The 115,343-nt window shown below is 62.3% G+C and carries 86 protein-coding genes, 1 tRNA gene, 2 rRNA genes and 1 pseudogene (1 of these 90 cut by a window edge); 50 read left to right on the plus strand and 40 right to left on the minus strand.

Annotation, left to right across the window (positions count from 1 at the left end; all coding sequences use genetic code 11):
- Positions 1 to 87 precede the first annotated feature (87 nt).
- The 3 genes from ACYU8T_RS15990 (at position 88) to ACYU8T_RS16000 (ending at position 3,286) form a co-directional block, all read left to right on the plus strand.
- Positions 88 to 2,885: ribosomal RNA gene (locus ACYU8T_RS15990) — 23S ribosomal RNA — on the plus strand.
- A 122-nt stretch (positions 2,886 to 3,007) separates the two neighbouring features.
- Positions 3,008 to 3,122 (plus strand): 5S ribosomal RNA (gene rrf, locus ACYU8T_RS15995).
- A gap of 87 nt (positions 3,123 to 3,209) precedes the next feature.
- Positions 3,210 to 3,286: transfer RNA gene (locus ACYU8T_RS16000), tRNA-Met, on the plus strand.
- Between the two features lie 526 nt (positions 3,287 to 3,812).
- Here ACYU8T_RS16000 and ACYU8T_RS16005 read toward each other — a convergent pair.
- The 10 genes from ACYU8T_RS16005 to ACYU8T_RS16050 all read right to left on the minus strand — a co-directional run bounded on the left by ACYU8T_RS16005 (position 3,813) and on the right by ACYU8T_RS16050 (position 15,197).
- Positions 3,813 to 4,127 carry a recombinase zinc ribbon domain-containing protein gene (locus ACYU8T_RS16005; RefSeq protein ID WP_461160254.1) on the minus strand — a complete coding sequence of 105 codons (315 nt, stop codon included), beginning with the start codon at positions 4,125 to 4,127 and terminating at the stop codon, positions 3,813 to 3,815.
- A complete protein-coding gene (locus ACYU8T_RS16010) occupies positions 4,025 to 4,591 on the minus strand; it encodes a recombinase family protein (RefSeq protein WP_461160255.1) in 567 nt (188 codons plus the stop codon). Before ACYU8T_RS16010 ends, ACYU8T_RS16005 begins: the two co-directional genes overlap by 103 nt.
- A gap of 113 nt (positions 4,592 to 4,704) precedes the next feature.
- Positions 4,705 to 6,570, minus strand: coding sequence for an ABC transporter ATP-binding protein (locus ACYU8T_RS16015; protein WP_461160256.1), 1,866 nt, complete (start codon positions 6,568 to 6,570; stop codon positions 4,705 to 4,707).
- A gap of 4 nt (positions 6,571 to 6,574) precedes the next feature.
- Positions 6,575 to 8,359: an ABC transporter ATP-binding protein gene (locus tag ACYU8T_RS16020; protein ID WP_461160257.1), complete on the minus strand. Its 1,785-nt coding sequence runs from the start codon at positions 8,357 to 8,359 to the stop codon at positions 6,575 to 6,577.
- A gap of 8 nt (positions 8,360 to 8,367) precedes the next feature.
- Positions 8,368 to 9,426, minus strand: a complete 1,059-nt coding sequence (locus tag ACYU8T_RS16025; RefSeq protein ID WP_461160258.1) for an ABC transporter substrate-binding protein — start codon at positions 9,424 to 9,426, stop codon at positions 8,368 to 8,370.
- Between the two features lie 12 nt (positions 9,427 to 9,438).
- Complete coding sequence (locus tag ACYU8T_RS16030) at positions 9,439 to 10,800, minus strand: LLM class flavin-dependent oxidoreductase (RefSeq protein ID WP_461160259.1); 1,362 nt, start codon at positions 10,798 to 10,800, stop codon at positions 9,439 to 9,441.
- A 55-nt stretch (positions 10,801 to 10,855) separates the two neighbouring features.
- A complete protein-coding gene (locus tag ACYU8T_RS16035; RefSeq protein ID WP_461160260.1) occupies positions 10,856 to 11,599 on the minus strand; it encodes a class II aldolase/adducin family protein in 744 nt (247 codons plus the stop codon).
- Positions 11,600 to 11,610: 11 nt separating this feature from the next.
- Positions 11,611 to 12,726: an ABC transporter substrate-binding protein gene (locus ACYU8T_RS16040; RefSeq protein WP_461160261.1), complete on the minus strand. Its 1,116-nt coding sequence runs from the start codon at positions 12,724 to 12,726 to the stop codon at positions 11,611 to 11,613.
- 213 nt (positions 12,727 to 12,939) lie between these two features.
- Positions 12,940 to 14,046: a sigma-54 interaction domain-containing protein gene (locus ACYU8T_RS16045; protein WP_461160262.1), complete on the minus strand. Its 1,107-nt coding sequence runs from the start codon at positions 14,044 to 14,046 to the stop codon at positions 12,940 to 12,942.
- 98 nt (positions 14,047 to 14,144) lie between these two features.
- The gene (locus ACYU8T_RS16050; protein ID WP_461160263.1) at positions 14,145 to 15,197 is read right to left on the minus strand and encodes an ABC transporter substrate-binding protein; all 1,053 of its coding nucleotides are present in this window, start codon (positions 15,195 to 15,197) and stop codon (positions 14,145 to 14,147) included.
- 329 nt (positions 15,198 to 15,526) lie between these two features.
- Between ACYU8T_RS16050 and ACYU8T_RS16055 the strand changes: the two genes are divergently transcribed.
- Genes ACYU8T_RS16055 through ACYU8T_RS16085 form a run of 7 tightly spaced genes read left to right on the plus strand, consistent with a single transcriptional unit; the run spans position 15,527 to position 21,742 of the window.
- Positions 15,527 to 16,588 carry an ABC transporter substrate-binding protein gene (locus tag ACYU8T_RS16055; protein ID WP_461160264.1) on the plus strand — a complete coding sequence of 354 codons (1,062 nt, stop codon included), beginning with the start codon at positions 15,527 to 15,529 and terminating at the stop codon, positions 16,586 to 16,588.
- On the plus strand, positions 16,588 to 17,382 hold the full coding sequence (locus tag ACYU8T_RS16060) for an ABC transporter permease (protein WP_201515306.1): 795 nt from the start codon (positions 16,588 to 16,590) through the stop codon (positions 17,380 to 17,382). Before ACYU8T_RS16055 ends, ACYU8T_RS16060 begins: the two co-directional genes overlap by 1 nt.
- Positions 17,379 to 18,143, plus strand: coding sequence for an ABC transporter permease (locus ACYU8T_RS16065; RefSeq protein WP_236575065.1), 765 nt, complete (start codon positions 17,379 to 17,381; stop codon positions 18,141 to 18,143). Before ACYU8T_RS16060 ends, ACYU8T_RS16065 begins: the two co-directional genes overlap by 4 nt.
- Positions 18,144 to 18,157: 14 nt before the next feature.
- A complete protein-coding gene (locus ACYU8T_RS16070) occupies positions 18,158 to 19,012 on the plus strand; it encodes an ABC transporter ATP-binding protein (protein ID WP_201515305.1) in 855 nt (284 codons plus the stop codon).
- A complete protein-coding gene (locus ACYU8T_RS16075) occupies positions 19,012 to 19,620 on the plus strand; it encodes a nitroreductase family protein (RefSeq protein ID WP_201515304.1) in 609 nt (202 codons plus the stop codon). The genes ACYU8T_RS16070 and ACYU8T_RS16075 overlap by 1 nt, the downstream gene beginning before the upstream one ends.
- A complete protein-coding gene (locus ACYU8T_RS16080; RefSeq protein WP_461160265.1) occupies positions 19,617 to 20,570 on the plus strand; it encodes an LLM class flavin-dependent oxidoreductase in 954 nt (317 codons plus the stop codon). The genes ACYU8T_RS16075 and ACYU8T_RS16080 overlap by 4 nt, the downstream gene beginning before the upstream one ends.
- Positions 20,571 to 20,584: 14 nt before the next feature.
- Entirely contained in the window at positions 20,585 to 21,742 is a 1,158-nt protein-coding gene (locus ACYU8T_RS16085) for an LLM class flavin-dependent oxidoreductase (RefSeq protein ID WP_461160266.1), read from the plus strand.
- A gap of 92 nt (positions 21,743 to 21,834) precedes the next feature.
- Here ACYU8T_RS16085 and ACYU8T_RS16090 read toward each other — a convergent pair whose 3' ends face one another.
- Positions 21,835 to 24,198 carry a TonB-dependent receptor gene (locus ACYU8T_RS16090; RefSeq protein WP_461160267.1) on the minus strand — a complete coding sequence of 788 codons (2,364 nt, stop codon included), beginning with the start codon at positions 24,196 to 24,198 and terminating at the stop codon, positions 21,835 to 21,837.
- Between the two features lie 326 nt (positions 24,199 to 24,524).
- Here ACYU8T_RS16090 and ACYU8T_RS16095 point away from each other — a divergent pair, with 326 nt between their 5' ends.
- The 5 genes from ACYU8T_RS16095 to ACYU8T_RS16115 all read left to right on the plus strand — a co-directional run bounded on the left by ACYU8T_RS16095 (position 24,525) and on the right by ACYU8T_RS16115 (position 31,931).
- Positions 24,525 to 24,806 carry a hypothetical protein gene (locus tag ACYU8T_RS16095; protein ID WP_461160268.1) on the plus strand — a complete coding sequence of 94 codons (282 nt, stop codon included), beginning with the start codon at positions 24,525 to 24,527 and terminating at the stop codon, positions 24,804 to 24,806.
- A 491-nt stretch (positions 24,807 to 25,297) separates the two neighbouring features.
- Entirely contained in the window at positions 25,298 to 26,557 is a 1,260-nt protein-coding gene (locus ACYU8T_RS16100) for a glycoside hydrolase family 3 protein (RefSeq protein WP_461160269.1), read from the plus strand.
- A 25-nt stretch (positions 26,558 to 26,582) separates the two neighbouring features.
- Positions 26,583 to 27,340 (plus strand): IS5 family transposase gene (locus tag ACYU8T_RS16105; protein ID WP_461159136.1). Its coding sequence is split into 2 segments (ribosomal slippage): positions 26,583 to 26,904 and positions 26,904 to 27,340, totalling 759 coding nucleotides; the frame shifts between segments, so codons are not numbered across the junction.
- Entirely contained in the window at positions 27,258 to 28,406 is a 1,149-nt protein-coding gene (locus tag ACYU8T_RS16110) for a glycoside hydrolase family 3 C-terminal domain-containing protein (protein WP_461160270.1), read from the plus strand. Before ACYU8T_RS16105 ends, ACYU8T_RS16110 begins: the two co-directional genes overlap by 83 nt.
- Positions 28,407 to 28,526: 120 nt before the next feature.
- The gene (locus tag ACYU8T_RS16115) at positions 28,527 to 31,931 is read left to right on the plus strand and encodes a glycosyl hydrolase (protein WP_461160271.1); all 3,405 of its coding nucleotides are present in this window, start codon (positions 28,527 to 28,529) and stop codon (positions 31,929 to 31,931) included.
- Between the two features lie 157 nt (positions 31,932 to 32,088).
- Here the strand turns inward: ACYU8T_RS16115 and ACYU8T_RS16120 are convergent, their stop codons facing one another.
- Entirely contained in the window at positions 32,089 to 32,883 is a 795-nt protein-coding gene (locus tag ACYU8T_RS16120) for a hemerythrin domain-containing protein (protein ID WP_461160272.1), read from the minus strand.
- Between the two features lie 271 nt (positions 32,884 to 33,154).
- Here ACYU8T_RS16120 and ACYU8T_RS16125 point away from each other — a divergent pair, with 271 nt between their 5' ends.
- Positions 33,155 to 33,601 carry a PA2169 family four-helix-bundle protein gene (locus ACYU8T_RS16125; RefSeq protein WP_461160273.1) on the plus strand — a complete coding sequence of 149 codons (447 nt, stop codon included), beginning with the start codon at positions 33,155 to 33,157 and terminating at the stop codon, positions 33,599 to 33,601.
- A 64-nt stretch (positions 33,602 to 33,665) separates the two neighbouring features.
- Here the strand turns inward: ACYU8T_RS16125 and ACYU8T_RS16130 are convergent, their stop codons facing one another.
- Positions 33,666 to 35,159: an FAD-dependent oxidoreductase gene (locus ACYU8T_RS16130; RefSeq protein ID WP_461160274.1), complete on the minus strand. Its 1,494-nt coding sequence runs from the start codon at positions 35,157 to 35,159 to the stop codon at positions 33,666 to 33,668.
- Between the two features lie 40 nt (positions 35,160 to 35,199).
- Positions 35,200 to 35,505, minus strand: coding sequence for a 30S ribosomal protein S14 (gene rpsN, locus ACYU8T_RS16135; protein ID WP_461160275.1), 306 nt, complete (start codon positions 35,503 to 35,505; stop codon positions 35,200 to 35,202).
- 507 nt (positions 35,506 to 36,012) lie between these two features.
- Between rpsN and ACYU8T_RS16140 the strand changes: the two genes are divergently transcribed.
- Genes ACYU8T_RS16140 through ACYU8T_RS16150 form a run of 3 tightly spaced genes read left to right on the plus strand, consistent with a single transcriptional unit; the run spans position 36,013 to position 38,325 of the window.
- The gene (locus ACYU8T_RS16140) at positions 36,013 to 37,290 is read left to right on the plus strand and encodes a hypothetical protein (protein WP_201516773.1); all 1,278 of its coding nucleotides are present in this window, start codon (positions 36,013 to 36,015) and stop codon (positions 37,288 to 37,290) included.
- Positions 37,290 to 37,826 (plus strand): DUF4142 domain-containing protein, encoded by a 537-nt coding sequence (locus tag ACYU8T_RS16145; RefSeq protein ID WP_461160276.1) that lies wholly within the window; start codon positions 37,290 to 37,292, stop codon positions 37,824 to 37,826. Before ACYU8T_RS16140 ends, ACYU8T_RS16145 begins: the two co-directional genes overlap by 1 nt.
- 22 nt (positions 37,827 to 37,848) lie before the next feature.
- The gene (locus tag ACYU8T_RS16150) at positions 37,849 to 38,325 is read left to right on the plus strand and encodes a DUF2243 domain-containing protein (protein ID WP_461160277.1); all 477 of its coding nucleotides are present in this window, start codon (positions 37,849 to 37,851) and stop codon (positions 38,323 to 38,325) included.
- 17 nt (positions 38,326 to 38,342) lie between these two features.
- On the opposite strand, the gene ACYU8T_RS16155 is transcribed toward ACYU8T_RS16150, so the two are convergent.
- Entirely contained in the window at positions 38,343 to 39,368 is a 1,026-nt protein-coding gene (locus ACYU8T_RS16155; RefSeq protein WP_461160278.1) for a S8 family peptidase, read from the minus strand.
- Between the two features lie 199 nt (positions 39,369 to 39,567).
- Between ACYU8T_RS16155 and ACYU8T_RS16160 the strand changes: the two genes are divergently transcribed.
- Positions 39,568 to 40,641, plus strand: a complete 1,074-nt coding sequence (locus tag ACYU8T_RS16160) for a patatin-like phospholipase family protein (RefSeq protein ID WP_461160279.1) — start codon at positions 39,568 to 39,570, stop codon at positions 40,639 to 40,641.
- Between the two features lie 291 nt (positions 40,642 to 40,932).
- On the opposite strand, the gene ACYU8T_RS16165 is transcribed toward ACYU8T_RS16160, so the two are convergent.
- From ACYU8T_RS16165 to ACYU8T_RS16175, 3 genes are read right to left on the minus strand one after another with little or no spacing between them, the layout of a single operon-like run.
- The gene (locus tag ACYU8T_RS16165) at positions 40,933 to 41,241 is read right to left on the minus strand and encodes a cytochrome C (RefSeq protein WP_461160280.1); all 309 of its coding nucleotides are present in this window, start codon (positions 41,239 to 41,241) and stop codon (positions 40,933 to 40,935) included.
- Positions 41,238 to 42,437, minus strand: a complete 1,200-nt coding sequence (sorA, locus tag ACYU8T_RS16170; protein ID WP_461160281.1) for a SorA family sulfite dehydrogenase catalytic subunit — start codon at positions 42,435 to 42,437, stop codon at positions 41,238 to 41,240. The genes ACYU8T_RS16165 and sorA overlap by 4 nt, the downstream gene beginning before the upstream one ends.
- A gap of 1 nt (position 42,438) precedes the next feature.
- Complete coding sequence (locus ACYU8T_RS16175) at positions 42,439 to 43,476, minus strand: LysR substrate-binding domain-containing protein (RefSeq protein WP_461160282.1); 1,038 nt, start codon at positions 43,474 to 43,476, stop codon at positions 42,439 to 42,441.
- Positions 43,477 to 43,858: 382 nt separating this feature from the next.
- Here ACYU8T_RS16175 and ACYU8T_RS16180 point away from each other — a divergent pair, with 382 nt between their 5' ends.
- Positions 43,859 to 44,338 (plus strand): hypothetical protein, encoded by a 480-nt coding sequence (locus ACYU8T_RS16180; RefSeq protein ID WP_461160283.1) that lies wholly within the window; start codon positions 43,859 to 43,861, stop codon positions 44,336 to 44,338.
- On the opposite strand, the gene ACYU8T_RS16185 is transcribed toward ACYU8T_RS16180, so the two are convergent.
- The 9 genes from ACYU8T_RS16185 to ACYU8T_RS16225 form a co-directional block, all read right to left on the minus strand.
- Positions 44,289 to 45,776: a PepSY domain-containing protein gene (locus ACYU8T_RS16185; protein WP_461160284.1), complete on the minus strand. Its 1,488-nt coding sequence runs from the start codon at positions 45,774 to 45,776 to the stop codon at positions 44,289 to 44,291. The genes ACYU8T_RS16180 and ACYU8T_RS16185 overlap by 50 nt on opposite strands.
- Positions 45,777 to 45,779: 3 nt before the next feature.
- Positions 45,780 to 47,900 carry a TonB-dependent receptor gene (locus ACYU8T_RS16190; RefSeq protein WP_461160285.1) on the minus strand — a complete coding sequence of 707 codons (2,121 nt, stop codon included), beginning with the start codon at positions 47,898 to 47,900 and terminating at the stop codon, positions 45,780 to 45,782.
- A gap of 114 nt (positions 47,901 to 48,014) precedes the next feature.
- On the minus strand, positions 48,015 to 48,977 hold the full coding sequence (locus ACYU8T_RS16195) for a hypothetical protein (RefSeq protein WP_461160286.1): 963 nt from the start codon (positions 48,975 to 48,977) through the stop codon (positions 48,015 to 48,017).
- Positions 48,974 to 49,759, minus strand: a complete 786-nt coding sequence (locus ACYU8T_RS16200; RefSeq protein ID WP_461160287.1) for a hypothetical protein — start codon at positions 49,757 to 49,759, stop codon at positions 48,974 to 48,976. Before ACYU8T_RS16200 ends, ACYU8T_RS16195 begins: the two co-directional genes overlap by 4 nt.
- Before the next feature lie 2 nt (positions 49,760 to 49,761).
- On the minus strand, positions 49,762 to 50,178 hold the full coding sequence (locus ACYU8T_RS16205) for a DUF6152 family protein (protein WP_461160288.1): 417 nt from the start codon (positions 50,176 to 50,178) through the stop codon (positions 49,762 to 49,764).
- A gap of 10 nt (positions 50,179 to 50,188) precedes the next feature.
- Positions 50,189 to 52,603, minus strand: a complete 2,415-nt coding sequence (locus ACYU8T_RS16210; RefSeq protein ID WP_461160289.1) for a TonB-dependent receptor — start codon at positions 52,601 to 52,603, stop codon at positions 50,189 to 50,191.
- Between the two features lie 39 nt (positions 52,604 to 52,642).
- Positions 52,643 to 53,941 carry an SMP-30/gluconolactonase/LRE family protein gene (locus ACYU8T_RS16215; RefSeq protein ID WP_461160290.1) on the minus strand — a complete coding sequence of 433 codons (1,299 nt, stop codon included), beginning with the start codon at positions 53,939 to 53,941 and terminating at the stop codon, positions 52,643 to 52,645.
- Positions 53,942 to 54,130: 189 nt separating this feature from the next.
- Positions 54,131 to 54,961, minus strand: coding sequence for a DUF6644 family protein (locus ACYU8T_RS16220; RefSeq protein ID WP_461160291.1), 831 nt, complete (start codon positions 54,959 to 54,961; stop codon positions 54,131 to 54,133).
- Positions 54,958 to 55,587 (minus strand): DUF6644 family protein, encoded by a 630-nt coding sequence (locus ACYU8T_RS16225; RefSeq protein ID WP_461160292.1) that lies wholly within the window; start codon positions 55,585 to 55,587, stop codon positions 54,958 to 54,960. Before ACYU8T_RS16225 ends, ACYU8T_RS16220 begins: the two co-directional genes overlap by 4 nt.
- A gap of 298 nt (positions 55,588 to 55,885) precedes the next feature.
- Between ACYU8T_RS16225 and ACYU8T_RS16230 the strand changes: the two genes are divergently transcribed.
- Positions 55,886 to 56,323 carry a pseudoazurin gene (locus tag ACYU8T_RS16230; protein ID WP_461160293.1) on the plus strand — a complete coding sequence of 146 codons (438 nt, stop codon included), beginning with the start codon at positions 55,886 to 55,888 and terminating at the stop codon, positions 56,321 to 56,323.
- Positions 56,324 to 56,725: 402 nt separating this feature from the next.
- Complete coding sequence (locus ACYU8T_RS16235; protein ID WP_461160294.1) at positions 56,726 to 59,230, plus strand: TonB-dependent receptor; 2,505 nt, start codon at positions 56,726 to 56,728, stop codon at positions 59,228 to 59,230.
- A gap of 102 nt (positions 59,231 to 59,332) precedes the next feature.
- Here ACYU8T_RS16235 and ACYU8T_RS16240 read toward each other — a convergent pair whose 3' ends face one another.
- On the minus strand, positions 59,333 to 61,861 hold the full coding sequence (locus tag ACYU8T_RS16240) for a beta-glucosidase family protein (protein WP_461160295.1): 2,529 nt from the start codon (positions 61,859 to 61,861) through the stop codon (positions 59,333 to 59,335).
- Positions 61,862 to 62,410: 549 nt separating this feature from the next.
- Positions 62,411 to 63,184 carry a Crp/Fnr family transcriptional regulator gene (locus ACYU8T_RS16245; RefSeq protein ID WP_461160296.1) on the minus strand — a complete coding sequence of 258 codons (774 nt, stop codon included), beginning with the start codon at positions 63,182 to 63,184 and terminating at the stop codon, positions 62,411 to 62,413.
- Between the two features lie 776 nt (positions 63,185 to 63,960).
- Here ACYU8T_RS16245 and phbB point away from each other — a divergent pair.
- Both phbB and ACYU8T_RS16255 read left to right on the plus strand, forming a co-directional pair.
- Entirely contained in the window at positions 63,961 to 64,683 is a 723-nt protein-coding gene (gene phbB / locus ACYU8T_RS16250; RefSeq protein WP_461160297.1) for an acetoacetyl-CoA reductase, read from the plus strand.
- A gap of 176 nt (positions 64,684 to 64,859) precedes the next feature.
- A pseudogene (locus ACYU8T_RS16255) lies at positions 64,860 to 65,047 on the plus strand (IS3 family transposase); the annotation flags it as partial.
- Positions 65,048 to 65,365: 318 nt separating this feature from the next.
- Here the strand turns inward: ACYU8T_RS16255 and ACYU8T_RS16260 are convergent.
- From ACYU8T_RS16260 to ACYU8T_RS16270, 3 genes are read right to left on the minus strand one after another with little or no spacing between them, the layout of a single operon-like run.
- Entirely contained in the window at positions 65,366 to 65,554 is a 189-nt protein-coding gene (locus ACYU8T_RS16260; protein WP_461160298.1) for a hypothetical protein, read from the minus strand.
- Positions 65,555 to 65,560: 6 nt separating this feature from the next.
- The gene (locus ACYU8T_RS16265; protein WP_461160299.1) at positions 65,561 to 65,758 is read right to left on the minus strand and encodes a DUF3606 domain-containing protein; all 198 of its coding nucleotides are present in this window, start codon (positions 65,756 to 65,758) and stop codon (positions 65,561 to 65,563) included.
- Between the two features lie 31 nt (positions 65,759 to 65,789).
- Positions 65,790 to 66,287, minus strand: a complete 498-nt coding sequence (locus tag ACYU8T_RS16270) for a DUF4142 domain-containing protein (RefSeq protein ID WP_461160300.1) — start codon at positions 66,285 to 66,287, stop codon at positions 65,790 to 65,792.
- Between the two features lie 207 nt (positions 66,288 to 66,494).
- Between ACYU8T_RS16270 and ACYU8T_RS16275 the strand changes: the two genes are divergently transcribed.
- Both ACYU8T_RS16275 and ACYU8T_RS16280 read left to right on the plus strand, forming a co-directional pair.
- Positions 66,495 to 68,660, plus strand: coding sequence for a catalase (locus ACYU8T_RS16275; protein ID WP_461160301.1), 2,166 nt, complete (start codon positions 66,495 to 66,497; stop codon positions 68,658 to 68,660).
- A gap of 140 nt (positions 68,661 to 68,800) precedes the next feature.
- Positions 68,801 to 69,439, plus strand: coding sequence for a Crp/Fnr family transcriptional regulator (locus tag ACYU8T_RS16280; RefSeq protein ID WP_097093023.1), 639 nt, complete (start codon positions 68,801 to 68,803; stop codon positions 69,437 to 69,439).
- Positions 69,440 to 69,556: 117 nt separating this feature from the next.
- Here the strand turns inward: ACYU8T_RS16280 and ACYU8T_RS16285 are convergent, their stop codons facing one another.
- From ACYU8T_RS16285 to ACYU8T_RS16300, 4 genes are read right to left on the minus strand one after another with little or no spacing between them, the layout of a single operon-like run.
- Complete coding sequence (locus ACYU8T_RS16285) at positions 69,557 to 69,790, minus strand: hypothetical protein (protein ID WP_201516365.1); 234 nt, start codon at positions 69,788 to 69,790, stop codon at positions 69,557 to 69,559.
- Positions 69,765 to 70,049: a hypothetical protein gene (locus ACYU8T_RS16290; RefSeq protein ID WP_247230190.1), complete on the minus strand. Its 285-nt coding sequence runs from the start codon at positions 70,047 to 70,049 to the stop codon at positions 69,765 to 69,767. Before ACYU8T_RS16290 ends, ACYU8T_RS16285 begins: the two co-directional genes overlap by 26 nt.
- Positions 70,042 to 70,302, minus strand: coding sequence for a hypothetical protein (locus tag ACYU8T_RS16295; RefSeq protein ID WP_461160302.1), 261 nt, complete (start codon positions 70,300 to 70,302; stop codon positions 70,042 to 70,044). Before ACYU8T_RS16295 ends, ACYU8T_RS16290 begins: the two co-directional genes overlap by 8 nt.
- A gap of 23 nt (positions 70,303 to 70,325) precedes the next feature.
- Positions 70,326 to 70,901 (minus strand): hemerythrin domain-containing protein, encoded by a 576-nt coding sequence (locus ACYU8T_RS16300; RefSeq protein ID WP_097093020.1) that lies wholly within the window; start codon positions 70,899 to 70,901, stop codon positions 70,326 to 70,328.
- 193 nt (positions 70,902 to 71,094) lie between these two features.
- Here ACYU8T_RS16300 and ACYU8T_RS16305 point away from each other — a divergent pair, with 193 nt between their 5' ends.
- From ACYU8T_RS16305 to ACYU8T_RS16365, 13 genes are all read left to right on the plus strand, one after another.
- Positions 71,095 to 71,685: an SRPBCC family protein gene (locus ACYU8T_RS16305; protein ID WP_461160303.1), complete on the plus strand. Its 591-nt coding sequence runs from the start codon at positions 71,095 to 71,097 to the stop codon at positions 71,683 to 71,685.
- Positions 71,685 to 72,878, plus strand: coding sequence for a zinc-dependent alcohol dehydrogenase (locus tag ACYU8T_RS16310; protein ID WP_461160304.1), 1,194 nt, complete (start codon positions 71,685 to 71,687; stop codon positions 72,876 to 72,878). The genes ACYU8T_RS16305 and ACYU8T_RS16310 overlap by 1 nt, the downstream gene beginning before the upstream one ends.
- 15 nt (positions 72,879 to 72,893) lie before the next feature.
- Positions 72,894 to 73,685, plus strand: coding sequence for an SDR family NAD(P)-dependent oxidoreductase (locus tag ACYU8T_RS16315; protein ID WP_461160305.1), 792 nt, complete (start codon positions 72,894 to 72,896; stop codon positions 73,683 to 73,685).
- 163 nt (positions 73,686 to 73,848) lie between these two features.
- Entirely contained in the window at positions 73,849 to 76,935 is a 3,087-nt protein-coding gene (locus ACYU8T_RS16320) for a CHAT domain-containing protein (protein WP_461160306.1), read from the plus strand.
- A gap of 5 nt (positions 76,936 to 76,940) precedes the next feature.
- Positions 76,941 to 78,983, plus strand: a complete 2,043-nt coding sequence (locus ACYU8T_RS16325; RefSeq protein ID WP_461160307.1) for a CHASE2 domain-containing protein — start codon at positions 76,941 to 76,943, stop codon at positions 78,981 to 78,983.
- Positions 78,970 to 79,683, plus strand: a complete 714-nt coding sequence (locus tag ACYU8T_RS16330; RefSeq protein WP_461160308.1) for a hypothetical protein — start codon at positions 78,970 to 78,972, stop codon at positions 79,681 to 79,683. The genes ACYU8T_RS16325 and ACYU8T_RS16330 overlap by 14 nt, the downstream gene beginning before the upstream one ends.
- 113 nt (positions 79,684 to 79,796) lie before the next feature.
- On the plus strand, positions 79,797 to 81,581 hold the full coding sequence (locus ACYU8T_RS16335; protein WP_461160309.1) for a ShlB/FhaC/HecB family hemolysin secretion/activation protein: 1,785 nt from the start codon (positions 79,797 to 79,799) through the stop codon (positions 81,579 to 81,581).
- A complete protein-coding gene (locus ACYU8T_RS16340; RefSeq protein WP_461160310.1) occupies positions 81,581 to 88,012 on the plus strand; it encodes a histidine kinase in 6,432 nt (2,143 codons plus the stop codon). The genes ACYU8T_RS16335 and ACYU8T_RS16340 overlap by 1 nt, the downstream gene beginning before the upstream one ends.
- 77 nt (positions 88,013 to 88,089) lie before the next feature.
- Positions 88,090 to 89,481, plus strand: coding sequence for a multiheme c-type cytochrome (locus ACYU8T_RS16345; RefSeq protein ID WP_461160311.1), 1,392 nt, complete (start codon positions 88,090 to 88,092; stop codon positions 89,479 to 89,481).
- Between the two features lie 47 nt (positions 89,482 to 89,528).
- Positions 89,529 to 91,454, plus strand: coding sequence for a heme-binding protein (locus ACYU8T_RS16350; protein WP_461160404.1), 1,926 nt, complete (start codon positions 89,529 to 89,531; stop codon positions 91,452 to 91,454).
- Positions 91,455 to 91,456: 2 nt separating this feature from the next.
- Positions 91,457 to 93,295 (plus strand): hypothetical protein, encoded by a 1,839-nt coding sequence (locus ACYU8T_RS16355; protein WP_461160312.1) that lies wholly within the window; start codon positions 91,457 to 91,459, stop codon positions 93,293 to 93,295.
- On the plus strand, positions 93,295 to 97,299 hold the full coding sequence (locus tag ACYU8T_RS16360; protein ID WP_461160313.1) for an LVIVD repeat-containing protein: 4,005 nt from the start codon (positions 93,295 to 93,297) through the stop codon (positions 97,297 to 97,299). Before ACYU8T_RS16355 ends, ACYU8T_RS16360 begins: the two co-directional genes overlap by 1 nt.
- A 47-nt stretch (positions 97,300 to 97,346) precedes the next feature.
- Positions 97,347 to 97,652, plus strand: coding sequence for a YdeI/OmpD-associated family protein (locus tag ACYU8T_RS16365; RefSeq protein ID WP_201516352.1), 306 nt, complete (start codon positions 97,347 to 97,349; stop codon positions 97,650 to 97,652).
- Between the two features lie 8 nt (positions 97,653 to 97,660).
- On the opposite strand, the gene ACYU8T_RS16370 is transcribed toward ACYU8T_RS16365, so the two are convergent.
- From ACYU8T_RS16370 to ACYU8T_RS16385, 4 genes are read right to left on the minus strand one after another with little or no spacing between them, the layout of a single operon-like run.
- Entirely contained in the window at positions 97,661 to 98,509 is an 849-nt protein-coding gene (locus ACYU8T_RS16370) for a metallophosphoesterase (RefSeq protein WP_461160314.1), read from the minus strand.
- 2 nt (positions 98,510 to 98,511) lie between these two features.
- Positions 98,512 to 100,311 (minus strand): cytochrome c3 family protein, encoded by a 1,800-nt coding sequence (locus ACYU8T_RS16375; RefSeq protein WP_461160315.1) that lies wholly within the window; start codon positions 100,309 to 100,311, stop codon positions 98,512 to 98,514.
- An 8-nt stretch (positions 100,312 to 100,319) separates the two neighbouring features.
- A complete protein-coding gene (locus ACYU8T_RS16380; protein ID WP_461160316.1) occupies positions 100,320 to 101,195 on the minus strand; it encodes a hypothetical protein in 876 nt (291 codons plus the stop codon).
- Positions 101,195 to 103,672, minus strand: a complete 2,478-nt coding sequence (locus tag ACYU8T_RS16385) for a cyclic nucleotide-binding domain-containing protein (RefSeq protein WP_461160405.1) — start codon at positions 103,670 to 103,672, stop codon at positions 101,195 to 101,197. The genes ACYU8T_RS16380 and ACYU8T_RS16385 overlap by 1 nt, the downstream gene beginning before the upstream one ends.
- A gap of 190 nt (positions 103,673 to 103,862) precedes the next feature.
- Here ACYU8T_RS16385 and ACYU8T_RS16390 point away from each other — a divergent pair, with 190 nt between their 5' ends.
- The 10 genes from ACYU8T_RS16390 to ACYU8T_RS16435 all read left to right on the plus strand — a co-directional run.
- Positions 103,863 to 104,798, plus strand: a complete 936-nt coding sequence (locus ACYU8T_RS16390) for a tetratricopeptide repeat protein (protein WP_461160317.1) — start codon at positions 103,863 to 103,865, stop codon at positions 104,796 to 104,798.
- Between the two features lie 213 nt (positions 104,799 to 105,011).
- Positions 105,012 to 105,785, plus strand: coding sequence for a nucleotidyltransferase family protein (locus tag ACYU8T_RS16395; protein WP_097093006.1), 774 nt, complete (start codon positions 105,012 to 105,014; stop codon positions 105,783 to 105,785).
- A complete protein-coding gene (locus tag ACYU8T_RS16400) occupies positions 105,769 to 106,512 on the plus strand; it encodes a metallophosphoesterase family protein (RefSeq protein WP_247230175.1) in 744 nt (247 codons plus the stop codon). The genes ACYU8T_RS16395 and ACYU8T_RS16400 overlap by 17 nt, the downstream gene beginning before the upstream one ends.
- A 168-nt stretch (positions 106,513 to 106,680) precedes the next feature.
- On the plus strand, positions 106,681 to 108,354 hold the full coding sequence (locus ACYU8T_RS16405; RefSeq protein ID WP_461160318.1) for a ShlB/FhaC/HecB family hemolysin secretion/activation protein: 1,674 nt from the start codon (positions 106,681 to 106,683) through the stop codon (positions 108,352 to 108,354).
- Between the two features lie 36 nt (positions 108,355 to 108,390).
- Positions 108,391 to 108,951, plus strand: a complete 561-nt coding sequence (locus ACYU8T_RS16410; protein WP_461160319.1) for a 2OG-Fe(II) oxygenase — start codon at positions 108,391 to 108,393, stop codon at positions 108,949 to 108,951.
- A gap of 1,175 nt (positions 108,952 to 110,126) precedes the next feature.
- Entirely contained in the window at positions 110,127 to 111,041 is a 915-nt protein-coding gene (locus ACYU8T_RS16415) for a hypothetical protein (protein ID WP_461160320.1), read from the plus strand.
- A 126-nt stretch (positions 111,042 to 111,167) separates the two neighbouring features.
- Positions 111,168 to 112,493, plus strand: coding sequence for a bifunctional diguanylate cyclase/phosphodiesterase (locus ACYU8T_RS16420; RefSeq protein ID WP_461160321.1), 1,326 nt, complete (start codon positions 111,168 to 111,170; stop codon positions 112,491 to 112,493).
- Positions 112,493 to 113,536, plus strand: a complete 1,044-nt coding sequence (locus ACYU8T_RS16425; protein ID WP_461160322.1) for a ParB/RepB/Spo0J family partition protein — start codon at positions 112,493 to 112,495, stop codon at positions 113,534 to 113,536. Before ACYU8T_RS16420 ends, ACYU8T_RS16425 begins: the two co-directional genes overlap by 1 nt.
- Positions 113,537 to 113,776: 240 nt before the next feature.
- Complete coding sequence (locus tag ACYU8T_RS16430; protein WP_461160323.1) at positions 113,777 to 114,856, plus strand: Rieske 2Fe-2S domain-containing protein; 1,080 nt, start codon at positions 113,777 to 113,779, stop codon at positions 114,854 to 114,856.
- A 125-nt stretch (positions 114,857 to 114,981) separates the two neighbouring features.
- Positions 114,982 to 115,343, plus strand: partial view of a hypothetical protein gene (locus ACYU8T_RS16435; RefSeq protein ID WP_461160324.1) — the 5' portion only. 316 nt of this gene lie beyond the right edge of the window; the window shows 362 of its 678 coding nt (coding positions 1-362); its start codon is at positions 114,982 to 114,984; its stop codon lies off the right edge, out of view.

Here is a 115,343-nt window from a genome sequence, read left to right on the forward strand (position 1 = left end):
TGATTATCTGGCTGAGTTAAATCACCACACCGAATACAAGCTGATGCGCAGTGCTTCTCCAGTGCTGTCATTGGTGGTGTGGACTCTCAAGCGTGAGGTAAGGGCATCTGGTGAATGCCTTGGCATGTACAGGCGATGAAGGACGTGGCACGCTGCGATAAGCGTGGGGGAGCTGTGAGCAAGCTTTGATCCCGCGATTTCCGAATGGGACAACCCACCTTCACCATTTAAGGTCTTTCCAGCTTTCGAGCTGGGCGGGCGTTAAATGGGAGAGGTATCACTAAGCTGAATAAAATAGGCTTTGGTGAAGCGAACCCGGGGAACTGAAACATCTCAGTACCTGGAGGAAAAGACATCAACCGAGATTCCGTTAGTAGTGGCGAGCGAACGCGGACCAGGCCAGTGCCTGTTGTTTAGTTAGCAGAACATTCTGGAAAGTTTGACCATAGCGGGTGACAGTCCCGTATGCGAAAGCGAAACAACAGGACTTGAGTAGGGCGGGGCACGTGAAACCCTGTCTGAACATGGGGGGACCACCCTCCAAGCCTAAATACTCGTACATGACCGATAGCGAACCAGTACCGTGAGGGAAAGGTGAAAAGCACCCCGATGAGGGGAGTGAAACAGTACCTGAAACCGGATGCCTACAAGCAGTTGGAGGATCCTTGAGATCTGACAGCGTACCTCTTGCATAATGGGTCTGTGACTTAGTGTATCGAGCAAGCTTAAGCCGTTAGGTGTAGGCGCAGCGAAAGCGAGTCTGAATAGGGCGACCATGAGTTCGATGCATTAGACCCGAAACCCGGCGATCTATGCATGACCAGGTTGAAGGTGCGGTAACACGCACTGGAGGACCGAACCGTTTAATGTTGAAAAATTATCGGATGAGTTGTGCTTAGGGGTGAAAGGCCAATCAAGCCGGGAAATAGCTGGTTCTCCGCGAAATCTATTGAGGTAGAGCGTCGGATGATTGCCGTTGGGGGTAGAGCACTGGATGGTTGCGGGGGTCGCGAGATCTACCAATACTAACCAAACTCCGAATACCAACGAGTCTAGTCCGGCAGACAGACGGCGGGTGCTAAGGTCCGTCGTCAAAAGGGAAACAGCCCTAACCTACAGCTAAGGTCCCCAAGTCACGTCTAAGTGGGAAAGCATGTGGGATTTCCAAAACAACCAGGAGGTTGGCTTAGAAGCAGCCATCCTTTAAAGAAAGCGTAACAGCTCACTGGTCTAAATAAGAGATCCTGCGGCGAAGATGTAACGGGGCTCAAGACGTGCACCGAAGCTTAGGGTTCAGTCTTTGACTGAGCGGTAGCGGAGCGTTCCGTAGGCCGTTGAAGCGGAAGGGTAACCGACCGTGGAGGTATCGGAAGTGCGAATGCAGACATGAGTAGCGATTAACAGTGTGAGATGCACTGTCGCCGAAATTCCAAGGGTTCCTGCTTAAAGCTAATCTGAGCAGGGTAAGCCGGCCCCTAAGACGAGCCCGAAGGGGGTAGTCGATGGGAACCACGTTAATATTCGTGGGCCTGGTGGTGTGTGACGGATGGCGTAACTTGTTCGGCCTTATTGGATTGGTCCGGGCAGGGAAGTTGTCCCAGGAAATAGCCCCACCGTATAGACCGTACCCTAAACCGACACAGGTGGAATGGTAGAGTATACCAAGGCGTTTGAGAGAAGTATCCTGAAGGAACTCGGCAAATTGCCTCCGTACCTTCGGAAGAAGGAGGCCCCATCTTAAGGCAACTTTTGATGGGGGGCACAGGCCAGGGGGTAGCGACTGTTTAGCAAAAACACAGGGCTCTGCTAAGTCGGCTTCAAGACGACGTATAGGGCCTGACGCCTGCCCGGTGCCTGAAGGTTAAGAGGAGGAGTGCAAGCTCTGAATTGAAGCCCAGGTAAACGGCGGCCGTAACTATAACGGTCCTAAGGTAGCGAAATTCCTTGTCGGGTAAGTTCCGACCTGCACGAATGGCGTAACGACTTCCCCACTGTCTCCAGGATATGCTCAGCGAAATTGAATTCTCCGTGAAGATGCGGAGTACCCGCGGTTAGACGGAAAGACCCCGTGCACCTTTACTGCAGCTTCAGAGTGGCATTAGGAAAGAACTGTGTAGCATAGGTGGGAGGCTTTGAAGCGATGACGCCAGTTGTCGTGGAGCCATAGGTGAAATACCACCCTGTTGTTTTCTGATGTCTAACCTCGCACCGTTATCCGGTGCAGGGACCCTCTGTGGCGGGTAGTTTGACTGGGGCGGTCGCCTCCTAAAGAGTAACGGAGGCGCGCGATGGTGGGCTCAGGACGGTTGGAAACCGTCTGTTAGAGTGCAATGGCATAAGCCCGCCTGACTGCGAGACTGACAAGTCGAGCAGAGACGAAAGTCGGTCATAGTGATCCGGTGGTCCCTCGTGGAAGGGCCATCGCTCAACGGATAAAAGGTACGCCGGGGATAACAGGCTGATGATTCCCAAGAGCTCATATCGACGGAATCGTTTGGCACCTCGATGTCGGCTCATCACATCCTGGGGCTGGAGCAGGTCCCAAGGGTTTGGCTGTTCGCCAATTAAAGTGGTACGTGAGCTGGGTTCAGAACGTCGCGAGACAGTTTGGTCCCTATCTGCCGTGGGCGTCGAAATTTGAGAGGAGTTGACCCTAGTACGAGAGGACCGGGTTGAACATACCTCTGGTGTACCTGTCGTCCTGCCAAGGGCGCAGCAGGGTAGCTATGTATGGACGGGATAACCGCTGAAAGCATCTAAGCGGGAAGCCTCCCTCAAGATAAGATTTCTTCGAGCGGTCGTAGACCACGACCTTGATAGGCCGGATGTAGAAGTGTGGTAACATATGGAGCTAACCGGTCCTAATTGCTCTGATCGCGCCTGAGAGTCCCACCATCAATGACAATGCTGGAAAGCAGCGTCGGCGATGTGGTGATCACCTCAAGCCAGATACTCAAATACCCAAAGTGCACGGCATCGATTAATACCCAAAGCGCAAGCTTCATTGCTTGGTGACCATAGCGTCTGTGACCCACCCGATCCCATCCCGAACTCGGCCGTGAAACCAGTCTGCGCCGATGGTACTGTGGCTCAAGCCCCGGAAGAGTAGGGCGTCGCCAGGCATTGAAGCTCGCGCTTTGAAACAACAAAACCCATTCACATAGTTCATAAAAGGGCGGCCCATAAAGCCGCCCTTTTACCTTTGGTGGCGCGGGATGGAGCAGCCCGGTAGCTCGTCAGGCTCATAACCTGAAGGTCGCAGGTTCAAATCCTGCTCCCGCAACCACCGCCATAGAACTACAAACGCCGCCCCACGGGGCGGCGTTCGCGTTTAGGGCAAACGCCGCTAAATCCGTCACGTTGACACGATCTCCGCTTCGGGACCCCGAGCGCCGTCAGGATAGATCGTCACGCTCTCGATTAGCTGATGCATCAACGCGGCAGCTTCGCCACTGGAACTGTCATCGCTGCGTCTCCCATAGACCGCAAACCCTTCCGATAAATCCTCCAAGATGTTGCGGCTTCGGTCCGAATGGCCTCTCCATCGGGGGTATCGAGCAGCGCTCCGAGCTTTCACTAACTTCTGGACCAACATCGGATGCTGCAGGATCTCGGCGATCGGGTTCTCCGAAGCCGATCAAGCCAACCGGACTGAAAAAGCCGCTCTCTCCATCTCTGACTCCGATAGCAATTTCATCAGCGTTAGGCTGAAGGGGAGTCCGCTAAAGAGATTGGGAGACACAATCACCAACTCTCCATCACCAGAAACCGATTTTTCGCGATCTATCCCGATCAACTGGTCCGCCCCTGATCTATGTAACGTCACGGTTGTACGTCGCGGCGAACAGGCGGGAATGATCCTCAATGAAAAGGTGATGCTGGAGAACCCCAATGGCCACCTGTCCCAGCGCGCGCTTGCGTACCGACAGCGCGTTGCCACACGTCCCGCGCTCCTTCTGCCCGGCGCAGCGATAATAGTCTTTTCCGCTGATCCTATAGTTGGCGCCGCAGCAGCTGCACTTGATCAGCCCCGAAAGCAGATGCCTTTCGGGGGGCTTGCCGGCAGGTGATTGCGGTTTGACGCTATGTTCCCCTTCCCGCTTATCTGAAATCGACCGGCGGACCATTTCGCTCGCACCGGCTCCCAGAATTCCTGGTCAATGATGCGCAGGTCGGCTACCTTGACTTGGATCCACTCCGATCGATCGCGCAGCCGATAGCGCCGTTCACGCGTCTCGCTGTCGGGATTGCGCCGCCACTGCCGGCGGCCCCAAACCAGCCGCCCGATGTAGAGCGGGTTGTTGAGGATGCCGGTTAGGGCTTTGGGATTTCGGCGGATCGTCGAAGCATTCCATTCTCCGCCGCGCGGGTCGGGGATGCCCTCTTCATTCAGCGCCGTGGCTATCGCGATGGCGGACAGGCCGTTTGCGAAATCCCGGAAGATCCGCCTCAGGATTCCGGCTTTGCCCGCATCGATCTCGGGATGGCCAGCGATCGGTCCTCCATTGGCATCAAGCATCTTCTTCTTCTTCTTCTTGTAAGCATAGGCGCGGCCGCCAGTGAAGCGGCCAGCCGCGACTGCCGCTTCCATTCCTCGCAAGGTTTTCCCAATGAGGCCTTTGAGGAAGATCGCGCCGACGAACCGGCCGCTCGGATTCGTGGGATGGCCGCTTCTCAGATGTCGCACAAGTGGGTTGACGATCGTCAGACCGCGCTTGCTGCAGGACGTAAATCACCCTGTTGGACTGTATTGACCTGATCCACGTTCGCCGCCCTTTCGTAACTGCCATGCAGCGCAGCATAATGTCCGCTCTTCGCGATCAGGGCGGCATGTGGCCCCGTCTCGATCACCTGACCGTTTTCGATGACCACTATCCGATGCGCCGAACGGATTGTCTCCAGCCGATGCGCGATGACCAAGGCGGTCCGCCCCTCGCACAGCACGCGAAGTGCTTGCTGAATCCTGCGCTCGGTACTCACGTCGATGGCGGATGTCGCTTCGTCCAATACCAGAACGGAAGGATTGGCCAGATAGGCGCGCACGAGGCAGACAAGCTGACGTTGCCCTTGGCTCAGCTGGCTCCCAAGCGGTCCCACTTGCGTTGCGTAAGCATGCGGCAGCGCGCTCAGCACTTCGTGGGCGCCGAGGCGTTTCGACGCTGCAATCAAATCCTCATCTTTCGCATCTGGCTTGGCTAGACGCAAATTGTCCAGCACGGTGCCGCCAAACAGCACATTGTCCTGCAGCACGACACCAATGTGGCTTCGCAGGCTTCGTTCAGCGAAATTCCTGATGTCCTGTCCGTCCAAAAAGACTGCACCAGCATCCACATCATAGAAGCGGGTGAGCAGTTGCACGAGCGTGCTTTTGCCATGCCCAGTCGGTCCCACGATCGCCAGCAGTTCACCGGGTTGGATCGTGAGGTTCAGATTGTGAATCACTCGTTTGTCGGAGTTATAGCCGAAACTTACATCGCGAAACTCGATGTGCCCCTGCACCGTTGGGGGATTGAGAGCTGCGGGAACATCGGTAATTTCCGGTTCTGTATACAGCAGCAGGAAGATGCGCTGGGCGCAGGCAGTCCCATTGGCGAAGCGCTCGAAAAGGTCGCTGAACTCCTGTAGCGGGGCAAGGAAAAGGAACACGTAGAACAGGCTTTGCGTCAGCTCCCCCAGCGTGAGGGTGCCCAGAGCAAGCCCGCGACCGCCGATAACCAGTGTCATCGCCAGGCCGGTCGTCGTCAACAGGCCGGTGAACGGTGCGAACCATCCGGATCGGATCGAGCCGAAGATCAGCGAGGAGTTGAAGTCTTCGAGCAGCCCCTGATATTTCGCGAGATTTTCCTGGTCCCGCCCGGATTGCTTGATCAGGCGGACGGCCGCCACAGTTTCGACCAGATGAGCAGTGAAGCGGCTGCGATTTTCCGCGACTCTGGCCCAGCTTCGCTGCGCCACACGTTTGAAGAGGATGGTGGCGAGGATCAGTACCGGCACCACTGCGGCGAGGCCGGCCAGAAGAGCCGGGGCGATGAGCCAGAGAAGGAAGCCCGAAAGGCAGAGGCGCAGCACGGCCGAGAGAAATTCGGGCGGCCCCTGGATAAGGAGTGGCTCCAGAGTGTCGACGTCCCGGTCCGCGCGGGCGATGATGCGGCCCGCCTTGGTACGGTCGAAATAGCCCACGCCAAGACGCTGGACATGTGCAAAGACTCGCGTGCGCAAATCGTTAAGAACGCGAATGGCGGCGACGCCGGCCCAATATTGGGACAGCCCCCCGAGGATGAAGCGCAGACCCCATGTCGCCGCAAGACCCGCGCATGCCCAGGCGATCAGGGGTGCGTCCACGCCTGTCTCGCGCAGCCCGCGGTCAACGACCAGCCCAATTAGCATTGGTCGCGCGAAGATGGCTAGCACCTGCACCATTTCGATCCCGATCACCGCTGCGATCGGCCGCCATACGGGCGCCACGAGCGGGAGCAGGCGGGTAGTAACGCTCTGATTCAAGCTGCGCTTCGAGAATTTTTCCTCGAGTTCGATGTCGGAAAGGGCGCTGTCGCCGCGAAATGCATTCATGACCTCAAAGCCCCATCAAGGCGCGATAGGACGCGCTGTTCTTCGCCAGATGTTCTGGCGTGCCCTGCGCAATAATCCGGCCCTCACCGAGCACAGCAACACGATCAGCAATCAGGGCAGTCGACAGGCGGCTCGCTACGATCAACATTGTGAGCGGCCGAGTCCGGCCGCTGCGCAGAGTGCGGATATTGTCGATCGCGCGCCGTTCGGTGCGGGCGTCGAGCGCGCTGGTCGCATCGTCCAGCACAAGGATGTCGGCGTCGGCAAGCAAGGCCCGGGCGAGGCAGGCGCGCTGGCGCTGCCCGCCCGAAAGCGTCGCGCCGCGATCGCCGACGTGGGTCTCCAATCCTTCGCTCAGTCGTTCGAGCAGCTCTCCAGCGGCGGCGTTGTCTAGCGCCTCGCGCAGCTGCGCATCGGTGGCGTCGGGCGCGCACAGCCGCAGATTGGCAGCCAAGCTGTCGGAAAAGAGGAAGCTTTCCTGCGGCAGCACATGGACGCGGCGACGTAGTTCGCGCAGGTCGCTTGCGCGCACGTCCTGCCAGCCAGCTTCATCAGAACCAATCTCGACCGCCCCCTCATCCACTTCGACCAAGCGGGGGAGAAGCGCCGTAAGAATGCTCTTGCCCGATCCCGTCGCGCCCACCAGCGCGACGACCTCGCCTGGCTGGACCGAGAGGCTCAGATCGCGCAGCACAGTAGCGCCATCGCCCAACGGGGAGGCGGACAGGTTGCGCAGGCGAACCCCCAGCGGACCAGGGGGCAGGGGCTGTGTGCCCGAGCGGATCACCGGCTCTGCGTCGAGCACCTCCCATATTCGAGCGGCTGACGCACGCGCATCGGCGATAACCTGAAGCAGCCGACCGATCCCCTCAATACGCAGAACCAGCGTGTTCACCACCAGCATCGCCGCAACAAGCGAGCCAAGACCCAAGCTGTCCTGAGCGACCATCCAGGCGCTGAAACCCAGCACCCAGGCATGGGAAAGCGCGATGATCGTCTGCGGGAGCGGCACGCGGCGCGACGCATGGCGGATCGCGGCGCGCGCTTCGGCGCGGAACAGATCGACGTGATTGCGGAAGCGTTCGGCACGCGCTTCGCCTAGCGAGAAAGCCTTGATCACCCGGACGCCATTCACCCCTTCGGACAGGTCCTGCGTCACTGCGTCATAAGCAGCCCCAATGCGGTGATCGAGCGCGACCAGCGTGTCGGCTTGGGCCCAAAGCAGGGCTATGCCGATCAGCAGCAGCGCGGCGGGAACAAGCGCCAGCCAGGGCGAGTAAAGGAACAGCAGGCCAAGGGAGATGGCGACGATCAGGCCGGTTTCGAAAATCTGCCGCCAGAAGTTGATGAGCGCGTCCCGCACCTTGTCGGCATCGCGCGTCATTCGGGTCACCATCTCGCCGACGCCATGGCGCCAGTGATAGGCGAGGTCGAGCCGCTGGATCTGCGTCAGGATGCGTCCCCGCAGGATGGTCAGCAGCCTCTGGCCGATCGAGAGGGAAAGCAGGCCGGCTCCGTATTGCAACGCTGCGCGAGCAAGCGACAGCCCGAGCAGCAGCATGACCCAGAACCAGGCGCGGCTATAATCAAGGCCACCTGACCCGGCGACCACCAACTTGCCATGCTGCGCTTCCTGCACGGCATGGCCGACCAGCACCTGCTGTCCAACCAGCGCGATATTGACCGCCGCCAGCAGGACGGCGGTCAACAGAAAGCGCCCCGGCATTTCGCCGTAGATGGCGAGGCAGCGCAGCAAAGGGCTGCGGCGAAATAACCCCCTATCCCCCATGATCGCGATCAGCTCGCCAGAGCGAGCGACTGCGCCGCTTCGAGCGGGCGCGCATCGATCCAGTCGCGCACGTCGAAGCTCTGCGGGATGAAGTTCCAGCGCTGCAGGAAGTTGGTGAAGTCCTGGATCGCGGTGACCGACTGTTCGGCAAGGTCGGTTTTCAGCTTCGTCTGCGCATCCTCGCCATAAGCGATGCTCACCCAATATTCGCTGCTATTGGTCTCGCGCGCGAGGTAGCGTCGCACTTCGGAGGCGTGCGATTGCGCCCAATGTTCGGCGCGCAGGACCTGCTCGACGATGGTAACGGCAGCGTCGAAATGATTGTCGATCAGATGGCCGTCCACAGCGAGCGTGCGCGGCGTGCCATTGTTGGATCGAACCAGCGGATCGGGATGGATGCCGGTGTCGACCACCGTGGTCAGGCCGAACTGATGCGCGATCTGCGCGCCGCCCGCGCCCTTGAGGAAGATTGCATCGACTTCGCCGCGCAGCAGGGCGATGAGTTCAAGATTGTTGGCGCGCGCCCGGCTGGTGCTCCGGCCATTCCAGGCGAGTGTGCCGCCGACGGTCTGCGCCTGGCCGTCGCTATAATGGGTGTCGATGTCCTGATCCACGAGCTCGACGTCGGATACTTCCAGGCCTTCGAGCCGCAGCGCATTTTCCAGACCGCGGATGGCCTGAGCGCGAGAAAAGTCGATCTCCACATTCTTCCAGTTCGGCAGGCCGAAACGGCGGCCCTTGAGGTCACGAACGGAAGTGATGCCGGACTCCGGGCTGGCGAGGATCAACTGCGTCTCATCGGCCCAAGACAGGCCTATCACGCGAGTATCGCGGCCCCGTGCGCGCGCGCTGATCGCCGGGATGTTGCCGCCATGCCGGACGCTGTTCTGCACCGTATGCGAGAAGTGGGACTCCCGCTTGGAGAAGTCGCTGGATTCGAGCAGCGAGGACAGGCTGGTGCCCTGCGTCCGAAAGGCGTCTTCCAGCCAACCCTGCTGGATGGCGATGCCAAGGCCGGTCGGCACCGGACAGCGAGTGTACCAAAGGGTGTCGAGTTTCTGGCTCATGCGTCTGTTCCTTTATTGTGCGGCTTCGAGGAGGGGGGCTTCGGCTGAAACCGTCCGGGCGTTTGGATTGGCGGGACGCGGAAGGTTCAGATGTTGGCGCAGCGTCACGCCTTCATATTCGGTGCGGAACAGGCCGCGCCGCTGCAGCTCGGGCACCACTAGGTTGACGAAATCTTCCAGCGAACTGGGCAATAGCGGCGGGATGAGGTTGAAGCCGTCGGCGGCATCGCGCTCGAACCAGTCCTGAATCTGGTCGGCGATGTCGGCGGGCGTACCCAACACCACCCGGTGCCCCCTCACGGCGTTGAAGCGCAGGAAGAGCTGGCGAATGGTAAGATTCTCGCGCCGCGCCAGCGCTGTGAGTTGCCGCCAGCGGCCTTTGCCATTTTCCGGCTCAGGCAGATCTGGCAATGGTCCGTCGAGCGGATAGGCGCTGACATCCTGGCCCATGAGGTTGAGGTCGCCGGAGAAATCGACCTTCTCCTCCAGTGCGCCGAACTTGTCCTGTGCCTCCTGCAAGCTGGAGCCGATCGTGAAGGAGAGGCCGGGCATGACCTTCAGCGTATCGGGATTGCGGCCATAGCTGGCGACACGCGCCTTCACATCCTTGTAGAAGGCCTGAGCATCTTCGATGAACTGGGCGGCGGCGTAGATCATCTCGGCATGTCGGGCGGCGAAATCGCGGCCGACTTCCGAATTGCCGGCCTGCGCGAAGACTGGATAGCCTTGGATGGGCCGAGGCATGTCCAGCACGCTGTCGATGCCATAATAGGGGCCGCGGTAGTGGACCGGATGGACCGCGTCGGCGTTCAGATAGATGCCGCTCTCCTTGTCCGCGCCCTCGAAGGCGTCGTCTTCCCAGCTGTTCCACAGCGCTTTGGCCAGTTCGACAAAGTCATGGGCGCGCTCGTAGCGTTCGGCATGGCTGGCGGGCTGCTCGATGCCGAAGCTCTTCGCCGCGCCGTCGGCCAGCGATGATACGATGTTCCAGCCTATTCGACCGCCGCTGATGTGATCGAGCGAGGCGAAGCGTCGGGCCAGCGCATAGGGCTGTTCGAAATTGGTGTTCACCGTCGCGACCAGGCCGATATGACTGGTAATGCTGGCCAGAGCGGCCGTCGCGGTCAGCGGTTCGAAATCAAGGAAGGCGTAGCGGCGCGCTATGCCTTTGGTGTTGTCGCCGCTTTGTCCCACGAAATCGGCGAAGAAGGCGGCGTCCAGCTTGCCGCGCTCGGCGGTGCGGACGAGGTCGGCCCAATAGCGGAAATCCGGCTTGCCGGTTTCGGCCGTGCTCGGCTGACGCCATGCGCCAGGATGATGGCCGTGGCGGGTGAGGAATACGGCAAGCGCGAGCTGGCGCTTCTTTTCGGACATGGAAAATGCTCCGGGTCAGGAGGTGACCGGCGCGGAGAAGCGTCGGCCATCATGGTCATTCAGCGGCTAGCGCCGTTTCGGGTAGGTGGATTGTGCCGTCGTCGTCGACGCGCGCCTCGGGCGGCACCAGCTTGCCCATCTTCCACTGCTGCTCCAGAACACCGGGGCCGAAGGGCTCGGAGCCGCCGAGCGCCGCTGCAAGGATCTGGAACTGTGCGCCTTCCTCCAGCAGCACGATATTGTTGGTGAGGTCGCGCAACCCCTTCCAGCTCCAGATCGTCGCGCCGCCATTGGCTTCCACGATGCCGGGCACTTCCCGGTCCTGCTCGATGGAATCGAGGATAAAGTCCGGCTCCGGCTGGCGGCGGTTGATGTAGACCGGGAGCTGCGCGGTGAAGCGGAAGCGGCGGTTGGGCACATAGAGCAGCGGCAGTTCCGAATGGGCCTGCGAATAAGCGCCCAGATGCGGCGTGTGCACATGGCTGATCGCCTGAAAATCGGGATATTTCTTGAAGATCTTTAGATAGCGGGCCGCGCCGCCCGGGGCGTTGCCCCAATACAGCGTCCCGTCGAAGCCGAGCACGCTGGTGACGGCCTGATCCGGATCGTCTTCCCACAGCCCAGCATAGTTCAGCGTGATGATCTTCTCTTCATCAGGCACGCGGACGGCGAAGAACAGGGTGCCGCTCGCAGAAATGGTGCGGGTTTCGCGCAAGACGCGGAAGGCGCGGCGTGCGTCCTTTTCCGTTTGCAGCACGAAGTCGATCGTAGCTTTCGAAAGTCCGTTGACGTCAGACATGATGTTTCCTTTCAGGCGGGGATGGCGACCGGTGCGGGACGCTGTTCGTTGAAGGCGCGGGCGGCTTCGAGCGGGCGCGGATCGATCCAGTCAGACAGCGCGAAATCCGCGTCGAGGAAGCCGTGGGTGAACAGGAATTTCTTTTGTTGCTCGAGGAGGGTCAGCCGTTCCGCATCCAGCGTCGGATGGAGCCCTTCGTGCAGCTTCGCATAGGCTTGATCGACCGCCGCAGCGCTGCCATCCGTTTCATAGGCCAGGATATCCCGCAGGCGATCGGGCTGCTCGGCCACCCAGTCCGCCGCGCGTAGCGTGACAGCAAGGAAGCGCACCAGCAGGTCGAAATGGTCGTCGATCAGGCTCTGATGCACGGTGATCGGGCGGGGCGTGCCATTGTTCACGCGGAAGCGGGGGTCGGGCAGCGCGTCGAGGTCGATGGCTACCACCAGCCCGTTCTCGCGCGCCTGGTCGATTGCGGCCGCGCCCTTGACGTAGATGGCGTCAACCTTGCCTTCCACCAGTGCCTCGATCGGCCAGAGTCGGCCGACGCCGCTGCGCCGGCCTTCCCCATGCGGCAGCAAGTCGCGCCCGCTGCCCCCTATGTTGCGCAGCCGGTCGGGCGTTTCGATCAGGTCCACGTCATCGAACGTGAGCCCAGCCGAAGCCAGTACGCCCTTGTAGCCCGCCAGTGACATGCCACGCGCGATGCTGGTGCCGCGCACATGGCCAGGAATATCGTTGTGGCTCCAGCCGGGGAGGGCGAGTCGCTTGCCCTTGAGATCGGCGGCGCTACGGATGCCGGAGTCCGGGCGAGCGAGGATCAACTGGCTTTCCTCGATCCACGTCAGGCCGATGAGCTTGGTCGGTTCACCTTGCGCGCGGGCGGCGATCGCCAGCATGTTGCCGCCTTCGCGGATCAGCGTCGGCAGGCGATGGTCATAATGGTGGCGGCCAAGCTCCGATCCGGACTGCTGCAAAGTTTTGAGCGCGACGTCGGCCGCCTCGAAACTCTCGGTCAGCCAGCCCAGCTTGTAAGCGATGCCCGTAGCGGTCGGCACGGGGCAGCGGGTGAACCAGATTTCGTCGGGCTGGCTGGCCTTTATGGCGGCGCTGTTGGGCTGAGTTGGCACGGCTGGCATGTCTCCGATTGATTGTTCGGAGGAGTTCGCAAGAGCTGTGCCAATCCAGAAAACGGCGGAATTTCGCGGAACCGTGGCGTCGGTGAATGGCGCGGCTGCGGCTTATTGAGCAGCGGCGCTGTTGCGTTTGCAGCGGAGTGCCATGCGGAAGTGAGAAAGTGGCAGCGTCCCGGCTCTGACCGCGATGACGAGCAAACCCAACCTTCAGATCAGATCGAGATTCTTCAGATGCGTCCGCACCACATTGCGCGTGATACCAAGCACCTCGGCCGTCTTGATCTGGTTCTCACCGGACCGGCGGAATGCTTCCGTCACCGTGAATGCTACCAGCCTGTCGAGCAATTGGTCATGCTTACCCTTCAGCAGCCGTCCAATGAACGGACGTACCGCTTCCTCCAGCGAACTACTGTCACCGCTCGACTCCGCAGTCGCCGCGACTTCTCCGAGCCCGAGATCGGCAGGCTGAATGCGACCTTCCTCGCAGATAAGCGTGCCGCGGTGAATGGCGTTTTCCAGTTCGCGGATATTGCCAGGCCAACCATGCTGAAACAGGGCTTCTTCTGCCGCGGCGCTCAGTTCCAGACGGTTGGCGCCGGCGCGCGTGCCGTATATCTCTAGGAAGTGGCGGGCGAGCGGCAGGATGTCGGCACGCCGTTCGCGCAAGGGGAGCAGCGGGATCGAGACGACCTGAAGGCGGTAGAACAGGTCGGATCGGAACCGACCGTCATTCACTGCCTGTTGCAGCTCGACATTGGTGGCGGCGATTACGCGAACGTTGAGGGGAACAGCCTTCCGGGACCCCAGCCGAACGACTTCCCGTTCCTGCAGCACACGCAGCAGCTTCACTTGTAGCGGCAGCGAGAGGTCGCCCAATTCATCCAGAAAGAGCGTCCCGCCATTGGCCGCTTCGAACCAGCCCGGGCGGGCGACATTGGCGCCCGTGAAGGCACCCTTTTCATAGCCGAACAGCTCGCCTTCGATCAGCGATTCGGAAAAAGCTCCGCAATTGACCGCGACGAAAGGGGTGCGCGCCCGATTGCTGAGGCTGTGGACATATCGCGCGACCAGTTCCTTGCCCGTCCCGGTTTCGCCCATGATCAGCACATTGGCGTCGCTGGGCGCAATCCGTTCTATCAGTGGCAGCAGCGCGCGCGAACGCGGGTCGTTGAAGATCAGCGCGCGGGCACGAGGCCCCACGGCATGATGCTGGTCGCAATCATATGCGAGCAATGGCCGACCGTCGCCATTGGTGGCGGAAACCAAGCCGACTTCGGCGCGATCATCGACCCGATTGTGCGAACTGTTCCTCATGCTTCCTCCATCTCCGGCGTGGCAGGAATAGCAGCTAATTGTCTTTCAATTTAGTAGAAAATAAAGTTAGCCGACTAGCTGAGCTATCAGCGGGATGTTCAGAGCGAACTAGCTCGTTCCGCGCGGCGCTCCAGCACGGCCCTGAGCGGCTCCGAACAGATCCATTCTTCAACATCGACCGGTTGTTCCAGAAAGCCATGCAGCCACAGGAATCGCGCCTGTATCTTCAACATTTCTACCCGCTCATCGGACAGGTCCGGATGGAGTGCGCGATGGAAATTGTTGCGGTAAGCGGCTTCCACGCCATCGATGCCGGACAATGTTTCCTGTGCGATGATCGCATTGAGTTCAACGGGATGGGCGGCCGCCCAGTCGGCCGCGCGCAGGCTCTGCTCCAGGAACCGCTCGACCAGTTGGGGATGGTGATCAATCATGTGCTGGTGAACGACGATGGGGCGCGGTGTGCCGTTGTTCACGCGCGCGAGGCGGCTGGGATAGGCGTCAAGGTCAATGCCGATCTCCAGCCCCAGTCGCTGGGCCGCCTCGGCGCCGGCGGCACCCTTCACATAAACCGCGTCGACACGTCCTGATGCGAGCCATTCAAGACCAAGCCACAGGCGCCTCATACCCTCCACGCTCGCCTGTTCTACGGGAGGAGCGGGAATTTCGGTCATCTGGATGTCATCCAAGGTCAGCCCCCCCAGCGCCAGCGCGCTCTTGATCCCGTGCAACGCCATGCCGCGCGCGATGCTCTCGCCACGCGTGCGGCCATAGCCCGGCAGGGCGAAGCGCAGCCCTTTGAGATCGGCCGGATCAAGCACGCCGACGTCGGGTCGAACCATGATGGCCTGCCTCTCATCGATCCATGTGAGGCCGATGACGCGCGTCGGGGTTCCCAGCGCGCGCGCTGCCAGCGCCTGGATATTGCCGCCCTCGCGGAACAGGTGGCGAGCCTGGTTTTCGGGATCGCTGGCGACCAGGTTCAAGCCCAATTCCAGCACGCGCTTGACGGTAATGCCGTCCCGGCCAAAGGCCTCTGTCATCCAGCCCTTGGCACAGGCCACGCCGGACGCAGCGGGTACGGGGCAGCGGGTCACCCATATGCTGTCCAGACCGGCTGGTCCGTCCTTATGCGCGACGCTGTTCGACATCCTCGTTTCTCCACGCGGGGATTGCCCCGATTTGACCATAGGGCAAATGGCATCGCAAGGGGCGTGCCAGATGGAAGAGCCGTTCACAGGCAGGCGGAACCGAGTCGTGAACGGCCACGACCGCTTCATTTCGCGCAGTGGGCTGGCCGCTCCTGCGGCGAAATCAGCAGCAGGATGCCCATGGCTTCGCCGAAGTCACGCAGAACCGCGCGAATGACCGCTTGGCACACGACATGCATGGCCTTTCGTCAAACCCGGTTCGCAGCATGGAGCCTTGCAGAGTGGCCTATCAATATAGCGCGTCTTTCCTTTCCAGATGCCGTCATGCCTTGGCGCTGCTCCTGGCCACGCTGGGCGGCGCCCTGCTGACCGGGTGTGGAGGATCGGGCGGAGCAACAGGCGGCGAGGCGGTCAAGACCCTGACCATTGCGTCGATCGCTTACCCCTATCAGGGCAAGCAGGTGTTCAACGGCCTCAATGGCGTGGTAATCGAGCAAGGCTGGCTCAAGGATCAGCTGGCGAAGAAGGGGGTGAACCTTGTCTTCACCCCCGTCTCGACGGCCGTTGGCGGACCGCTCATCAACGAAGGCTTTTCGGGCAAGCGGATCGATTTCGCCTCCTATGGCGACTTTCCCGCTGCCATTGCGGTAGCAGGCGGCGTGCCGTTGAAGATCGTAGCACCGGTGGGCCAAGGGCAGGACGTCTATATCGTCGTGCGCAAGGGGCTGCCGGCAAAGACTATCGCGGACCTCAAGGGCAAGCGGATCGCGCTGCATCGCGGGCGCCCATGGGAGCTGCCCTTCTCCAAGCTGGTCGACAGCAGCGGCCTGAAGCTCAGCGACTTCAAGATCGTCAACATCAATCCCTCGGCCACCCCAGCCGCGCTGGAGTCCGGCAGCGTGGATGCCGCCGTCCTGCTGTCCGACGGGTTGCTGGTCGAACAGAAGGGCATCGGCCGGGTGATCTGGTCGACGAGGGATGCGCCGGCCGACTGGAAGATGCGTGCCGAACTGTTCGGCCGCGCGGATTTCGTCGATGCGCATCCTGAACTGACGCAGCTGGTGGTGGACGCCTTCGTCCGCGCCGCCGCCTGGTCGTCGGATGAGGCGAACAAGGCCGAAGTCATCCACAACGCCGCGCGCGGCGCCCTGCCCGAGCGGATCGTAGCCAAGGATTACGCCAATAGCGGCATCCCATGGCGTGAGCGCTTCTCGCCCGTGTTCAATCCTGCAGTGCGCACCCATTATCGCTCCGTTGCCGACTATGCGTTGCAGCGCGGCCTGATCCGCAACAAGGTCGATGCCGACGCGCTGATCGACGAACGCTTCGTCGACAAGGCGCTGAAGGACCTGAAGCTGGAACAGTTCTGGGCGCATGAGGCGCGAAGCTGATGGCCAGCCTTCCTCTCGCCACGACCCCGCCCACTGGATTTCGCCTGAAGCATGTGTCTCTGGCGGCCTTTATTGCCCCGGCGCTGCTGCTCGCCCTATGGCAGCTTGCCTGCGCCAGCGTCCTCTTTCCGCCGCAGGTGCTGGTGCCGCCCAGCGGCGTTGCCAAGGCGCTGATCGACATGGCTGCGTCGGGTGAGTTGCAGCGGCATGTGGGCGACAGCCTCTACCGGCTGCTCGTCGGCTTCGCGATCGGGGCGAGCGCGGGCATGGCATTCGGCGCGGCGCTTGCCTTGTCGCGACTGATCGAGGCTGTGCTCTCGCCCCTCTTCCACACCATATGGCAGGTGCCCGTCATCGCCTTCGTGCCGCTGATGGTCATGTTCCTCGGCATTGACGAGCCTTTCAAGATCGCGGTCGTGGCGATCGCCGCCTTCTTTCCGATGGCGCTCGCAACATTCGACGGCATCAAGGGCGTGCCGCGCAACTGGTTCGACGTTGCCAAAGTCTATCGCTTGAAGCTGCATCAGCTGATCGGGTGCATCCTGCTTCCCGCGACCGTGCCGGCCGTTCTGACAGGGCTGCGTATTTCGCTCACCCGCGCCTGGGTCGTGCTCGTCGCGGCCGAACTGCTCGCCGCCGACAGCGGGATTGGCCAGATGATGGAGATGGGGCGGCAGCTATTCCAGATTGATGTAGTGCTGGCCGGCGTCGTGGTCAGCGGCCTTATCGGCTTTCTGCTCGATCGCGGCGCGCGCTGGGTCGAAAGTCGGGCCAGCCGCTGGAGGACCGCATGAGCGCCCAACTTTCCCGTTGGCCGGTCCGGCTCACCATCGGTCTTGTAGCTCCGCTGTTCCTCATTCTGCTGTGGCAAGCGAGCGCCGGCAACGCGACTTCCACGCCGCCAGCCGCCATTGCAGCCGCCCTCGCCGAACTGATGCGCAACGGCGATCTCGCGCGCGACACGCTGGCGACGCTTCAACGCGCGTTCACCGGCCTAGCCATTGGCGCTCCTCCGGGCGTAGCCGCTGGTATCGCCATGGGCATCTGGAAGCCGGTCGATCGGCTGCTGGGACCGCTGCTCCACGCGCTGCGGCAGGTGCCGATGATCGGCTGGCTGCCGCTCATCGGCCTGTGGTTTGGAGTGGGCGAGGGGACGGAGCTGATCGTCGTGGCCATGTCCGCCTTCTTCCCGTCGATGCTGAACAGCCATGCGGGCGTGGCACAGGTCGAGCGACGCTATCTGGAAGTGGGCGGCATCTACCGCTTTACCACGCTACAGCGCATCCGCTTCATCCTGCTGCCCGCCGCCATGCCGCTGGTGCTGACCGGCATCACGCAGGCGCTCGCCTTTGCCTGGATTTCCACCATCGGATCAGAACTGCTCACCGGCGCAGGCTCCGGCCTCGGCGTGGCAATGCAGACTGCGCAGGTGCAACAGCGGCTCGACATCATGCTCGTGGTGATCAGCGTCACCGCCGTTCTGGGCTTCCTTATCAACCAATTATTCCGCCGCCTGCGCCAGTCTCTGCTGCGTTGGCAACCATCCCAGTCATGATCCGGAGAAACGGCATGAGCCCCCATCCCCATGCCCGCGAAGAGCGTGCCCCCGCCGCCTCCAGCCGAGGCGCGCTGACTGTCAGCGGCCTCGATAAGAGCTTCGACATCGGCGGCCAAGCGCGCAAGATCCTCGACAACATCAATCTCGACGTCCGTCCCGGCGAATTCGTCAGCATCGTTGGCGCATCGGGTTGCGGGAAGTCCACGCTGCTGCGCCTGATCGCCGGACTCGACACCGACTATAGCGGCGAGTTGCGGCTCGACGGCGACCGCATCGCCACCACCAGTCTCGATCGCGGCATTGTGTTCCAGGACCACCGGCTTTTCCCGTGGATGACGCTGGAGCAGAATGTCGAACTGGCGCTGCTCAACACCGAAACGCCCAAGTCGCGCCGGGCGCAGATCGTCGCCGATCATATCGCCCTGGTGAACCTCAAGGGCTTCGAGAAAGCCTATCCGCATCAACTCTCGGGCGGCATGGCGCAGCGCGCCGCCATCGCTCGCGCACTGGTGACCGAGCCCAAGTTGCTGCTGCTGGACGAGCCGCTGGGCGCGCTCGACGCGCTGACCCGCGTTCATGTGCAGAACGAACTGCAACGCATCTGGATGGCGCAGCGCTCGACCATGGTGATGGTGACGCATGATGTGGAGGAGGCGCTGTATCTGGGCGACCGGGTCATCGTGATGTCGCCCAATCCCGGCCGCATCCGCCGTATTGTAGAGGTTGACCTGCCCCATCCGCGTGATCGCCGCGCGCCGCTGCTGCACCGGCTGAAGGATGAGATCTTAGCTGAACTCACATCCGGCGCGGATGCGGCCCAAACCGCCGATAATCTTGTCCACCTGCCCAGCAGAGAGGCCCGCTGATGAGCCGTATTGCAGATCACCCGATCGACCCCCTTTTCACCAACCGCTGGTCGCCGCGCAGCTTCACCGGCGAAGCTGTGCCGGACACCGTGCTGCGCACCGCCTTTGAAGCGGCGCGATGGGCGCCTTCGGGCATAAACGCGCAGCCGTGGCGTTTCCTGTTTACGCGACAGGGCGACGCATGGTGGGAAACCTATCTTGGCCTGCTGATGCCGCGCAACCGCCTCTGGGCGTCGAAGGCATCCGCGCTGGTCCTGATCCTGTCCGCGCGCGAACTGGAACGGCGCGGCGAGCGGGTTCCGAACAGTTCACACAGTTTCGACGCAGGCGCCGCCTGGGCGAACTTCGCGCATCAGGCGCTGCTCCTGGGCTGGCACACGCACGGTATCGGGGGCTTCGATCGCGAGGCCGCGCGTGAGCGCCTAAGCATCCCCCAGGATTTTTCGATCGAGGCCATCATCGCACTTGGCCGCAAGGGGGAACTTGAAGGGCTGGACCCCGAATTTCATGGGAGCGAAGCGCCCAATGGCCGCCGCCCGCTCGACGAAACCGTCTTCGCCGGAACGCTCGACAGCCCGGCGTTCGCAGAGGAAAGGGACGCCGCGTGACACTGAACATCTATTGGCGGCTCGATCCTGCCGCCGACCCGCAGCGCTCGGAACCGCGCAACTGGCAGCCTTTGCCTGCGCTCGCCCGCGACCGTCGCGTGAGCCACCAGAACCGCTTCGACTATTATCTCCAGCTCGCTCAGGCTGCTGCGCAGACCAGCTTTGATGGTTTGTTCGTGCGCCACCGCATTGAGGCCGACGAAAGCCGCATCATCGCCGCCATCGTGGCTCGCGCGGTTCCGCGTCTGACCGTCGTACCGGAATTTCCCGCTTCGGTGGGATCGGCGGTCTATGCGGCCAAGCAGGCGACTACATTTCAGCGGTCGACCCATGGCCGGCTGGGTTGGGCGATCGCGCCAGATGCGGAAGCCGCTGTCCGCGAGGGTGAGGCCGATTTCGTGGACGAAGATGATCTGGGGCAGCGGCTCGACGAATTTCTCACCCTGGCGCGCGGCGTGCATCAGCAGCTCCCCTTCAGCTACAAGGGCACATATTTCGAGGTGGAGAATGGCGGCTTCGACGCCCCGCTCAACCGCGTGTCGTTCCCGCGCATATTTTTACGAGGAGAAGACGAGCAGGCGCTGACGCTTTCGGCGCGTCATGCCGACGTTCATCTCTTCCAGCCCGCTCCCGTTGAAGCTGTTGCCCATGGCGTCGCGCGGCTCCAGGCACTGGCGGGCGGGCGGGTCAGCGCGGGTCTGATCCAGCCGCTGCTGGTCCGTGAGAACAAGGTCAGTGCCGAGCGCGATGCAAAAGGCCGCGATCTCGCGCCCGGTACGCTCGTCGCCAGCTATGACGAGGCGGCCGAGCAACTCGCCGCGATCGTTCGTGTCGGTATCAGCGAACTGGTGCTGGAAGCCGGGCCTTCGCTCGAAGAAGCCTATCGCATCGGCCAGCATCTTCTGCCCCGCCTGCACGCGCTGACCGGCGACGCGCGTGCCGCCGCCTGAAGGAGACCATTCCCATGTCCATCGACTTCTACTGGCGCCTGCCGACGCATGGTTGCCACAACAGCATCCAGACCAGCGGTTATGAGCGGGGCGACTGGTCGCCGCTTCAACCCGGCAACCTCACGCCCGGGCTGGATCGTGCAGGTCAGCCCGACGGCTTCACCTATATCGATCATCTCGCGGCGATCGCGCAGGCGGCGGAGAGCGTCGGCTTTCAAGGCGGGCTGATCCCGTCTTTTCCGAACACCGATGATCCGTGGGTCATCTCATCGCTGCTCGCGCGGGAGACCAAGAGCTTCCGCTTCATGATCGCCTTCCAACCGGGCTTGGGCAATCCGGTTCATACCGCGCGCATGGCGGCCAGCCTGCAACGGGCGACAGGGGGGCGGCTGCTGTTCAACATCATCACCGGTGGTGGCGGCCCGGCCCAGCTCTGGTGGGGCGACAGCTTCGCCCATGACGACCGCTATGGTCGGACGAGCGAGTTTCTCGACATCTTCAAGGGCGTGTGGAACTCGTCCGACTTCTCCTATGACGGGAACTTCTACCAGCTGCGCTCCGGCGGGTTGGCGCAGGTCCTTCAAGGCGAAGAGTTTCCCGAAATCTGGTTCTCGGGTTCGTCGGACGCTGCCCTCCAGACGGCCGCAAAGCATGCCGATTACTATCTCTCCTGGCTCGAGCCGTTCGATCAATTGGGCGACAAATTCGCGCGGGTGAAGGAGCGGACGGGGGCGCTTGGCGGCGAGCAGAAATGCGCGGTGCGCGTCGATCTGGTGGCCCGCGCTACCGAAGAGGAGGCTTGGGCCGATATCGAAAAGGGCTTCAAAAACGTGAGTGACGAGACCCGCCAGCGCTGGCGCGGGCAGGCGACGGACTCGGTGGGCGCGGCCCGACAGGCGGCTCTCAGGCCCACCGAGGCCCGACGCTATGATGAGTTGATCGCTGCGCCTAACTTGTGGGGTGGCTTCAACCTCTTGCGTGGCGGACCGGCGCTCGGCATCGTCGGTAGCTATGAGCAGTGCGCGGCGCGGCTCGACGACCTGATCGCGCGCGGCACCGACGCCTTCATCCTCGCAGGCACGCCGCATCTGGAAGAAGCCTATCGTGTTGGAGAAGAGGTGCTGCCGCTGCTCGGCCGTCAGGCACCCGCATTGCTGGCGGCGGCAGAGTAATCCAGCCGCCAGTTTGACAAGAAAAGGGCGCCGGGAAACTTCCCCGGCGCCCTTTCTTATTGGGACGAGGCCGGTTTCCCGGCCTCACTTCCTCAAAATCGGAACAGCGCAGCCACGCCCGCCGTGCGCGGATCGGCCCATGCCACCGTGTCGCCGGTGATGTTCTGCGCCGCGTTCGCCGCCGGAAGCGAGTGGTTGAGGTAGCGCACGTCGAACAGGTTGTTGATGAAGCCGGTGACGCTCAGCTTTTCGTTCGGAGTCGTGTAGGTAGCCCGCAGATTGGCTACTGTGTACGGCTTCTGCTGCAGATAGGAGCGGTTCACCGGGTCCTGCGGTGTTACATAGTAAAATTGGCGTGACTGATAGCGAGCATCCGCCGCCAGTTCGAGCGACCCGAGATCGGCCAGGCCGAACTTGTAGGAACCACCGACATTAAGCGTGACCTTGGGTGAGCGCACGAAGCGGTTGCCGGCAAGGCTCGTCGTGCTGTTCTGGACAATGAACTTGGTATATTCCGTATCCAGCAGACCCAGCGCCGCGTTGAACTTCAGCCCGTCCAAGGGCGTCAGCCCCAGTTCGAATTCCGCGCCATCAACCTTCGCCATCGCCGCGTTTTGCAGGTAGGAAACGGTCGCGCCGCCCACCGCGCCCGGGTTGGGGCCAACGACATTCACCTGCACATTTTTATAGTCATAATGGAAGGCCGTGGCGTTGAAGGTCAGCAGGCCGTCGAACCAGGTCGACTTATAGCCGATTTCATAGGCGTCGAGCTTTTCCGGCTCGACAGCGGTCAGCGCCACCGCGAGTGTCGCGGCGGTGTTGAACCCGCCCGACTTCACGCCGTGCGAGAATTTGGCGTAGAGGAGATTGTCGCGATCGATGTTCCAGGACGGTGTCACATCATAGGTGAAGGCGTCCCAAGTGCGCTTCAGATTGCCTGCGAAGTTGCTGCCAACGGGCGCAATCGCTCCATAGGTGCCGGTGTAACTGTTCCACCACTGTGCGTAATTGCTCCAGCTGGTGACTGCGCCTGGCACAGTTGGCGCCTGCGATGCACGGCGAACCAAGTCCAGCGTCTTCGTCTCGCGCGTCCAGCGGCCGCCCAGCGTCAGTTTGAGCGCGTCGGTAAAGCGGAAGGTCGTGCTGCCGAACACAGCGCCGCTTTCAGCCTTGTGGTTGTACGCCGTGTTGCTGAAGGCGGCGGCGGGAGCCGGGACGATCGCCTGCGCGGGGACGGCACTTTGCGGCAGCGTCGCAGAGAAGGCGTTGGACCGGATCTTCTCGTTGAAATAGAAAGCGCCCACGATCCAGCTCAGCCGACTTTCCCCGGTCGAGGCCAACCGCAATTCCTGCGTCCACTGGCTTGTGCGCGCTTCTGTGAAGCTGCGCGAGATTTCCAGCGGCGTATAGTCGGTGTCGCCCGCGCCGCGCGTCTTGAACCGTTCATAGCCCGCGATCCAGGTCAGCGCCGCCGGACCCAGATCCCAATCCACATGCAGCGACCCGCCGAACTGTTTGTTGCGGCTATATTCGAGCGCGTTGGTGCTGACGTCGTTGATATCGGTCGAGGGCGCATAGCCGTTGCGGACCACGCTGCTGGGCAGGTAACTGGCGGTCGTCCAATAGGTGCCGTTGGTGTCATAATCCCGATAATGAACGCTCAGCAGCGCCTGCAGATTGTCGGTCGGCCTGGCCAGCAATTGGCCCCGGATCACATTGTCCTTGATCTCGTTCGACTTGTTGCCGGTGTAGAGATTGTCGAAGCGTCCGCCACGGTCGTCAAAGCGGAACGACACGCGCGCCGCCAGCTTGTCATCGACCAAAGTCGTGCCCACGCCGCCCTCGGCGATCTTGTTATCGTAGCTGCCATATTCCAGCTTCACATAGCTGTCGTCATGGCCGTTCAGCGAAGGACGCTTGGAAATGACGTTGATCGCGCCACCGGTCGTGTTCTTGCCCCAGAGCGTGCCCTGCGGCCCGCGCAGCACTTCCACGCGTTCTAGGTCGAACAGCGGCAGGCCGGTCGCGCTCGAGTTGCTGATGTAGACATCGTCGAGATAGAAGCCGACGGGGTTGGCGAGGTCGAGTTGCTGCTGCCCCGCACCCACGCCGCGGATCCACCAGCGCGGGCGGCCATGCTGCTGCGTGCCCGCCGACGCATTGGGCACATAGTTCAGCACTTCGTTCGCAGAGCGGCCGAGACCGCCCACCGAAAAGAGGTCCTTGTCAAAGGCGGTGATGGCAACCGGCACATCTTGCAGTCGCTCTTCCCGCCGCTGCGCGGTGACGACGATGCCCGCGCCGGATTCGGCGTCGGTAGCATCAGCCGGGATGGCGCTGTCCGCAGGCGCGGTCTCGCTGGCGATAGCGGCCGGTATCTGTCCTGCTGCCAACAGGGCGAAGGCGCTGGCGCCCACTATGCGGCGGGTTCGGGACGAGTGGACAGGTTTGGACAAGGAGGTTCCCCCATTTGTTGAAAGAAGTCCGCGTTGCGCGGATCGGACGGGGGAATCCGTCGCAAATGCTGTGCCATTTTCTTAAAATACTGTTTTTAAACAATGTTCTTCAACACTGCGCCGTAGCACTGGTTGAAATTGCACAACCGACAAAGATGCTGCTGCTATGTCAGCAACAACGGAAGGTCCCGTTGCCTGCTTTGGGAACGGAGGCTGCAGCCCTTCCGCCTCGACCCAGTGCGCGCGGGTGATTTCCCGCGCGAGCGCGCAGACCTGCCGGCGAATATCAGGGACCGCAACAATCTCCAATGCGCGCCGCGTGCCATGTGACCGACAACGAACAGGCGCTGTTGCGCGGTGCCGTCACGGGTAATTGCGCGACACTGGCGGTCGACATCGATGCCGATGAAAAGTGGATCGGACCGGATATCGCCTCGTTCTGCCAAGCGCTGCAGCAGCGGTTCACGCGCCCTGCGCAAATCTCCAAGCGGCCCCGTGCAGTTGATGACTCGCGCGACATTCAGCGCTTCGACGTTTGCCTGTCAGCTGGCGGCTGCTCGGGTTTAGAGTGGCGCCTCGCTCCGCGACCCGCGGGCAGGCTTAAATAGGGCAGCTACGGGCCGGTCTACCCAGTCGGAAGCCGCACCACTAGCTAACGCAACGACTCTGTCCCGAAGATTCTGTGAAAGCGTTTGCACCATCCGCTCCTGCCTCCTCAACCCAGCAGAAAGCATGATGAAATCAGCACTGGCACGAACCACCAACGTTACGATGCGTGCGGAGACGCTCGAATCTCACGCCAGCAATAAATAAACGATGTCGTTTAACATCGCTGGCTTTTGCAGGCTCGTTTTGTAAAAAATACATTGTTGAGGTGTCAAATCAGGTCAGAAAGGTTTCGAGGTTGCCAGTGCCATCCCACACCTCACTCTTCCTTCAGTCGGAATACCGCTGCAATTGCCTAGCCTTTGGCCGGTCAATTACAGTGCGTGTACCGGCAAAGTTGCATGGCCGAAACGCTGCAGGGAATGATTGGAAGCACGTTATTCACGCGGTGACGATCGCCAGCCTGGCCACAGTAGGAGAGGCCTGAGTTGCCATGCCCTTGACCCTTCAGCGTCGACATCTTCTCATTCATGGCGCCGCGGCGCTTGTGCTGGCGGCAATTCCGGTCGACCTGTCCGCAGCCAGGATCAGTGACGAGGCAGACAGGCGTTTTGTCGAAAGCTTGCTCCGGCGGATGACCATCGAGGAGAAGGCGGGGCAACTCTCGCTCTTTACGGCTCCTTTCGCCACGGAAGTCAATCCAGTCACCGGGCCGCCACCGCGCATCAAAGAGGTGCAGGCTATGGTTCGCGCAGGCGGCGCTATTGGTTTCTTCGGCTCGCACGATCCGGCTTTCCTTCGCTCGCTCCAAAAGATCGCAGTGGAGGAGTCGCGGCTGCGCATACCGTTGATCTTTGCGGGCGATGTCATCCACGGCCTGCGTACAATCTATCCCACGCCCTTGGGCGAGGCCGCCAGTTTCGATCCGGACCTCTGCTATCGCACGGCGCGCGCTACCGCGCAGGAGGCCAGTGGGTTTGGCCTGCACTGGTTCTTCGCGCCGATGGTCGACGTGGCGCGGGATCAACGCTGGGGACGGGTAACCGAGGGGGCAGGCGAAGATCCATGGTTGGTCTCTCGTCTTTCGCAGGCGCGGGTGCGCGGTTTCCAAGGGCCTGATCTCAAAGCCGAGGACGGGATGCTCGCATGCCCCAAGCATTTCGCGGCTTATGGCGCGGTCGAGGGCGGCATGGATTATAATAGCGTCGAAATTTCCGACATAGCGCTGCATCAAGTCCATTTGCCCTCGTTCAAGGCGGCATTCGATGCAGGCGCCTTGTCGGTCATGTCCTCCTTCAACGACATTGGCGGCGTGCCCTCCACCGGCAATCGACACTTGTTGACCGATATTCTACGCGGCCAGTGGAAGTTTCCCGGGTTGGTGGTATCCGATTATGAGTCCGAAAAGGAACTGATCGCCCACGGCTTTGCCGAAGATGAAGAAGACGCCGTCATTAAGGCGCTGACCGCCGGGTGCGACGTGTCCATGCAGAGCGGTTTGTACAACAAGCATATTCCTGCGCTTGTCCGATCCGGCCGCTTGCCAATCCGCATCGTCGATGAGGCGGTACGGCGCGTGCTGCGCGTCAAGCAGGCGCTGGGACTGTTCGAAAACCCCTATCGTTCGCTTTCGCCGGACCGCCGGGCGCAGGTCGAGGGTACGCCCGCCATGGTCGCGCTGGCGCGGGAAGCGGCGCGAAAATCCATCGTGTTGCTAGGCTCAGGACCCATTGATTGGCTGAGGGCGATGTGATTCAGGCTCCGCGAGGAGACTGAGCATGAGCGACCTGTATTGGCTGACGGACGAGCAGATGGCGCGTCTTTCGCCCTATTTTCCCAAGAGCCACGGCAAGCCCCGGGTCGATGACCGGCGCGTGCTGAGCGGGATCATCTTCGTCAACCGCAACGGGCTGCGCTGGCGTGATGCGCCCAGGGAATACGGTCCGCACAAGACGCTCTACAACCGCTGGAAACGGTGGGGCGAGATGGGCGTGTTTGGCCGGATGATGGAGGGGCTGTCTGCCCAGAGAGCCGATCCCCAGACCGTCATGATCGATGCTACCTATCTCAAGGCCCACCGCACGGCTTCCAGCCTTGGGGTAAAAAAGGGGGCCTCGGCCGCCTGATCGGGCGGACCAAGGGCGGCATGAATACCAAGCTTCACGCCGTCACCGATGCCAACGGCCGCCCTTTGAGCTTCTTCATCACGGCAGGACAAATCAGCGATTACACCGGCGCGGCAGCCCTGCTCGATGATCTACCCAAGGCGCAGTGGATGCTGGCTGACCGGGGCTATGACGCCGAATGGTTCAGGGATGCGCTCGAACAAAAGGGCATCACGCCTTGCATTCCGGGCCGGAAATCCCGTTCTTTTCCCGTCAAATACGACAAGCGCCGATACAAACGCCGAAACCGCATCGAGATCATGTTTGGTCGCCTGAAAGACTGGCGCCGTGTGGCAACCCGCTACGACCGCTGCCCAACCGTCTTCTTCTCCGCCCTCGCTCTCGCAGCCACCGTGCTCTTCTGGCTGTGATCAACGAGTCCTGAGCCTAAAGAATGAGGGGGACCTTCTTCCCCTGCCGAAATCGGGCAAGTCCTTTGCTTTTATCGGCCCCTATGTGTCGGACACTGTCCACGCATTTGGTGCGTGGGCAGCTACGGGCGACAGCCGCAAGGTCGTGACACTCGAAGAAAGCGTGCGCTCCACGCTAGGTGCAGGCGCACGAATATCCTTTACCAAGGCTTGCACCCCGACCAAGCCGATCGACGGCGGCATCGACGCCGCCATCGCGGCCGCGACTGCAGCCGACATTGCGGTCCTGTTCGTGGGCGAAAGCACGACGCGCAGCGGTGAGGCTGCGTCGACCGTGTCCATCACCATTCCGTCCCACCAGCAGGCACTAGTGGAAGCGGTGGTGGGAACGGGCAAGCCAACGGTCGTCCTGCTCAAACATGGTCGCGGCCTGGCGCTGACCGGCGAATGCCTGAACGCACAAGCCATAGTTGCGACCTGGTTCCTTGGTTCGCAAACCGGGCACGGCATTACCGACATCCTGTTCGGCGATCACGCGCCCCAAGGCCGATTGCCCGTCAGCTTCCCGCAGTCGGCCGGGCAACAACCTTATTATTACAATCATCGTCCGACCGGACGGCGCCAGACGAATCCATCGCAAAAATCTCACAAGGCGCGCTATCTGGAAGTGTCGAACGAGGCGTTGTTCCCCTTTGGTCATGGCCTGGGATATGCACCCATATCCTACGGGCCCACCCAATTGGATCGCGATACCGTCCACAAGGGGGAAACACTATTGGTGCGCGCCACCCTCACCAACAGCGGAAAGCGTACCCAGCGCGAAGTAGCGCAGCTCTATATTCATGATCGCGTCGCCAGCATCACGCAGCCGGTGCGCGTACTGCGCAACATCCAGCATATCGATATCGAGGCAGGGCAAAGTCATATGGTAGAGTTCGAATTACGGCCGGAAGACCTGGCTTATATCCACGAAGATCTTGCCAACGAAGCCGATGCCGGATTGTTCGACATCTGGATTGCTCCTGACGCGACCCGCGGCATTTCAGCATCCGTGCGGCTGATATGATGGCTATGCCTGATCATCGCTCCGTCCCTTCAGCGAATAGACCTTGCCGGTCCGAAGAGCATAAATTCTTGAATTGATGGCGGACGTCTCGATCTGCATGAAAACCTTGGGAGGATAGTCTTGAAACGTTTTTCGCAGATGAAGCTTGGGTCCTGCGCGCTTGCCCTCGCTTTGCTCTATTCTGGCGGAGTGTCCGCACAGGACATCGCAGTCGATGCATTCCAGACCCCGCCTGCTGCCGCAAAGCCGCGCGTATGGTGGCACTGGAACAGCGGCCAGATCAGCAAGGCTGGCATTGATGCCGATCTATCCTGGATGCAGCGCATCGGACTGGGCGGATATCAGGCGTTCGACGTCGATGTAGGCGCACCCCGCGTGATCGAAGCGCCGTTAAAATATATGAGCCCGGAGTGGAAGGACGCCTTCAAATACGCTGTGGATGGCAGCATCGCGCGAAAGCTGGACATCGGCGTGGCGGGGTCTCCCGGCTGGAGCGAAAGCGGCGGTCCCTGGGTCAAGCCCGAACAGGCCATGAAGAAATATGTCTGGAGCGAGACCCGGATCGAAGGCGGCAAGCGCTTCACCGGCAAGCTGGCGCAACCGCCCGGCACCGCCGGTCTGTTCCAGAACAACGCCAGTATCGACCCGCGCAACAGCACGCCCTTTTACCGGGATGCCAGGGTGGTCGCGTTCCGGCTGCCTGCGCACTATGCCCTGCCGCGCCCGGTCGCCACGGCAAGCGGCGGCACTTTTCCTGTCGAGCAGATGATGGATGGCGATGTCGTCCGGACGACCGAATTGACCGCCGCGACTCCGGGTGGCGATTCCTGGGTGCAATATGATTATGGCCGACCGGTGACGGTCAGGGCCATCACGATCGCGACTGGAGGCTATGCCTCCATGGGCGGCGCAGGCGGGGCCGGGCTCGGCCCGAACGTGCGGCTGGAAGCAAGCGACGACGGCCGCGTGTGGAAAATGGTGAGCAATCTGGAAAGCGCTGGCCCGCAGCGCACGACATCCGTGCCCGCAACCACGGCGCGGCTGTTCCGGATCGTGGTTCCACCGGCCGCGAGGCAAGAGGACAAAAAGGATGCCATCCTGAATGTGGGCGGGGGGCCTGGAGGTAAACTGCTGATTTCGGAACTCGTGCTTCAGGGTGCGCCGATGATCAACGCCTGGGAGAAAAAGGCAGGGTTCGAGGTTTCGCACGATTACTATGCACTGGCGACGCCTGCCGGACGAAGCGCGGTGCGTGCCGCCGATGTGTTGGACCTGACGAGCAATCTGCGGCCCGATGGATCTTTGGACTGGACCGCGCCGCGCGGGGAATGGGTCGTGCTGCGCTTTGGCTATTCGCTGACGGGGCAGCATAACGCCCCGGCTCAGGAAAGCGGCGCAGGATTGGAGGTAGACAAGCTGAACGGCGCGGACGTCTCCAGCTATATCACTCAATATCTGGATAAGTACCGCGACGCGAGCGGAGGTCGGCTGGGACCGTCCGGCGTCAGCAACATGATATTCGACAGTTGGGAAGCCGGAACGGCCAATTGGACGCCCGCCATGTTGGAGCAGTTCAAGCGGTTGCGCGGTTATGACGCAGTCTCCTATCTCCCTGCGCTGGCGGGCTATGTCGTGGACAGCGCGGAAAATAGCGATCGTTTCCTTTGGGATTTCCGTCGGACGCAACAGGAATTGCTGAAGACAGAACATTATGACCGGCTGAGCGCGGAGCTGCATAAGGTGGGCATGGTCCGCTACGGCGAATCCCATGAGGGTTCACCCCATGTCATTGGGGATGGGATGGAAATGAAGGCGTCGGCCGACGTGCCGACGGCGGCGCTGTGGGTCAAGGGCGCGCCCGGTGAATTCCAGGCCCGTGCCTTCGCAGACATCCGGGAATCTGCTTCGGTTGCGCATATCTGGGGCCAGAATCTGGTGGCTGCGGAATCGCTCACGGCAGCCGGGGCACCATGGTCCCTCTCGCCCCGGGTGCTCAAGCCCTATGCCGACCTGCTGATGCTGGCCGGGGTGAACCGTTTCATCCTGCATAGCAGTGTTCACCAACCGTTGATGGGCAAGGCGCCGGGCCTGGTGCTGGGGCCATTTGGCCATTGGTTCAACCGCAACGATACATGGGCAGAGCAGGCCGGACCCTGGATCAGCTATCTGGGCCGCGCATCCCATTTGCTGCAGCAGGGGCAGGCCGTCAACGATGTCGCGATTTTCTATGGCGAGGGCACATCGATCGTCGCTCTGTTCGGTGACAAGCCTCCGGCCATCCCGGATGGGCTGCAATATGATTATGTCAACGCCGATGCGCTGGAGAACCGTATCGGGGTCAAGGACGGTCGCCTGGTGACGGAAGATGGCATGTCGTGGCGACTGCTCTACATGAGCGGGCAGGTGCAGTGGGTGACGCTGCCTACGCTGGAACGGCTGCGTGATCTGGTGCGGGCGGGCGCGGTGCTGGTAGGTGAGCGCCCACTTGGGTCCCCCAGCTTGAGTGACGATCCCGCCAAAGTGCGGGCCATCATCGCTGAACTCTGGCCCTCAACGACAGGCGTAGCCAGGATCGGCGCAGGCAAGGTCTATGCAGCCAGGCTGCCAGACGCCGCTCTGGCCGGGGAGAAGATCGCGGCCGATTTCGAGCTGATCCAGGGGGCCGATGCGGAGGTCCGCTTCCTTCATCGTCATGTGGGCGGCTCCGACATCTACTTCGTCGCCAATCGCAAGGACCGTGCGCAGACGGTTCAGGCGTCATTCCGCACGGCGGGCAAGGCGCCGGAACTGTGGGACCCCGTCACGGGCAAGGCGAGCCCGGCCAGCTACCGAACAGAAAATGGCCGCACGATCGTCGAGATTCCCTTCGATCCTTTCGGCGCGACCTTCGTCGTCTTCCAGAAAGAGGGACCAGAAGCCCGCGCGGTCCCAGCCGTTACATCCGAGCGGTTGGCTGATATGTCTGATGGTTGGTCGGTCGCTTTCCAGCCGGGACGGGGCGCACCGGCCAAACTGGCGCCGGGAAAATTGCGGGACCTCAGCAAAGAAGCCGACCCCAGCGTGCGCTATTTTTCCGGCACGGCCAGCTACACGAGGAACCTGAACGTTCCCAGATCCTGGCTTAACGGCGCGCGCTCCATCAAGTTGGATCTTGGCCAGGTGGAAGTCGTCGCAGAAGTGCTGGTCAACGGCCGGTCGGCGGGGATCGCATGGACGAAGCCCTACCAACTCGATATCGCACCCCTGCTGAAGCAAGGCAGGAACAAGATAGAGGTTCGGACCAGTAATTTGTGGGTGAACCGGGTGGTAGGCGACCGTCAACCCGGCGTGGCCAAGCGGATCAGCTTCACTGCAGAAGATGCGCCAAGCTTAGGGTTTAAGCAGCCGGTGACGGTGTTCGATACGATCGGTGCCGGGGGCAAGGCATTCGGCGCCACCCCATATGACGCTGATACTCCGTTGCCATCGTCAGGCCTGATCGGCCCGGTACGCCTGATCCGGGAAAACATCGCTGATGGAAGCTGATGTGACTTCGGTTTCTCCTCCGAATTCGGTTAGCTTCCGGCTCCTTGGGAGGACGGAGGACGACGGAGATTATCTCGTTATGGAACGGTTGCGATCTATTATTTTCAACCCTCCGGCACGTGTATTCGCATAGCTTGGCGGCGTGTTTGTCAGCGGTTCAGCGCCCTCGGCTTGACCTCACCGCAAGCACTGCGCCAGCCACTACAGTCGCTGCGGCGGCGGCGCGCCATCCGGGCAGATGCTTGTCGGAGACGCTCGTGCTTGGATCTTCTCCCTTTCGCATGCCTGGCAACCGCTCAACTAGGTTAGATGCGAAGGCGAGTGCGGAACTCAACGCCCTGAGCGGTTCGGTCGCGGGACCCGCGCCGCGATGGAGAAGCGCGTCGATGCCATCGCGACTGCGGTCCAGCAGCGAGAGTGGCAGGGCGGCCAGGACATTGCCTGGTGGGCGGCGGGAAACGATCGGATGCGCTCGGGTCGGAGCGATGCGTCGCACTGCTTCCCAAGCCCAGCCGAGCCGGCGTAGTTGCGCAGGCGAGACCGCATCCTGCAATCTTGGAAGGAGCCGGTCCTCCTCATCCCGCACATCCTGCCGCAGCAATGCGACGATCCGCTCGAGCAACTGCGCGTGATGGGGAGAGTCCGGCGCTGTTCCATCCAGCTCTGCAACAAGCTCATTGATCTGCTGATGTTCCTGCTCCACCCTCAGTGTCAGCAGTTGTCCGTCGGGCAGCACGCGTCTTAGTGTTGGCCACAGCACAGCCTCCTCGGCGAATGCGTGCGGGAAAACGAGGCGATAGATTCGCAGCAATAAAGGTGCCTGCTGATCGGCTGGCGCGGCGCCAAGCCGGTTGAGCAGCCTGTCCAACCGCTCATGGTCGCGCTTCTGTCGACTAAGGACGCTTGCCGCGCCGCTCATATTCTGCTCGGTCTGTTGGGCAAGGGACTTCATCTTGGTTCCTCAAGGTCGGCGATGATGGTGTGAGACGAACCAGAGTCGTTCCCTTCGGTTGCCTGTTCTCTTCCGCATTCCGCACCATCGCCAGCCTGGATCAGTCCATCTTCACGCATGATGGTCGGCGCGATTTGCTGGCCGGTTCAATGCTCTTCGTCGTGAGCGGAAGGCGTGCTGGCGCGCCGGGAGTTAGGCGCCCAGAGAGTATGGAACTTGGACCAGCTTGCAGCGCTGGAGCCATTCAACACTCGCAAGAAAGGAGCAGTTGATGAGCAACGATCACAGCATCTCTACCCTCAACAGTTTGATCAAGACCACGCTCGACAGCGTGAAGGGCTTCAGAGATGCGGCGGAGGATGCGTCAAACACCCAATATGCGACAACCTTCGCCGAGTTTGCGCAGGAACGGAGTCAGGTTGCCAGCAGCCTCCAGGCCGAAGTGCGCAGGCTAGGCGGAAATCCGGAAGATGAAAGCAGCTTGCTCGCAGCGGCCCACCGCAGCTTTATGGACCTCAAACAGGCGATCACCGGCAAGGATGACAAGGCGGTTGTCGAGGAGGTCGAACGCGGCGAAGATTATATCAAGGGCAAGTTCGAGGCGGCACTGTCCGACAATGATCTGGATGCATCGGCGCGTACGGTCGTTGAACAGGCATATCAGTCGGTTCGCGCCGGTCACGATCGGGCAAGCGCGCTCAAGCACAGCCTGGCTTGAGGGCATCGGGGCCGCTCCGGCTGGAGCGGCTAACCGCCTTTTGCCTAGTGATGAAGAGCTGGGATCAGCCGCCGCCAATGCCCTCGATGACCTTCCCTGTCCCCTCGCAGCCGGGGCATGGCTGGCCATTCAGTCTTCCGTCACCGCCACAGGTTGGACAGAGATTTTCACCAGTGCCTTCAGTTCCAGCCGGGGCCTCGTCACCCGGCTTCATCCGTTCATCATCATTCGTTGGCATCGCATTTCTCCTTGCTTGATCCGGCGGGCCTTGTGACGGCTGCGTGATCAGCCGGGCGCCGCGCTGATAGGTGAAATAGCGCCAGAGCCATTGGATGCTGACCAACAGCCGCTTTTCGAAGCCAACCAGCAGATAGAAATGGACAATGGCCCAGAGCAACCAGGCAACCCGCCCCTTCAGGCGGCGCTTGCCGAAATCGAAAATTGCGGCGTTGCGGCCGATGATCGCAGTGTTGCCACGATCGTGAAAGCGGAAGGGGGCAAGTGGAGGGCAGCCGGTGTATTCGCGCGCGAGCGATTGGCCCAGATGGCGACCCTGTTGCTGCGCCACCTGCGCCAGTGCGGGGAGCGGCTGACTTGTTTCCGGGTCATCTAACGCGGCGCTGTCGCCCAGCACATGAATGTCAGGATGGCCGGGCACAGAAAAGTCCCCGGCGACCCGCACCCGGCCGCTACGGTCGCATTCGGCCCGCAACCAGGACGCCACCGGCGACGCCTTGATCCCGGCCGCCCATATGATTGTGCTCGCCCGCAGCTTTTGTCCGGCGATGACGAGCGTATCGTCATCAATGCTCTCGAGCGCCTTGCCCAACATGACTTCGACCCCGATCGCTTCCAGCCGCCGCCGGGCGTAGGCGCTCAGTTCCTCCGGAAAGCTCGTCAGGATCTGCTTGCCCGCCTCCACGAGCAGGATGCGCACCGCGCCGGGATCGATATGCCGGAAGTCGCGGGCAAGCGTGTAATGCGCAAGCTCCGCTATTGCTCCTGCCATTTCAACGCCCGTTGGTCCCGCACCGACAATGACGATGGTCATCAGTTCTGCCCGTCGCGTCGGATCGGCTTCCCGCTCTGCCAACTCGAAACCGCGCAGAATTCGGCTGCGAAGAAGGCGAGCATCCTCGATGCTGCGCAAGCCCGGCGCCAGCGCTTCCCACTCCGGATGCGCAAAATAATTATACTGGCTGCCGGTTGCGATCACCAGCTTGTCGAAGTGCAGCGATGAGCCGTCAGCGAGCGACAGGCGGCGCGATCGTGGATCAACGCCTACGGCTTCGCCAAGCACAACCTCTATATTGTCGTGGCGGCGCAGGATGCGCCGGATGGGCTGCGCTATATCGGCAGGCGAGAGCGCGGCCGTCGCCACCTGATAGAGCAAGGGCACGAAAAGGTGATAGTTGTTGCGGTCGAGCAGAGTGACGCGGACCGGTTCACCGCCGAGTTCGCGCGCGCAGGCGAGACCGGCGAAACCGCCGCCGAGGATGACTATGTGGGGACGTCGGCTTGTGCCGAATCCTGCTGAGGCGTGGCCATCCGCGTTCAACCGCACCTCCTCTTTAGAGTGGAGAGAAGGATGGTCCGTGTCACCAACTCGATTTGATCACGCCTGGCAGTTGCCCTCTCGTGGCAAGGTGCCTCAGCATCACCCGAGCCAGTCTGAATTTCCGGTAATAGGCGCGCGGCCGCCCCGTCAGTTCGCACCGGTTCCTGATCCGCGTAGGATTGCCGTTACGAGGGATTTCCGCCATCTTCAGCCGTGCGATCAAGCGCGCTTCCGGGCTGAGACTTTCATCATCCGCCGCCGCCTTCAGCTTCGCATATTTTGGCGCATATTTCTTGGCGAGCTTGCGGCGACGTTCGTTCTTATTCACTGCGCTCTTTTTGGCCATCTAGCTTCCTCCCTTATTCGATTTTAATCGCTCGCGTCGGAAAGCGCTGGCATGCTCACCTTGTGCTGGTTCATCCTCTTCTACCATCAGCAGCGTTATTATCCTGTGCGCATAATGCGCAGCTAACGTCCGGTATATAGTTGCAGCGGTCCGCGAGCCCGCCTCGCGCGCACTGAGGTCTTCTTTCTGGAGGCGCTTTCTATAATATTCTACGTCATTCATGGGGCGATCCTGGGCACTTCGGCAGCGATAACATCACCGATAGGGCAGTGAATTCACAACGGTTAAGTCGAAAGTCCTTTTGGATGACGAACCAACCTAGGTGAATGAATGCTGATATTGGTTTCGGCGCGCATGTTGACGCAAATGTCATGATTTTCCGGAAGAACAATCGTCCCGGGACTGATCCGCCGCTTCTGCTTACCTGAGTTAGAGTGTTCGGGATTTTGGCGAAACTCGGTAGCACGGCCAATGTTCAGGGCGGAGCATCCGTGTGGGAGCAATTCTATGAGCTTTAATCCTTTGGCCGAGCGTGGCATTCCGCTCGAACAACAATTCCGCAGCTGGTCTGAACTCAACATCGAACCCTATGACACGCGCGCCGTGCATCCTTATACACGCTGTCGCGTGATTGCGATGAACGGGATAGAAGTTGAGGCCATCATCAATTCCCATCAGATGGCGCGCCGGACGATGGATATTGGCCTCAAGCAAGTCGCCGCTGTGGTCAGGCGAGTCGAACAGCAGCAGCAAAAAGTCGTGAACTGGCTGATCCCTGGCGATGAGAGCACAATCGCGAACACCATCGGCTATGAGCAGGTCGCGGTGGATCTGACGGCTTGGCTGGCGCGGCACGAGCCCGATCCATACCTCAAGAAGGTCTATGAATTCGCGCTGCTGGAGGATTTCGATCATCTCTACAGATACGCCAACCTCATGGATCTGATGGGGGAAGGCAGAAAGGCGGAGGAGATCACGCAGGACCTGACCGAGATGCTGCCCGGGCGGCCGACGATCTTTCAGCATCGGCACCCGCACGATGAGCTGCGGCGGCCCATGACGATCCATGCCGCGGATATTCAGTCGATCATGAACGGCATCACTATCGTTGCCGCTGAGCAGCAGACGATGAACTATTATATGAATGTGGGGAACCGCCCCGTCGATCCGCTTGCGCGCGCACTCTATCTGGAGATCGCCCAGATCGAGGAGCAGCATGTATCCCACTATGAATCGATACTCGATCCATCGATGACTTGGCTCACCAACTGGGTGCTGCATGAATATAATGAGTGCTGGATGTACTGGTCGTGGATGTCCACGGAAACGGACGCACGACTGAAGGCGATCTGGGAACTGCATCTGGGCATGGAGATCGAGCATCTGCGCATTGCTTGCGAACAGATGAAGGAGATTGAAAAGGTCGATCCCGCCGATTTCCTGCCCGCGAATGGCATGCCCGCGCCGCTGACCTTCGAACCCAACAAGGAATATCTGCGCGACGTGCTTGACCGCACCATCAGCTGGACCAGCTATGATGCGCAATTTGTCGATATCAAGACGCTTGGTCCCGATCATCGCTATTTCGAATATCAGCGTAAGGTCAATGCAGGCGGATCGCCCACGGAAATCGTCATAGACCGGCACCGCGAGGAATTCGGCCATGAATATCGGTTGGAACCCGATGGTCCTCACCCGATCGAGTCGCTCCGTGAACGGGGCCCCCATGACCAGTTCGCCTATTGGGAAGCCGTGCGCTCCCATGTGCCCGAAGGAGTGGAATGATGAGCAACGAACAGGAAGCAGGCGGCCTGAAGCAGGTCGTCAACAAGGTGACAGATGCGGTCGGGGGCATGGTGGGGCAGGCAAGTGCAGCCAGCACGAGGACGGCTGACCAGTTTGTCGAAAATGCCGCCATCGGGGATCGCTACGAGATCCGCGCCGGGATGATCGCGTTGCAGCGAGCCCAACGCGATGACGTGCGGCTGGCAGCTCGCCAGATGATCATCGATCACACGACAAGCACGCATCAGCTTCAGGCCGCGCTGGAGATGAACGAGACCGCAGGCGTGATTGCGCCCCCACTTGAGCTGGACAACCGCCGTCAAGGGATGATCCAGCACCTGATGGAGGCCTCAGACGATGGGTTCGACAAGCAATATCTGGATCAGCAGGTGCTTGCCCATGAGGAAACCGTGACCTTGATGCGCAACTTCGCCGGGGGTGGCGACAATTCGCAGTTGCGCTCATTCGCGCTTTCCACCGCTCCAATCGTCGAACGGCATCTGGAGCATATGAAACATTTGCGTGAGCTCGCCTGATGGCGAGCCGCAGGAGACGCAGATGACCGAAGGAAGGACTGACCTGCCCTCGCTTGCTCCTCCGGGAATCATGCTTGGCATTGGCCTCGGAGGATTTTTCGACGGGATAGTCCTGCACCAGATTTTCCAGACACATGCCATGCTGTCAGCGGTCATTCCCATGGACAGCATGATGAACATGAAAGCCAATATGCTCGCCGATGGCCTTTTCCACGCGCTTATGTGGATGGCGACGCTGAGCGGGGTGGCATTGCTCTGGCGGGCACTAAATGGCAGGCGGGGCGCCAGCGCACCGGGCTGGCGACTGATCGGCTACATGCTCGCAGGATGGGGATGGTTCAACCTTATCGAAGGATTGATCGACCACCATCTGCTGAATCTGCACCATGTCATTGAAGCGCTTGGCGTGTCGATTTGGGACTGGCTGTTCCTTGCCTCGGGCATCGTCCTCATTCTTGCCGGCCACGCCATTGCGAGGAAGTCCAGCCAAATCACTTGACGCACAAAGCGTGCTCTTCAGCCCTTTGCCTCCTGCACGGCGCGTATTGCCCTGCCCACGTTGAGCCGCCCCCTGCCAGTCAGGTGATCAGTGCCGCGCTCGGCAAGATCATCTGCGCTTTGCAGCAGCATTGAGGCAGCCTGCGGCCCGGACAGATGCGGAGCCCGGCTAAGCAGGAGCGCGATGGCGCCTGCGGTGTAAGCGACCGAATAGGACGTTCCCGAGACGAGGCTGCAGGATCGCTCGCCACAATCGACAACAACATATTCACCCGGAGCGACGACATAGCGGCTGCGTGTTGCGCCTGCCTTGTTCGACCAGGGCGCCATCCTGCCCCGGAGGGTTGCTGCGCCCGACACCAGCATCGATGAAGCGAAACGCGGGTCGGTGGCATAGCGGGCGGGCCAGACGGGCTGGTCTGCCCCGTCATTTCCAGCCGCAGCGACGATGACGACGCCGCGTTTCGCAGCGCGCTCCAGCGCCGGTTCTATGGCCTGGATTGCCCGCCTGGAGGCCATCGGCATGCCGATAACGCTTGCCCCATGATCCAGCGCATAGTCGATCGCCTTGGCCAGAAGCGGCGGGTCAAATGCGCAGGTGCGAAGGCAAGAGCCGTCACGATCGGTACGAATGGACAACAGCGTCGCTTCATAAGCAATGCCGAATGTTCCCGCGCCATCGACGCGGGCAGCCAGCAGGGAGGCGGTCTGCTCACCATGCCGCCGGTCGCCCGTGTCGAACCGCCGGTCGGGTACCAGGTCGATCGAATGAGGAGAGAGGTCGCTGAACAACCCTGCGGCGTCCGGGCCAATGCCCGTATCGATCATCGCGACGACTATGCCTTTTCCGGTCGCGCCCTTGCGGTAGACGCCGGTCGCGCGGCTTGCCTTCACGCCCCAGCTCAGACGATATTCGGCACTACCCAGTTTCGGGCGCGGCGGCGTACCGGAGGCGGCCGCCGCAAGGGTTGGAGTGGAGATCAGGATCATCATGAGCGCGGACTGCGCGGCAATGCGCGCCGAGCGCCGAAGCGAACGGGTCAATGTATGTGCTCCTGGAAGTGCCGGCAGTTTCGATGAGCAGGATGTAGGAACGCCAGGCCGTACCGAAAAGGGGTGACGAGCAGCATCGCAGCGTGGAACGCCGCACCCTGCGAGCGGTTTTGGGATGCTACAGCGCAGGAGATCTTGTGGCACCCGTCATTTACCATCAGAATCCAGGCATGGCTCCGGATAGCCTGCGGTGAACGACCATCCCTATGATGTCGCGCTCGTCCTTAGCGGCGGGAATGCGCTCGGCGCATATCAGGCTGGAGCCTATGAGGCGCTGCATGAGCAGGGGCTTGAGCCTTCGTGGATTGCTGGTGCGTCTGCGGGCGCGGTAAATGCGGCGGTGATTTGCGGCAACGAGGCGTCCGACCGGATCAGCCGACTGCGTGAGCTGTGGAAATGTCGCGGAGACGCCGAACCGGTTGACCTGCCTGCAATCTTCGAGACGGTGAGGCGTAGCTGGTCGACCGCATTGACGCTGGCCGGCGGACATCCTGGACTTTTCGTGCCCCGCCATATCTACGGCCCCTGGTTTAACCCTCTGAACAATGACGAGCCTGCGAGCCTCTACGATCTGCGTCCACTCGCCGACACGCTGCGGCGGCTGGTGAATTTTGATAGGCTCAATCAAGGTTCTCCGCGCTTGTCAGTCACAGCTGTGGATATTCAGACCGGGGAGGATGTCGCATTCGACACAAGCAACTGTTGGATCGGCTGCGACGAAATTCGCGCGAGCGCGGCGCTTATTCCACTGTTCCCGCCGGTCGCAATTGGCGAGCGGCTGCTGGGAGACGCGGGCATTTCAGTCAACCTGCCTCTCGACATCATCCTGTCCGAAAAGCGGTCCCGCCCGCTGCTTTGCATCGCCGTGGATCTGCTGCCGCTGTCCGGAGGTCGTCCTCGCACGCTCGGCGACAGTGCAAAGCGGAGCCAGGACCTCATGTTCGCAACGCAAAGCCGCCGCGCGTTGGCCGCCTGGCAGGCGCTCTTTGATGCCGAAGGTGAGAAAGCAGCGCCCGTAACGGTGCTGCGCCTCGCCTATGCGGATCAGGCGAAGGAGGTGGCGGGCAAGGCATTCGACTTCTCGAGCCAATCTGCCGAAGCGCGCTGGCGCGCTGGTTATGATGCTATGAGGAGCATGTTGGCTGCTCTTGAACGGGGTGAGATAGCGACGAGAGATCCAGGCTTGTCGGTTTACCAGTCCGATCCTCGCAGTCTGCACGGGATTGAGCGTGTTCGTTTCTCCATGCGGCCAGAGCTGGGATAAAATTGAAAGCGTTCTCGGATACCCTGACAAGCGCATGGTCGCGAGAACGCTGATAAGACCGCAGCCTGCCTCGGCTGATCCTTCTTTTTGCGCGCGGCGGAAGGGCTGACCCGGCGGGGGACTGGTCCTAGCCGACGGCAGTCGCGCAATGGTTGCCCTCGCCGTGAAGCCCGCATCCGCGCTGACTGCGAGTACACCTTCCAACGTTGCCGGGCGTCCTGATTTTGCCCGGCTTTCGATGATCAGCATGTCGCCCGTGACTTGATCGTCCCCTTCGGATTGGCGGCTGGATCAGCCGTGGGATTGCTGCAGCGCTGCGGTCAGCGCGTCCACTTCGGCAGGATCGACCGGCGCGCCATAGACATTGATCATCTTGTTGACTGCGTCGCGCCAGAATTGCGGGCCTTTGCCGCGCGGCTGGCTGGTGATGTAGTCCAGTGAATGACAGCCCATGCAGTTGTTGACGATCACCTCGCCTCGGGCACCTGCGAGGGTGCCGGGCACATCGTCGGATGGCAGCTGATATTCGCGCGGACGGCCGGACGTGGCGGCGGCGAGCGCACCTGCGCAAAGGACGAGCAGGACAGGTTTGCGGGTCATGCTGCGCGCACCATTATGGTTTCGATGGCGTTTCGCATGTAGCCTGCGGGTTGCCAACGCGGCGACGCAGGTTGTGCTTCGCCATCCTGGCCGACGGCTCTCACCTGAATGCCATGCTCGCCGGCCGGAAGTGCATCCGTAAAGGTCCATTCGCGGAAGGAGTATCGGCCCAGGTCTTCGCCAAGCCGCGCTTCCTTCCAGCTTGCGCCATTGTCGAGCGACAGCTCAACACCGGCGATGCCGCTGCCGCCGTTGAACGCGATCCCTCGAAAGGCGACAGGACTGCCAGCGCGGACGGTCTCCCCGTCCTTGTGGCTCGTTACAAAGGAGCGAATGTTGAAGCGGCCGATCGGCTTGGTCTTGTCGGGCTTCTGTCCAGGCACGACGCAATTGCAGTCGTTGTCGGGGATACGATAAGCGGTCTTCATCCAATAGCCGTCATAATGAGCATCGACGACATTGATCTCGTGCAGATGCTTGATCCAGTAAGTGCCGTAATAGCCGGGCACGATCAGCCGCAGCGGATAGCCGTTAAGGAAAGGCAGATCGGCGCCGTTCATGGCCCAGGCGACCATCACCTCGCCATCGCGGGCATGGTCGATATCCAGCGCCTTTACGAAATCGGGAATGCTATCGACTGGCGGCGCGTCGAGGCCATCGAAGGTGACCTGCCGGGCGCCTTCTCTCACTCCAGCGCAATCCAGCAGCGCCTTTAGCGACACGCCTGTCCAGCGGGCATTGCCCATCGCGCCGTTGCCCAACTGGCCGCCGCCGACGCGCGGATCGGAAAAGCCGCGGCTGTTTCCTGAACATTGGTTGACCGCGACGATCTCCTGACGCGGAAAGTCTCGCTTCAGTGATGCAAGGGACAGCGACAGGGGCTTGCCGACGTGACCTCCGATGGTGAGGCGGAAAGTGGTGGTGTCGATGGTGGTGGGCAAGCCGGACAGGTGGTAACGCACGAAGAAAGCATCGTTCGGCGTCAGCAGCCCTTGATTGAAAATCTCGAATGGCGTTTCCAGCTGCGGTGGACGCATGGTGAGGCCGATCAGCGGGCGCTTCTGCGGCAGCTGCACCAGCGGGCGTTCGCCATTGTCGAAGGGCAGGCGGACCGTCGATGCGCGTACCAAGGCCGGCGCAGCGGCGAGCATGGCCGTCGCTGCGCTGACGAATTGCCGTCTGCTGATACTGTTCATGTCATGTCACTCGCGACGGAGGGTTAGAGGATAAGATGTATGACGCGCCAAAGCGCGCGCCTTGCAGATCGGCGCGGTCGGCAAAGCTCAGCAGCGGCGCTTTGCGATCCAGGGCGGGGCGGCGCTTTGCGCCCGACAGCACCGCCGCATCCAGATGGGGGGCAAGCATCTCCATCAGTTGATAGGCATAGTTGCGCAGCAGCGAGCCCTTGAGCGTCGCTATCTTGGTCACGCTGGCATCGAAGAAGCTGCTTGATCCGGGCACGACAGTCAGGAACTCGCCCGGCCCGTTGCTTACAGCCATTTGCGAAACGATGCCGACGCCCATGCCTAACCGGACATAGGTCTTGATGACGTCGGCATCCATCGCGGTCAGCCTTATGTCGGGCTCTATTCCCGCCTGTTCAAAGGCGTCGTTGATCTGCGAGCGGCCGGAAAATTCCGGATTATAGGTTATGATCGGATAGCGGGCTGTGTCGGCCAGCGACACATGCGCGGCCCTTGTCAGCGGGTGATCGGATGGCACGATAACCACATGCTCCCAGCTGAAGCAGGGGTAGGTCTGAAGCTCGGGAACATCGTCCACAGCTTCGGTTGCGATGCCGATGTCGGCTTCGCCGCGCAACACCTGTTCCACCACATAGCGCGGCGTGCCCTGGCGCAGTTCGATCTCGACCTCGGGGAAGCGCTCGCTGAATCGCAAGAGGACAGGCGGCAGCACGTAATTGGCCTGATTGTGCGTGGTCGCGACGACCAGCCGTCCCTTGTCTTCCTGCACGAACTGTTCGGACAGGCGCTTCAGATTATCCGCCTGGTTCAGCAGCTTGTCGATCAACTGCGCGGCATTTTCCCCGGCCTTTGTGAGGCCGGTCAAGCGCTTTCCGCGCCGGACGAAAATATCCACCTTCAGCTCGGCTTCCAATTCCTTGATCTGCTTACTGACGCCGGACTGCGATGTGCACAGACGGTTCGCAACCTCGGTCAGGTTCAGATTATGCTGGATCGCCGTCCGGACGTAGCGGAGTTGCTGGAAGTTCACAGTGTCCCTCCGTGCCGGAACGGCCCGAAAGCGTGGAATGCCAAACGCCGATGCTCCTGTTGATGCTTCACCTTGTTCCCCTGTCACGCATCGTCAAGCATCCAAGGAAGGGTAGCCTTATTACTCAACTTTATTGATTGAGAAACATTCGATTGACAAGAGCCTTGGTTGTTCGAGCGCGTCGCTCAATGGACGGATGTGAGGCCCTCGAATTCCTTGAATTCTGCCGAGAAATGCAGACTTTATAGCGTCGCCTTTCCGTCGAACTACAGTTCTCCTTTAGACGCTGCGAGAATATCTAATGTCGGTTTCCTTCGTTGAATCGGCGGCACGTCACCCTAAGAGGCGGCTGAACGCATTCCATCACGAAGGCCGGATTCAAATGAAGATGACGCTGGTTACAGGGGTGCTGGCATGTTTGGCTGCAGCCGCCACAGTTGCGAGCGCTCAGCACGACGAAGAGACACAGCTGCCGATCAACGAGTTCATGCGCCATGTCATGCAGCGCAACGCAGAGCAGCTCTGGCAATGGACTGCGCTGGAAATCGGCAAGGATGGCGAGCACTCCGGCAAGCCCGTGAGCGACGACGACTGGGAAAATGCGGAAAGCGACGCGCTGACACTGCAGCAGCTGAGCTATGCATTGGAACTTTCGGCCAATAGCATTCCGGGCACTGAATGGGACAAGCATCTGATGTCGTTCAGGGCGGCCGCCAGCGCTAGCGCGGATGCCGCCGAGCGCAAGGATTTCGCCGCGCTTCAAAAGGCCGGTGACCGGATCGACGAACAATGTGTCGCCTGCCACCTAACGTTCAAACCGGAACTTGAAGCGCCGCCGCCGCCTTTGCCGGACGGCTTTTGACCTTCATCGACTTGCGGCGGGTAAGTCGGCGCCAACCGATGACCAGCCCGCTTGCAGAAGTGACAAGGCCAATCAGCGAGCCCATCCAGATCAGCAGGACGCGCGCCGGGGCGTTGCGGATCAACAGCCCAACATCCCAGCGGTGCAGCATGTCGAAGAGCCAGCGATAGGCGCGGCGGCGCTCATCCATTCGCGCCAGCAATTCGCCGGTACGGGGATCGAGATAGAGCCAGGTGTGGCGGATGTCGCCGAAGCGCAGCTGCAGCACTGGAAGCTGAACATCGCCGGTGACGCTGTACCAGTAGGCATCAGCCGTGCGCAGCAGCTGCGCTTCGGTCATCCGTCCTTCTGGGACAAGCGACGCGGCGGCGGCGATGATGGTGCGGGTGGATAAGGGCGCGGGCCGCGTAGAAGCTAGTAACCAGGTCTCGGCCGGACCACTGGCTGGTAGTATGGTGGCTGTCGCGAGGCCCGCATTGCGCTGGACTCTTACCATGGCGGCCAGTGGCGCCCTGTCGCGCAGGCGATCGAGTGACGCGCTGTCCGGAGCAGCTCCAGCGGCATAATGCTGACCCGTTTGGTCCGAAGCCTTGCTCGCAAAGATGCTGCCGGGATCCACCGAGAGCCAGCCGCTGAATATCCATGTCAACAGGAACAGCCCGCCGGCCAGGCCTGCAATATGATGCCAGAGCATCCAGCCCCGGTAAGGCGTCATGCGCCCGCCCGGAAAGCGCCGCTGCCCGATCCGGGCGCGCATCAGTCCAACCCAAATGCCGCTCAGGGCAGCCGCAATACAGGGACCCGACACCCAAAGGACCACTTGCCGCCATCCCTGCGCATGTTGGCGCAGCAGCGTGGGATAGATCCAGTGCGGAACTGAGCCCACCCAATTCCACAAACGCTGCGATCCTGTCGTGCGTTGCACCGGCTCGCCCGTCGCGGAAGAGACATAGATGACCGTCCTGGCAGGATCATTCATCTCGACCTTCCACAGCGGCCGGTGAGCATTGAAGCCGCCTGCCACTGTCCATTGGTCGCGTTCTATTGGGCGCGCGCGTTTTGCGTCCAGCCGGGCAAAACGCTCCGCCACGCGTCTGGCGAAGCTCCCATCGACCGGGGTCAGGCTGACGCCCCGCCGTGCGGGTGCGCTGGCCCAACTGCCGTCCGGCCGCTCCGCCCGCCACACCGGCACGCTGTCACGCATCAGCAGGTCCAGGCGTGCCGCCCCGGCCATGTCCGGTGGCGGCGGCTGGTCAACCTGCCACCATTCTATCGGCGCTGCCCTCGTCAGGCGGTCTTTCAAAGACAATGATGGGTAGGGAATATGGAGCATGACCAGTCCCGACAGGAACCAGATGCAGAAAAGCAGGCAGCTGCCGATCCCGATCCAGCGATGGACCAGGAAAAGCCAGCGATAGAATTGCCGGGCCGGAACCATGCTCTAGAGTGCGGCGCGCAGCGTCACATCGACTGATCGCGGCCTGCCCAATATCCATTGTTCGTCATTATAGCTGGTGACGGCGTAGCGCTTGCCCGTGAGATTGAAAAGGCGCAGGTCGACTGCGATTGACGGCGCCAGCGCATAGGACAGGCTGGCATCGATCGTTACATAACCCGGAATGCGGAAGCGGTTGCCATTGTCGGACCAGTTCGGCCCCACATAGCGCAGGCCGCCGCGCACCTGGATTTGTGTGACCGCGTCCCACCGCAACCAGAGATTGGCGGTGCGCTCGGGGATGTTTGGCGGTGTGTTGCCCCCATAGTCCTCGTCACCCGACACGAAGTCGTCCAACCGCGCGTCGAGAATGGCGCCGTTCGCCTCGATGCCGAAGCCGTCGCGCAGATCGAGCGAGACGGATGCCTCTACGCCCTTGGTCGATCGCTGCCCGACCTGATCGATCGGGCCGGTCGGCGTGCGCTGTGCAAGCAGACCCTTCTTGACGATGCGGTAGGCGGCGATGGTGGCCGATCCGCGCCCATCGAGGAAGGATGCCTTTGCGCCGATCTCCACTTGATCGCCCTTGGCATGGCTGAAGGCGACTTGGCCGCCCGAATAGGTGGTGAGCGTACCCAGCGGATCGACGCCGGTCGAATATTGCGCGTAGAGCGAGACGTCGGGACGAGGTTGGTAGACCGCCCCGATGCGCCACGTGGTGTTTGCCAACCGCTTGGTAAAGGCAGCCGTTTCCGCCCCCGTGGCGTCGATCGTCCAGCGCTTGACCCGGTCATGTTCATACCGGATGCCGCCCACGATGGAGAAAGCATCGCTAAGCTTCAGCCGATTTTCGGCGAAGAATGCATATTCGCGCGTGGCCGTGCGGTAACGCGGCGCAATGCCTTGCGTGTCGAAGAACAGGCCGGGATTGTATTCATAGGGATTGACCGGGCTGACTTGCGGGTCCGATCCGAAATCATGCGAATAGACGAGGCGGACCGAGTTGAGATCATAGCCGAAGACAAGGTCGTTCGCGATCACGTCCGACAGCGGGGAGTGAAACACTACGCTGCCCTGGCTTCCCCATTGCGTCTGATCGTGGACGATGCCGATATTGTCTGCCCGGTAGATGCTGCCCGGCGTCGACGCATCGCCAATATGGCCATTGGGACAGAAACCATCCTCAGCCACCCAGCAATAGCTTTCAAGATTGCGCCAGAAACGCTTGCTGGTGAGACGATAGACCTGATTGCTGATCGTGACGGCATCGCTGAGCCGCCAATCTAGTTGAAGCGTCGTACGATTGTCCTTGAAGCGCGCCGCGCCGTCCGACACATTATAATTATTCCGCACGATCCGATCATCGATCTCCCCATCGATCAACGGGGTGCCGAAATAACGCATCGGGCGCTGGTCGCCATAATCGTGGCGCAGGGTCATGGCGAAAGTATCGACCGGCTTCCACCGGAGTGTTCCGGATAGCGCCAGGCTGCGGGAACGGCCGCGATCGACATAGCCGTCGGATTGGCGATAGCTAATGTCGGCGCGATAGAAGATCCCGTCGGTTAACGGGCCGCCCATGCCGACCGCAGCGTGGAAGCTGTCCTGCGACCCATAGCCGATTTCAGCGTCGATGCTGGTGCGGTCCTCGCCCGGTTCACGGGGTATCACATTGACCGCGCCGCCAAGCGCGCCTTGGCCATAGAGGACCGACGCGGGACCAGAGAGAATGTGGATACGCTCGATCATCCACGGATCGGTGGGGAAGGTGATCGTGCCCGCAGCGGGAAACAGGCGGACGCCATCTACCAGTTGCAGCACCGATCCTTGTCCCGTGAACCCGCGCGCGGACAGGCTGGTGTTGCCGTTGCCGAGATTGGCGGCGTTGCTGATGCCTGGCGCGCGGCTGACGGCTTCGGCAATGGATTGGTCGCCGCGCGCGCGGATGGCGCTGCCGTCGAGCGTCGTTATGGTAGCGGGCGTTTCCAGCGGCGTGAGGCCGAGCCTGCTGCCCGTCGAGTTTGGCTGCGTCAGGATGGCCGCATCGACATGGCCCGTGACCAGGATCGCGGCGGTATCGGCTGCCTCGGCCCCATGCGCGGCGACCGGCAGAAAGGCGCTCGCCATCATGGTGGTGAAGAGAAGACGGAACGAGCTTGGAGGCATGACGGGAAGGTCCAGGATGAAACACAGCTGACCGGCGCAGGTGCCGACTAGGGTGGAAGGAAAGCGGAACGATGCTTAGCGGGCGATCACCGGTTGGTCCGAGGGAACACCAACAGCACCGCCGCCGAACGGGCCGTTATTTTCGACGCAGACCCTCTCCACACGCTCATTTAATAGAGGCTGGCCCGGACGGTTAGCGGGCTTCACATCATAATGCCAGCCGTCAGGCTTATCGGTTTCGGTATAACGCTTAACCGGAATGGTCGCGGTCCATGGCCGGGAATAGACGGAGGGGTCGGTGAAGGTGGCGACATAGTTGAAACCGCCACCCTTGGCGTCAAAGATATAGCGTTCCATCACACGGCCATTTTCGCTGATATAGTCGCCGTAGCGGCCGAACAGCGCTTTGCCATTCTGGTTCTGGACATCGACCACCAGCGTGTTGCCGTCCCAATGGCCGCGCGAATCTCCGTTCCACAATTTGATCGCGCTGGGCAGATGGGGGCGATTGTCGAGCGGGATGATGCGCGTACCTGAATCGAACAGGAAGACGACATAGTTTGGAAATTGCCGGACTTCGAAACCATGCCACATGTAGGATTTCGGCGCACCGGCCGGGGCGCAGCGCGCCAGCGGCTCGATGTAGCGGGGCTTGTTGGGTTCAGGGAAGTTCCTGGCGAAATCCTCCTGAAGTGCGCGAGCGGCAGGCAGATAGGGGATCTGCCCATCCGCCGGGTCGGTCACGCGGCTGGGCGCGCGCTGGTTGCGGGGCAGGTTCGCCACGTTGGATGGTTCGCCGGGGGGGCCGGCCTGCGGGTCGGTGAAGTTGCTGTGATTGGATATGGTATTGGAATAGAACCCGGAAATATCCGGCTGGCCGTCCGCGAGCTTGGCCCCGGTCCACGCGCCTGACGCGATGACGGGAACCTCTTTCTGCCAGCGGATGCCGCCGCCATTGCCTGGGGCTTGGGGTGCTTGCGCATTGGCCTCGGGCGAGAACGCCAGGAAAACGCAAAGTGCCAGTTTGCTCGGTCTCATTTGACCTCCTTGTGTGGATAAGCCTGCTCATAGGGCAGGGTGAAGCAATAATCCTCGATCAGCTGGAAATTCTTGTCGCGGCGGCGGTTGAGCAGCAGTTCGATCGTCCAGGGTTTGGTGAAGACCTTGGGGTCCTCGATCGTCGCGCGGTAACTGATCGTGTCCTTGTCGGCGTAGCTCCAGCGCTCGACTACATGGAGCGCATCGCTGTGATAATTGCCGGCGCGGTCGAGCCAGGTTTCCTCGTTGAATCCGATGACGTCAACGACCAGCGTGTCGCCCTCCCATTTGGCGCGGGAGTCTCCCAGATAATAGCCGTCGTCGGATTCGGTCTGGTGGCCGGTGCCGTTGGTGAAGATGGTTCGGACCTGATGGCCGAACTGGTGGACAAGCGTCAGGTCGCTGTCGCGCTGGAAGATTTGGAAAGGCGCGGGGTAATAGATGCCGCGCGGCGTTCCGGCGACCCAGCATTTGAGGCGCGGGTCATCCTTTTCCCGCTTGGCGAAGTTGCGCTGCTTCTGGGCGAGCGCTTCGGGGCGGTAGGGGATGGCCCCGCCTTCCACCACACCCGGTCCGGGGGGCGCATCCCGGCGACCCGCATGGGGCTCCAGGTCATAATCGGCTTCGCTCAACGTCTGCCAGATGCCGGAAAAATCGGGGTGCCCATCGGCGCGGCGGGGAATTTGGTCAGTCTGTGCGTCCGCCGCTAGCCCCGCAAAGGCGATTGCCAACAGCGCCGTTGCGGCGGCGAGGCGCCGCGCTTTCATGATCAACTGTGCCATCTTCAACGCCTCACCGGTGCATCAGGCGCGCTGCCGGTCTGCACCTTGCGGCCATTGTCGAGCGTGATCGTAGCGGCATAGCCGAACGGGCCGCCATTCTTCGCGCGATAGCCGCCTATGCGGATATTGGTGCCTGGCTTCACATCTTCTTTGCTGAGGCCATTGGTGCGAAGCGAGCTTGGCGTGCCGAATTCGAAGCCCCAATTGGTGACCGAGCCGTCCTTGTTCTTGACGTCAAGATAGATCCAGCTGTGCGGATTGACGAAGCGTGCCTTGGTAACGGTGCCCTGGATCGCCAGCGGCTTGGCGGAGTCGAACTCCGCCGCGAAGGCGTGATGGGCGATGCTTTGCGTCGCCCATCCGCCCGCTGTCGCTATCAGCGCGGCAACCGCAATGGCGCGGCAGTGATGATGTGCCATTAATCCTCCTTTAAAACTGCGTGCGGAGAAGTGCGCCGACATAGCGGCGGGCGCCGATGCCGTCGTAGCCAACCGGCGCGGTGTTGCTGAAATCGTTGACGCTGGTGGTATAGCGGGTGTCGAAGACGTTTTTGGCGACGACGCTGAGTTCAGTCTTGGCCCCGCCATGATCGCGGATGATGCCGATGCCGGCGTCGGTCAGATTATAACCCTTTTGCCAGCCATAGTCGGACAGTAGCTGTTCCAGATTGTGGCGCGACCGATAACTATTATTGGCAAAAGCGTGGATCGCCCAGCCCGAGTTGCCAATGTCGCCGACATAGTTGAAGCCGGTGATGATCGTCCAACGCGGCGCGCCTACGACTTGGCGGCCTGTGTTGTTGCAGAAGGCAACGCTGGTCGGGTAGGAACGCGGGCAGGTTGCGGTCGACCAATCGGAATAGGTCGCCTTGTTGTAAGCGCCGCCCAGTGTGAGGCTGAGCCCGTCGAGCAAGGCAAGTGCCGCGTCGAACTCCACGCCGCGCGCTTTCACGCCCGGAATGTTGCCGAGGCGCGAACTGTAGCCGGTCGATGATGACGGATCGACCTCGCTCGTGACATTCTGATAGTCCCGAACCTTGGTATAGTAGGCATTGAGGTTCAGGGTCAGCGGTCCGAACTGCCCCTTAAGACCGAGTTCGAAGTCGGTCGTCTTTTCCGGCTTCACGTTGCGGCGGGTGCCGTTATTTTCGAACGCCACCGCGCCCGACTTCCCGCCGCCGCTGGCTGAGGCATAGAGGAGCACGTCGTCCGTCAACTTGTAGCTCGGGTTGATCAGCCACGCGATGGCATCGTCATCGATGGAGTCACCGGTGATCGTGGCGAAATCCGTGCCGATCTGTGCGCTGCGGATGGCGTCTGCCGTGGCATTGCCGGTTGAAACAAGCGGCGCCCCGTCTGCACGGAAAGACGTACGCGTTATGTTGTTCTTTTTCTGCTCACGCGTGTAGCGAATACCTGCGGTGATCGATATGCGATCAGTGACCTTCCAGTCCCCCTGTGCGAAGGCCGCCTGGCTGTCCGACACTGGCTTCTGGTTCGAGAAAGCGAAGATGTTCGCCAACGACGCTCGCAGCAACTCGCGGCCAGCAGCGGAATTAGCCAGAGCATTATACTGCGCATTGGTGGCGTAGAAGGCGCCCGCGTCGGTTCCATAAAGATTGCGGCTGGTGGAATCCGTTTCGATACGGAAGAAATAGAGCCCTGCCTGATATTGGATCGACGGCGTCAGCGCGCCCGAGAGACGGAATTCCTGCGAGAACTGCTCCGTGTCCACCAGCGTCCCACCGCGCGCGATGGCGAAGCGGGTCTGCTCGCTGTCATTTTTCGCGTCGAAATGGAAAGTGCGATAGGCCGAGATCGACTTCAGCTCGACCGGCCCTGTGTCCCACGTCGCAATGATGGACCCGCCGCGATTACGGGTGATAAGCGGTTCGGCCTGATCCATGTCGATGGTGCGCCACGACCCTATGATCGGCGTGTAGCCGCCGAAATAGCTTCGTGCGAGACGGCTGCTGTAGGTCGTCGTGCGCACGGATTTGTCGTTCAGCGTCGCGGGATCGACTATGAATGGCTTAGTATTGCTGTTTTCGTTCGTCTCGGCGGAATCAAAGTTGAGGCGCAGCGAGAAATTGTCGCTAGGCTTGAACAGCAATTGCGCTCGGCCGCCCCAGCGGTCACGCTCATGCCAGTGGCCGCCGCGCGTGTTGACGTTCTCGATATCGCCCTGCTGCTTGTCGACGAAGAAGGACACGCGGAACGCCAGCACGTCATCAACCAGCGAGTTGCTGTACGAGCCGCGCGCCTTGAACGAGGGTGTGGAAAGCCCGCCTTCCGCCTCGATCACGGCTTCGGGCGTGAAGGAAGGCAGCTTGCTAGTATATTTTAGCACGCCGAGCGAGGTGTTCTTGCCGAGCAGCGTCCCCTGTGGGCCGCGCAATATCTCGACCTGCTGAAGGTCGGTGAAGTCCTGGTAGGTCATGCCGACATGGCCGAGGAAGACATCGTCGACGATGACGCCGACGGCCGCTTCCATATTGTCATTGCCGCTGGTCCGCCCGATGCCGCGCAGCGACACGCCAGTGCGGCGAGCGTTGGGGGTGGTGGCCGTGAGGCCGGGCGCGCGCTGGGTCAGGTCGGCGATGGTAAAGACACGCTGCTGAGCGATGGTCTCGCCGCTGACGACCGAGATTGGAATGGGTACGTCGTTGATATCTTCGTCGCGGTTGCGGGCCGTGACGACAATGGCTTCGGCCGCGCCGTCTACGGCCGCGTCCGCCTCCGCTGCGGGAACTGCCGCATAGGCTACGGTTGCTGTGGAGAGGAGAAGCGCCGTGCATAGCAGGGCCGCGCCGCGCGCAGAGGGCTGCGTGTTGGTGATAAACATGATGTGATCCTGAAATGAAGAGATAGGTCGAGCGGGCGCCTATTTACCCGGGCGATCGACCCCATGGGTCAGGGTGGCGATGCGATAGACCGCGCCGCGACCCACGACATAGAGTTGTGAGCGATCCTTGCCGCCAAAGGCCAGGTTCTGCGGCGCGCGGGGCAGGGAGATGATACCAAGCGCTGAGCCATCGGGGCCGAACACCTGCACACCTGCGCTGGTCGCGACATAGACGCGGCCGTCCGTATCCACGGTGATGCCGTCCGCGCCGCTGCTCGGGCCGTTCGGCGTGTCTTTGAACCCGGCGAGCTTGGCGAAGTCGCGCCGATTGGACACGCTACCATCGGCGGCAACGCTATAGGCGATCAGCGCTTCGCCAGCGGTGTTGGCGACATAGAGCGTCTTTTCATCGGGACTGAGCGCGACGCCATTAGGGCGACGAATATCATCCGCAATCAGCGATACCTTGCCATGCCTGTCGAGCCGGTAGAGGCCGGTCTTTGCAGGCGCTGCGCCGGGTTGAGGCGCCGCGCCCGGATCGGTGAAATAGATATTGCCGCTGCGCGCGACGGCGAGATCATTGGGCCGGTTGAAGGGCTTTCCCGCATAGGCGGTGGCGAGCGGCTTGGCCTTGGGCTGGAGCACGGCGATGGCGGAGGGAGCGGTTTGCACCGCCAGCAAATCGCCTGCGGCGTTCACCGCTAGCGCATTGGCCGATCCGGTCTTTTCCAGATAGGTCGATACGCTGTTGTCCGGCGCGATCCGCACGATCCGGTCCGCTCGATTTTCCGTGAAGAGGAGCGAGCCGTCCTTCAACAGGACTGGCCCCTCGGTGCCTTCGAAACCTTCCCGGACCACATCGACGCGGGTGTCCGCCGCCAACACATTAGGGATGGCCAGGGCCACCACCTTCTTACCCGAAAGGAAGCCGCCCTGCGCGGCATAATCCTCCACGCCCACAGCGCCAGCGACGTTAAAGCCCGCCTGCGTCAGCAGCGCCGCTGCCTTCTTCGCACGCCCAGCATGGTTGGATACCGTAACCAGTTGACGATTGCGCGGAATGAAAGAGCTTAAGCGGCCAAGTTCCGAGAGCTGAATATTAAGGTAGACGGGCAAGCCTCCAATGGCGCTGATTTCATCGGCGCGCCGTACGTCGATGAAAAGGACCTTGTCCGGCTGGGTCAGCAGCGCATCCACTTTCGCGCGGTCGAGCAGGGCGACGCCGTCCTGCGCTGCTACAGACTGTGGCGCCGATTGAGCAGTCGCTGCTCCGCTAACTGAAAGCAGAGATGCCGAAGTGCAAAAGAGGATGCCCCGAATGCGCGAAATCAAGATCATTTAGTGCCCCTAGATTTATTATGGACGTTGCGCTGCGATAGGGGTGAGGATGATTGGTAAGAACCAACTTGTCGTTCTACCTTTATGACGGAATTGGAATTAGACGGAATATATTCACAGGAACGACGAGAAAGGCGGCTGCATTGACATGCCCCGCCTTAAAGCTCGATCAGGATTCTTGAAGTGCTGTCAGCTAAAGCCGATCCACCTGCCTGCCGCCGCAACCGTGACCCAGGCCAGGGTGGAGGCAAATGCGAGCAGCTTCAGCGCAACGTCGGTGCGGTCAGTTCCGGCTTTGATATCGCGAACGCCGGATCCCAACGCCGGGAGTACCGTCGCGGCGAGTACCGCGCCGCCGAGCCAACCGGATGCGAACTGGTCGTTTCCTCCGGGCGATAAACCGTCAAGTGCGAAGAACCATGCGCTGAATGCCACAACGAACAGGCCGATGATGGCCGGGCGGCGGCGCGGCTGGCTGGCCGCCGCCAATATGCCCGCGCCTGCCAGGCCGATCAGCATGGCTCCCGAATTCAGACCCTCGGTGCTGGCGAACAGCAGCAGGCTGCCACCCCAAAGGACGAGGGCAAAGGCGAGAATGGCGTTTTCCCGGACCGCAAGGCGCCCGGTTCGCACCTGGCGCAGCACAACATGGCTGAGCAGGATCGCCGCGAGCAGCGCCACCATCTTAATGAAGAAGGCGCCGCTCGGCAGCAGTGTTCGCGTCATCGTGGTCGCCATGGCAACCCCTGTGCCGGTCGTGCCGACAACGCCCGCGACATACCAGGGATGCAGTGCGCGCTCGACGTCGCGGCTGCTTGTGTCCGGTAGGATCAGCCCCATGAGCCGCAAGTTAAGGCCCAGCACGGCGCCGCCCAATATGGCAAGGAACAGTAGATGCGCCGTTTCGACGACCGCGAAGATCCAAGCAATTTCATTTACCGCACGGATGAAGGGAATATCGGCTACTGCTTCCGCCGCAGGCTGGATCGAGGGGGCAAGGTCACGTAGATTGAGGCTCATCGTGCAAGGTCCGTCTCGATTGAGGCGAGGGTCACGGCACGATCCGAACATTGGGCCGCCGCCGCGACAAAGCCTTGCGCGCTGTCGCATGAAAACCAGTCATAGGCCGCGAACCGCCCTGCCACGATGACGCAGATCCATAATGTCAGTGAAAAGGCGGCCGCGCGGCGCGCATGCGCTGGTGGTCGGGCCTCATTGTCCCACACGGCGCGGTCGGCCTGCACGCGATAATGGAAGTAGAAGATGTTGACCGCCGCAGCGATGAGGAAGATGAACTTCAGCCTGAAGACAACATTGTGATAATAGTCGATCGGATTGGCGAAGAACAATGCGGCTCCAGTCAGCAGCATGACGATGAAGCCGCCGATGGTATAGGGCAGCAGCGTGTCGGTGATCTTCGACACAGGTGTGGTCCGGAAGATCGCCCCGAGCAACCGCAGATCAACGACCAGTATCGATCCGGCAAACAACATCAGTGTTAATACGTGGGTGCCTTCAAGCAGCATCCATAAACGCTCTGACCCCTGAAGCTGAGCACTCCAAGACGTGTCGGAAATGGCATGTCCCGCACCATCGAACGCCGCACCCAGCTTAAACTGAAGATAGGCCAGAAAAGTCGAGAGCATCTTTATTCACCCATCGCCCAATGTTTGCTCAGCCTTACTCGTCCCGAAGCAGTGCAGCTGAAATGATGGACGCATGCACATATGGGCAAAATGCCGGTGCGGCTGTCCCTGACATGCTGGGCAATAGGAAAGTCATCCGCCAAACCGAACGAAGCTTTCGGCATATCCTTATGAAGATTCTTCCTAATGTGCCTACTGGCCGATCCTGGCGGGGGCATGCTAGTGGCGCGGCATGATCGATCGTCTTCCCTCCGCCTATGTTCCACGCAGGTTGCGGCCAACCAGATATGGCGCACACATGGCGCGGCTTCTGGCCGCAGCAGCATTGTTGATGGGGATGGCAAGTGCCGCTGCGGCCAAGGATCATGCCGTCCGCATGCTGAACAGAGGTGCGGACGGTGCCCCGATGGTGTTCGAACCGGCGCTCCTCAAGATTGCGCCCGGTGATACGGTAACTTTCACACCCACGGATGCCGGCCACAACGCCGAACTGGTGCCGTGGCTTGCTCCGTCCGGCGCTGTTCCATTCAAGGGCGCGATTAACCAGAAGCTCGTCGTGCGCTTCACCAAGACCGGTCTGTATGGCTACAAATGCCTGCCCCATGCAGCCATGGGCATGGTCGGCCTGATTCAGGTCGGACTGCCTGTCAACAAAGCCGAAGTTACGAGCGACAGCCGCAAATTGCCGGGCTTAGGCAAAAAACGTATGGCGGAACTGCTCGCGCAAGTAGAATGACATCTTGTACGCCGCTCAGCATGCCGCAAGATTCTCCAGTTCATTCTCAACGATAGCGGGGCGCTCTTTCGCGCGGTCGCTGCCGCCCCACAGGGTCGTGATTTTCCCCCATCTAGCGGGTAAACGTCTCGACAAACAGGTACGCGTGAGGCCAACAACAAGTTTTTGCGCATGACATGGACACATTCCCGCAATGTAGTTGACGTTCTAATCGCCTCTGATAAGCTGTGGCCATAAAAGGTGATCTAGTCAGGATCACATTAGGTAGGGGTGGATACTGTAGTCACGTGCTTGGCGTGGACCAGAAGCACGTGCCTAACGTTTTTCTCTTGCCTGACAAGAAATTGGGGAGGCATGGGATCGGATGTTCCGGTGACCTCTCCGAGTAGCAGGGAGAGGGTCATGCGAATGCATTCAGCTAATCGTATCGTTACGCTCGCGTGCGGAGTTTCCGCGCTCGTCATGCCGGCCGTTGCATTCGCCCAGGCCCAGCAAGCACAGAACTCGATGAGTAACGACAGCTTGATTTCCTCGAGCAATGACATCATCGTTACGGCCACGCGCCGTGAAACTACTATCCAAGACACACCGATGGCGATTGATGTTGTTACTGGCGAGGATGTTCAGAAATTAAATATATTCGATACCAAGGAACTACAGAACCTATCGCCCGGTCTTGAACTCAGCAACACGACTGGGCGCAACAATACCGCTTCATTGCGTGGCATTGCGTTTGATCCCGATGGTGGCACCTCCCCTGCTGTCGAAGTGTTCTATAACGAAATCCCGGTCAATGCGAATACGGTGTTCACGGCGATCTACGACCTTGGCCAGGTAGAAGTGCTGCGCGGCCCGCAAGGGCTGTTCCGTGGGCGCACTTCGCCTGCCGGGGCGCTCCTGTTCGGGACCAAGCGCGCCAACTTCACGGAGGCTGAAGGGTACGCACAGATGACGGGCACCACCCGAGATGCCGTCAACATCCAGGGTGGCGTTTCCGTCCCTTTGATTTCCGACAAGATAGCGGTCCGCATTTCGGGCCTCTACGACAAGAATGCCGTTTCGGGGGTCAGTACGATAACGGGGAGGGGATCGCGCAACCGGACCTATAGCGGTCGCGTTTCGTTGAGCCTGCGGCCGTGGGAGGGCTGGACGACATATATTATGTACCAGCATCTCGATGCTAAGCTGACGCCCTATATCCTAGCGTTCGGACCAGGCAACACGGTAGGCGCGAACAGCACAGGCCCCGCGTTGGCGATCGGCGATCGAAAGTCCGTAATCGAGGGACCCCTCGAGTTCCGCAACAAGTCGGACATCGTCACCGTCAACTCGACCCTGGAACTAGGCGGTGTCGAAGTCGTCGCCAACCTAGGCTATCAGAACACACGCCTGTTCCAACTACGCGATCAGGACATCGGGAACGCCATTCCAAATTTCGCGACCATCCAGGACCTTTACACGTCGTTCAAGAATTACAATGCCGAACTGCGGCTTGAATCCGACAATAGTAGCCGCTTTACTTGGTCGATTGCGGGGGATTTCCATGACAACAGCAATTTCGTACCGCTGCATACCGACCAGCACTCCTTCTCTCCGACCGGCGTAGTCGGACCAACCTGCATTCTTGCGTTGGGCAATGCCTGCTATGAACGTGCATCGGTCGAGCTCACGATCAAGTCGCGTGGATGGGGCCTTGCTGGCACTGTCGGCTACCAGCTGACCGACGCCATCAAGTTCACCGGCGGCATACGTTATAGCAACGACAAGACCGTTCGCGATCAGCTCGCGGTCATCAACCCAATCACCGGAGGCGGATTCCCCGGATTTTTCTTCGGTTCGCCTGCGCCATTCCTGCCGCTCTGCAGCAACTTCGGGCCTGATTCGCCGTTCATACCGGGCGGCTTGGTAAACTTCTACAAGTTCAACTCTGTTGGATCTTCGCCGTTCATCACCGTCGATCCCAACGGTGTTTGCGGCCTTGGGACCTCCTCACATGTCGTGAGCCGCAACAAATTGTGGTCGGGCGGTGCCAATGTGAACTGGGAAATCAACCCTGACGTAAACGCCTATTTCAGCTACGGACGAACGCAACGGCCCGGGCCGCCCGCGGTCGCGGTGACAGCGCAGGTCGGCCAACAATATTTGCAGGCGAAGAACGAAACCGCCGATGGTTTCGAACTCGGCGCCAAGGCCAGTCTTCTCAATCGTCGCATGACTCTCAACGTCGCGCTATTCTATCAGAAGTTCAAAAACTTCCTTAGCTACGAACCGGCGCTGTTCGCGATTGAGCCGACCGGCCGCGTGACCACAATCGCCGTTCCGACCAACGGCAACGCGGACGTCAAGGGCATCGAGATGCAGCTTGGCTACCGGCCGACGAACAATATCGATCTGGGCGTGAACGCCGCCTATGCCAAGTCAAAATATACCAGCCCGGTATTCTGCAACATCGTCGATGCGAACGGAAATCCGGTACTACCGGCCGCTCCGGCAGACATCACCAGCGGTCTTCCACAAACCGCCACCTGCCTTGGACGTCCTCTGTCGGACTCTCCTGAGTTTACTGCGACTCTAAATGGAGAAATTCGTTTCCCGGTAGGTGCGCAAGTGATGCCATTCATCCGTGGCAATGCGAACATTCGCCCTGCCTTCACGTCGGAGCGGTCGAACTACCGCTATCCAACCGACATTCGGCTCGATCTGTTCGTTGGGGTGCGCAGTGAGGACGACCGTTGGGAGCTGACCGCTTTCGTCAAGAACCTGCTCGACCAAGACCGGCTCCGCTCGGTAAGCCCAAGCACTTTCCGCCTGCAATCTACAGCCGGCACTTTCATCGACTCAGGTTATCGCACCGCCTCGATCAATGCGCCGCGTGAGTTTGGCGTCAGCGGACGCTTTAGCTTCTGACCTGAGTGCCATATTCGACGCGCGCCCGGGCCCACTTACGGCTGCCTGGGCGCGCCGATCCTTCCTGTCACCAGCCAAGCCGTGATGAGCGCTGTCCGTATGTCACTTTCGGTAGCTGAATCGTCCAGCCAGCATGAGATCGATCGGCGATGATGACTTACCCAGCCACAAGGCAAATTGTCCTTCAGGGACAACCCATTTGTGTTCCGTTTCACGCCACACACTTAGCGGGTGATTGCTGGCGGCGGGATCTATAATGATCTCTACCTCCTTGCGTTCGCCCGGTTTGAGCTCCACGCGTTCGAACCCTACCAGGCGCTTGGGCGGTTGGGGTGCTCCGGCTGCGTCAGCGCTGCGCGGAAGAGCAAGATAGGCCTGAACCACTTCGGCGCCCGCCATCTTGCCGGTGTTCGCGACAACGGCTTTGGCACGATAAAGTTTTGCTGTTGGATCATAAGCCACCGTCATGTTCGACATGGCGAAACTGGTGTAGGAAAGTCCGTGGCCGAAGGGGAAGGCCACGCACGGGTTGCGGCCCTTCACCAGTTTGCAATTGCCACTCACATTGGCATCATACCAGCGATAGCCGATGTTCAGGCGCTCGGCATAGCGCACCGTCTGCTTCTTCGTTGCCTCGTCATAGAGGCCGGGAAACTGTTCGGCGCTCACATTGTCCAGAAAGCCCTTGCCCACATAGGGGAAGGTGACTGGCAGCTTGCCGGAAGGATTCTTGACCCCGAACAGCAGTTCGGCGACGATATTTCCGTCTTCCTGACCCGGGAACCAGCTTTCCAATATGGCCGGACCGCGGGGACCTACCAGATGGGGGTCCATCGCGACGCCCGCATTGTCCTTGAGCACCAGCGCAGTCTTGCGGTTCATGCTGACCCCCGTGCGGGAGGGCGCCGCGAGCAGCGCCCTTATCATCTCGACAGTCTGGCTGTTCCGCGCCGCATTCCTTCCGTTGGTGAGAGCGATGACATTGGATCGCGGCGCATACCAATCCAGATTGTCGCCTGCTGCCGCAAATCCGGCCAACTGACGCCCGCTTGCGCCAGCGAAGGTCGCCCGGTCGGCGCCTTCCTCGGAGATGGTGCCCGCCATGATGATGACGGCATCAGCCGCCCCCGCCTGCGCGGTCACATCGGCAAAACTAACCCGCGCGCCATCGATGGTCGCAGATATGTTCCCATCATCGACCAGTGCGAGTTTTACCGCAGCACCCGAATTACCCAGCGACTTCAGCACATTGCGCAGGCCTTCCACCGGCGTCACCGTGTAATGCGGCACCACGTCGGAACTGCCGCCGCCGGATCCCATCGGCTCGCCTGGAAGTGACCCACCCGCCACGGCCTGCTGCGCGTAGACCTGGGAGCCCTTGCCGATCACCATGACGGATTGGACATCCCGGCGGAAGGGAAGCGCGCCTCCATTCTGAAGCAGCACTGCCGCGCGCGTGCCGATGTCGCGGGCCTTGCGCCCATTCTCCTCGACTGCCATCGGCGTCTGCACCAGCGGACGTTCGAAAATCCCGGCCTTGAACATCTGGGTGTAGCGCCGCTCCAGTGCGGTATTGATGTCGGCGGCCGTGATCTCACCCTTCGACAAGGCGCTGCCCAGCTTATCGACTGACCAGAAAAGCGGCGTCGGCATCTCATTGTCCAACCCGGCTTTCAACGTCGCAGCCGTGCTCTTCATCGCGAAGAAATCCGATTGCACATAGCCGGTGAACCCCCATTCGCGGCGCAGCACGCCCGTCAGTATATCTTCATTCTCACAGGAGGATTTGCCGTTCACATAATTATAGGCGCACATGACAGCGGCGGCACCTCCATCCTTCACACCCATTTCAAAAGGGAGCAGGTAGATCTCACGCAGCGTTTGCTGGTCCACCGTTTCCTGGATGGACATGCGGTTGGTTTCTTGTTCGTTGGCGACAAAATGCTTGAGCATGGCGATCAGCCCGTTTGACTGAACCGCTTTTGTCTCCGCCACGGCCATGACGCCGCTCAGATAAGGATCTTCGCCGAAATATTCGAAATTGCGGCCTAGAATTGGGAGACGGGCCAAGTTGACGCCGGGTGCTTCGAATACATGCAAGCCAAGGCTGTGCATTTCATTGGCGATGATTTCGCCATAGGCGCTCGCCACATCGGGATCGAAGGAGGCCGCGATCCCCATGGCAGAGGGAAGCGCGGTCGCCTTGGCCGAGCTGGGATGTGTGTAAGCCAGGCCCGCGGCCTTGGCGGCGCTGCCTGCCTTGGCCACCAGCTGCGCATCGACGCAATCATTCTGACCCAGGCCTACCGGCCCGTTTGTGACCCGAAACGTGGGAATCCCCAGCGCAGCAATCCCGCTAATATGCCGACCGCCGAAACATTGGGGGAGTTCAGGCAGGATTTCAGGCGGGCTGCCTGTCAATTGCTGCATTTTCTGTGGGAGGCTCATCGCCTTCAACAGCAATTGCGCACGCTGCCGGGCTACCGCCTCGCGCTGGTCAGCTTCGGACGCGCCGTCCTGACGCGCAATGATGTCTGGCGACATCCACGGCAGTGTCGCCGCGCGCGGCGTGTCGGCGAGGGACGCAGCAGGGGAGATAGCTCCGAGCAGCACCCAGGATCCCCAGCCCAAGGCTAAGGCCAAGCTTCTTCTGCTTGTCTTGATCATGATATCTCCCTTAGTTCTTCGGCTGATGCTGTTGTTAAAAACGTAATTCCGGCCTGTTGCGATGCGGTCAGTAGCGTCAGCTGCCACTTCTAGCATCAGTAAACCGGCTGACTGCAATGGCCAATATTGAGGCGATCGCGCACTGCTTGTTCGTTGGGCGGCGGCGCAAGTACAAGTTAGCGCCGATGCTCCTACGCAAAGCGATGATCGCTGGCTTGCGGCTATGTCAGTGAGCAGCCGGTGTGCTCCCGACGATCGCGCTTGGCTTTCGCGATGGTCGAGGTGCGGCAATCTACATAGTTAGCAATTCTGACGAGTCGCGTCATCTTGCCGCAGATTTCGGTACTAAGGCTGTTCGCAACATGATCGATAAAGGCCGTGAATGATCAATCATCGACCGAATAGCTGACCGTTTGAACCTTAGGAATGAAAATCTGGCGCTCAGCGGCAAAGAAGAGTCGACATCCCAATCGCAGTTACTCTCGCGCTGCACGCTTTCAGACTTGACCCATTTCAATGTCGCGATGCAGTGGCGTTTGGAACCTGAGATGCTCGATCCGAACATGTCGGTCGTTCAATATTCATGATCTCGTCATATCGGCGTTCCGCTACCCCGTAGAAGGGGCCGCAGTAATTCTCCAGCCCCTGTCTATCCCGGATCGTCACCAGACCGCGCTGGGCCCTGATCCAACCATGGCCTTCCAGTCCATGAATGGCATGGGTGACGCTTGCCCGCCGAACGCCTAGCATCAGGGACATATTTTCATGCGTGAGTGGCAAGTCCTCCAAACCTACCCGATCATGGTACATCAACAGCTTCCGTGCTAGGCGGATCTGTACATTGGCGCGAACGCTGGCGCTGATTGTCAGGCTCATTTGGGCGATCTGCGTCTGCACGTAGCGAAGCAGATAGGCATGAAGCTTAGTATTGGATCGGGTTGCCTGTGAGAGCTTAGGCCGGACTATTGCCAGAGCGTGGCCAGCAACCTGGACGTAGCTGTCGCGCTGGGGAAAGAGGTCGGTCACGAGAGAGCTGGCTCCGATCATTCCTTCCAGGCCTATCAGCCCCACCTCAATTGGATTTCGCAGATCGCCTGTTTCCAGCAAGGAGACGATGCCCGACTCAATGAAATAGACCTTTTCCGACCGGCGGCCGGTGCGCTCCAAATATGTACGGGCAGGTAGCTCTTCCTCGTGCAGATCAGGCCAGAGAGTTTGTCGGTCCTGGGGCGTCATTCCTGCGAGCAGCAGGTTATTGCATTTCGCAGCGCTCGCCTTGCCATGCATGTCGCTGAGCCCCTCCTGTGGCGGTGGCGCCCGTCGAATTCTCGGCGGTCTCTTATCAACTTTTTGAAGCGCTCAAATTGCTCGATCGTTCCCTTTTTTCGTACGAGTTGGGAGGAGTAAAAGGGGTAACTCGCTGGGGGTGGCAGCAGTTATCAGTGTACGCTTCCGTACAAACTTTTCGGCTTCCTACGAATCGACCATTTGAGTAAATCCAATACAAGAACAAGCGCAAATGAAGACATGCGGCATAATAATACGAGAACGTTTTATTATGTAGCTGTAAAATTTTGGCAGGCAGGTTCAGATTAGGATGAGGATTAGCTGTCTTGACCACCAGAATGGTGAGAGGTTCGAAATCTCTTAAGAAAAAGACTAATGATTTAGCTGCGCCACATCCATCCTGGTTTAATCCTGATTATAGTACCCAAAACCATGGGCTAACGCCCTTGACAGCTAAATCGCTTCAGGAGCGATTTTGGGCTGCAGCAGATAGTGTCGAGTAGGGAATTCAAAGCCCACCTGGAAGCGTCACATTCGGTCAGCCATCAGCCTGATCAGGTGATGCGGCGGCTTTTAGCATTCACGATCTTTCAGAGGCGACCCGGGAATCCTCTTCGGAGGATTCCTCACTCGGGCCGGCAACTTGCCGGCCCGGTTTTTTGCCGCCGTCAAAATACACGCCACGCCTCAGGTGGCCGATTAGGCGGCCGAAGCCGCCGAACCCGCGCAATTGCGTCAGACGCCGCGCCCCCATCCAGTAGTAGGAGCCATATGCGATGAACAAAGTAGCGATCGTAACCGGAGGTACTCGCGGGTTTGGTGGGGCAATCAGTGAAGCTCTGAATGAGATGGGCTATACCGTTGCCGCTAATTATGCTGGCAATGAGGAGAGAGCTAAGGCCTTTTCAGATCGGACAGGCATCATAAGCTTCAAAAGGGACGTGGGCGACCATCAGGCGTGTATGGATGGCTGTGCCCGCGTCAGCGAGGCTCTGGGCCCCGTGGACATTGTTGTGAACAACGCCGGGATCACGCGGGATGGGGTGTTGTTCAAGATGAGCTTCGATGACTGGAATGAGGTCATGCGGATCAACCTTGGCGGTTGCTTTAACATGGCCAAGGCGGCCTTCGGCGGCATGCGCGAACGCGGATGGGGCCGCATCGTTAACATCGGTTCGGTAAACGGGCAGTCAGGTCAATATGGTCAGGTGAACTATGCAGCAGCGAAATCAGGGATCCACGGTTTTACCAAGGCGCTAGCTCAGGAGGGTGCAAAATATGGTGTGACCGTAAACGCCATCGCACCCGGATACATCGATACCGATATGGTAGCAGCCGTGCCTCCAATGGTACTGGACAAGATCGTCGCGAAGATCCCCGTCGGGCGGCTAGGTCAGGCAGAGGAGATCGCTCGTGGTGTCGCTTTCCTTTGCAGTGACGATGCTGCATTCATCACTGGGAGCACACTTTCGATAAATGGCGGTCAGCATATGTACTGATCGGCATGAGAAGCGTCGCAGCCTATAATCAGGGTGAGGTGCAGCCTGAGGTCTGGAGCGTTCCGGGCTGATCCTGCTCCACATGCTTAGCCCTGAGTTCAACCTTTTGTTCATCCCGGCGCATCTAGCGCAAGCAGGTCCTGTTCTTCAAGGTTGCGCGCGTGTTCGCCAAGGCCTTCATGGTCCACGGTCGGCGCAAGATATGGCGACAGATGATGCGGGAGGGCGTGTCCATCGCCCGCTGTACGATCGCTCGGCTGATGCACGAGATGGCTTGGCAGGAGCGACCCAGGGCAAGCCAGTGCGCACCACGACCAGCGACAAGGTGGCGCCGTGCCCGCTCGATCACATCAACCGCCAATACGCGCCCGTCAATGGGTTGATACGTTCGACCAATGCCAGTTGCTGGAGCCATCGGCAACATCCCCCTGCTGAAGCCGAAGATCAATATATGCTGCCGCGGACCAACATCGACACGGCAGCGCGACTTGCAACCGAACGTCTCCGGCAAACCCGGTCGTTCAGTCGGGCATAGGACGAAGCCAGCGGTACAGCTGTTGCTCGTCTTCTGGTGAGCAACGTTGGACCGAAGCCTCGCGATCTCTGCTTACCGATGGTTACCAAGCGAAGCGTAAGGAGCCGACGATCAGGCACAGATTATGGCCGAACCGGGAGCACTGCCTCAATAGTTGGACTGACCCTGATAATTGCCCGCGACATTGTTGCCGGCTTCCTGGTTATCCTGCAATTCCTCCCCATGCCACACGTTACGGCCGATGAAGAGGATCGCGATGATCACGGCGATGACCAATATGATCAGCGCCGCCGCCCGTCCTGCTTTGGGTGGAGGCGGCGGGTCGATGCGGTTCATGATCGGTTACCGGTGACGGTCTATATAATCTGCCACCGCGTTGACGCTGTGGCCAACCTGTTCCACCGCTTCCTCCAGCTGTTGCCGGGAGGTCCGGAAACGTTGCGACCAATATTGCACCTCAAGGTCTTCCTTCAGCGACACATGCTTCAGGTCGCGAGGAACCGGCGGGCTCCTGTTTTCGGCTGTGGCTTGGACGTCCATCATGGGCATGGCGATCGATTTCCCGAAAGGATCAATGTGCGTGCATCGCCTTGCCGTCGAGCATTTCGATATGATGCTGGACGACGGGCACGATCTGCTTGGCGGCGGCTTTGAGAGGCGCGGCCGATCCGCTGGCGGCATAGCTTTGATGCAGTTGCAGCGCGGCGCCATGGGCGGCTTTCTGCTGCTGCCAATATAGCTGGTCGCGCGCCGTGCCCGTCGCCCTGGTGAGGGACGCGACCTTGGCGCGTTGATCGGTGGTCAGTTGCGGCGGACCTGCCTTGACGCCCGACCTGGCTGCTGCCGCCTTCACCATGCCCGTGCTCTTGGCATGGTCTCGCACCATCATCGTGGCGAATGACCGCACCTTGGCATCCCGTGTGGTGCGAAGGACCAGCTTGCTCGATGTCTGCTCGAACAGGTCACTCGCTCCTGCTGCGGCCACATAGGCCGAAGGCGTCTGCGCAACGGCGGCGGCTGGCAAGGCTGCGAATAGTGCAGCGATCATCAGCGTTGTTCTTGATGTCATGGGCTACTCCTCTCGCGGGTTAGAGCGAGCGCCGGGGGATCATGTTCCAGAAGCGCCGGGGAAAGTTGCTAACCTGCATTATGCGGCGCGGAATTCATCGCGGTCGTTCCGGAGGCAGCAGGAACAACGTGGCTTCTGGTGGGTCTGGGGCAGGGAGCGGGGAGGACCTTCCCCAAGCTGCAACCATCTGCATCAGGAGAGTGCCGCATGGCCCGGAAGATCGGTGAGGATAAGGGCGCCAAGAGCGCCGCGCGCGAATTCGAGACGAAGACAGGGGCAGGTGGTGAACTGCATCAGATTGCGGGATCATCGGGCGATGTCCTGACGACGCAGCAGGGCGTTCCGGTGGCTGACGACCAGAACAGCCTCAGGGTAGGGGAGCGCGGCCCGACGCTTCTTGAGGATTTTCACTTCCGCGAAAAGATATTCCATTTCGATCATGAGCGCATTCCCGAGCGCGTCGTCCACGCACGCGGCTTCGGCGTCCATGGCAGCTTCACGCTCAACGAAAGCCTGGAGGAGTTCACCTCCGCCAAGGTGCTGACCGAAGTCGGCGCGAAAACGCCGATGTTCGTCCGTTTTTCGACCGTGGTCGGCAACAAGGGCTCCTTCGACCTTGCCCGCGACGTGCGCGGTTTTGCCGCCAAATTCTATACCAAGGAAGGCAATTGGGACATTGTCGCCAACAATATCCCCGTCTTCTTCATCCAGGACGCGACCAAATTTCCTGACCTGGTCCATGCCGCCAAGCAGACGCCCGATCGGGGATTTCCGCAGGCGCAGACGGCGCATGACAATTTCTGGGACTTCATCACCCTGACGCCTGAATCGATGCACATGATCATGTGGACGATGTCGGACCGGGCCATTCCACGCTCCTTCCGCTTCATGGAAGGGTTCGGCGTCCACAGCTTCCGCTTGATCAATGCGGAAGGGAAGGGGACCTTCGTCAAGTTCCACTTCAAACCCAAGCAGGGCCTGCAATCGGTGCTGTGGAACGAAGCGTTGAAGATCAACGGCGCCGACCCGGATTTCCATCGCCGCGACCTGTGGGACGCGATCGACCTCGGCAATCCGCCTGAATGGGACCTGGGTGTCCAGATTTTCGACGATGATTTCGCCGAAGCGTTCGAGTTCGACGTGCTCGACGCGACGAAGATCATCCCCGAGGAACAGATCCCTGTCCGTCGCATCGGCAGCTTCGTCCTTGATGGACAGGTCGACAATTTCTTCGCGGAAACGGAACAGGTCGCCTTCTGCACGCAAAATGTCGTGCCGGGGATCGGCTTTTCCAACGATCCGCTGCTTCAGGGACGCAATTTCTCCTATCTCGATACGCAATTGAAGCGGCTGGGTTCGCCCAACTTCACCCATATCCCGATCAATCAGCCGCGCGGCTGCCCCGTCCATAACTTCCAGCAGGACGGCCATATGGCGATGAACAATCCCAAGGGTCGGGTGAATTACGAGCCCAACAGCTGGGGCGGCCCGCGCGAGTCCCCCGATCGCGGCTACCGCCACTTCGCCGCAGGGGAGGCGGGGCCGAAGCTGCAAATCCGCTCTCCCAGCTTCAACGATCATTACAGCCAGGCGCGCCAGTTCTTCATCAGCCAGACGCCCATCGAACAAAAGCATATCGGCGACGCGCTGGTGTTCGAGTTGTCGAAATGCGAACGCATCGACATCAGGCAGAGGATGGTCGCGCATCTGCGCAACATCGACGAGACGCTCGCGACCGTCGTGGCAAGCGGGCTTGGCCTTGCCGAACTGCCCGATCCCGCTCCTGCCGCCGCCGCGCCGCGTACGGATCTTCCCCCGTCCGACGCGCTCAGCATCGTCAAGAATGGCCCGAAAAGCTTTGCCGGACGAAAGCTTGGCATATTGGTGAGCGATGGCGCTCCTGTCGAACTGGTCAAGGCGCTGACCAAAGAGATAAAGCGCCTTGGCGCGGTGTACGAAATCATCGCACCGAAAACAGCCGGTGCCTTGTTGGACGACGGCACTATCGCCGAAGCCAAGCAGAAGATCGATGGCGGGCCGTCCGTCCTCTACGACGCTGTAGCGCTCATCCTGTCAGCGGAGGGCGCCGCCCAGCTTACCATGGACAAGGCGGCGAAGGACTTCGTCAGCGATGCCCATGCGCATTGCAAGTTCATTGCCTATGTCGATAATGCGCTGCCCCTCATCCAGCGTGCCGGGGTACTCGAGAGTGACATGGATGAAGGCTTTGTGAGGCTTGAGGGAGCCGATGATGTCGAGCCTTTCCTGGCGCTCTGCGGGCAGGTCCGGCTATGGGATCGCGAATTCAAGGTCGATCTCGACGCCGCCGGTTTTCTGGCAGCGCAGGCGGCTGACACGCCACCGTCACCGTGAAGCCGAACTTAATGGTGTGGACGGCTGATCGTTGCTCCACACCATTTCGTCGCAAGAACTTAATGACTCCAACATGGGTAAAGGGTGGCTGACCTATTTAGGCTATGGTTTCGGCGGGGGCTTCGACAGGGGAATCGCCCATGTTAGGCCAAGTTGCGGTTAACGAATCCCATTGCCATTTCCGCCCGCATCAGTTTCTCGCCCGGGAGGATGAGCAACCTGAATCGATTTTCCGTATCGATGAAGGGTGGGCTTGCCGTTACCGCTTGCTGCCTGATGGCCGCCGTCAAATCACCGGGCTCTATTTGCCCGGTGATATCTGCGAGCCGCATTGGGCGCTTGGCAAACGCCCCTCCCAGCCGATCGTCGCCCTCACCAATGTACGTGCGGCGCGACTTTCCTCGACGCCTCAGGGCTCCTTTTCAGCCGAAACGCAGCAAGCTTGTTGGAAAAACCTGGCCGAAGTCATCGAGCGGCAAACCAACTGGCTTGTCACCCTCGGCCGCAAGACCGCGCTGGAACGCTTGGCGCATCTGCTGCTGGAACTGTTCGAACGCATGCGCGCGTCCGGCCTTGCTTATGGCCAGCAATGCGCAATGCCGCTTACGCAGATGGAGATCGCAGACCTCACCGGCCTCACGCCGGTTCACGTCAACCGGACGCTACAGACGATGCGGGCGCGTGGCTTGGTGGAATTGCAATCCAAATGGCTGCGTATTCCTGACCTTGCGTCATTGCGTGACGCTGCGGCGCTTACCCCCAACGAGATGCTGGTGTAGAGCGCGCCGCCTTAATCGGACGGAGTCGCGCGCTCTAGTTTTGTTGTCGCATCGTTTTAAGCGCAAAACCGATTCCCAATTTTGCGTACGATGCTCTAGGCGCCGCGTGAAGCCAGATCAGCGTTGCGCGCCTTCGTTGTCGGATCGGGTGCTGGTTTGTGGCTGCACCTTGTCCTGCTTCGTCACGCGCGTGGGTTCCGGATCGCCGCCCCGTGCTGATTTTTCCTCATCGCGTGATCCGACATCCCTCGCCAGATCACCGCCTGCCGCGCTGCCTTGGCCGGGCGCGGGGGGATCGTCATGCAGGTCCGCGTCGTCGCGGCCTTCACTGCGGTTTTGATTTTCGGTCATCATCATCCTGTCCTTGCTGAGCGGCTCCGCCAGAGACGGGGTCGCTGTCATAATCTTCCGGATTACCGCCACCGCCTGCCGCGGCGCCGCTTCCCTCGACCACGCCTGAACCTTCACGCGCCCTGTGGCCGCGATTGTCCTCGCGCCCGGTGGAGAGGGGGAGGGGCTGTGCCGCCTTGATATTGGCGTCCTCATCCCCCTGGTAGATGGGTGGGAGGCCCGGCGAACGCTTGTCCCTGTCCTTCTGACCCTTATCCATCGGACCGGCGCGATTTTTCGCCTGCGCCCTCCTGTCCGGCGCGGCTGTCCTTTTCCTCGCCGCGCCGCGTCATGGTTTCGGGATTATAGTTGGACGGTATGCTGCCCCCGCTCAGCGGGTCGCGCTCCGGTTCCCTGTCCAGCGTTGCGCTTGGCCGCCGCGCCGCGCCCGGAGGCTGGTTTTCCGTCGATATATTGGGATTGCGCGTCTGCTGCGTCGGCACGTCGCGCTTGCTGCGTGTGGGGTCGTTCATCTGTTTTCTCTCCCGGACCAAGCTCAGGCGAGCTTTAGCCCTTCCTGGTTCATGCGGCGCGTCAGCGTGCCGCTTTCCTGTTCGCTCAACGCCTGCTTCAGGCGTGGGAAAAGTTCCTGCTCCTCGCGCCGCATATGCTCTTCGATGTCACGGCGGAACTGGGCGAGCTTGGCCTGAAAGGCGGTGTGGTCGCGCGTCAGGTCGGTCAGCTCGTACAGATATTGCTTCACATAGCCATGGTCGCTGTTGAGCGCGTCGGCTTCTTCCCGCATGCCTGCCTGGCGCATCGCCGCGTAGATGGCGTTTTCCTCCTCCATCGCATGTTTGCCGAGCGCATGCTTGAGTTGGGTCAGCAACATGCTCCGTTTGCCCTTGGCTGCGGGACCTGTGTCACGCAGCTTGTCGAACAGCGCTAGCGTCATCTTGTGCTCAAGCGCCAGCGCCTTGTCCCAATCGCCTGCGAGCGCCGTCGGCGCCTGCACGGCGAGCTTGCGCCCGGCTGCTCCCAGCAGCGCCAGGCCAGCCCCGATACCCGCGCCGAGCAGCGCTTCCCGGCCCGAACCATGGGTGAAACGGTGAAGGGGTGCATGCGCGCCCATGATGATCCTCCATCTGCCTGAATGGACGGACAACGGCCCTCGACACACCCCGTTCCAACCGTGGAACGCCACAAAAGAAAGCGTCTAACGCAGGTTAGCGAGGCGCGTATTTCAGGGGCCGGGAGGGAACGGCGCATGGCCCTGCTGGTTGGCGGGGGATCAGCAGACACCCGAAAATCGAAAGGAGCGCAGCATGGCAGACATGACGCCAGGCCAGCAGGATGACGCCCCGCCCCTGACCGCCAAGCACAAGGAAGAGCGCGCGGCTGCGACGGCTGGCTTGCGTGAAACGACGGGGAGCGACGTCACGGGCAAGACGGTGACGATCAACCGCCCGCGGCAGGAGATTTACGATTTCTGGCGCGATTTTTCGAACCTGCCGCAGGTGATGGATAATGTCGTGTCGATCGAAAAGCTGGATGATCGGCGGTCTCGCTGGACGGTGAAGGCGCCGGGCGGCGGCACGGTTGGCTGGACGTCGTTGGTCACGGATGACCGGCCCGGCGAACTCATCGCCTGGACGTCCGAAGAGGACGCCGATGTCCCCAATAGCGGGCGGATAGAGTTTCGCGATGCTCCCGGCGATCGCGGCACCTGGGTCACCGCGACCATCCTCTATGATCCGCCCGCAGGCATCATCGGCAAGGTGATCGCCAAGATGTTCCAGCGCGAACCGCATATCCAGGCGCGGCGCGACCTGCGGCGGCTGAAGCAGCTGATGGAAACCGGCGAGATCGCCACAGCGGCTCGAACCAAGGCACAATATGAGGAGGAGCAGAACTGATGCGCGCGCTCACCTGGCATGGCAAGCATGACGTCCGTGTGGAAAATGTCGATGATCCCGAGATCATCAATCCGCGCGACGCCATCATCAAGATCACCTCGACTGCAATTTGCGGGTCCGACCTGCATCTATACGACGGCTATATCCCGACGATGCAGAAGGGCGATATCCTCGGCCATGAGTTCATGGGCGAAGTGGTGGAAACCGGCCCCAAATCGACCCTGCAAAAGGGACAGCGCGTCGTCGTGCCCTTCACCATCAGTTGCGGCGGCTGCTTCCATTGCGAGAAGCATCAATATTCCGCCTGCGAGAACAGCCTGCCTGCCGAAAATCAGGAAATAGCGCAGACGCTCTACGGCCATCCGATGGCGGGGCTGTTCGGCTATAGCCACATGACCGGCGGCTATGCGGGCGGCCAGGCGGAATATGTCCGCGTGCCCTTTTCCGACGTCGGCCCGATCGTGATCCCGGACGGGGTCGACGACGACAAGGTATTGTTCCTCTCGGACATCCTGCCCACCGGCTGGATGGCTGCGGAAAACGCCGACATCGAGCCGGGTGACACGGTCGCGGTGTGGGGTTGCGGTCCGGTCGGCCTGTTCGCGGTGCAGTCCGCCTTCCTCATGGGTGCGGAGCGGGTGATCGCCATCGATCATTTCCCCCGCCGTCTGGAACTCGCGCGCAAGTTCGGAGCGGAAACGATCAATTATGAGGAAAGCAAGACCTACGAAGCGTTGATGGAGATGACCGGCGGCATCGGTCCCGATGCCTGCATCGATTCTGTCGGGCTGGAGGCGCATGGCCTCTTCGCCGACAATGTCATCGACCAGATCAAGGTGTCGACCTTCATGGGCACGGACCGCGCGCATTCCATCCGCCAGGCGATCATCGCCTGCCGCAAGGGCGGGCGCGTATCCATGCCTGCGGTCTATGGCGGCTTTGTCGACAAATTCCCGCTCGGCGCCTTCATGCAAAAGGGGCTGACGCTCAAGACCGGCCAGACCCATGTACAGCATTATATGCCCGCGCTGCTCAACGCGATCATGGAAGGCAAGGTCGATACGACCTTCCTCATCAGCCACCGCCTGCCGCTCGAACAGGCTGCGGAAGGATATCGCATGTTCCATGACAAGCAGAATGAAGTGACCAAGATCGTGCTGAAGCCCGGCATGGATCAGGTGGCGACAGCATGAAGTGGAGTAAGCCCCATGTCCGCTCGTAAACTGGCGATCGTAACCGGCGCGTCGACCGGCATCGGCTTTGAACTGGCGCATGTCGCGGCGCAGGAGGGCTATGACCTCATCGTTGTGGCCGACGAACCCTTGATTGAGGCGGCGGCCAGGGACTTCAGCCGGCATGGCACGGATGTACAGGCTGTCGAGGCTGACCTTTCGACCATCGAAGGGGTCGACCGGCTGATCGCGGCTGCTGGCGGGCGTCAGATCGACATTGTGTGCGCCAACGCCGGACGGGGCGTCGGCCACAGCTTTCTGGAACAGGATCTGGACGACTGGCGCAAGGTGATCGACACCAATATCGTCGGCACCATCTATCTGTTGCAGCAAGTGCTGAGGCGGATGGTCGCGCGCAATGATGGCAAGATACTGGTTACCGGGTCGATCGCTGGTTTCATCCCGGGCGCGTTCCACGCCATCTATAATGGGACCAAGGCGTTCATCGACAATTTCGTCGAAGCGATCCGTAACGAGATAAAGGACAGCGATGGCGTAACCATCACCAACCTCATGCCCGGCGCGACCGACACGGAATTTTTCGAGCGCGCGGGAATGGAGGACACCAATGTCGGCGAAATGAAGAAGGACGATCCCGCCAAGGTCGCCCGGGATGGATGGGACGCCATGGTCGCTGGCAAGGCACACATCGTTTCTGGCTGGAAGAACAAGATACAAGTGGCCGCCGCACATGTCGCGCCGCCAAGCCTGATGGCGCAGTTCCACCGCCATCTTGCGGAACCGGACAGCGAGAAGGGAAAAGAATAGCAGGCACCCGACGCCTGTAATTCCCTATCCCTCTTTTACCTTGCGGCAAGCTGGGGCGGCGCTATGAAGGGCGCGCTGGGTCGCGCCATGGGGGGCTTGCACGGATAGATCCGGCGAGGCTGGGGGGAAAGCCTTGCGCGCTATTGGGAATTTGTGTCGGTTATTGGCCGGGCTGGGTGCTCTGGGCCTGTCTTCTGTGCTGGCCGCTCAGCCGGAGCTTGACCGACCGCTGTTGCAGGACAGCTTTCGCATCGGCAGTGGCGGCGGCGCGCTCTGTCAGGCGCAAAGCGTCAATGGCGATCCGGCAAACCGCACCATGTTCGATCGCGCCTGGGCCGTGGTATGCCGCGACGCCGCGCGTCCGGTAGGCCGCATCTACGCCCTGCGGCGGAAAGAGGTCGGCGATGAACAGGCGCTGCTTGAAAGGCTGGCGGCGTCGCGCCGCTCGTCTGTAAATTGCAGCGCACCCGGCGGCATGACCCTGCCAGACATCGGCGCGGCGACGGTACGCAATTGCTCCAGCCAGTCGGGCACCTACCGCATCCTTTCGGCCGAGCGCGGCAAGACGCTATACGTGGCGCAGGGGTTCGCGCCCTATGACACGGTTCTTGATCTTGGCCTACGCACCGTCGTGCTGGGACGCACCGTGCCGGGGAAGATCGACATCGTCACCACAGGCGGCAGCAATGCAGCGGCCTTCGCCCGGATGCAGGCCGCCACCCTCGATCCGCAGACGGTGCTGGCGGAGGGGTATCGCCGAAACGCCTCGGGCAACTATGCCGAGGCCGCCGAATTTTTCGACAGCCTGACCGACCGGCTGGCCCGAGATCCGGAGGCGCAGGCATTGAGCCCTGTCGAACGGGCGAACCGGCGGCACGAATATCTCGTGAATCACGGGTTGCAATTGTCCAATCTTGGCCTGTTCGATCAGGCCGATGCTGCGTTCGCGCAGGCGCGCAGCGTGCCGACAGCCGATGCTGTCCAGCTCCACCTGCGCCGCAATTTCGAAGCGGTGCATCGTCTCAATCAGCAGGACCTTCAGAGCGCGCTTGCTTTGCTCGACCGGTCGCCGGGCGGCGGCATCGCGCTTGCCGCTGGCGCTGATGGCGCGGTGACCCTGCCGAGCGACGTCGCGGCGGAATTGAGCAGCGGCGCGCCTGAAACACGCGCGCTCGGCGTACGTCAGGATACAGGACTGACGCCGGGCGAACGGGCCGCCATACTCGATGCGCAAGCACAACAGCTGCGCGGCACGATCTTGCGCCTGTCCGGCAAGCCCGGGCAAGCGCGCACCGTCCTCGCCCAGGCGCTTGAAGACGTGCAGCGGGTCCGCGGCGGCCGGGTGACATCGATCACCCGCCTGCGCGCGCAGCTGCTGGGCGAGATCGCTCTCACATATGAGGCGGAACGCGATTATGGCGGGGCCGAGGCGCGGCTCAATCAGGCCGTCAGTCTGATCGCCGCCCAATATCCCGAGACGATGGCCCTCAACGGTGCGCGGGCCCGGTTGGGCGCTTTTCTCGTGCGGCGCGGGCGGACCGAGGAAGCGCTGAAAACCTATCGCGCGATTATGACGTCCACCATGGCGAACCGTGGCACGTTGACGGCGATGGCAAATCAGTTGCAGCCCTATTTCACGCTGCTCACATCCGAAATGCCCCGCCGTCCGGAACTGGCGTCCGACCTGTTCGAAGCGTCGCAATTGCTGGTGCGTCCCGGCGCGGCGGAGACGCTGGAACTGCTCAGCCGTGAATTGTCGGCGGGCGATGGAGAGGCTGCGCGCCTGTTCCGCCAATCTGTATCCCTCTCCCGCGACATTGAGCGTGGCCGCATCGCGCTCGCCCAATTGCGTGAAGTGGGAAGGGACGACAGCGCGACCCAAGATGAGGTTGCGCGGCGACAGGCAGAGATCGACGCGCTGGCGACGGACCAGGCCGCAACGCTGACGGCACTCGCCGCCTATCCGCAATATCGCGCCGTCAGTCCGCAAGCGCTGACCCTTGGCGACATGCGCGGAACGTTGAAAGCGGGCGAAGGCTATTACAAGCTCGCGCAGCTTGGCGAGGCGCTTTATGCCCTGTGGATCGACGCGCAGGGGGCAACCGGCTTTCGCGTGCCCGTAAGCGCCAGCGAGGTAGCGCGCAAGGTAGCGGCTCTGCGCGAGACGATCTCGATCGATGTCGCCGGTGTGCAATCCACTTATGCGCTCGACCTGCCCGTGGCCCGCAGCCTCTATCTCGACCTGTTCGGCCCCATTGATGAGCGGCTGAAGGGCGTACGCCATCTGATCTTCGAGCCCGATGGCGCGATGCTGCAACTGCCGGTCAATCTGCTCGTCGCCAGCCAGCCAGGCGTCGACGCCTATGCGGCCCGGCTGGCAAAGGGCGGGGACGAGTTCGACTTTCGTGGCGTCGACTGGCTGGGGCGTGACCATGCGGTAAGCACGGCCTTGTCGGCCCGTGCCTTCCGCGACGCCCGGCTGACATCGCCATCGGGTGCACGGCAAAGCTATATCGGCTTTGGCGACAATGCGCCGCTTGCCGGGCCAAGGCTTGCCGCGCTGACGCGTGGCGCGCTGCCAGGCCAGGGCGACGATTGCAGCTGGTCGCCCGCGCAATGGAACCACCCTATTCCCGCGGACGAGTTGCGTCAGGCGGTACAGTCGGTAGGGTCATCGGGCAGCGAACTTATGACCGGCGCGGCCTTCACGGATGAGGCCGTCAAGGCGCGCGGTGACCTCAACCATTTCCGTATCCTGCATTTCGCCACCCATGGCCTCGTCACGCCGCCACGCGCGGGATGTCCCGCGCGTCCGGCCTTGCTTACCAGCTTCGCGCCAAAAGCCGGGTCGGACGGCTTGCTGCAATTTGGCGAGATATTCGACCTGCGCTTGAATGCGGACATGGTCATCCTGTCGGCCTGCGACACGGCGGGTGCAGCGGGCGCGGAAACGACGCGTGCAGCAGGTCTTTCCGGCGGTGGCGGCGCGCTGGATGGATTGGTTCGCGCCTTTATCGGCGCGGGTAGCCGGTCCGTCATCGCCAGCCACTGGCCTGCTCCCGAAGAATATCGCGCGACCGAAAGGCTGATGGCCGGGCTGTTCGCCGCAGCCCCCGACGAACCGGTGGGCGAAGCGCTGCGCCACGCCCAGCTTCGCCTGATGGACGATGCCGAAACGTCCCACCCCTTCTACTGGTCGGGCTTTGCCATCATCGGTGATGGCGCGCGCCCCCTGATCGCCCGGCGCTGATCAGCATGGCGGCGCACGGCCTGTTGCACCGGGGTGCGCGCGTGATGAGAGATGCGGGGCGGGGGCGGCTTGCCGGAACCGCGCTGTTGCTGTTGCTCGCGTTGTTCATCGCCGGGTGGGACTGGGACAAGCCGCTGGGTGGAGCCGGATCGCAGCGCGAAATCCCGACCGCCGATGCCGAACGCGGCCTGTACGACTGGCGCGCGGCTGCCTTCGCCCCCCGGGTCGAGCAGGACAAGGGCGTGCTGATGGTCGTCTATGACGACCAGACATTGATTGCGACGCGTAAGCGATCGCCTTTGGATCGCGGCCTCCTCGCGCGGGCACTTCGCAACCTGGACAGCATGGGCGCGAAATCGATCGGGATCGATATCCTGTTTGATCAGCCGCAGGATGAGGATGGGCAGCTGCTGTCCGCCCTGCATGCCATGCGCACGCCGGTCTGGCTCGGCTACGCCAATTTCGGGGACAATCGCGAACAGATCATCTTCGAACAGCAACAATATCTCGACCGGTTCCTCGCTCAAGCGCGGACCGATCGGGTCAGGCCAGCCAGCATTCGCCTGGAAACGGACAGCGACAATGTCGCGCGCAGCTGGCCGGTCCCGGTGGCGGGACAGCCTCCTTTGCTGTCGCTGGCGATGCAGCCGTCCCGCGCCTTCACCCGATATCGGGGCGCCATTCAATACCGGATGTCACGCGCCCAGGCGGACGGATCGGAAGAGCCGGTGATCCCCAGCCTTCAGATCGACCTCATCGCTGACCCCTCAATGGCGGCTGCGCTGGCGCCTATGGTGCGTGGCCGTCATGTCCTGATCGGCGGCGACATCGTCGATATCGACCAGTTTGAAACGCCGCTGTCCGGGCGGCAGGCGAAATCGACGATGATCGGGCTGGAAGTGCATGCAACCATGCTGGCGCAGTTGCTGGACGGCGCGCTGTTGCCCGCCGTGCCCGGCTGGGCCTTATGGCTTGCGGCGGCGCTTATCGTGCTGGCCGCAGCGCTGACCAGCCTTGCCGATTTGCGATGGTTCTGGCTGGTGCCCGCGCTTGGCTTTCAGGCTGGCGCGATAGCTGGCCTGCCGCTTTGGCTGCAGGCCAGCGGTTGGGATACCAAGGGTCTGCCTGCAGCGGGCTGGGCGCTCGGCTGGGTCATCGCGTTCGCGGCGGTGAGCGCCGCCGCAAGAGCGGTGAATTCGCAACAGCGCCGCTTCGCACAGGCCGCGCTTGGCAAATATCTTCCCCGCGACATTGCCGCGCAAATCCTGGCCGAACCTGAAAAGCTGGCGCTGCATGGTGAAAAGCGGCCGATCTTCACCCTCTTCACGGATCTTGAGGGCTTTACCAAGCTAAGCCATGCGGTGGCGCCGGAAATGGTCGCTCAGTTGCTCAACCGCTATCTTGATATGTTAAGCGACGTGGTGCTGGCCCATGGGGGTACGATTGACAAGTTCGTGGGCGATGCGGTCGTCGCCTTTTGGGGCGCGCCGATCGCCCGGGCGGACGATGGGCGCAATGCCGCGCTTGCGGCTTATGCCATGTGGCAGGCCGGGGAGCGGTTCCGGCAGGACTTGCCACCCGGCGTCCCGCCGATCGGGCGAACCCGGGTAGGGCTGCACCATGGCGATGCGATCGTCGGCAATTTCGGCGGCGAGGGCCGCATCCAATATACGGCGCTGGGTGACAGCATGAACACCGCCGCACGGCTGGAAGCGGCGAACAAGCCGCTGGAAACGTCCGTGCTGGTCTCGCGCGAGGCGGTGGAGCGATCGACCCTCGATTGGTGGCGTCCGATGGGCCGGGTCCGGCTGCGCGGGCGCGCGACCCCGGTCGACCTGTTCGAACCGGTGCCGGACTTTCCGGTGGAAGATCGCGATCTGCTAAGGGCGGCGCTGGCCGCTTTCGATGACGAAAATGCGGACAAACGGACTGAGGCGCTGGCGGGTCTGAAAGCGGTTGCGCAGAAATATCCGGATGATGCGGGACTCGCCAATCTCGTGTATCGCTATGAATATATTGGGGATGGAGGAATTTATGGTCTGGGCTAAGGGGGCGGTCGCGCTTGGCATGGCGGCGGCTCTGGGGGCGGCCCCTGCATGGGCCGACAGCCTGGTGGTACGGTCGTCTGGACCCTCCGCCGGAAGCTATGCGCCAGGCAAGAAGCTGGGCGATGGGGGATCGCTGCTGCTGAAGGCGGGGGACGTGGTGACCCTGCTCGACGCGAAAGGTACGCGGACGCTGCGCGGGCCGGGCCGCTTCAGCGTGGCAGCGGCGGCGGCGACTCCTGCCACCAATGTGACCATGGCCGCGCTGCTCGATACCAAACGCGTGCGGCGGGCGAGGACAGGGGCCGTGAGAGGCGCCGTAGGTGAAGCCCCGGCGGCGACGAAGCGGCCCAGTTTGTGGCTGGTCGATGTCGCGCAGCCTGGCGCGCTGTGCGTCACTGATCCTGCGGCCGTGCGCTTGTGGCGGGCCGATGCCGCAAAGCCGGCAACCGTCCGCATCAGCGGCGGCGGGGCGCAGGCGTCCGCCGATTTCGCGGCCAATGAAGCGATTGCCGCCTGGCCCGCAGCGCTGCCGGTCAAGGATGGCGCGGCCTATCGCATCGATGCTGGTGGACGTTCGACGGATATTCGCTTGGCGCTGCTGGGGGCGGCCGATGCCGGGATCGAGGGCATGGCGTCAGCGCTGATCGCGAAAGGCTGCCAGGCGCAGCTCGACCTGCTGATCGACACGGCGGCGCGCTAAGGACTTGATAAGCGAGCGGGCGGCGGGCACAGCGCCTGCACCCGGACGGTCGCAGCGGCAGGGAAGACAGGCCATAAGGCCGCTTCCCTCCTACTTTGGGGGTTGATACGTCGATGGGGTTTCAGGGGGCAATATCCCGCACGAATGGGCGGGCGCAGTGGGGGCTTGCGCTGGCATTGACGGCGATGGTGCCGACCGCCGCACTGGCCCAGGCGACGCCGCGCGCGCCGACTCGCGAGGAGCTGTCTCCGGGGCAACAGGCTGCCGACGTGGCGGGCGAGGGAAGCCGCCTTCGCGTCGAAGGCGGCGTCGAACGGGCGCCGTGCCCCTTGGCCGATCCCCGTTTCGCCAACGTCACCGTGAACTTTGCCGATGTGCAGTTCGACGGCCTGCGCGGCGTCGATGCGAGCATATTGAAGGATAGCTGGCGCGATCTGGCCGGGCGCGACATTCCGATCGCGAGCCTGTGCGAAGTGCGCGACCGGGCAGCGACGGCGCTCCGCCAACTGGGCTATCTTGCGGCCGTGCAGGTTCCGCCGCAGCGGATCGAAAAGGGCGGCACTGTCCGCTTCGACATATTGATGGCCCGGCTGGTCACCATCGAAGTGCGGGGCGACGCCGGCAGGAGTGAAAAGCTGATCGCCGCGCATATGGAGGCGCTGAAGGGTCAGCCACTGTTCAATGTGCATCAGGCGGAACGGCACCTGCTGCTGGCGCGCGACTTGCCCGGCTATGATGTGCGATTGGCATTGCGGCCCGCCGGGACAGCGCCGGGCGAGGTTGTTGGCGAGGTGCAGGTGATTCGCCACCGGGTTGAGCTGGACGTCAATGTCCAGAACCTCGGCAGCAATGCCGTCGGCCGCTTCGGCGGTCTGGCGCGTGTGCGCTTCAACGACCTGACCGGCATGGGCGACAGCACGCTACTCAGCATCTTCAACACCGTGCAGCCCGACGAGCAGACGGTATTGCAGGCGGGGCACAGCATGGCGCTGGGCAGCGACGGTCTGCGACTGTCCGGCGACTTGACCTTTGCCTGGAGCAAGCCGGATATCGAGGGGCTCGACCTCAAGTCCGAAACCATGATCGCGACGGCGGCGCTGTCTTACCCGCTGGTGCGGCGGCAGGTGCATACCCTGCTGGCGAGCGGCGGGCTTGATGTCGTCAATCAGGATTTACGCGTCGGTTCCTTGCCCTTGTCCCGCGATCGGCTGCGGGTGGTATTCCTGCGGCTGGAAGGCGAAGCGATCGATGCTGACAGTCTGGTTAGCACGGCCGGCTATTCGGGCGTCGAACCCAAATGGCGGATCGGCGGAAATCTGGAGGTGCGTCAGGGCCTCGCCGGTCTGGGCGCGAGCGAGCCTTGTGGCGCGGCAGGGGCTTGTATCCCCACTGGCCAGCTGGACGGCGATGCTTCGGCCTTTCTGGTCAGGGCAGGCATGCAGGCGGAATATCGCCCCGCGCCCAAGCTGGCCTTCGCCCTCTCGCCCCGCGCCCAATATAGCCCAGACGCCCTGCTCTCCTATGAGCAGATGAGCGCGGGCAATTATACGGTCGGCCGCGGCTATGATCCAGGCACCCTGACGGGGGACAGCGGCATCGGCTTCGGCGCGGAAATCCGCTATGGACACATCCTGCCGCGCAGCCCGCGCGGCATCGCGCTTCAGCCCTTCCTGTTCTTCGACGGGGCCTGGATGTGGCGTCACAGCAGCGCCTTGGCCGGAAGTAATCCGCAGAAGCTCTTTTCGGCAGGTGGCGGCGTAAGGGCGACCTGGTCCAACCGTGCGCGGATCGACCTCACCTTGGCGACCCCCTTGCGCCGGGCAGGCGTTCAGACCGAGCGCGGCGACACCCGCCTGCTTCTATCTTTCACCACGCAAATCCTGCCGTGGAGGCGTTGATGTCCATGAAGCATAGCACATACTGGCTCTGGACCCTGCTGGGCCGCTCCAGCGCCGTTGCATTGGCGGTCGGTTGCGGCGCTGGCATCGCGCAGGTCAACAAGGCGTTTCAGGGCTCCCCCACGGTGCAATCGGGAGCTGTCGATTTCACGCCGGGGTCGTCAGCTAATACTGAAACCATCACGCTGAATTCTTCCGAGGCGATCATCGACTGGATGCCTGCTGACCCCAACGGTTCAGGTCCTATCGACTTCCTGCCGCAAAACAGCACAGTCACATTCAGCGGCTTTAGCGACTTCACGGTGTTGAACCGCATCCTGCCGACCAATGGCATTCCCACGTCGCGCATCGTGGAACTGAACGGCACGGTGCAAAGCCAGGTTGGCAGCGGTACAGGTGGCAAAGTGTGGTTCTACGCCCCCGGCGGCATCGTCGCCGGTCCGGGAGCCGTGTTCAACGTCGGCTCTCTCGTGCTGACCAGCAACGATATCGATACGACAGGCGGGCTTTACGGAAGCAATGGCGAAATCCGCTTCCGGGGGCCGAGCAACGTCCTATCCTCGGTCGAGCTGAAGCCTGGCGCGCAGATCAACGCCTTGACCAGCGGCAGCTATGTTGCGCTCGTAGCGCCGCGCGTGGTGCAGGGCGGAACGGTCAGGGTCGATGGCGCCGCAGCCTATGTAGGCGCGGAAGCGGCGGACATCCGGATCAACGGCGGCTTGTTCGACATCAGCATCAGCGCTGGCACGACCGACGCCAATGGCGTGGTACACACGGGTAGCACCGAACGTCCGGACTCCACGGCAAGCACTGCCGCGCAAAAAGTCTTCATGGTCGCGGTTCCGAAAAACAACGCGCTTACCATGCTGCTGTCGGGCAATGTCGGCTACGAGGCGGCGGCAAGCGCGGTCCAGAGCGACAGCGGCGTTATCCTGTCGGCAGGTTCCGACGTCACAAGCGGTGCAATCGGCCCGCGCAATGTCACCGGCACGGGCGAGGCGAGCATCAGCATCGGCGGCGGGACCTGGCAGCCCGATGTAGCGGCGCAAGCGTCGGGCAACATCATCGTCCAGCCAAGCGCAGATGCAAACTTCGCAAACGTCAACCTGACGGCGGATCGGGCGATCACGCTGCAATCCGGTGCTGCGGGAGGTATAGCGGCAAGCGGGGCCATTGATTTGAAAGCTGGCGAGGCGATCACCGTACGCGCTGACCAGGGCGGCAGCATCAGCGCGGGCAGTATGAACCTGACTGCCGGGATCGGCGGCGTCGGCGGGGTGATCGACGTTCTGACCTACGGCGGCAGTGCGTTACCGGCCTCCAATGGCCAGATTGCCGTCACGGGCACAATGCGACTGGACGTCGGCGCCGTTGGGCTCGGGGATTTCAGCCTTCCCGTGCTGAACGGCGGTGATGCGACGGGCGGCGACATCAATGTCATCGCTGCGGGCGGATCGATCCGCGCGGGCAATCTGTTCGCTGATGCCGACGCCAGGGCAGGGATCGGCAGCGAAAGCTCAGGCACCGCAACCGGCGGCACCATCACCGTCTCGGCGCAAACTGCCGCTGGGCCGAGTGGCTCCCTGGCAGGCGAGATCGATTTCGGCGGCATGATGCTGAGTACATCGGCGGGGACGGCAAGCTATTCTTCGCAACCTGTAACCGGCGGCAACGCAACCGGCGGGACGATCGATGTGTCGGCCAAGGGCGGCAACATCACCACCGCCTATCTGGACATATATGCCAATGCGTCGGGCGGCGATGCGAGCGGCGTCGCGGGAACAGGGCGCGGTGGCAGCATCACCCTGTCGGCCAGTGCGACAAGTGGCCTGCGTGGCAGCTTCACCGCTGACTGTAGTTTCTATTGCACGATCAGTGCGGATGGCCGTGGTGGCTATGGCGCGAATGGAGCGAACGGCACCGGTGGGTCGGTGCTCGTTCACGCCACTGACGCTGACTTCACAATGGGTAACAACCTGTATCTGCAAGCGAACGGCATTGGTGGCGGCACAGAATATAGCGACGGCGTCGCAGGTCGAGGCGGAGACGGCCTGGGTGGAAGCATAACGGTTGAAAGCCGCGCGGGCGCCGCCGGAAGCGCCGTGATGCGCTTTGGCAACGTCTTTGCTTCGGCTGAAGGCGCATCCACGGAAATGTCGGAAGTCTTCTTGGCAGCGTCGAGCCTTGGCGGATCGGACTTCAATCAGGGCGACGGCGGCAACGGCACCGGCGGAACAGTGAACTTCCTGGTCGCAGGCGGCAGCTTTGAAGCCACCACGCTCTCCGGCGGCGCCTATGGGCGTGGCGGATCGTCCTACGTCAATTGCCCGCAATGTGGTGATGGGGTCACGCAGTTCCGGGCGGGGATTGGGCAAGGCGGCTCCGTTCAGTTCCTGATGACCGGCGGCAATGCAACCATCGCCACGCTGGAATTGGGAGCGGGCGGCACCGGCGGCGAAGCGATGGCGGCCAGCGCGGCGGACGAAGTGTCGAGCCTTGCAGGCGCGGGCATCGGCGGCACCGCTGTGCTGGAGTCGCGAGGCGGCGCGCTGACTACGGACAGCATCATAGTCGAGGCCAACGGGGCGGGTGGCGGCGGCGACCCCTATTCCTACTATAATTATAACGGTCCTAACGGCGCGGATGGCGGCGCCGGCGTCGGCGGCACCGCCCGTCTGCTGACGGGAGCAGGCGGCACTGGCCAGATCATCGTGAGCGAAGACCTTAGCGTCTTGGCGCAGGGCCATGGCGGTGCTGGCGGCGGCGCTGGGTCTGACGGGTCGGGCGGCTTTTACACAGCTGGCAAGGGCGGCAACGGAACGGGGGGCACGGCGGAACTGACGCTGGCAAGCGGCGCATTGACCGCACCCTCGCTGCTGGTGTCCGCCGCAGGCAGTGGCGGCGCTGGCGGCAATAACAGTAGCGATGCAGCAGGCGGTGCGGCTGGTAACGGCACTGGCGGCACGGCACGCGTCGCTTATCTGAACGAAGGCCATGCGATCGGCGCATTGACAGTCACGGCCGCTGGCGAAGGCGGACAGGCGGGTATCAACGGTTACATCGACAGTTTTGACGAAGGCACCGGTGAGCCCATCTACGCTTATGGCGCGGGACAGGGCGGCGCCGGTGGATCGGGCCAGGGTGGCACGGCGGACATGCTGATCGACGTCGATCCCAGCTTCGCCAGCCTGATCGTCAGCGCGGACGGCATCGGCAGTATGGGTGCGACCAGCGGTAGCAGCGGAGCGGGCGGCAATGGCGCAGGCGGCACCGCGACACTCAATATCGGCTTCGGCGCAACCAGCGTCAGCGGTGAGTTGCGCGTGTCGGCATCGGGCTTTGGCGGCGCTGGCGGAACAGCATCGAACGGCGCAGCAGGCCGGGGCGGCGACGCCTTTGGCGGCACGGCGACGCTTGGCCTGACCGGCGGGTCGACGTCTCTTGATGCAGGCGACATCGGCGTGCTGGCGCAAGCCTTTGGCGGATCAGGCGGCGCTGGCAATTCACAGAGTGGACTCGGCCTTGCGGGCGCAAATGGCGGCAACGCGGTTGGGGGAACGGCGCTGCTTGCCGTCGATGGGGGGGGCAGCCTGCTCACCGGCGCGCAATTGATGCTCGGCGGGGATGCGACGGGCGGCGCAGGATCGGCGGGGCTCGACGGTCCCGCAGGCGGCGCTGGTGGAGCGGGTGGCAACGCGGTGGCGGGCGCCGCCACATTGCGGATCAATGGCGGAAAATGGCGAGTAAACAGCAGTTTTTCGTCGCTGCCCGCCTACAGCATCACCGCTGTCGGCCAAGGCGGCGCAGGAGCCGATGGCGGCACGGCGAGCGATCCGGCTCTGGCCAATGGCGCGGGCGGCAGTGGCGGGACCGGTGCTGGCGGCGTCGCTTCATTCGAGGCGAGCGACGCGGATTTCCTGATTGGTCCCCTATCCATCGTAGCGGATGGCGTCGCAGGGCTGGGCGGCGCGGGTGCGCTGGCCGGACTGACCAGCGGCGGCACGGCGCGCCTTACCAATGGAGGCGGTGCAGCGCTGGGCACGGGGGTGCAGCGGCAACTCGCATCGCTGATCATGACAGCCAATGGCGACACCGGCGGCCAGATCAGCTTCGCTGACAGCAGCACGGCAGCAGCGGGCGGCCTGGTCGTCAACGGACCCATGACGCTGCACGCTGCGGGAGCGGTGGTGCCGAGCTTTACCGGCATCAGCTTCGCAGCATCGGGCAATATCGTGCGGGTCGGCGGGGCAACCGATTTCCTGACACAGGGTCCGCTCTCCTTCGCCTTCACCGGCGGCGGTGGGCTGGCGGCGGCGGGCGCGCTGACCGGCTATTCCGGAACAGGCGTAGCGTTCAGCCATGGAGCGCGGGCACAGGGCGCCGACAGCCTTTCGGCGGCGAGCATCTACTTCAACACGCCCGGCGCCATCAGCGCGGCTGGGGCATCGCTACGCTCAGTGGGGCTGCTGACTCTCCTGGCGCGCGGCGGCGACATCGCCTTGACCGGCGGCAGCGCTTTGACGGCGGGCGGCGATCTGCGCCTGTTCGCGCAGGGCAGCGTTGACGGCGCGGGCGGCGATGTCTTTTCCAGCGGGCGGGCAGCGATCGGCCTAGGCAGCAGCACGGGTAGCATCCGCCTTGGGAATTTGTCGTCGGCGGGGCTGCTCGACATGGCAGACGCGAGCGGTAACGCGCTGGGCGGCTCGGGCATGGCAATCGGCGGCGACTTTGTGGTCGGGGGCACGTTGGCGATCGGCGCGGGAAGCGGCACATTATCAGCTGCGCGCATCAACATCGGGACGCTCGCGGTTGGCAGCCAGACACTCAGTGCGGCAAGCGGCGTCCAGATCGGCAACGCGGTGACCAGCGCCGACCTGATCGTCAATGGCAGCCTTCACCTTGGTGGCAGCGACATCGGCGGCTTGCTGCAGCAACGCGGCGCAGTGGCCCAATTTGGCGGTCAGCTACTCGCCGGTGCGATCGACATCGACGCGGGCAGCATCAGCGCCAATGCCATGACCGCGCGAAATGGCGGCCTGTTGCTGCGATCAGCGGGTGCTTTGAACATCGCCGATGCGCAAGCGGCGGGTGGCATTGTTATGACTGCTGCCGGTGCACTCACCCTGGTCAATGTCGCAGGTAACAGCCTGGCGCTAACCGGAGTGGGCATCAGCGCGCAATCGCTGGCTTCGGGTGGCGCGGCGTCGCTGGACGCTGGCACTGGTGACCTTGTGGTGAACGACCTGTTGGCGCAGGGCTCCATCGCCGCGCTGGGCCGGAACATCAGCCTTGGGTCGAGCGGGGGCATGACGATCGCCAATGCGGTCGCCAGTGGCGACCTGATGTTGAACGCCGCCGGATTGATAGCGGTCGACGGCCAGGCGAGTGGGCAGGCCGTAACGATCGGCTCTGGCGACATCGTCATTTCGGCGAACGGGCGGGTAAGCGCCACGGGGCTGTTGCGCTTCAACGCCCTGGGCGCTCAAGCAGCCATTGGCGGCGGTGACACCACGGCAGGTTACAGCCTGTCGGCGGCGGAGCTGGCGCGTGTCTCGGCAGCCGACATCGCGATATTCGGCGCAGGCGATGTGGTCGTGCGCGATGTGACCATCGGCACGAACATCCTTCCGGGCAGCGGCCTTGTGAGCATCGGCGCGGCAGGCCTGCTGCGCGTGCAGGGAGCGGTCGCGATGACCGGGCGCACCGGCACGGGCGGGCTGACCCTGACGGCAGGAGACGCGCTTGAGGTCATAGCCGGGCTCGGGTCGATTGCGGTCAGCGATGGCAATGGCGGGCTAGGGGGCGTGCTGACGCTTGAGGCGCCGTCCATCTACGCTGCCACCGCAGAGGCGATTGCCGACGTGCGCGCGGCGGATTCGCTCGCGGCGCGTGAATTGCGGCTGGCGCAGAATGACGGCCTGGCACTGGAAGCGGGCATGTTGCAGGCCGGGACCATCCGGCTCGCGGCGGCCGACGGCATCTTCATTCAGAATAGCGGGCTTTCGACGAGCTTTGCGGACCGGCGCGGCTTCACCGCCAATAGCTTGATCATCAGCGGCGGAACTAGACGGCCGCAGATCGCGATCAACGGCCGACTGGCGATGAGAGACGGAACCTTTGCCACCGGCTTGGACGTCATCCCTCTGGTGACGGTGAACGGGCGCTTCGCCGCCGGATCGAAGATCAACGGCTGCTTCATCTTGGGCGCCTGCACGACGGTGAGCGTGGATGGCCGTGAGACATTCGAGGGCTTGCTGGACCCGACCGTGGCGGTGTCGCGTACCTTCCCGACCGCGCTGATCGAATTGCGCGACGTGGTGACGGAGGGCTATCCGCCGCTCATTGACGAACCGGTGACGGGCGCGGGCAATGAGGACTTGTGGGATCGTCCCTGCGGCGGCCCAGGGGAACCGGCCTGCGATGCGCAATAAGCGGAAAGAGCAAGCAAAACGGGATTGAAAGGGCGGGGCGGACGCGGCAAGAGCGATCGCGCGCAAGGGGGCGTGTAATGGGGGGCTTCATGGGCCATGGATGGAGCAGGCGCGCGGCCGGCATGATGCTGGGCGCGGTGATGCTGCTCGTCCTGCTGCTGTGCCTGTTGCCCGGTGGCGATCGTGGCGCGGCTGACGCTGCTCCGGCGACGCGCAGCTTCACCGGCGTTGCGTCCTGTGCGGGCTCCACCTGCCACGGCCGCATGGAAGGCGACGGCAAGGTCGTGCGTCAGGATGAACTGATGCGCTGGCAGGAGCCTTCAAGCCCAGGCGGGGCGCACGCCCGCGCCTTTGCCGTGCTGTCCGGCACGCGCGGGCGGCAGATCGCATCGACCTTGGGCCTCGGCGATCCTACAGCGGCGCCCGCTTGTCTCGGCTGCCATTCGACCCCGGCGGCGGCAACGGGCGCGCGGTTCCTGGCGAGCGATGGCGTCGGGTGCGAGGCGTGCCACGGCGCGGCAGGCGGTTGGATCGCGAGCCATTATGCCGTGGGCGCGACCCATGCGTCCAACGTCGCGGCGGGAATGATGCCGCTCGACCGGCCTCAGGCGCGGGCCGCCGTTTGTCTCGACTGCCATTTCGGCAGCGATCGGCCGGGCCAGTTTGTCGACCATCGCATGATGGCCGCCGGGCATCCGCGCGTGTCGTTCGAGCTTGACCTGTTTTCCTCGATGCAGGCCCATCATGACGAGGATGCCGACTATGTCCGGCGCAAGGGGCGGACGGACAGCCTGAAGCTTTGGGCCGTGGGACAGGCGATGGCGGTGGAGCGGGCGCTCACCCTCTATGCCTCTGCCAAGGGAAGCGAAGGCGCGTTCCCCGAATTTTACTTCTTCGACTGCCAGAGCTGCCACCGGCGCATCTATGATCAGGCCGAGCGCAGCAAGACATGGGAAGCGAACCCCGGACGGCCGATCCCGGTGGGCATGCCCCCTTTCAATGATGAAAATATGATCATGCTGTCAGCGGCGGCAAAGGTGATCGCCCCGGGAGCGGCGGGCCGGTTCGACGCGGACAGCAAGGCTTTTCATGCCGCAATCGCGCGGGATCGGGGAGCAGCTGTCGCCGCAGCGGGCAAGCTGGCCGCGAGCGCTGGCGCGCTTGCGAACGGATTTGCGGGCGCAAGGACGAGCGGCGACATGGCGTTCGCCATTGTGAGCGAGATCGCAGGCGGGGCAATTAGCCCGCGCTTCACCGACTATGAAGGGTCGGTGCAGGCAGTGATGGCGATCGACACATTGCTCAACTCCATGGTGAAGTCTGGGCGCGTGACGGTGGGCGCAGCTGCGGGCATCCGGGCGGATGTCAATCGCGCCTATGCAGCGGTCAAGGAGCCCAACAGCTATCAGCCCGCCGCCTTCCGCAGCGCCTTGGGCAGCGCGGCGCGCAGTATCGGAGCATTGCGGTGAGAGGCTTCCGGCACAGGTTGAGCGCGTTCGCGGCGCTGTCCGCATTGATGCTGGCGTCTTGCGGCGGCGGCGGCGGAAATGATGGCCCAAGCGGCGGGGGCAGCCCGACGCCGACGCCTACACCCACCGCCACACGCCTTTATGCCGATCCGGCACAGGAGGCGCTGACGGTCGCCGATGTAGAGACTGTCGTCGCCCACGCCGCAGCTGAGGCGCAGGCGCGCAGCCTCCCCGCGGTCATCGCGGTGACGGACCGGGTGGGCAATGTGCTGGCCGTGTTCCGCATGAACGGCGCGCGCGCGACCGCTACCACCAGCGCCGCGCCCAATGGGCAGAATATCGATGCGCAAAATCTGACGGTTCCGGCCGAGGCGGGCGCGATCAGCAAGGCTATCACCGGGGCATATCTGTCGAGCGGCGGCAATGCCTTTTCGACCCGCACAGCGAGCATGATCGTGCAGGAGCATTTCCCGCCCGCGCCGGGCACGGTGGGTCTCGAAAGCGGGCCGCTGTTCGGCGTGCAGTTCAGTCAGCTCCCCTGTTCGGACCTATCCGCGCGCTACATCTCGTCGGGCGCCATGGCGATGATCGGGCCCAAGCGGTCGCCGCTGGGGTTGGCGGCTGATCCGGGCGGCTTCCCGCTCTATAAGAATGGCGTCGTGGTCGGCGGCATCGGCGTCATGGCCGATGGGGTCTATGGCTCCGATCCCGATGTCACCGACACGGACAATGATCCGGAAGAATATATCGCATTGGCCGGAACGCTGGGCTTTGAAGCGCCCGATAGTATCCGCGCAAACCGCATCTTTGTTGACGGCACGTCGCTTCGCTATTCGGACGCTGCCTATGCGGGGCTGAAGGCGAGCGGCGCGGTCAGCTTCGCCGCTATCAACGGCAGCGCGGGGAGTCTGGTGGCGGTGCGCGGCTATTATGGCGATCCCGCGCCGATGGTGCTGGCGGGCGTCGCCTATGGCAGCGAGCTTTCAGGCGTGCGGGCTTCGCGCGTGGCGGAGTTTTCCAATCGCGACGCCTTCGTGCTGACCGATGGGTCGGGGAATAACCGTTTCCCGATCCGAGCCGCGACCGACGCGGGGGATGTGACGCAGCCTCTGACCGCCGCCGAGGTGACGGCGGTGCTGGAGGAAGCCTTCACAATCATGAGCCGGGCGCGGGCGCAGATCAGGCAGCCGCTCGACAGCCGGGCGCAGGTGACGATCAGCGTGGTGGATACACGGGGCGCGGCTTTGGGCATCGTGCGATCGCCCGACGCGCCGATCTTCGGCACCGACGTCAGTTTGCAGAAGGCACGGACGGCGGCTTTCTTCTCCAGCAGCCACGCCGCGCCGGACCTGCTGGCGAGCAGCAGCGCTGACGTGGCGGCGTTTGTGGGCAAGGCGCAGGCCTTCCTCAACGATCCGGCGGCCTTGACCGGTACCCATGCCTTCACCGATCGTGCGAACGGCAATCTGTCACGCCCCTATTTTCCTGACGGCGAGGTGGGGCGGCCCAACGGGCCTTTCTCCCGCCCCATCGCGCAGTTCAATCCTTTCTCCACAGGCTTGCAATCCGCGCTGGTCGTGGGTGATCTGGCCGCCCATCTTGCCTATGTGACGGGCGCGAGTGCGACCGACACGCCGCAGCGCTGCTCTGCGGTGACCGGCGTCGGCGCGGGCAACCGCATCCAAAATGGCATCCAGATCTTCCCCGGTTCCGTCCCCATCTATCGCGGCAATGTGCTGGTTGGTGCGATCGGCGTGTCGGGTGACGGCATCGATCAGGATGACATGATCAGTTTCCTGGGCGCGCATAATGGCGGCCTGCGCGGCGGCGGCATCGGCAATGCCCCTGCTGCCATCCGCGCGGACCGGATCGTTGTCGACCTGGGCAACGCGTCCGTGCGGCTGCGCTATGTGAGCTGTCCCTTTGCGCCCTTCCTCGACAGTTCGTCGCAAAATGTGTGTCAGGGCCTGTAGCGATGGGGGTCGCCGCCTTCCTGCCGCTCTTCGCGCTGGCGCAGCCGGGCGAGCCCGTGCCGCCGCCGCCGCCCGACAATTGGGAAGAGATATTGAATGCGCCGGAGGTTGGCGCGGACGATCAGTCGATAGAAGGCCGCCGCAGGCCGGGCTATGAAGCCCCGCTGCCCGAAGCGGTGACGCAGGACAATCCGGGCGCAGTGCGCGCGCCGCCGCCCGAGGCTTTCCCGGTCGATCAGGTGCCGATCCCGGATCGCTGGCGGCTGATCGAATCTCTCGGCATGGTCAAGGAGCGCTGGTTCGATCCCTACGGACAGAATACGCTTAAGGGCGACCGGCCGATCAACCGTGAAAAGGTGAAGTGGCTGCCGATCAAGGGCGATGACTGGTTCTTCGTCGCCAATGCGGTGAGCGACACGGTGATAGAGCCGCGCACCTTTCCCATTCCCGTGGGCGTGCAGACGACCGAGCGGCCGGGCAGCATCGATGTGTTCGGCAAGGATGCCAGCTATGTGCTGAGCCAGACCTTCATCGGCGGCGTGGCGCTCATCAAGGGATCGACCGCCTTCAAGCCGCCGGAGATCGAATATCGGCTGACGCTGGCCTACAACATCAATCATGTGAATGTGCCCGAACGGCGGGTGCTGTTCGTCGAGCCGTCCAAACCATCGCGCCGCACAGATCATTTCCTTGGCGTGCAGGAGCTGTTCGTCGATTATCACCTGGCGAACACATCGGATCGCTACGACTTCCGCTCGATCCGCGTCGGCATCCAGCCCTTTCAGTCGGACTTTCGCGGCTTCCTGTTCAACGACCAGCAGCTTGGCATCCGGCTGTTCGGCAACCGCGACAATAACCGCTTTCAGTTCAACCTCGCGGCCTTCTGGCGGTTGGAAAAGGACACGAATAGTGGCCTCAACAGCGTTGTGCAGTCCCCCCGGCGCGATTGGGTGTTCCTGGCGAACCTCTATCGGCAGGATTTCCTGATCCCCGGCCTCACCAGCCAGATCACCGCCGTTTACAATATGAACCGCGAGGCGGAGCGGACCGAGGTTGATGACAATGGCTTTCCGGTGCGGCCCGCCCTGCTGGGCGATCTACGCGGCCGGGATTATGATGTCGTCTATCTGGGTTACAACGCTGACGGGCGGATCGGGCGGATCAACCTGACGGCTTCGGTGTACGGGGCCTTGGGAGAGGATCGAAACAGTTTCTTTACGTCGAAGCCTGCGCAGATCAGGGCCTTTTTCGCTGCTGCCGAGGCGAGCATCGACAAGGATTGGATGCGCTTCCGTCTGTCGGGGCTCTATGCCAGCGGCGATGGCGATCCTTATGACGATCGCGAAAACGGCTTCGACGCGATTTTCGAGAACCCCATCTTTGCGGGCGCGGACACCAGCTATTGGATCAGGCAGACAATCCCCTTCGCCGGCGGCGGGCGGGCCATCGGCATCAACGGGCGCAACGGCATATTGAATTCGCTGCGATCCTCGAAGGAGCAGGGCCAGTCCAATTTCAACAATCCCGGCACGATGCTGCTGAGCGCTGGCGCGGATTTCGATATTCTGCCTGAACTGCGATTGTCGGCCAACGCCAACCATCTCTGGTTCCAGAATACGGCGACCCTGCAGGCTTTGCGCAATGAAGGAAGCATTCCCAAGGCGATCGGCTGGGACCTGTCCACCGCCGCGATCTGGCGGCCGCATGCGACGCAGAATATCGTCTTTCGCCTGTCGGGCGCGACCCTGCTGCCGGGCGCGGGCTTTCGCGACCTTTTCACCAATAGCGAGCGCAACCGGAACTATTATTCGGTGCTCGGCAACCTGATCCTGAGTTATTGATGCGGCCGATCTTTGCCTTTCTGTTGCTGATGCTCGCCGCACTCACGGTGCCGGTCGTCGTGTTGCACGCGTCCGATGCGGAAAAGCCGGTCGAACGGGTCTATCCCAGGACGCCCCCCGCGCCGATGAGCCAGACAGCCGATCAGGTCGCGGCTAAATCGGAAGGCTGCTACAGCTGCCATACCAAGACTGACGAACCGTCGATGCATGCCACCCCAGCGGTGATGCTGGGCTGCGTCGATTGCCATGGCGGCGATGCGACCGTGCGGGGCGATCCGGCCCATGGCTTCGACGATCCCGCCTATGTCGCGGCGCGGGACAAGGCGCACGTCCTGCCGCGTTATCCGGGTAGCTGGCACTATCCATCCTCGGCAAATCCCAAGCGGACTTACACGCTGCTGAACCGGGAAGCGCCCGAGTTCGTGCGCTTCGTCAATCCCAGCGACTATCGCGTGGCGCGCGAGGCTTGCGGGTCGTGCCACATGCAGACGATCGAGGCGGCGGAGCGCTCCCTGATGGCATCCGGCGCGATGCTGTGGGGCGGGGCGGCCTATAATAATGGCATCGTGCCTTACAAAAACTACATCTTCGGCGAGGCTTACACCAGGGATGGAAAGCCCGCGAAGATCATATCGCCGGGCTCCCCTCCGGGTACGCTGACCGCCGAGCAGAAAGCGCGCGGCGCGCTGGCCGAACTCTATCCGCTCCCCAATTGGCAGGTGACGCCGCCGGGCGACGTGTTCCGCGTGTTCGAGCGCGGCGGGCGCAACATCGCTACCCAATTTCCTGAAATCGGCCTGCCCAACCCGACCGGATCGATCCAGCGGCTGGAGGAGCCGGGCCGACCCGACCTCAAGCAGTCGAGCCGTGGGCCGGGCACCGGCCTGCGCGTCGCCATCCCCGTGCTGAACCTGCACAAGACGCGCCTAAACGACCCCTATATGTGGTTCATGGGGACCAATGATCAGCCCGGCGACTATCGCCATTCGGGCTGCTCGGGATGCCATGTCGTCTATGCCAACGACCGGGAACCGCGCCACAGCCTGATCTACGCGCAATATGGCCGCGACGGGCAGACGGCGACCATCGATCCGACGATCGCGAACAAGATAGCGCATGCCGAGGACGCCGGGCATCAAAAGGGCGGACACGGTGCGCTAAAAGGCGCGCACGGCGTAGAGGCGCCCAATCACCCCGTCGCGGCGGTCAAGGAAAGCGGACACCCGATCCGCCACACCTTCACCCGCGCCATCCCGACCGCGCAGTGCATGAACTGCCACATGCATCAGCCCAATATCTTCCTGAACAGCTATCTGGGCTACACCATGTGGGACTATGAGTCCGACGCAGGCCTGATGTGGCCGGAAAAGCAGAAATACCCGACGGCTGCCGAAACGCACCAGACGCTGGAACGCAATCCCGAAGGCGCTGGCCCGCGCGGCAAATGGTCGAACCTCGACTTCCTGCGCAACGTCTATGACCTCAATGACAAGGCGAAGGATACGCAGTTCGCCGATTATCACGGCCATGGCTGGAACTTCCGCGGCGTCTTCAAGCGCGATCGGGAGGGTAATCTGCTCGACGCCGACGGAAAGATCGTGCCGAACGACGATCCGGAGAAGTGGCGGAAGAAAGGCGAGGGCAAGTTCGTTCAGCCCGGCGTCAATCCCGGCAAGTCGGTCCACCTCATGGACATCCATGCCGAAAAGGGCCTGCAATGCGCCGATTGCCATTTCGCGCAGGACAGCCATGGCAATGGCTTCATCTATGGCGAGGTTGCGAACGCGATCGAGATCGGCTGCAAGGATTGCCACGGCACCGCCGACGCCTATCCGACGCTGCTGACATCCGGACCGGCCGCGCCGCCCAAGGGCACCAACCTGGCGCTGCTGCGCAATCCGGACGGCAAGCGCCGGTTCGAATGGTATTATGACGCGAGCGGGCGGCGCAAGTTGATCCAGCGGTCGATCGTCGATCCTGCCCTGGAATGGGAAGTGTCGCTGGTGAAGGACAGCGTCGATTCCACCAATCCACATTTCAACGCCAAGGCGGCGCGCGCCAAGCTGATGAGCCGATCGGGCGCGGAAGATGGCAGCTTCGCCTTCGGCCCGGGCTTGGCGAAGGCGGACCGGGCGCATGGCGATGACAACATGGCCTGCTTCACCTGTCACTTGAGCTGGACCACCAGTTGCGGCGGCTGCCACTTGCCGATCGAGGCGAACTGGAAGACCTCGCTCCACCATTATGATGGCGAGGAGACGCGCAACTTCGCGACCTATAATCCGCAGGTGGCGCGCGATGAAATGTTCCAGCTTGGCAAGCATATGACGACCAAGGGGAATGCGACCGCGCCGGTGCGGTCGACGTCCGCGCTGGTGCTGTCATCGACCAACATCAACCGCGAACGCATCTATATCCAGCAGCCGCCCGTGTCGGGCATCGGCTTTTCAAGCCAAGCCTTCGCCCCGCATTTCCCCCATACGGTGCGCAAAACAGAGACGAAGACTTGTTCCGACTGCCACCTGTCGGCGAAGGACGACAACAACGCGATCATGTCGCAGTTGATGCTGCTCGGCACCAATTTCGTGAACTTCGTTGGCCTCAATGCCTGGACGGGTCTGGAAGGCGGGTTCGAAGCGATCCGTGTCACCGAATGGGACGAACCACAGGCGGTGATCGGCAGCTATCTTCAGAAATATGCCTATCCCGATTATTGGAAGCTGCATGTCGAGCAGAATGGGCGCGAGCTGAAGAATTGGGTTCGCGGCAAGTTCTTCGACAAGAAGGCTTCCGGCGAGAGCCAAGCCGTCGAGGAATTCCGCAATGTCGTGAAGGGCACGCGCGATCGCGTCGGCTGCCTGCAATTGCGCGGCGAATATATGTATGTTGCGGAGGGCAAGGGCGGCTTCCGCGTCTATGACGTCGCATCGATCGCCAACAAGGGCTTTTCCGAACCGATCCTCAGCGGACCCTTCTCGAAGCTCGGCCATAATACGGGCGTGGCGTCGAAGAACGCGACCTGCATGGCACTGCCCACGAACCAACCCATAAACCCGCTGCGCAGCACCAAGGAATTGCGCGAGATCAATCAGGAACAGCCGTTCCTTCCGATCTACAGCTATGCGGCCGTGACCGACAGCATCGAAGGGCTGATCATGGTCAACATCGAGACCATGGCCGACGGCGAATTCCGCAACAATTTCCTGAAACGCGCCGTCACCTGGAACCCTGATGGCGTGCTGAACGGGGCGCGGCATATCCAGCTGGCGGGGCAGATCGCCTATATCACGGCGGATGCGGGGCTGGTGGTGGTGGACCTTGCCGATCCGCTGCATCCGCGCCTTGCTGCCGTCCGGCCGATGAAGAATGCGCGCGCGAGCGCCATTCAGTTCCGCTACCTGTGGGTGACGGATGCCGATGGACTGAAGCTGTTCGACGTGACGAAGCTGACGGATCCCGTGGCGGTGCCATCTGCCACCGTTCCGCTGAAGGACGCGCGCCGCATCTATCTGGCGCGCACCTATGCCTATGTCGCGGCGAAGGCCGAAGGGCTGGCCATCGTCAACATCACCAATCCGCTCCGGCCGAGCGTCTATGCCAAGGAGACGTTCGGCGGGCAGATGACGGACGTGGAGGATGTGATCGTCGCCACCACCAATGCCTCCCTCTTCGCCTATGTCGCGGACGGGCGGAACGGCATGAAGGTGATCCAGCTGACCAGCCCGGCAAGCCAGCCCAATTTCTACGGATTCTCCCCCGCGCCCAAGCCCGAACTTATCGCCTGGGCACGGACGTCAACGCCCGCCGTCGCGCTGTCCAAGGGCCTTGACCGCGACCGTGCGGTAGACGAAACCGGCGGACAGATCGCGGTGTTCGGGCGGCTGGGCTCGCGGCCTTTCACCCGCAGCGAAATGGAACGGCTGTTCCTGACCTCGAAGGGCATACCCTACAAGGTCAGCGACGATGTCGATATGAAGGCGTGGCGGCCGCCATTGTTGCGGTGAGGGACGTTTTCCGCTGATCTTGGTGGGACGGTTGCACGGAGCATTTCATGACCGAGGCCATTTTCCACGGCACTGTGCATGAAGCAGGTGAAGATTTGCAGGCGGCGTTACGGGCGGAGCCGGAGGTGCTGGCATTGTGGCAGGCGCTGACGCCGCTGGGCCGTAACGAGTTCATCTGCTGGATCGAAGACGCCAAACAGGCAAAGACGCGCGCGCGGCGTATTGATCGGACGCGCGAGGAATTGCTGGAAGGAAAGAAGCGGCCCTGTTGCTGGGCGGGCTGCGTCCATCGGACCGACAAGGCGCCCGGTAAATGGCAGCAGGCGGTACTTATCGACAAGAAGAAGGGATAAGCCCCGCCTTAAGCGGGCCGCTCATCCATCAGGATCCGCACTAGCGGCTGCATCTTTTCATCAAACTTCGCCAGCGTCGCGCGTTCGCCAGCCGTTTCGAAATGGGTGACGATGCCAGCGCCCGTCCATAGGTGGAGGGCATAGGCGGGAGCATCGGCGACGATCATGGGGCGATCGTCAGGCTGCCCGGTGTCCATGGGGCGCAGGTCCAGCGCGAGTTGCGGCGCGGTCGAGGAGCAGATGGCGACGGTCGTGCCCTGCCATGGCGCGGCGATGGTGCGGTGGAGATGCCCGCAGAGGATGGCGGCGATGTTGGGGCGGCCCGCGATGGTTGCGGCGAAGCGCTGCACCCATGGCTCGTCGGGATGGGTGTTCATCCAATCGATGCCTGCCTCAATCGGCGGGTGGTGCATGACGATCAGGGTGGGGGTGTGTGCGTCTTCGTCGAGCCGGGCGGCCAGCCAGGCGGCGCGGACTTCGCAGAAAGCGCCGCCATGGCGGCCGGGTTCGAGCGTGTCGAGAATGATGATGCGGCGGCCCTCGCTTGCCACCACATAATGGACGAAGCCTTCGTCTTGCGGGACCTTCGGGAAATGTCGGCCGAAATTGGCGCGGTCGTCATGATTGCCCATCGCCGGCCACACGGGGAAGGGGCACTGACTGAACGCTTCTGCCAGGCGGCGATAGCTGTCGGCATCGCCATATTCGGTAAGGTCGCCGGTGGCGAGCAGCAGATCGGGGCGGTTGGGGCCGTCGATCAGCGCACGAAGCACCTGGTCAAGCCGCTGGCGATTGAATTCGCCCGGATTGTCGCGGTCGAAACCCAGATGGATGTCGGTAACCTGCGCGATCAGCATGGCTAGTCCTTCTCCCTCGTGGCCCGATCTTCCTTGATTGTCGCCCGGACAGGCGTCCATGGCGCGCCATCGCCGACATGATAGCTGTGGCACATGGCGCAGCTCGATGGCACGGGCGCTTTCGACTTCTCCCCGCCATGGCAGGTGCGGCAACTGTCGATGCCCGGCAGAAGCAGCTGGCGCGCGTCGTTGCTCTTCGCCGCGGCGTGGCAGCTTTCGCAGGTCTCGGTGCTGTGGGCCTTATGATCGAACCAGCCGTTCATCATGTAGCGCATCGGCTGGTTGACCGGCGTGACGCTCCAGCTGGCACTGCCGTTCGCGCCGGGCGGGGTGACGATATGGCAGTCATAGCAGGCGCCGCCCTTTGAAAAGACGGCGCGGATCGCGTCGCCCGCGCGGGAGGGGCGCGCCGCCTGAGCGCCGAAATAGGCGTGATACACGCGGCCCTGTGCATAATCACCGGGACGGCGGCGAGCCATGCCGCTCAAGCCGATCGGCTGGGTGGGCGCGGTCGAGCGGTAATAGGCGCGCAGGTCTGCGATCACCTGATCGGGCTGCCCGTGGCGCAGAGTCCGCACCGTGCCCCCGATCTTTTCGAAGGCCAGACTGTGGCAGGATTGGCAATCGCGCTCCATGTCCACGGGCAGGAATCGTACGCCGTCTGCCGTTGGGCGATGGCAATCCTTGCAGGCGAGCGCGTCGCCATAGCCGCCCACCGTGCGCGCCATGCGAGCGACGCCGCCGGTCTGCGACAGGTGAGTGTCGTGCGGGAATTTGAGGCCGCTATCGTCCATCGGCTTGGTGTCGAGTGAGGCTCGGGTGAAGCTCGGCTTCTTACCGGGATTATATTGGACCAGCGCCGTGAATTGCGGATGTGCGGTCCCGAAATCCCCTGCATCGGCGAGCTTCGTGTCCTTCAGCCGATCCTTCAGACTGCCATGGCAATCGGTGCAGAAAGCCTGGGGCGTCGGCTGCATGGGGCCAGCGCCTTCATGCTCGCGGTGACAATCGACGCAGGCACCTTCCGGGGGTTTGCCGAAGGTCGAGGCGACGAGGTTCAGGAACTTGCCGCCGATGCCGGGTTCCGTGCGCGCCATGGCGATGCGGGCGGCCGGAGCATGGTCATGCACCGATGTGTGGCATGTCTGACAGGCAGAATCGCGGACGGAAACGAACGCCTTTTGATGGCAGGTCTCGCATTTGCCTTCCAGCGCGTGGTGCGCCTGGCTCAACGGGCCGGAGGACCAGGCCCCATCCCCCTTAATATTGTCGCCCTTCACGCTGTAGATGTTGCGCATGTCGTCGGCAGGCCGGGTGGCATAACTGTAGATCGGAACGGCGAGGAAGCCGATCAGGATGGCGAGGACGAGGCCCCATGCGGTTAGTCGCTTAGGCGGGGCAAGCCGCGCGAGGGAGAAGACGCGAGCCTCCTCCTTTTCCTCCGAGGCTTCCGAAACGGCATCGACGCGGCGGATGGTGAGGACGGTTGCGCCATCTTCCTGTGACACAGTGATGCGATGCCCGCCGAAGCGCAATTCCGCGCCTTTGCTGACGTCGATGTCGGCCCTGCGGGTGGTGCGGCCCTCTATCTCGAAGCCGAGCGTGCCGGTCGCGCGCACCCGGACCGTGCGGGCGTCCAATTGTTCGATGCGCGCGTGATCGGGCTCCAACGCGAGGTCGGGCAGGTGGATGTCGCTCGTCGATGCACGGCCGAGCACCAGCTGCGGCTTGTCGAGCGTCGCACTGCGGACGATCTCGCGGCTATCTGCGGTCAGGCTGATCTGGCGGACTGTGAAGCTCATCTGCGCGCTCACCAGTAGAAGAAGACGCTGACGATGTGCGCGGTCAGCGCGGCGAGCAGGGCGAAGGTCGCCGGGACATGGACATAGAGCCAGACCTCCAGCAACGCCTTCAGCCGCAGATGCCGACGGAGACGCGCGAGCATCGCCTGCTTGCGCTCGAGCAGTGCGTCGATCCTTTCCAAGGGCTCCTCGCCGGTATCCGGATGATCGCCGGTCCAATGGCGCAATGCCGCCTGCGCGGCGGCAGTAGCGCAGCGCGGGTAGCGGCCGGAAAGCCGCGCGATCAGGCTGCCGCCGAACGGATCGTCATCCAGCGACTGGCGGACCAGACTGGCCTGGGCCTGGGGCAGCGGTTGCGCGGCATCATGCAGCTGCCGGTCGATGGCGCGGACCGCTTCGAGCATCTGCACCTGCGTCATTTCCGCGCGGTTGTTGCTGAGCGCGGTGGGGAGCGTCGCATAGACGATGATGCCGAACAGACCTGACAGGATCACCAGCATCATCAGGACATAGGCCAGCGTATGGACGTTCCAGCCCAGCTGAAAGCCCGTATGCAGCGTGCCGATGACGATCAGGCTCAAACCCAGATAGACATGCGCGCTGGTCCAGGCCTTGAGTGACCAGCGGCCGCGCGTCATGGCCCTCTTGCGCAGGCCGAGCAGCGTCAGCCACAGGATCAGGCCGACGCCGATCGTCCCCAGCATATAGCCGTACCAGCTCCCGCCATTATGGCGCGGCGTTATGTCGATCATCAGATAGCTGGCGATAACGAGCAGGCAGAGAAGGCCAGCGATCTTCAGCCAGCGGAAATTGGCGTGACGCAGGAAGCCGTCATGCAGGACTTCGCCTTTGATGCGGCGAGCGGAGGGTGCGCGGGTGGCCATCAGTTCGCTTGCCCATCAAGGCGGGCGACAGTGAGAAAATCCTCTGGCGACACGCGAATGGCGGCGCCAGTGGGGCAGGCGCGGACGCAGGCGGGACCGCCGTCAATGCCGGAACACATGTCGCACTTGATCGCCTTCTTGGGCTTTTCGACACCGGGCTCGGCATGTTTGTAGCGCCATTTCTTCGACGGCTCGCCGGGCCCGGGCCCTGCGCCGAAGAACATCCAGCTGAGCAGGCCCGGCTTCTTGGGCGGCACGCTGTCCATGCGGATCACGCCATAGGGGCAGTTGCGCTGGCAATTGCCGCAGCCGATGCAGGTCTCGTCGATGAAGACCTCCCCATCCGGGCCGCGATGGATGGCGTTGGGCGGGCAATCGGCCATGCAATGCGGATGCTCGCAATGGCGACAGCTGGTCGGCACATGGAGATGGGCGTAGGTGCGCCCGGCTTCCCGGTCGAGGCGGGACAGGCCTTCATGACTGTCTGCGCACGCCTTTTCGCAATTGTTGCAGCCGACGCACAGATGCTCGTCGATCAACAGCACGTCGGTGGCTTCGCCAATGCCGTTGTCGACCAGGAATTTTGCCGTCTCCGAATACATGTCGACGACAGTGGAGAAGCTGTCCTTACGGCTTTCGATGAAGGCGTTAACGTCCTGCCGCGCAGCCATGTCCTTGCGGGCGCGCTCCAGCAGTGCGGGCTTGGCGGCCATCAGCCGGGCGAAGGCGTCGCCGTTCAGCTTGATGACTTCGGACTTGACCGTGGCCTTGACCGTGGCGGTGCGGGGCCCGCCCGCGATCAGCGCCATTTCGCCGACATAGGACCCAGCGGGAAGGTAAGAGAGGAAGACTTGTCTGCCGCCGATCTTCTTCTCCACGATCATGGAGCCGACGCGGATCACATAAATGTCGTTGCCCAGCTCGCCTTCTGTCAGGATGGCTTCGCCTGCCTTGACGGTCTGGATTTCGGCCGTGTCGAGCACTTCGGCGAGATCAGCGGGCGTGAGGCCAGCGCCGAACATCTGGAGCAGCTGCCGCTCGGTCGAAATGCGGGTGATGGCGCGCTTGGCGGGCGGGTTGGAAGACATGAGCTTCAGCGCCGCCGTCCGCGACACTTCCACCATGATCGAGTCCGTCCCCGCGCGCACCGTTGAGCCGCGGCGACGGCCGGAAATCAGGCCGACCTCGCCGAAGATCAATCCCGCCTCGATCGGCACGTTGGTGCCGGGGCCGACCTCCACCAGCGCCTGGCCCCCAGCGATGCCGAAAAGCGATGAGCCGGGGTCATGCTTTTCGAAGATCACTTCGCCTGCGCGGTAGGCGCGGACTTCGCTGTCCAGCATGAACTCGCGCATCTGGAGCGGCGACAAGCCTTCGAGGATGGACACGTTGGTGCGCAGAAACTCCAGCCATTCCGCGACCGAGCGCTTTTCCGGCAACCCGGCGAATTTCGCGGCGAGAATGGGTTCGTCGGCAGGCTTCAGGTCACGATTGCCGTTGATATATTCGACAACGTCATAGCCCTGGTTCATGCAGTGCTTGATCAGCGGATAGCCCGCCAGAGCGCCGATGACGAAGATGCCGGGCGCGGTGCTTTCGAACACCGGCGAGAGTTTGGGAAAAGCCAAGCGGTCGCTGCTGGCAAATTCGACGCCGCAGCTTTCCACGAACGCGCGCGGCGGGGCGGAGCCCATGCGGGCGATGATGCGGTCGCATGGCACCTTCACTTCGCCGTCGCGGCTGTCGAGCGTGATGAAGCCGGGCTCGATCTTCGCCGTGGTCGATTCAGTCATGATCGAAAGGCGTCCGGCTTCGGCGGCCGCCATCAGCGCCTTGACGTTGGCGGGCTTCGCGCTGGCGAACTCCGTTCCCCTGTTGAGGATGGTGACGACATTCCCCTGCGCCTCGTCGGCGGCGAGGCCCATGGCGTTTTCGATCCCCGCGTCCCCGGTGCCGACGACGAAAATATGTTCGTCATTATAATCGGCGGGATCGTCCAGCTGATATTGCACATGCGGCAGGTCGGCGCCCGGAACCCGCATCAAATTGGGATTGCCCTGCGTCCCAATCGCCATGATCACCGCATCGGCGATGATTTCGCGCCCGTCCGTCAGTGTCAGTCGGTAGGGCGGGGCGAGGCGCTGGATTTCCTTCGTGTCGGTCGTGCCGTCGCGCTTGCGCGCCACGATCTTCTGTACGCTGCCCGGGATCGGATCGCCGGTGCCGGTGATCGCCTTCACCTCGGCATTATAGGCGATGTTGATACCCTGCGCGGCGGCCTGCTCGTTCCAGCGGCCCAGGATCGCTTCCCGCTTGCCAGCGTCGAAGTCGAAATCGGAACGCAGCACGAGCTGGCTGGGCGTCGCCATCACATGCTTGCCCTTCTGATATTTGAAGATCGTGTCGGACAGATGGTCCGTCTTTTCGATCAGAAGATGCGGGATACCCAGCTGCGCCGCGCGCGCGGCCGCGCTCATCCCCGCCGGTCCCGACCCGACGATCGCGATACGCACGCGGTCAGTCACTTATGTCCCCCCTCTTGCGAGATCACCCGCAGCCCCGGCCATGCCCCTGCCGGTTTATGATGCGCGGATCAAGTCTTTGGGCACTCTATCAATTCCGCTGCGTCACGCTAGAGAGCAGTTGGTGATTATCGGGGGTGGTTGAGTGGCGAAGCTGAGCGTGGGGCGAGTGGCTCTGATCGGGGCGGCCGGGCTGGCGATCGTGTCGGTCGGCTATAATGTCTGGCGCGACCGGCCGCAGGAAAAGGAAAGCGCCGCTTCCGCCCCCTTCGCGTCGGCCGGGCAGCAGCCCTCCGATCCGGAAAGCGTCATCCGTGGTCTTCAGGAGCGCGTTGGCGCCAATCCCAACGATGCGGAAGGCTGGCAGATGCTCGGCTGGGCCTATTTCGAGAGCAGCCGTCATGCCGACGCCGCCCGCGCTTATCGCCGCGCCGTCAAGCTGGCCCCGGATAATGCGACATTCTGGTCATCGCTTGGTGAAGCGCTGGTGATGGCGAGCGAACACGACCCGATGCCGCGGGAGGCCGCGGATGCCTTCGGTAAGGCCGTGAAGCTCGATCCCAAGGAGCCGCGCGCCCGCTATTTCCTCGCTGTCCGCAAGGACCTTGCCAAGGATCATGAAGGCGCAATCCGCGACTGGCTGGCGCTGCTTGCCGACACCCCGCCCGGCGCGCCGTGGGAAGCCGACTTGCGGCGGACGATCGAGCAGGTCGGCAAGATCAACGGCATCGACGTCAAGGACCGTCTGGCAGCGGTAAAGCCCACTGCGCCGCATCCGCCCATCGGATCGGTCGCCACAGCAGCGATCCCCGGGCCAAGCCGCGAGCAGATGCAAGCCGCCGCGCAACTCCCCAAGGGGCAGCAGGACGCGATGGTCGAAAACATGGTGTCGGGGCTAGAAGCCAAGCTCAAGGCCAATCCCGCCAATGTCGACGGCTGGATCATGCTGATGCGCAGCCGCATGATGCTGGGCGAAACGGCAAAGGCACAGGCGGCCTATCAGGCCGCGCGGAAAGCCAATCCCGCGCAGGCCGGAAGGCTGCGCGATGAGGCAAGGCTGCTGGCGGTGCCAGGGATTTAAGGAGGGATAACTCCCCCTCCCGCAAGCGGGAGGGGGCTGGGGGGTGGGCTAGCGCAAGGTCGCTGTTAAAGGCTCAGGCAAAAGCTCGCTTCGCTCACACCCACCCCTTAACCCCTTCCGCCTGCGGGAGGGGAACTGTTTCAAATGCTAACCCGGGATCATCCCGCCTCCTGTCGCGGAACACTCGCCCCCTTCGCCCGTTGCCTTCCTGAAATGACAGCAGACCCAGCGATCTTCGATCCGCCGCCCGATTCAGTGGCCTTCTACACCGAAAGCCTCCAGCATCTGGTGGAATCCGGCATCCCCTTCATGCTTTCGGGCACCTATGCCTTGGGCTGCCACACCGGCATCGTGCGGCCGACAAAGGATCTCGACGTCTTTTGCAAGGCAGGCGACGCTCCGCGCATCCTCTCCTATTTCAAGCATCTCGGACATGAAGTCGAGTTCGAGGATGAGCGCTGGATCGGCAAGGTCTGGCGCGGCAACAACTTCTTCGACGTGATCTACAATATCTCTTCCGCCAGTGTTCCGGTGACAGAGGAATGGTTTCGCGCCGAAGATCATGCCGAAGTTTACGGCACCACCGTCCGCATCACCCCGCCGACTGAGTTCATCCTGTCGAAGATCTTCATTCAGGACCGCTATCGCTATGACGGCGCCGATGTCGTCCATGTCATCCTGCGCCAGCATGAGCGGATCAACTGGCAATGGCTGCTCGACACGATGGAGCTGCACTGGGAATTGCTGCTGATCCATCTGCTCAACTTCCGCTTCATCTATCCCACGGAGCGGCATTGCATCCCGCTATGGCTGTTCGAGGAACTGTTGGGCCGCTTGCAGACGCGGGCGGAATTGCCGGTGCCCAATATCCGCGTATGCCGCGGACGGCTTCTGTCCCCGCGCGACTATCTGATCGACATCACCGAATGGGGCTTCGCCGATGTGGTCGGCAAAGGCCTTGAGGAGAGCCATGACCGCAACAAATGAACCCACCCGTCATGAAGGACTGACACTCGCCGCGATCGGCGACCTGCATGTCACCGACACGTCAGAGCATCGCTACCGCGCGATGTTCGAGGAGATTTCAGAAAAGGCCGACATATTGGCGCTCTGCGGCGACCTCACCAATTTCGGCAAGACGCGCGAGGCGGAAATATTGGCCGAGGATCTGCGCGCCTGCACCATCCCCACCGTCGCCGTTCTCGGCAATCACGATTATGAATGCGGCCAGCCCGAAGAAGTCGCCCGCATCCTGCACGGCGCGGGCGTCACCGTGCTCGATGACCAGGCGGTGGAGATAAAGGGCGTCGGCTTTGCCGGGGTGAAAGGCTTTGTCGGCGGCTTTGGCCGTGGCGAACTGGGCGCGTTCGGGGAAAAGGGCATCAAGACCTTCGTCGAGGAAGCGATCAACGAGGCGCGTAAGCTCGAAAACGCCCTGCGCTCGCTGCGGACCGACCGCTGCGTGGCGGTTCTCCACTATGCGCCGGTCGTCGATACGGTGGAGGGAGAGCCGCCCGAAATCTTCCCTTTCCTCGGCTCCTCGCGGCTGGCGGAGGCGATCGACCGTTTCGACAATGTCCGTTTCGCCGTGCACGGCCACGCGCATCGCGGCGCGTTCGAAGGGCGCACCCCACGCGGCGTCCCGGTTTATAATTGCGCGCAATTTGTCGTGTCGGAGCGTTTTGACCGCCCCTACGCCCTGATCGCGCTCTGAACGCCGCCACGATCGCGCCGATCCGGTCGCAATTGACGCTTGCACCGGTCTGGAATGGGCAAGAATGCACCAAATCGGTTATGGTTTGGGAGCAATTCGCAACGACATTGCCCTAGGCCTGACGCCTGACAAGCGCCGTCATCCACGGCGCAGGGCGGCGTGGGGCAGATGGATTTCAAAGGGGCTTTGGCTGGGCTGAAGGCGATCGCGGCGGCGGCAACGCTGCTCACAGCCTGCTTTCCCGCCGCCGCGCAGATGGCCGGTGCGGGGGACGGCGCGTCCGCTCCGCTGATCGACCGGGATCGGCAGGATCGCGTGCAGCCCAGCATCGCGCCCGCGCCTCCCGCCACGCTCGCCCCACCTGCGCCCGCCGTCGCGCCCGCCGCCAGCCCGGCCAGTAGCATCATGCTGACACGCGTCCATTATATGGGCGCATCGCTCCCTATGACGCATCTCGACAAGGCAGTCGCTCCCCTGATCGGGCGGCCGCTGACCCGGGAAACACTTCAGGCCGTGGCGAAGGCGGTGGGCGACGCCTATGCGCGCAGCGGCATCGCCTTCTATTCCGTATCCATCCCCGCGCAGGTCCCCGCAGGCGGCCAACTGATCGTGAAGATCGTCGAGGGGCGGGTAAAGGAATATCGGCTGGCGGGCATGTCCCCCAGCATGCCGGTCCGCTTGATCGAAGTCCAGATGCGGCGGGTGAAGCGCGACGCGCCGCTGCGCAAAGCCACACTGGAACGCGCCCTGGGCCTGCTGCGCGACATTCCCGGCCAGACCGTCGAAGCACGCGTCCGCCCGGGTGCGGGCGAGGGCGACCTGATCCTCGACCTCATCATCAAGCGCAAGCAGCTGGAAATCGGCGTCCTTATCGACAACAGCGCGGTCAACAATGTCATCGACGGTGTTCAGGCGCAGTTGACCCTGACCGCCAACGGCATTCTGCGCGAAGGGGACAGCACGCGCATCTCGGGCTATCTGCCCTTCTATCCCGAGCGTTATCAATTTTATTCGCTAAGCCACGCAACCCCGATCGGCAGCAACGGCACCACCCTGTCGGCCAATATCGCCCATATGAAAAGCCGCGTCCGCGACCGGCCGATCGAAGGCGAAGCGACGCTGGCTGGCGTCACGATCAGCCATGCGCTGGTCCGCTCCAACAAGACGAACCTCACCATCAATGCCTCGATCGACGGGATCGACAGCAGCAATTATTTCCTCGACGTCCGCTTCGGCGATTACCGTTCCCGTGCGGTGCGGCTCGGCGCATCCTGGTCGCATTCCGATCAGACGCAGGGGCAGGCGCTGTCCGCCGTCGCCAGCCGTGGCATCGGCCTGTTGGGCGCGCGCGCCTTCACTGGCTTTTCGGAAAAAATCTTCACCAAGGTCAATGTGCAGGCCGTGGTCGTGCGAAGCCTGTCCAAGCGTGTTGCAGTCAAACTCAACGCGAGGGCGCAATATTCGCGGGACCAGCTGCCCTCGACCGAACGCTTTTCGCTGGGCGGCACCGGCGCGGGCATGGCCTTCCCGATCGGCATCCGCGCGGCTGAAAAGGCGGTGGCGGGCTCCGCCGAGCTAAGCTGGACGCCCGTGCGCACCGGTATTTTGCAGAAGACGACGCTTTTCGCCTATGCCGATGGCACGGCGGCCCATGCGGTCGCGCGGCCCTTTTACCGTCTTCCTGCCGAAAATTTTTCGCTCGCATCCGCTGGCGGCGGAGTTCGGATCGGCATCGGCAATCAATGGCGGGCGAGCGTGGAAATGGCTGTGCCGGTAAAGCGCGTCGACAGCGCGGATCCCCGCCGCGCGCGCGTCTTCTTCGGGATCGGCCGCGCCTTCTGATCCCTTTTTGCGTGTACGCAAAGGAAAGATGAAAACATGAACAATGTGTGGGAAGTGTGGCCGTCCGCGCTGACGGCCGCGGAGTGCGACGCCATCGTCAAACGGGCGGACTTCTATGCCGACCAATCCGCCACTGTGGGTTTCGAGGACAGCCGCCGCAGCGATCACGCCTATCGCTCCTCCATCATCCGCTGGTTCGATCCATTGCGGGAAAAGGACATTGTCGATCGGCTGATGCAATTTGTCGGCGCATCCAACCGCACCAATTTCGGTGTCGACATCGTCGCTCCCTATGAAGTGCAGTTCACCGAATATCACGCCACCCAGCATGGCAAATATGACTGGCATCAAGATGTGTGGCTGGAATCTTCCCGCCCCTTCGACCGCAAATTGTCGGTGGTGGTGCAACTGTCCGATCCAGAAGACTATGAAGGTGGAGCGTTCGAATTCTTCTGCGTGGCGCAACCCGCCGCCACCTTCGCCCCGCGCGGCAGCATGCTGATCTTTCCATCCTTCCTGCAACATCGCGTGCTGCCCGTGACGGCAGGGCTGCGCCGGAGCCTCGTGACTTGGATTGAAGGGCCACGCTGGCGTTAATGCCGATTGGTATCGCCACGCACCCGGGTCGACGGAACATCCCCCTCTCCCCTTTAGGGGTCGGCCAGAGGCACGTGACTCTAGCCGAGGTGCCGAGCGCAGCGAAGGCGGGAGAGGGGACCGTAACAGGCGATCGTCGCTCCCCTCTCCCCAACCTCTCCCCTAAAGGGGAGAGGGAGAAGGTCCCCCTAAAAGCCCGTTATTTCTAGCCCCAAGTCCGAACACAAATCGAACCATAATGGACAAACCCCAAAAACACCCCGACTTCCCCATCTTGCGCATAAGAAAACAGCCCAACCCAAATTTCCCCAACCTAACCAGCCAATCCCGACGCGCAAACCGCAATCGCAAGCTCTTTGCGTATCCCATCCCGCGCTTCCCCGACTGTTCCTTCGCACCTCCCCCCACCCAAAGCCCGATGTCACCAGATCGGTGATTTTAGAAGAAGCCGTAAGGGAATGCCGTGCTTAGCCTTGTGGCCTTGCGATGATGTTCGCATTGAACAGGGAGGTTCTAGCATGTCTTTGGTTGGGCCAGCGCGGTCAGGGCGGCGTCTGCTGCTTTGCGCCACGGCGATTCCGCTTTTCCTACTTGGCGCCTGCTCCGATGGCGTGGGCTTCAGCGTCCGTACGGCAGGAGGCAAGACGCCCTCCGGCCCGTCGGGTCCGACCAGCCCCAGCGGGCCAACTGGTCCAAGCGGCCCCGGTGGTCCGAGTGGTCCAAGTGGCCCTGATGGCCCTAGCGGTCCTGGTGGCCCGAGCGGACCAGGCGGTCCCGCTGGCCCGAATGGCCCGAATGGCCGAACTGGCCCCGGAGGCCCCAGCGGTCCAGATGGACCTTCCGGCCCGAGCGGACCCACTGGACCGGGCGGCCCTACCGGCCCGACAGGCCCCAACGGCCCCACAGGTCCCGGCGGTCCTTCAGGCCCCGGAGGCCCAACTGGCCCCACCGGTCCAGGAGGCCCTACCGGCCCGACAGGCCCCAACGGCCCCACAGGTCCCGGCGGTCCTTCAGGCCCCGGAGGCCCAACTGGCCCCACCGGTCCAGGAGGTCCAACCGGTCCCACTGGCCCCGGCGGCCCGACCGGAACCAGCGATGGCGCACTGATCGGCGTCAATCTGGGCGGCCAGCTGGTCGCCGGTCCCACCGGCCCCGGATCTCTCGTCGGCGTAAATGTGCTGACTGATCAGCCGAACGCCACCGGCAACCTCGCGACGGTCGGCCTGCTGAATGGCGATGGTACGGTCGTGGACGTGGCCCTGCCCACCACGGTCGGCGGCGTTCAGCAGGGACTGGCGCCCGTCGGCACGCTTGCCGGAACGCTGCTCGGCGATCAGGTGGGCGGCACCGTCACTCAAGTGACCGACGGTCTCGCGCCGGTGGTGGCGACGGTGACGTCCGCCGCTACTCAGGTGACGGCGCCGTTGCTCGACACGGTGAACGGCGCGCTGGCGCCGGTCACGGGGGCGCTCGTCGGCGATGGCGGTGCGCTCGCTCCCGTAACCGGCCTGGTCGAAACGGTCGCAGGCGGGTTGACGGGCGTGCTGGGGGGAGCAGGCGGAACGCCGGGCGGCCTGCTCGGCGGACCCCTGATCGGGACAAATGTCGGGGGTCAGGCGGTGCCCGGCCCGACCACCAGTGACACGCTGGTCGGCGTCAATCTGCTGCCGTCCGTGACCGCTCCGGCGCAGGGGCAGCTGCTGACCGCCGAAGTCCTGACGCAGGGGACGATCGTCGATGTGGCAGTGCCGACCACCGCCGCAGGGGTGGAGGCCGGACTTGCGCCGGTCGGCAATCTCGTCGGCGGCGTTCTGGGCGCTGAAGCGGGCGCCGCGGTCGATCAGGTCGTGACCGCTGCCGCGCCGGTCGTCGCCACCGTCACCTCGACCGTCGACAGCGTCGTCTCGCCAGTGCTCGACGCCGTCAACGGCCTTGCCCCGGCACTCCCCACCGGCAGCGGCAGCACGGGCGGCGGATCACTGCTTGCGCCAGTGACAGGCCTGCTCGGCGGCGTGGCCGCCCCGTCCACGGGCGGTCAGGGCCCCGCCGCTCCGGTAACGGGCCTGCTCGGCGGTCTGCTCGGCCGCTGACCCTTTGCCTCCCCCGCGCACCCACCGGCACGGGGGAGGGGGGTGAGGAGGCGGCAGGCCCGCCTCCTCCTCATCTTATCCTGTCTGGCACTTTGCAAGCTGGTCCCGCGAAAGGATTCGCCCTTGATGGAGCTCCATCAGGCCGAGCATCTGCTCATCATCAGCCTCAACAATTTTCATGCCATCGAAGCTGCCTATGGCCCGGATGCCGCTCGCGCCGCCATCGATCATCTTTGCCATCGAGCTCGCCAGCACCTGGGCCGCATCGGCCTGCGCAGCGCCGACGGCAGCCGGATCATGCTGACCGCGCGCTATCCGCTCATGCAGAGCCTGCCCGTCGAGCGGCTGGTTGAGAAGCTGTGCGAAGCGATCGATGGCGAACGCTTCCGGTACAATGGTTGCGACATATTGCTTTCGGTGTCGGCCGGGCAGGCCTTTGTCGGCGAACATCTGGGCCGTGCACAGGAAATGGAGGCGAGCGCCCGGCTCGCCGCCTCCACATTGCGGCAATTGCAGATCGTCGTCCGCCGGGGGGAAGGCGTCGCCCTCTACCGGCGCGATATGGAGCAGGCGGCCGCACTCCTGCGCTGGGTGCAGGATGGGGAGGCCGTCCTGAGCTGGCGCCCGGTATCCCGCCCGCGCGATGGCAGCACCATCCTCTATTATGAAGCGATGCTGCGCCGCGTCGGCGAAAATGGCGAGCAGATGGATTGCGCCGCCAACTACGCGGCGCTCGAACGCCTCGGCCTCCCCCATCTGCTCGATCGCTTGCTGGTACGCGACGTGATCCGTGAACTGGAGGCGGACCCGGCTGCCTGCTTGTCGGTCGCCGTCTCCCCGCACAGCCTGTCGAGCAACCTGCATGGCCAGGGTGCAGGCTGGACGGACCTGATCGACCGTTTGAGACGGGAGCCCAGCCTTGCACGCCGCTTGGTGATCGAGATTGGCGACAATAGCGGCATCGCCTGTTTTCGCGACGCGCTCGCCTTCGTCCGGACCTTGCGCGGTCTTGGCGTGCGGATTTCGGTCGCCCGCTTCGGCTCCGGCCAAGCTTCCATCGGGCAGCTGATGGCCCTGTCGCCCGATGTCGTGAAGCTGGACAGCCCCTTCATGCGCACCGCCTATGAATCGGAACGCAACCGGCTGCGCGTCGGCCATCTTCTCGGCCTGGCCCGCACCATGAGTTCCACCGTGATCGTCGATGGCGTGGACTCGCCATGGCACCTCCATATCGCCGCTGAAGAAGGGGCGGAGTGGGTGACGGGCTCGCACCTCGGCCGCCCAAGCGCACGGCGCGGCTGGACGAAGGGCGACCGCGTCATGTCGCTAAGCACGTTCACCAGCGCCCTGCATCATCGCCAGTTCAGCGAAAAACCGGCGCGCCACGTGGCACAGAGTCTTCTTTGCGTGCACGCAACGCGCGCCACTTCCACCATTTCGGATTCGGTCTGATGAGCCAGGCAGCCGAAACGCCGCTAGACAATCGCCAGCAATGGAGGAAAGGCCGCATGGCGGGATTGATACGCGACATCATGGCGACGCTGTCCCGCGACAATGGCGCAGCCCGCCCGGCCGCCGAACTGGAAGCGCTCAGCCGCCTCGATGATCGCTTGACCAGCTTTGCCGGGGACAGGATAGACAGCCGCGCACCGATGCTCATCCGCCCCGCCGACTGCGTGGTATGGGACGGCAACCCCCGGGATCAGCCGGGCCTCAACCCCGACAGTTGCCGGTCGCTGATAGAATCCATCGCGGCCGAAGGCGGCAACCGCATCCCTGTGCTCGTGCGGCTGAACCCGCAGGCGTCGGAACAACCCTATCAGCTGCTGGTCGGCAGCAGGCGGCGCTTCGCCATCGATTGGCTGAACCATAACGGCCGTCCGGAACTGCGCCTCAACGCGCTGGTCGTCGAATTGTCGGACGAGGAAGCCTTCCGTCTCGCCGACATAGAAAATCGGGAACGCGCCGATATTTGCGAACTGGACCGGGCGCGCAGCTATCAGCAGGCGGTCGATCGCTTCTATGGCGGTGTCCAGTCGCGCATGGCCGAGGCGCTGGGCCTGTCGAACAGCCAGCTCAGCCGCCTTCTTGCCCTTGCCCAACTGCCCGAAGAGGTGATCCAGGCCTTCGCCACGAAGGAGGAGCTGAAGGTCCGCTATTCCGAACTGCTGACGCCGCTCTTGCGCAGGCATGAGCAAAGGGCCGACCTAATCGCCGAAGCGCGGATCATCGCGCAGGAGCAGCAGGCGCGCGCCGCCGGCAACGGATCGATGCTGGCGTCCGCAACGGTCCTGTCCCGGCTGCGTCAGGCGGCGGCGCGGCGGCCCATGGAAAGCAGCGACATGGAGATCATGGCTGGCGGCGACCGCATAGGCCGGGCACGCGTAACCAAGGGCGGCGTCGTGCTGGATCTCACCATAGCGAGCGACGCCGATCTCGACCTCTTGTTCGCGCATGTGCGAGAAGCCATATTGGCCGCGCGCGCCCTGGCATGACCAAGGCGTCCGTCGGAGATTTGCGTGCACGCAAATCCCGGACGTGGACGCGCATGGGCTTGTTCATTGCGGAGCATTAAGGGCAGGTTCAAGCTTATCGGCGATAAGTAACTTGCACGGCCGAACGGCTTTGCGTAAATTATATGGCATCAGTTAAATCGGCTGGGCTGATCGCCATATGGTTCATATGGGCGACCGGCCCGTCCTGCTACGCCAGGTAGCGAATGAGAGGATCAAGCAATGGCGACATCGTCGGACTATCGTCTGGGAGAATTCACCTTTCCGCGTGGCTGGTTCATGGTGGGTGAGAGCGCCGAGGCGACGAGCAGCCCCAAGGCGATGCGCTATCTTGGCCAGGACATGGTGATGTACCGTGGCGAGAGCGGCCAGGTCTATGTGACGGAGGCTTATTGCCCGCACATGGGCGCGCATCTGGCGAAGAACACGACGAGCTACATCGTGCGCGACGGCGAGCAGGTGGTGGGCGATTCGATCCGCTGCCCCTTCCATGGCTGGCAGTTCGGCCCTGACGGCGCGTGCAAGAACATCCCCTATTCCGACTTCGTGCCCAAGGCGGCGAAGCTCAAGACCTTCCCGGTGGTGGAGCGCGCAGGCACGATCTGGATCTGGCATGATCCCGAAGCGCTGGAACCCAATTTCGACCTGCCCGATTTCGGCGGCCATTATGATGCGCCGGGCTGGGTCAACTGGAAGATCGACTTCATGGGCGATCTCGACATCCACCCGATCGAGGTGGTCGACAACATGGCTGATTTCGGCCATTTCATCCCGATCCATGGCGCAAAGGACTTCGTCTACTTCGCCAATGAGTTCAAGGATCATATCGTCCATCAATATTATGCCGCCGGACACCGCACGCTGGTGCAGAACCCGGAAGACGTGCTGACGCTCGACACCTGGTATACCGGCCCCTCGATCCTCCAATCGGAGATGGAAGGGACATTCGACAGCTTCATCCTCATCACCCACACGCCGATCGAGGATGGCAAGATCCGCGTCTGGCATGGCCTGATGGTGCAGGTGAATGACGGCTCCGCGCCCGTCACCGACGAACTGCGCGCCGCAGCCCTCGAATATCAGGAAGGCAGCCGCCTTGCCTTTGCCCAGGATGTCGAGATCTGGCAGAACAAGAAAGCTTGTTTGAACCCGCTCGTCATCCCCAATGACGGCCCCTATGGCAAGGTCCGCACCTGGTACAAGCAGTTCTACAATCCCCGCGGCAAGACCCCCGACCTGCACAAGCGCACCAACGGCATGCATGTCACACTCGACAAGCGCAGTTCCACGCAGGCGGCATAAGGTCGGAATATCCAGCGCCGCCGGAAAGGCTGGCCTATGGTCGGGCCGTTGATCATAACGGCCCGGTCCTTTTGATTTTACCGGGATAGCGGTTGCGTCAAGCGACCGGAGCAGGAGGCATGAACATGGCGACTTTGGCAGTAGATGCTCAGGATTACATGCGGTCGATGGGGCATGTCGCCCTATTCTATCCCAATAGCGAAGACGGCCCGGCAGCGGCCAAGCTGCTGAAGCTGGCAGGGTTCGTTGAAACGCAGATGCTGCCTTTCCCCCAGGGCAATTTCTATCGCTTCGTGGTCCATGACAGCAACCGCAGCCGGGGCGACGGCATCGTGTATCTTTCCGCTCTTCCCGCGGCGCAGGCGGCGGTGAACAAGGCTGCGCGCGAAGCGCTCGGCTATGGCACGGACAAGGAGCATGAGGCGGTCAAGGCCCTGCGCGCTGCTGTCGAGGCTGATCCTGAATATACCTTCCACGTCGGGACGCT

Source organism: Sphingobium sp. TomMM35A (assembly GCF_054771735.1).

Excerpts from the sequence above, each read along its gene's own strand:
- ACYU8T_RS16005 (WP_461160254.1), bottom strand. The coding sequence starts at position 4,127 with ATGGTCCGCCGGTCGATTTCAGATAAGCGGGAAGGGGAACATAGCGTC.
- ACYU8T_RS16010 (WP_461160255.1), bottom strand. The coding sequence starts at position 4,591 with ATGGAAGCGGCAGTCGCGGCTGGCCGCTTCACTGGCGGCCGCGCCTAT.
- ACYU8T_RS16015 (WP_461160256.1), bottom strand. The coding sequence starts at position 6,570 with ATGAATGCATTTCGCGGCGACAGCGCCCTTTCCGACATCGAACTCGAG.
- ACYU8T_RS16020 (WP_461160257.1), bottom strand. The coding sequence starts at position 8,359 with ATGGGGGATAGGGGGTTATTTCGCCGCAGCCCTTTGCTGCGCTGCCTC.
- ACYU8T_RS16025 (WP_461160258.1), bottom strand. The coding sequence starts at position 9,426 with ATGAGCCAGAAACTCGACACCCTTTGGTACACTCGCTGTCCGGTGCCG.
- ACYU8T_RS16030 (WP_461160259.1), bottom strand. The coding sequence starts at position 10,800 with ATGTCCGAAAAGAAGCGCCAGCTCGCGCTTGCCGTATTCCTCACCCGC.
- ACYU8T_RS16035 (WP_461160260.1), bottom strand. The coding sequence starts at position 11,599 with ATGTCTGACGTCAACGGACTTTCGAAAGCTACGATCGACTTCGTGCTG.
- ACYU8T_RS16045 (WP_461160262.1), bottom strand. The coding sequence starts at position 14,046 with ATGAGGAACAGTTCGCACAATCGGGTCGATGATCGCGCCGAAGTCGGC.
- ACYU8T_RS16050 (WP_461160263.1), bottom strand. The coding sequence starts at position 15,197 with ATGTCGAACAGCGTCGCGCATAAGGACGGACCAGCCGGTCTGGACAGC.
- ACYU8T_RS16060 (WP_201515306.1), top strand. The coding sequence starts at position 16,588 with ATGGCCAGCCTTCCTCTCGCCACGACCCCGCCCACTGGATTTCGCCTG.
- ACYU8T_RS16065 (WP_236575065.1), top strand. The coding sequence starts at position 17,379 with ATGAGCGCCCAACTTTCCCGTTGGCCGGTCCGGCTCACCATCGGTCTT.
- ACYU8T_RS16070 (WP_201515305.1), top strand. The coding sequence starts at position 18,158 with ATGAGCCCCCATCCCCATGCCCGCGAAGAGCGTGCCCCCGCCGCCTCC.
- ACYU8T_RS16075 (WP_201515304.1), top strand. The coding sequence starts at position 19,012 with ATGAGCCGTATTGCAGATCACCCGATCGACCCCCTTTTCACCAACCGC.
- ACYU8T_RS16085 (WP_461160266.1), top strand. The coding sequence starts at position 20,585 with ATGTCCATCGACTTCTACTGGCGCCTGCCGACGCATGGTTGCCACAAC.
- ACYU8T_RS16100 (WP_461160269.1), top strand. The coding sequence starts at position 25,298 with ATGCCCTTGACCCTTCAGCGTCGACATCTTCTCATTCATGGCGCCGCG.
- ACYU8T_RS16120 (WP_461160272.1), bottom strand. The coding sequence starts at position 32,883 with ATGAAGTCCCTTGCCCAACAGACCGAGCAGAATATGAGCGGCGCGGCA.
- ACYU8T_RS16125 (WP_461160273.1), top strand. The coding sequence starts at position 33,155 with ATGAGCAACGATCACAGCATCTCTACCCTCAACAGTTTGATCAAGACC.
- rpsN (WP_461160275.1), bottom strand. The coding sequence starts at position 35,505 with ATGGCCAAAAAGAGCGCAGTGAATAAGAACGAACGTCGCCGCAAGCTC.
- ACYU8T_RS16140 (WP_201516773.1), top strand. The coding sequence starts at position 36,013 with ATGAGCTTTAATCCTTTGGCCGAGCGTGGCATTCCGCTCGAACAACAA.
- ACYU8T_RS16145 (WP_461160276.1), top strand. The coding sequence starts at position 37,290 with ATGAGCAACGAACAGGAAGCAGGCGGCCTGAAGCAGGTCGTCAACAAG.
- ACYU8T_RS16150 (WP_461160277.1), top strand. The coding sequence starts at position 37,849 with ATGACCGAAGGAAGGACTGACCTGCCCTCGCTTGCTCCTCCGGGAATC.
- ACYU8T_RS16165 (WP_461160280.1), bottom strand. The coding sequence starts at position 41,241 with ATGACCCGCAAACCTGTCCTGCTCGTCCTTTGCGCAGGTGCGCTCGCC.
- sorA (WP_461160281.1), bottom strand. The coding sequence starts at position 42,437 with ATGAACAGTATCAGCAGACGGCAATTCGTCAGCGCAGCGACGGCCATG.
- ACYU8T_RS16180 (WP_461160283.1), top strand. The coding sequence starts at position 43,859 with ATGAAGATGACGCTGGTTACAGGGGTGCTGGCATGTTTGGCTGCAGCC.
- ACYU8T_RS16185 (WP_461160284.1), bottom strand. The coding sequence starts at position 45,776 with ATGGTTCCGGCCCGGCAATTCTATCGCTGGCTTTTCCTGGTCCATCGC.
- ACYU8T_RS16190 (WP_461160285.1), bottom strand. The coding sequence starts at position 47,900 with ATGGCGAGCGCCTTTCTGCCGGTCGCCGCGCATGGGGCCGAGGCAGCC.
- ACYU8T_RS16195 (WP_461160286.1), bottom strand. The coding sequence starts at position 48,977 with ATGAGACCGAGCAAACTGGCACTTTGCGTTTTCCTGGCGTTCTCGCCC.
- ACYU8T_RS16200 (WP_461160287.1), bottom strand. The coding sequence starts at position 49,759 with ATGGCACAGTTGATCATGAAAGCGCGGCGCCTCGCCGCCGCAACGGCG.
- ACYU8T_RS16205 (WP_461160288.1), bottom strand. The coding sequence starts at position 50,178 with ATGGCACATCATCACTGCCGCGCCATTGCGGTTGCCGCGCTGATAGCG.
- ACYU8T_RS16210 (WP_461160289.1), bottom strand. The coding sequence starts at position 52,603 with ATGTTTATCACCAACACGCAGCCCTCTGCGCGCGGCGCGGCCCTGCTA.
- ACYU8T_RS16215 (WP_461160290.1), bottom strand. The coding sequence starts at position 53,941 with ATGATCTTGATTTCGCGCATTCGGGGCATCCTCTTTTGCACTTCGGCA.
- ACYU8T_RS16220 (WP_461160291.1), bottom strand. The coding sequence starts at position 54,961 with ATGAGCCTCAATCTACGTGACCTTGCCCCCTCGATCCAGCCTGCGGCG.
- ACYU8T_RS16225 (WP_461160292.1), bottom strand. The coding sequence starts at position 55,587 with ATGCTCTCGACTTTTCTGGCCTATCTTCAGTTTAAGCTGGGTGCGGCG.
- ACYU8T_RS16230 (WP_461160293.1), top strand. The coding sequence starts at position 55,886 with ATGGCGCGGCTTCTGGCCGCAGCAGCATTGTTGATGGGGATGGCAAGT.
- ACYU8T_RS16235 (WP_461160294.1), top strand. The coding sequence starts at position 56,726 with ATGCGAATGCATTCAGCTAATCGTATCGTTACGCTCGCGTGCGGAGTT.
- ACYU8T_RS16245 (WP_461160296.1), bottom strand. The coding sequence starts at position 63,184 with ATGCATGGCAAGGCGAGCGCTGCGAAATGCAATAACCTGCTGCTCGCA.
- phbB (WP_461160297.1), top strand. The coding sequence starts at position 63,961 with ATGAACAAAGTAGCGATCGTAACCGGAGGTACTCGCGGGTTTGGTGGG.
- ACYU8T_RS16260 (WP_461160298.1), bottom strand. The coding sequence starts at position 65,554 with ATGAACCGCATCGACCCGCCGCCTCCACCCAAAGCAGGACGGGCGGCG.
- ACYU8T_RS16265 (WP_461160299.1), bottom strand. The coding sequence starts at position 65,758 with ATGGACGTCCAAGCCACAGCCGAAAACAGGAGCCCGCCGGTTCCTCGC.
- ACYU8T_RS16270 (WP_461160300.1), bottom strand. The coding sequence starts at position 66,287 with ATGACATCAAGAACAACGCTGATGATCGCTGCACTATTCGCAGCCTTG.
- ACYU8T_RS16275 (WP_461160301.1), top strand. The coding sequence starts at position 66,495 with ATGGCCCGGAAGATCGGTGAGGATAAGGGCGCCAAGAGCGCCGCGCGC.
- ACYU8T_RS16280 (WP_097093023.1), top strand. The coding sequence starts at position 68,801 with ATGTTAGGCCAAGTTGCGGTTAACGAATCCCATTGCCATTTCCGCCCG.
- ACYU8T_RS16285 (WP_201516365.1), bottom strand. The coding sequence starts at position 69,790 with ATGACCGAAAATCAAAACCGCAGTGAAGGCCGCGACGACGCGGACCTG.
- ACYU8T_RS16290 (WP_247230190.1), bottom strand. The coding sequence starts at position 70,049 with ATGGATAAGGGTCAGAAGGACAGGGACAAGCGTTCGCCGGGCCTCCCA.
- ACYU8T_RS16295 (WP_461160302.1), bottom strand. The coding sequence starts at position 70,302 with ATGAACGACCCCACACGCAGCAAGCGCGACGTGCCGACGCAGCAGACG.
- ACYU8T_RS16300 (WP_097093020.1), bottom strand. The coding sequence starts at position 70,901 with ATGGGCGCGCATGCACCCCTTCACCGTTTCACCCATGGTTCGGGCCGG.
- ACYU8T_RS16305 (WP_461160303.1), top strand. The coding sequence starts at position 71,095 with ATGGCAGACATGACGCCAGGCCAGCAGGATGACGCCCCGCCCCTGACC.
- ACYU8T_RS16310 (WP_461160304.1), top strand. The coding sequence starts at position 71,685 with ATGCGCGCGCTCACCTGGCATGGCAAGCATGACGTCCGTGTGGAAAAT.
- ACYU8T_RS16315 (WP_461160305.1), top strand. The coding sequence starts at position 72,894 with ATGTCCGCTCGTAAACTGGCGATCGTAACCGGCGCGTCGACCGGCATC.
- ACYU8T_RS16325 (WP_461160307.1), top strand. The coding sequence starts at position 76,941 with ATGGCGGCGCACGGCCTGTTGCACCGGGGTGCGCGCGTGATGAGAGAT.
- ACYU8T_RS16330 (WP_461160308.1), top strand. The coding sequence starts at position 78,970 with ATGGTCTGGGCTAAGGGGGCGGTCGCGCTTGGCATGGCGGCGGCTCTG.
- ACYU8T_RS16335 (WP_461160309.1), top strand. The coding sequence starts at position 79,797 with ATGGGGTTTCAGGGGGCAATATCCCGCACGAATGGGCGGGCGCAGTGG.
- ACYU8T_RS16340 (WP_461160310.1), top strand. The coding sequence starts at position 81,581 with ATGTCCATGAAGCATAGCACATACTGGCTCTGGACCCTGCTGGGCCGC.
- ACYU8T_RS16345 (WP_461160311.1), top strand. The coding sequence starts at position 88,090 with ATGGGGGGCTTCATGGGCCATGGATGGAGCAGGCGCGCGGCCGGCATG.
- ACYU8T_RS16350 (WP_461160404.1), top strand. The coding sequence starts at position 89,529 with ATGCTGGCGTCTTGCGGCGGCGGCGGCGGAAATGATGGCCCAAGCGGC.
- ACYU8T_RS16355 (WP_461160312.1), top strand. The coding sequence starts at position 91,457 with ATGGGGGTCGCCGCCTTCCTGCCGCTCTTCGCGCTGGCGCAGCCGGGC.
- ACYU8T_RS16360 (WP_461160313.1), top strand. The coding sequence starts at position 93,295 with ATGCGGCCGATCTTTGCCTTTCTGTTGCTGATGCTCGCCGCACTCACG.
- ACYU8T_RS16365 (WP_201516352.1), top strand. The coding sequence starts at position 97,347 with ATGACCGAGGCCATTTTCCACGGCACTGTGCATGAAGCAGGTGAAGAT.
- ACYU8T_RS16370 (WP_461160314.1), bottom strand. The coding sequence starts at position 98,509 with ATGCTGATCGCGCAGGTTACCGACATCCATCTGGGTTTCGACCGCGAC.
- ACYU8T_RS16375 (WP_461160315.1), bottom strand. The coding sequence starts at position 100,311 with ATGAGCTTCACAGTCCGCCAGATCAGCCTGACCGCAGATAGCCGCGAG.
- ACYU8T_RS16380 (WP_461160316.1), bottom strand. The coding sequence starts at position 101,195 with ATGGCCACCCGCGCACCCTCCGCTCGCCGCATCAAAGGCGAAGTCCTG.
- ACYU8T_RS16385 (WP_461160405.1), bottom strand. The coding sequence starts at position 103,672 with ATGAGCGCGGCCGCGCGCGCGGCGCAGCTGGGTATCCCGCATCTTCTG.
- ACYU8T_RS16395 (WP_097093006.1), top strand. The coding sequence starts at position 105,012 with ATGACAGCAGACCCAGCGATCTTCGATCCGCCGCCCGATTCAGTGGCC.
- ACYU8T_RS16400 (WP_247230175.1), top strand. The coding sequence starts at position 105,769 with ATGACCGCAACAAATGAACCCACCCGTCATGAAGGACTGACACTCGCC.
- ACYU8T_RS16405 (WP_461160318.1), top strand. The coding sequence starts at position 106,681 with ATGGATTTCAAAGGGGCTTTGGCTGGGCTGAAGGCGATCGCGGCGGCG.
- ACYU8T_RS16410 (WP_461160319.1), top strand. The coding sequence starts at position 108,391 with ATGAACAATGTGTGGGAAGTGTGGCCGTCCGCGCTGACGGCCGCGGAG.
- ACYU8T_RS16420 (WP_461160321.1), top strand. The coding sequence starts at position 111,168 with ATGGAGCTCCATCAGGCCGAGCATCTGCTCATCATCAGCCTCAACAAT.
- ACYU8T_RS16425 (WP_461160322.1), top strand. The coding sequence starts at position 112,493 with ATGAGCCAGGCAGCCGAAACGCCGCTAGACAATCGCCAGCAATGGAGG.
- ACYU8T_RS16430 (WP_461160323.1), top strand. The coding sequence starts at position 113,777 with ATGGCGACATCGTCGGACTATCGTCTGGGAGAATTCACCTTTCCGCGT.